This is a genomic window from Paenibacillus sp. GL_099_B (assembly GCF_057835695.1).
The window spans coordinates 4,898,539-5,013,881 of sequence record NZ_CM174430.1 but is presented as its reverse complement, the minus strand read 5'-3'; the positions used below and the strand labels follow the sequence as shown (position 1 = coordinate 5,013,881).

The 115,343-nt window shown below is 46.2% G+C and carries 114 protein-coding genes, 4 tRNA genes and 1 other annotated feature (2 of these 119 only partly in view); of the genes, 101 read left to right on the top strand and 17 right to left on the bottom strand.

Annotated features, from left to right (window positions below; genetic code table 11):
• Window positions 1–57 carry the end of an extracellular solute-binding protein gene (locus tag AC3ITG_RS22815; protein ID WP_489251436.1) on the top strand. The gene continues 1,224 nt to the left of window position 1, outside the view, so 57 of the gene's 1,281 nt are visible here — the last part of the coding sequence; its start codon lies beyond the left edge, outside the window; its stop codon occupies window positions 55–57.
• Here the strand turns inward: AC3ITG_RS22815 and AC3ITG_RS22810 are convergent.
• Together AC3ITG_RS22810 and AC3ITG_RS22805 are read right to left on the bottom strand one after the other, a co-directional pair.
• Window positions 49–1,128 carry a hypothetical protein gene (locus AC3ITG_RS22810; protein WP_413372655.1) on the bottom strand — a complete coding sequence of 360 codons (1,080 nt, stop codon included), beginning with the start codon at window positions 1,126–1,128 and terminating at the stop codon, window positions 49–51. The two genes, AC3ITG_RS22815 and AC3ITG_RS22810, sit on opposite strands and share 9 nt — an antisense overlap.
• A gap of 181 nt (window positions 1,129–1,309) precedes the next feature.
• The gene (locus AC3ITG_RS22805) at window positions 1,310–1,546 is read right to left on the bottom strand and encodes a DUF2626 domain-containing protein (RefSeq protein WP_053781237.1); all 237 of its coding nucleotides are present in this window, start codon (window positions 1,544–1,546) and stop codon (window positions 1,310–1,312) included.
• A 315-nt stretch (window positions 1,547–1,861) separates the two neighbouring features.
• On the opposite strand from AC3ITG_RS22805, the gene AC3ITG_RS22800 reads away from it, so the two are divergent.
• From AC3ITG_RS22800 to AC3ITG_RS22620, 37 genes are all read left to right on the top strand, one after another.
• Complete coding sequence (locus AC3ITG_RS22800; RefSeq protein WP_063567002.1) at window positions 1,862–2,512, top strand: RsfA family transcriptional regulator; 651 nt, start codon at window positions 1,862–1,864, stop codon at window positions 2,510–2,512.
• A 144-nt stretch (window positions 2,513–2,656) separates the two neighbouring features.
• On the top strand, window positions 2,657–3,619 hold the full coding sequence (locus AC3ITG_RS22795) for a ketopantoate reductase family protein (RefSeq protein ID WP_413372654.1): 963 nt from the start codon (window positions 2,657–2,659) through the stop codon (window positions 3,617–3,619).
• Window positions 3,619–3,993, top strand: a complete 375-nt coding sequence (locus tag AC3ITG_RS22790; protein ID WP_413372652.1) for a DUF3397 domain-containing protein — start codon at window positions 3,619–3,621, stop codon at window positions 3,991–3,993. The genes AC3ITG_RS22795 and AC3ITG_RS22790 overlap by 1 nt, the downstream gene beginning before the upstream one ends.
• Window positions 3,994–4,144: 151 nt before the next feature.
• Window positions 4,145–5,842, top strand: a complete 1,698-nt coding sequence (locus AC3ITG_RS22785) for a peptide ABC transporter substrate-binding protein (protein ID WP_489251435.1) — start codon at window positions 4,145–4,147, stop codon at window positions 5,840–5,842.
• A 189-nt stretch (window positions 5,843–6,031) separates the two neighbouring features.
• Window positions 6,032–6,964: an ABC transporter permease gene (locus AC3ITG_RS22780; RefSeq protein WP_379443870.1), complete on the top strand. Its 933-nt coding sequence runs from the start codon at window positions 6,032–6,034 to the stop codon at window positions 6,962–6,964.
• 35 nt (window positions 6,965–6,999) lie between these two features.
• The gene (locus AC3ITG_RS22775) at window positions 7,000–7,893 is read left to right on the top strand and encodes an ABC transporter permease (RefSeq protein ID WP_413379765.1); all 894 of its coding nucleotides are present in this window, start codon (window positions 7,000–7,002) and stop codon (window positions 7,891–7,893) included.
• Window positions 7,894–7,910: 17 nt separating this feature from the next.
• A complete protein-coding gene (locus AC3ITG_RS22770) occupies window positions 7,911–9,674 on the top strand; it encodes an ABC transporter ATP-binding protein (protein WP_413372650.1) in 1,764 nt (587 codons plus the stop codon).
• Between the two features lie 156 nt (window positions 9,675–9,830).
• Window positions 9,831–11,462 (top strand): bacillithiol biosynthesis cysteine-adding enzyme BshC, encoded by a 1,632-nt coding sequence (gene bshC / locus AC3ITG_RS22765; RefSeq protein WP_489251434.1) that lies wholly within the window; start codon window positions 9,831–9,833, stop codon window positions 11,460–11,462.
• Between the two features lie 45 nt (window positions 11,463–11,507).
• Complete coding sequence (locus tag AC3ITG_RS22760) at window positions 11,508–12,773, top strand: adenosylhomocysteinase (RefSeq protein WP_413372647.1); 1,266 nt, start codon at window positions 11,508–11,510, stop codon at window positions 12,771–12,773.
• A gap of 275 nt (window positions 12,774–13,048) precedes the next feature.
• On the top strand, window positions 13,049–13,486 hold the full coding sequence (gene mraZ, locus AC3ITG_RS22755) for a division/cell wall cluster transcriptional repressor MraZ (protein WP_017687291.1): 438 nt from the start codon (window positions 13,049–13,051) through the stop codon (window positions 13,484–13,486).
• 18 nt (window positions 13,487–13,504) lie between these two features.
• Window positions 13,505–14,455 carry a 16S rRNA (cytosine(1402)-N(4))-methyltransferase RsmH gene (gene rsmH / locus AC3ITG_RS22750; protein ID WP_413372644.1) on the top strand — a complete coding sequence of 317 codons (951 nt, stop codon included), beginning with the start codon at window positions 13,505–13,507 and terminating at the stop codon, window positions 14,453–14,455.
• Window positions 14,456–14,482: 27 nt separating this feature from the next.
• Complete coding sequence (locus AC3ITG_RS22745) at window positions 14,483–14,911, top strand: hypothetical protein (protein ID WP_489251433.1); 429 nt, start codon at window positions 14,483–14,485, stop codon at window positions 14,909–14,911.
• A 50-nt stretch (window positions 14,912–14,961) separates the two neighbouring features.
• A complete protein-coding gene (locus tag AC3ITG_RS22740) occupies window positions 14,962–17,292 on the top strand; it encodes a penicillin-binding transpeptidase domain-containing protein (RefSeq protein ID WP_489251432.1) in 2,331 nt (776 codons plus the stop codon).
• Window positions 17,293–17,385: 93 nt separating this feature from the next.
• Window positions 17,386–19,350, top strand: a complete 1,965-nt coding sequence (locus AC3ITG_RS22735; protein ID WP_489251431.1) for a stage V sporulation protein D — start codon at window positions 17,386–17,388, stop codon at window positions 19,348–19,350.
• Window positions 19,351–19,480: 130 nt separating this feature from the next.
• On the top strand, window positions 19,481–20,968 hold the full coding sequence (locus tag AC3ITG_RS22730) for a UDP-N-acetylmuramoyl-L-alanyl-D-glutamate--2,6-diaminopimelate ligase (protein WP_489251430.1): 1,488 nt from the start codon (window positions 19,481–19,483) through the stop codon (window positions 20,966–20,968).
• Window positions 20,968–22,380 carry a UDP-N-acetylmuramoyl-tripeptide--D-alanyl-D-alanine ligase gene (locus tag AC3ITG_RS22725; RefSeq protein WP_489254516.1) on the top strand — a complete coding sequence of 471 codons (1,413 nt, stop codon included), beginning with the start codon at window positions 20,968–20,970 and terminating at the stop codon, window positions 22,378–22,380. Before AC3ITG_RS22730 ends, AC3ITG_RS22725 begins: the two co-directional genes overlap by 1 nt.
• 12 nt (window positions 22,381–22,392) lie before the next feature.
• The gene (mraY, locus tag AC3ITG_RS22720; protein ID WP_063566988.1) at window positions 22,393–23,361 is read left to right on the top strand and encodes a phospho-N-acetylmuramoyl-pentapeptide-transferase; all 969 of its coding nucleotides are present in this window, start codon (window positions 22,393–22,395) and stop codon (window positions 23,359–23,361) included.
• 3 nt (window positions 23,362–23,364) lie between these two features.
• On the top strand, window positions 23,365–24,786 hold the full coding sequence (gene murD / locus AC3ITG_RS22715) for a UDP-N-acetylmuramoyl-L-alanine--D-glutamate ligase (protein ID WP_489251429.1): 1,422 nt from the start codon (window positions 23,365–23,367) through the stop codon (window positions 24,784–24,786).
• Window positions 24,787–24,834: 48 nt separating this feature from the next.
• Complete coding sequence (spoVE, locus tag AC3ITG_RS22710) at window positions 24,835–25,932, top strand: stage V sporulation protein E (RefSeq protein ID WP_413372640.1); 1,098 nt, start codon at window positions 24,835–24,837, stop codon at window positions 25,930–25,932.
• A gap of 7 nt (window positions 25,933–25,939) precedes the next feature.
• A complete protein-coding gene (gene murG / locus AC3ITG_RS22705; protein ID WP_063566985.1) occupies window positions 25,940–27,049 on the top strand; it encodes an undecaprenyldiphospho-muramoylpentapeptide beta-N-acetylglucosaminyltransferase in 1,110 nt (369 codons plus the stop codon).
• A 148-nt stretch (window positions 27,050–27,197) separates the two neighbouring features.
• Window positions 27,198–28,103: a UDP-N-acetylmuramate dehydrogenase gene (murB, locus tag AC3ITG_RS22700; RefSeq protein ID WP_489251428.1), complete on the top strand. Its 906-nt coding sequence runs from the start codon at window positions 27,198–27,200 to the stop codon at window positions 28,101–28,103.
• Window positions 28,104–28,120: 17 nt separating this feature from the next.
• Window positions 28,121–29,404, top strand: a complete 1,284-nt coding sequence (gene murA / locus AC3ITG_RS22695) for a UDP-N-acetylglucosamine 1-carboxyvinyltransferase (RefSeq protein ID WP_413372639.1) — start codon at window positions 28,121–28,123, stop codon at window positions 29,402–29,404.
• A 58-nt stretch (window positions 29,405–29,462) separates the two neighbouring features.
• Window positions 29,463–30,230 carry a cell division protein FtsQ/DivIB gene (locus AC3ITG_RS22690; RefSeq protein WP_413372638.1) on the top strand — a complete coding sequence of 256 codons (768 nt, stop codon included), beginning with the start codon at window positions 29,463–29,465 and terminating at the stop codon, window positions 30,228–30,230.
• A gap of 293 nt (window positions 30,231–30,523) precedes the next feature.
• Window positions 30,524–31,807: a cell division protein FtsA gene (ftsA, locus tag AC3ITG_RS22685; protein ID WP_063566981.1), complete on the top strand. Its 1,284-nt coding sequence runs from the start codon at window positions 30,524–30,526 to the stop codon at window positions 31,805–31,807.
• A 150-nt stretch (window positions 31,808–31,957) separates the two neighbouring features.
• A complete protein-coding gene (gene ftsZ, locus AC3ITG_RS22680) occupies window positions 31,958–33,070 on the top strand; it encodes a cell division protein FtsZ (RefSeq protein ID WP_064636455.1) in 1,113 nt (370 codons plus the stop codon).
• A 254-nt stretch (window positions 33,071–33,324) separates the two neighbouring features.
• Window positions 33,325–34,305, top strand: a complete 981-nt coding sequence (gene spoIIGA / locus AC3ITG_RS22675; protein ID WP_489254515.1) for a sigma-E processing peptidase SpoIIGA — start codon at window positions 33,325–33,327, stop codon at window positions 34,303–34,305.
• 11 nt (window positions 34,306–34,316) lie between these two features.
• Window positions 34,317–35,039, top strand: coding sequence for an RNA polymerase sporulation sigma factor SigE (gene sigE / locus AC3ITG_RS22670; RefSeq protein ID WP_017687308.1), 723 nt, complete (start codon window positions 34,317–34,319; stop codon window positions 35,037–35,039).
• A 111-nt stretch (window positions 35,040–35,150) separates the two neighbouring features.
• Window positions 35,151–35,933, top strand: coding sequence for an RNA polymerase sporulation sigma factor SigG (sigG, locus tag AC3ITG_RS22665; RefSeq protein ID WP_024628410.1), 783 nt, complete (start codon window positions 35,151–35,153; stop codon window positions 35,931–35,933).
• Window positions 35,934–36,132: 199 nt separating this feature from the next.
• Window positions 36,133–36,522: a YlmC/YmxH family sporulation protein gene (locus AC3ITG_RS22660; protein WP_489251427.1), complete on the top strand. Its 390-nt coding sequence runs from the start codon at window positions 36,133–36,135 to the stop codon at window positions 36,520–36,522.
• 51 nt (window positions 36,523–36,573) lie between these two features.
• A complete protein-coding gene (pgeF, locus tag AC3ITG_RS22655) occupies window positions 36,574–37,467 on the top strand; it encodes a peptidoglycan editing factor PgeF (RefSeq protein WP_489251426.1) in 894 nt (297 codons plus the stop codon).
• A gap of 6 nt (window positions 37,468–37,473) precedes the next feature.
• A complete protein-coding gene (locus AC3ITG_RS22650; RefSeq protein WP_072734481.1) occupies window positions 37,474–38,175 on the top strand; it encodes a YggS family pyridoxal phosphate-dependent enzyme in 702 nt (233 codons plus the stop codon).
• Window positions 38,166–38,633, top strand: a complete 468-nt coding sequence (locus tag AC3ITG_RS22645; protein ID WP_063566976.1) for a cell division protein SepF — start codon at window positions 38,166–38,168, stop codon at window positions 38,631–38,633. Before AC3ITG_RS22650 ends, AC3ITG_RS22645 begins: the two co-directional genes overlap by 10 nt.
• A gap of 7 nt (window positions 38,634–38,640) precedes the next feature.
• Window positions 38,641–38,910 carry a YggT family protein gene (locus tag AC3ITG_RS22640; RefSeq protein ID WP_301290087.1) on the top strand — a complete coding sequence of 90 codons (270 nt, stop codon included), beginning with the start codon at window positions 38,641–38,643 and terminating at the stop codon, window positions 38,908–38,910.
• Window positions 38,911–38,926: 16 nt separating this feature from the next.
• Window positions 38,927–39,709, top strand: a complete 783-nt coding sequence (locus AC3ITG_RS22635; protein WP_489251425.1) for a YlmH family RNA-binding protein — start codon at window positions 38,927–38,929, stop codon at window positions 39,707–39,709.
• Window positions 39,710–39,950: 241 nt separating this feature from the next.
• Complete coding sequence (locus AC3ITG_RS22630) at window positions 39,951–40,460, top strand: DivIVA domain-containing protein (RefSeq protein ID WP_063566974.1); 510 nt, start codon at window positions 39,951–39,953, stop codon at window positions 40,458–40,460.
• Between the two features lie 58 nt (window positions 40,461–40,518).
• Window positions 40,519–40,809: a binding site (T-box leader), on the top strand.
• Window positions 40,810–41,229: 420 nt separating this feature from the next.
• Window positions 41,230–44,328: an isoleucine--tRNA ligase gene (gene ileS, locus AC3ITG_RS22625; RefSeq protein WP_489251424.1), complete on the top strand. Its 3,099-nt coding sequence runs from the start codon at window positions 41,230–41,232 to the stop codon at window positions 44,326–44,328.
• 229 nt (window positions 44,329–44,557) lie between these two features.
• Window positions 44,558–44,911 (top strand): DUF5665 domain-containing protein, encoded by a 354-nt coding sequence (locus AC3ITG_RS22620; protein WP_413372633.1) that lies wholly within the window; start codon window positions 44,558–44,560, stop codon window positions 44,909–44,911.
• Window positions 44,912–44,923: 12 nt separating this feature from the next.
• Here AC3ITG_RS22620 and AC3ITG_RS22615 read toward each other — a convergent pair whose 3' ends face one another.
• On the bottom strand, window positions 44,924–45,661 hold the full coding sequence (locus AC3ITG_RS22615; RefSeq protein WP_413379759.1) for a TraR/DksA C4-type zinc finger protein: 738 nt from the start codon (window positions 45,659–45,661) through the stop codon (window positions 44,924–44,926).
• A gap of 220 nt (window positions 45,662–45,881) precedes the next feature.
• On the opposite strand from AC3ITG_RS22615, the gene lspA reads away from it, so the two are divergent.
• From lspA to AC3ITG_RS22575, 8 genes are all read left to right on the top strand, one after another.
• Window positions 45,882–46,376 carry a signal peptidase II gene (gene lspA / locus AC3ITG_RS22610; protein WP_024628399.1) on the top strand — a complete coding sequence of 165 codons (495 nt, stop codon included), beginning with the start codon at window positions 45,882–45,884 and terminating at the stop codon, window positions 46,374–46,376.
• The gene (locus AC3ITG_RS22605; RefSeq protein ID WP_413372631.1) at window positions 46,369–47,352 is read left to right on the top strand and encodes an RluA family pseudouridine synthase; all 984 of its coding nucleotides are present in this window, start codon (window positions 46,369–46,371) and stop codon (window positions 47,350–47,352) included. Before lspA ends, AC3ITG_RS22605 begins: the two co-directional genes overlap by 8 nt.
• 109 nt (window positions 47,353–47,461) lie before the next feature.
• Window positions 47,462–48,715 carry an LL-diaminopimelate aminotransferase gene (locus tag AC3ITG_RS22600; protein ID WP_489251423.1) on the top strand — a complete coding sequence of 418 codons (1,254 nt, stop codon included), beginning with the start codon at window positions 47,462–47,464 and terminating at the stop codon, window positions 48,713–48,715.
• 179 nt (window positions 48,716–48,894) lie between these two features.
• Window positions 48,895–49,809 carry a decaprenyl-phosphate phosphoribosyltransferase gene (locus AC3ITG_RS22595; RefSeq protein ID WP_205524744.1) on the top strand — a complete coding sequence of 305 codons (915 nt, stop codon included), beginning with the start codon at window positions 48,895–48,897 and terminating at the stop codon, window positions 49,807–49,809.
• Between the two features lie 32 nt (window positions 49,810–49,841).
• Window positions 49,842–50,474, top strand: coding sequence for an HAD-IB family hydrolase (locus AC3ITG_RS22590; RefSeq protein WP_489251422.1), 633 nt, complete (start codon window positions 49,842–49,844; stop codon window positions 50,472–50,474).
• Window positions 50,475–50,500: 26 nt separating this feature from the next.
• Window positions 50,501–50,791: an EamA family transporter gene (locus AC3ITG_RS22585; RefSeq protein ID WP_413028908.1), complete on the top strand. Its 291-nt coding sequence runs from the start codon at window positions 50,501–50,503 to the stop codon at window positions 50,789–50,791.
• Window positions 50,778–51,098: a DMT family transporter gene (locus tag AC3ITG_RS22580; RefSeq protein WP_489251421.1), complete on the top strand. Its 321-nt coding sequence runs from the start codon at window positions 50,778–50,780 to the stop codon at window positions 51,096–51,098. The genes AC3ITG_RS22585 and AC3ITG_RS22580 overlap by 14 nt, the downstream gene beginning before the upstream one ends.
• Before the next feature lie 24 nt (window positions 51,099–51,122).
• Window positions 51,123–52,424, top strand: a complete 1,302-nt coding sequence (locus AC3ITG_RS22575) for a DUF6080 domain-containing protein (protein WP_489251420.1) — start codon at window positions 51,123–51,125, stop codon at window positions 52,422–52,424.
• An 89-nt stretch (window positions 52,425–52,513) separates the two neighbouring features.
• On the opposite strand, the gene AC3ITG_RS22570 is transcribed toward AC3ITG_RS22575, so the two are convergent.
• Window positions 52,514–55,189 (bottom strand): YhgE/Pip family protein, encoded by a 2,676-nt coding sequence (locus AC3ITG_RS22570; protein WP_489251419.1) that lies wholly within the window; start codon window positions 55,187–55,189, stop codon window positions 52,514–52,516.
• Between the two features lie 785 nt (window positions 55,190–55,974).
• On the opposite strand from AC3ITG_RS22570, the gene pyrR reads away from it, so the two are divergent.
• The 20 genes from pyrR to AC3ITG_RS22470 all read left to right on the top strand — a co-directional run bounded on the left by pyrR (window position 55,975) and on the right by AC3ITG_RS22470 (window position 77,643).
• On the top strand, window positions 55,975–56,538 hold the full coding sequence (gene pyrR, locus AC3ITG_RS22565) for a bifunctional pyr operon transcriptional regulator/uracil phosphoribosyltransferase PyrR (protein WP_489251418.1): 564 nt from the start codon (window positions 55,975–55,977) through the stop codon (window positions 56,536–56,538).
• Window positions 56,538–57,449 carry an aspartate carbamoyltransferase catalytic subunit gene (locus tag AC3ITG_RS22560; RefSeq protein ID WP_413379755.1) on the top strand — a complete coding sequence of 304 codons (912 nt, stop codon included), beginning with the start codon at window positions 56,538–56,540 and terminating at the stop codon, window positions 57,447–57,449. The genes pyrR and AC3ITG_RS22560 overlap by 1 nt, the downstream gene beginning before the upstream one ends.
• A 126-nt stretch (window positions 57,450–57,575) precedes the next feature.
• A complete protein-coding gene (pyrC, locus tag AC3ITG_RS22555; RefSeq protein ID WP_489251417.1) occupies window positions 57,576–58,880 on the top strand; it encodes a dihydroorotase in 1,305 nt (434 codons plus the stop codon).
• 339 nt (window positions 58,881–59,219) lie between these two features.
• The gene (gene carA, locus AC3ITG_RS22550; protein WP_489251416.1) at window positions 59,220–60,362 is read left to right on the top strand and encodes a glutamine-hydrolyzing carbamoyl-phosphate synthase small subunit; all 1,143 of its coding nucleotides are present in this window, start codon (window positions 59,220–59,222) and stop codon (window positions 60,360–60,362) included.
• A 1-nt stretch (window position 60,363) separates the two neighbouring features.
• Window positions 60,364–63,582: a carbamoyl-phosphate synthase large subunit gene (gene carB, locus AC3ITG_RS22545; protein WP_489251415.1), complete on the top strand. Its 3,219-nt coding sequence runs from the start codon at window positions 60,364–60,366 to the stop codon at window positions 63,580–63,582.
• A gap of 111 nt (window positions 63,583–63,693) precedes the next feature.
• Window positions 63,694–64,434 (top strand): orotidine-5'-phosphate decarboxylase, encoded by a 741-nt coding sequence (gene pyrF, locus AC3ITG_RS22540; RefSeq protein WP_489251414.1) that lies wholly within the window; start codon window positions 63,694–63,696, stop codon window positions 64,432–64,434.
• A complete protein-coding gene (gene pyrE / locus AC3ITG_RS22535; protein WP_062326374.1) occupies window positions 64,431–65,072 on the top strand; it encodes an orotate phosphoribosyltransferase in 642 nt (213 codons plus the stop codon). Before pyrF ends, pyrE begins: the two co-directional genes overlap by 4 nt.
• Before the next feature lie 271 nt (window positions 65,073–65,343).
• Window positions 65,344–66,282 (top strand): ABC transporter ATP-binding protein, encoded by a 939-nt coding sequence (locus AC3ITG_RS22530; RefSeq protein WP_413372615.1) that lies wholly within the window; start codon window positions 65,344–65,346, stop codon window positions 66,280–66,282.
• Window positions 66,245–67,360, top strand: coding sequence for an efflux RND transporter periplasmic adaptor subunit (locus tag AC3ITG_RS22525; RefSeq protein ID WP_489251413.1), 1,116 nt, complete (start codon window positions 66,245–66,247; stop codon window positions 67,358–67,360). Before AC3ITG_RS22530 ends, AC3ITG_RS22525 begins: the two co-directional genes overlap by 38 nt.
• Window positions 67,360–70,266, top strand: coding sequence for an ABC transporter permease (locus AC3ITG_RS22520; RefSeq protein ID WP_489251412.1), 2,907 nt, complete (start codon window positions 67,360–67,362; stop codon window positions 70,264–70,266). Before AC3ITG_RS22525 ends, AC3ITG_RS22520 begins: the two co-directional genes overlap by 1 nt.
• A 2-nt stretch (window positions 70,267–70,268) precedes the next feature.
• Window positions 70,269–71,132 (top strand): ABC transporter ATP-binding protein, encoded by an 864-nt coding sequence (locus tag AC3ITG_RS22515; protein WP_063567873.1) that lies wholly within the window; start codon window positions 70,269–70,271, stop codon window positions 71,130–71,132.
• A gap of 21 nt (window positions 71,133–71,153) precedes the next feature.
• Window positions 71,154–72,605 carry an ABC transporter substrate-binding protein gene (locus AC3ITG_RS22510; RefSeq protein ID WP_489251411.1) on the top strand — a complete coding sequence of 484 codons (1,452 nt, stop codon included), beginning with the start codon at window positions 71,154–71,156 and terminating at the stop codon, window positions 72,603–72,605.
• A 132-nt stretch (window positions 72,606–72,737) separates the two neighbouring features.
• The gene (locus AC3ITG_RS22505) at window positions 72,738–72,902 is read left to right on the top strand and encodes a hypothetical protein (protein WP_167666091.1); all 165 of its coding nucleotides are present in this window, start codon (window positions 72,738–72,740) and stop codon (window positions 72,900–72,902) included.
• Between the two features lie 71 nt (window positions 72,903–72,973).
• Window positions 72,974–73,047: transfer RNA gene (locus AC3ITG_RS22500), tRNA-Met, on the top strand.
• 56 nt (window positions 73,048–73,103) lie between these two features.
• Window positions 73,104–73,177: transfer RNA gene (locus tag AC3ITG_RS22495), tRNA-Ile, on the top strand.
• A 161-nt stretch (window positions 73,178–73,338) separates the two neighbouring features.
• On the top strand, window positions 73,339–73,536 hold the full coding sequence (locus AC3ITG_RS22490) for a hypothetical protein (RefSeq protein ID WP_413372610.1): 198 nt from the start codon (window positions 73,339–73,341) through the stop codon (window positions 73,534–73,536).
• Window positions 73,537–74,250: 714 nt separating this feature from the next.
• Entirely contained in the window at window positions 74,251–75,807 is a 1,557-nt protein-coding gene (locus AC3ITG_RS22485; protein ID WP_489251410.1) for a tetratricopeptide repeat protein, read from the top strand.
• Window positions 75,808–76,230: 423 nt separating this feature from the next.
• Window positions 76,231–76,905: a hypothetical protein gene (locus tag AC3ITG_RS22480; RefSeq protein WP_489251409.1), complete on the top strand. Its 675-nt coding sequence runs from the start codon at window positions 76,231–76,233 to the stop codon at window positions 76,903–76,905.
• A gap of 116 nt (window positions 76,906–77,021) precedes the next feature.
• Window positions 77,022–77,144: a sporulation protein YjcZ gene (locus tag AC3ITG_RS22475; RefSeq protein WP_079696179.1), complete on the top strand. Its 123-nt coding sequence runs from the start codon at window positions 77,022–77,024 to the stop codon at window positions 77,142–77,144.
• Window positions 77,145–77,313: 169 nt separating this feature from the next.
• Complete coding sequence (locus AC3ITG_RS22470) at window positions 77,314–77,643, top strand: DUF1904 family protein (RefSeq protein ID WP_063567881.1); 330 nt, start codon at window positions 77,314–77,316, stop codon at window positions 77,641–77,643.
• A gap of 80 nt (window positions 77,644–77,723) precedes the next feature.
• Here the strand turns inward: AC3ITG_RS22470 and AC3ITG_RS22465 are convergent, their stop codons facing one another.
• On the bottom strand, window positions 77,724–78,917 hold the full coding sequence (locus AC3ITG_RS22465) for an MFS transporter (RefSeq protein WP_489251408.1): 1,194 nt from the start codon (window positions 78,915–78,917) through the stop codon (window positions 77,724–77,726).
• A 144-nt stretch (window positions 78,918–79,061) separates the two neighbouring features.
• Window positions 79,062–79,250 (bottom strand): DUF6199 family natural product biosynthesis protein, encoded by a 189-nt coding sequence (locus AC3ITG_RS22460; RefSeq protein ID WP_090901397.1) that lies wholly within the window; start codon window positions 79,248–79,250, stop codon window positions 79,062–79,064.
• A 299-nt stretch (window positions 79,251–79,549) separates the two neighbouring features.
• On the opposite strand from AC3ITG_RS22460, the gene AC3ITG_RS22455 reads away from it, so the two are divergent.
• Both AC3ITG_RS22455 and AC3ITG_RS22450 read left to right on the top strand, forming a co-directional pair.
• Window positions 79,550–80,698: a sensor histidine kinase gene (locus tag AC3ITG_RS22455; protein WP_489251407.1), complete on the top strand. Its 1,149-nt coding sequence runs from the start codon at window positions 79,550–79,552 to the stop codon at window positions 80,696–80,698.
• A 108-nt stretch (window positions 80,699–80,806) separates the two neighbouring features.
• Window positions 80,807–81,289, top strand: a complete 483-nt coding sequence (locus tag AC3ITG_RS22450; protein WP_489251406.1) for a NucA/NucB deoxyribonuclease domain-containing protein — start codon at window positions 80,807–80,809, stop codon at window positions 81,287–81,289.
• A gap of 175 nt (window positions 81,290–81,464) precedes the next feature.
• Here the strand turns inward: AC3ITG_RS22450 and AC3ITG_RS22445 are convergent, their stop codons facing one another.
• Window positions 81,465–81,701 carry a hypothetical protein gene (locus tag AC3ITG_RS22445; protein ID WP_413372600.1) on the bottom strand — a complete coding sequence of 79 codons (237 nt, stop codon included), beginning with the start codon at window positions 81,699–81,701 and terminating at the stop codon, window positions 81,465–81,467.
• Between the two features lie 205 nt (window positions 81,702–81,906).
• Between AC3ITG_RS22445 and AC3ITG_RS22440 the strand changes: the two genes are divergently transcribed.
• The 3 genes from AC3ITG_RS22440 (at window position 81,907) to AC3ITG_RS22430 (ending at window position 85,884) form a co-directional block, all read left to right on the top strand.
• The gene (locus AC3ITG_RS22440; RefSeq protein ID WP_489251405.1) at window positions 81,907–82,356 is read left to right on the top strand and encodes a hypothetical protein; all 450 of its coding nucleotides are present in this window, start codon (window positions 81,907–81,909) and stop codon (window positions 82,354–82,356) included.
• Between the two features lie 246 nt (window positions 82,357–82,602).
• Window positions 82,603–82,688, top strand: a tRNA-Leu gene (locus tag AC3ITG_RS22435).
• A 274-nt stretch (window positions 82,689–82,962) separates the two neighbouring features.
• Window positions 82,963–85,884, top strand: a complete 2,922-nt coding sequence (locus tag AC3ITG_RS22430) for an insulinase family protein (RefSeq protein WP_489251404.1) — start codon at window positions 82,963–82,965, stop codon at window positions 85,882–85,884.
• A gap of 156 nt (window positions 85,885–86,040) precedes the next feature.
• Here AC3ITG_RS22430 and AC3ITG_RS22425 read toward each other — a convergent pair whose 3' ends face one another.
• On the bottom strand, window positions 86,041–86,748 hold the full coding sequence (locus AC3ITG_RS22425; RefSeq protein ID WP_413372595.1) for a helix-turn-helix domain-containing protein: 708 nt from the start codon (window positions 86,746–86,748) through the stop codon (window positions 86,041–86,043).
• Between the two features lie 247 nt (window positions 86,749–86,995).
• Here AC3ITG_RS22425 and AC3ITG_RS22420 point away from each other — a divergent pair, with 247 nt between their 5' ends.
• From AC3ITG_RS22420 to AC3ITG_RS22400, 5 genes are all read left to right on the top strand, one after another.
• Window positions 86,996–88,216, top strand: coding sequence for a MalY/PatB family protein (locus AC3ITG_RS22420; RefSeq protein ID WP_489251403.1), 1,221 nt, complete (start codon window positions 86,996–86,998; stop codon window positions 88,214–88,216).
• 275 nt (window positions 88,217–88,491) lie between these two features.
• Entirely contained in the window at window positions 88,492–89,160 is a 669-nt protein-coding gene (gene ung / locus AC3ITG_RS22415) for a uracil-DNA glycosylase (RefSeq protein WP_113054054.1), read from the top strand.
• Between the two features lie 19 nt (window positions 89,161–89,179).
• Window positions 89,180–89,599, top strand: a complete 420-nt coding sequence (locus AC3ITG_RS22410; RefSeq protein ID WP_064636507.1) for a hypothetical protein — start codon at window positions 89,180–89,182, stop codon at window positions 89,597–89,599.
• A 234-nt stretch (window positions 89,600–89,833) separates the two neighbouring features.
• Window positions 89,834–90,418: an LOG family protein gene (locus AC3ITG_RS22405; RefSeq protein ID WP_413372592.1), complete on the top strand. Its 585-nt coding sequence runs from the start codon at window positions 89,834–89,836 to the stop codon at window positions 90,416–90,418.
• Between the two features lie 99 nt (window positions 90,419–90,517).
• Entirely contained in the window at window positions 90,518–90,643 is a 126-nt protein-coding gene (locus AC3ITG_RS22400) for a YjcZ family sporulation protein (RefSeq protein ID WP_236703683.1), read from the top strand.
• Between the two features lie 175 nt (window positions 90,644–90,818).
• Here AC3ITG_RS22400 and AC3ITG_RS22395 read toward each other — a convergent pair whose 3' ends face one another.
• Complete coding sequence (locus tag AC3ITG_RS22395) at window positions 90,819–91,013, bottom strand: hypothetical protein (protein WP_413372591.1); 195 nt, start codon at window positions 91,011–91,013, stop codon at window positions 90,819–90,821.
• A gap of 358 nt (window positions 91,014–91,371) precedes the next feature.
• Here AC3ITG_RS22395 and AC3ITG_RS22390 point away from each other — a divergent pair, with 358 nt between their 5' ends.
• The 4 genes from AC3ITG_RS22390 to AC3ITG_RS22375 all read left to right on the top strand — a co-directional run bounded on the left by AC3ITG_RS22390 (window position 91,372) and on the right by AC3ITG_RS22375 (window position 96,198).
• Window positions 91,372–92,109: a glycerophosphodiester phosphodiesterase gene (locus tag AC3ITG_RS22390; protein ID WP_489251402.1), complete on the top strand. Its 738-nt coding sequence runs from the start codon at window positions 91,372–91,374 to the stop codon at window positions 92,107–92,109.
• Window positions 92,110–92,347: 238 nt separating this feature from the next.
• Window positions 92,348–93,403 (top strand): FecCD family ABC transporter permease, encoded by a 1,056-nt coding sequence (locus AC3ITG_RS22385; protein ID WP_113053889.1) that lies wholly within the window; start codon window positions 92,348–92,350, stop codon window positions 93,401–93,403.
• A 2-nt stretch (window positions 93,404–93,405) separates the two neighbouring features.
• Window positions 93,406–94,437 carry a FecCD family ABC transporter permease gene (locus tag AC3ITG_RS22380; RefSeq protein WP_413372587.1) on the top strand — a complete coding sequence of 344 codons (1,032 nt, stop codon included), beginning with the start codon at window positions 93,406–93,408 and terminating at the stop codon, window positions 94,435–94,437.
• 45 nt (window positions 94,438–94,482) lie between these two features.
• Window positions 94,483–96,198 (top strand): ABC transporter ATP-binding protein, encoded by a 1,716-nt coding sequence (locus AC3ITG_RS22375; RefSeq protein ID WP_489251401.1) that lies wholly within the window; start codon window positions 94,483–94,485, stop codon window positions 96,196–96,198.
• A gap of 155 nt (window positions 96,199–96,353) precedes the next feature.
• On the opposite strand, the gene AC3ITG_RS22370 is transcribed toward AC3ITG_RS22375, so the two are convergent.
• Complete coding sequence (locus tag AC3ITG_RS22370) at window positions 96,354–96,572, bottom strand: hypothetical protein (protein WP_489251400.1); 219 nt, start codon at window positions 96,570–96,572, stop codon at window positions 96,354–96,356.
• 167 nt (window positions 96,573–96,739) lie between these two features.
• Here AC3ITG_RS22370 and AC3ITG_RS22365 point away from each other — a divergent pair, with 167 nt between their 5' ends.
• From AC3ITG_RS22365 to AC3ITG_RS22350, 4 genes are all read left to right on the top strand, one after another.
• Entirely contained in the window at window positions 96,740–97,063 is a 324-nt protein-coding gene (locus tag AC3ITG_RS22365) for a hypothetical protein (RefSeq protein WP_489251399.1), read from the top strand.
• 104 nt (window positions 97,064–97,167) lie between these two features.
• A complete protein-coding gene (locus AC3ITG_RS22360; RefSeq protein WP_489251398.1) occupies window positions 97,168–97,746 on the top strand; it encodes a DUF3221 domain-containing protein in 579 nt (192 codons plus the stop codon).
• 41 nt (window positions 97,747–97,787) lie between these two features.
• Entirely contained in the window at window positions 97,788–98,174 is a 387-nt protein-coding gene (locus AC3ITG_RS22355) for a DUF5071 domain-containing protein (protein ID WP_489251397.1), read from the top strand.
• Window positions 98,175–98,448: 274 nt separating this feature from the next.
• Window positions 98,449–99,468: a VanZ family protein gene (locus AC3ITG_RS22350; RefSeq protein ID WP_489251396.1), complete on the top strand. Its 1,020-nt coding sequence runs from the start codon at window positions 98,449–98,451 to the stop codon at window positions 99,466–99,468.
• A 112-nt stretch (window positions 99,469–99,580) separates the two neighbouring features.
• Here AC3ITG_RS22350 and AC3ITG_RS22345 read toward each other — a convergent pair whose 3' ends face one another.
• Complete coding sequence (locus tag AC3ITG_RS22345) at window positions 99,581–100,483, bottom strand: manganese catalase family protein (protein WP_489251395.1); 903 nt, start codon at window positions 100,481–100,483, stop codon at window positions 99,581–99,583.
• 230 nt (window positions 100,484–100,713) lie between these two features.
• Between AC3ITG_RS22345 and AC3ITG_RS22340 the strand changes: the two genes are divergently transcribed.
• The 4 genes from AC3ITG_RS22340 (at window position 100,714) to AC3ITG_RS22325 (ending at window position 102,042) form a co-directional block, all read left to right on the top strand.
• On the top strand, window positions 100,714–101,010 hold the full coding sequence (locus AC3ITG_RS22340; RefSeq protein WP_489251394.1) for a hypothetical protein: 297 nt from the start codon (window positions 100,714–100,716) through the stop codon (window positions 101,008–101,010).
• A gap of 54 nt (window positions 101,011–101,064) precedes the next feature.
• Window positions 101,065–101,385, top strand: coding sequence for a DUF3889 domain-containing protein (locus AC3ITG_RS22335; RefSeq protein WP_413372577.1), 321 nt, complete (start codon window positions 101,065–101,067; stop codon window positions 101,383–101,385).
• 169 nt (window positions 101,386–101,554) lie between these two features.
• On the top strand, window positions 101,555–101,767 hold the full coding sequence (locus AC3ITG_RS22330) for a hypothetical protein (protein WP_064636528.1): 213 nt from the start codon (window positions 101,555–101,557) through the stop codon (window positions 101,765–101,767).
• Window positions 101,761–102,042, top strand: coding sequence for a hypothetical protein (locus AC3ITG_RS22325; RefSeq protein WP_413372576.1), 282 nt, complete (start codon window positions 101,761–101,763; stop codon window positions 102,040–102,042). Before AC3ITG_RS22330 ends, AC3ITG_RS22325 begins: the two co-directional genes overlap by 7 nt.
• A 60-nt stretch (window positions 102,043–102,102) precedes the next feature.
• On the opposite strand, the gene AC3ITG_RS22320 is transcribed toward AC3ITG_RS22325, so the two are convergent.
• The 3 genes from AC3ITG_RS22320 to AC3ITG_RS22310 all read right to left on the bottom strand — a co-directional run bounded on the left by AC3ITG_RS22320 (window position 102,103) and on the right by AC3ITG_RS22310 (window position 103,385).
• On the bottom strand, window positions 102,103–102,339 hold the full coding sequence (locus AC3ITG_RS22320) for a DUF3892 domain-containing protein (RefSeq protein ID WP_063565553.1): 237 nt from the start codon (window positions 102,337–102,339) through the stop codon (window positions 102,103–102,105).
• Window positions 102,340–102,450: 111 nt separating this feature from the next.
• Entirely contained in the window at window positions 102,451–102,894 is a 444-nt protein-coding gene (locus AC3ITG_RS22315; RefSeq protein ID WP_489254514.1) for a GNAT family N-acetyltransferase, read from the bottom strand.
• Window positions 102,895–103,130: 236 nt separating this feature from the next.
• Window positions 103,131–103,385, bottom strand: a complete 255-nt coding sequence (locus AC3ITG_RS22310) for a hypothetical protein (RefSeq protein WP_489251393.1) — start codon at window positions 103,383–103,385, stop codon at window positions 103,131–103,133.
• A gap of 144 nt (window positions 103,386–103,529) precedes the next feature.
• Between AC3ITG_RS22310 and AC3ITG_RS22305 the strand changes: the two genes are divergently transcribed.
• A tRNA-Val gene (locus AC3ITG_RS22305) sits at window positions 103,530–103,602 on the top strand.
• A gap of 136 nt (window positions 103,603–103,738) precedes the next feature.
• Here AC3ITG_RS22305 and AC3ITG_RS22300 read toward each other — a convergent pair.
• On the bottom strand, window positions 103,739–104,074 hold the full coding sequence (locus tag AC3ITG_RS22300; protein WP_413372574.1) for a winged helix-turn-helix transcriptional regulator: 336 nt from the start codon (window positions 104,072–104,074) through the stop codon (window positions 103,739–103,741).
• A 127-nt stretch (window positions 104,075–104,201) separates the two neighbouring features.
• Here AC3ITG_RS22300 and AC3ITG_RS22295 point away from each other — a divergent pair, with 127 nt between their 5' ends.
• The 3 genes from AC3ITG_RS22295 to AC3ITG_RS22285 all read left to right on the top strand — a co-directional run bounded on the left by AC3ITG_RS22295 (window position 104,202) and on the right by AC3ITG_RS22285 (window position 106,826).
• Window positions 104,202–105,398, top strand: coding sequence for an NADH-dependent flavin oxidoreductase (locus AC3ITG_RS22295; protein WP_489251392.1), 1,197 nt, complete (start codon window positions 104,202–104,204; stop codon window positions 105,396–105,398).
• A gap of 222 nt (window positions 105,399–105,620) precedes the next feature.
• Entirely contained in the window at window positions 105,621–106,040 is a 420-nt protein-coding gene (locus AC3ITG_RS22290) for an organic hydroperoxide resistance protein (protein ID WP_064636540.1), read from the top strand.
• A 225-nt stretch (window positions 106,041–106,265) separates the two neighbouring features.
• Window positions 106,266–106,826, top strand: coding sequence for a YdhK family protein (locus AC3ITG_RS22285; RefSeq protein ID WP_489251391.1), 561 nt, complete (start codon window positions 106,266–106,268; stop codon window positions 106,824–106,826).
• A 165-nt stretch (window positions 106,827–106,991) separates the two neighbouring features.
• Here AC3ITG_RS22285 and AC3ITG_RS22280 read toward each other — a convergent pair whose 3' ends face one another.
• Entirely contained in the window at window positions 106,992–107,630 is a 639-nt protein-coding gene (locus AC3ITG_RS22280; protein ID WP_489251390.1) for an SDR family oxidoreductase, read from the bottom strand.
• A 235-nt stretch (window positions 107,631–107,865) separates the two neighbouring features.
• Here AC3ITG_RS22280 and AC3ITG_RS22275 point away from each other — a divergent pair, with 235 nt between their 5' ends.
• The 7 genes from AC3ITG_RS22275 to AC3ITG_RS22245 all read left to right on the top strand — a co-directional run bounded on the left by AC3ITG_RS22275 (window position 107,866) and on the right by AC3ITG_RS22245 (window position 111,744).
• Complete coding sequence (locus AC3ITG_RS22275; RefSeq protein ID WP_489251389.1) at window positions 107,866–108,453, top strand: TetR/AcrR family transcriptional regulator; 588 nt, start codon at window positions 107,866–107,868, stop codon at window positions 108,451–108,453.
• A gap of 68 nt (window positions 108,454–108,521) precedes the next feature.
• Window positions 108,522–108,701 (top strand): hypothetical protein, encoded by a 180-nt coding sequence (locus AC3ITG_RS22270; protein WP_489251388.1) that lies wholly within the window; start codon window positions 108,522–108,524, stop codon window positions 108,699–108,701.
• Between the two features lie 185 nt (window positions 108,702–108,886).
• The gene (locus AC3ITG_RS22265) at window positions 108,887–109,501 is read left to right on the top strand and encodes a TetR/AcrR family transcriptional regulator (RefSeq protein WP_489251387.1); all 615 of its coding nucleotides are present in this window, start codon (window positions 108,887–108,889) and stop codon (window positions 109,499–109,501) included.
• Between the two features lie 6 nt (window positions 109,502–109,507).
• A complete protein-coding gene (locus tag AC3ITG_RS22260) occupies window positions 109,508–110,248 on the top strand; it encodes an SDR family oxidoreductase (RefSeq protein ID WP_489251386.1) in 741 nt (246 codons plus the stop codon).
• Between the two features lie 100 nt (window positions 110,249–110,348).
• Window positions 110,349–110,546, top strand: a complete 198-nt coding sequence (locus AC3ITG_RS22255; protein ID WP_072735367.1) for a hypothetical protein — start codon at window positions 110,349–110,351, stop codon at window positions 110,544–110,546.
• 228 nt (window positions 110,547–110,774) lie between these two features.
• Entirely contained in the window at window positions 110,775–111,329 is a 555-nt protein-coding gene (locus AC3ITG_RS22250) for a stalk domain-containing protein (protein ID WP_076288201.1), read from the top strand.
• Window positions 111,330–111,426: 97 nt separating this feature from the next.
• Complete coding sequence (locus AC3ITG_RS22245) at window positions 111,427–111,744, top strand: DUF1292 domain-containing protein (RefSeq protein WP_063565566.1); 318 nt, start codon at window positions 111,427–111,429, stop codon at window positions 111,742–111,744.
• Between the two features lie 240 nt (window positions 111,745–111,984).
• On the opposite strand, the gene AC3ITG_RS22240 is transcribed toward AC3ITG_RS22245, so the two are convergent.
• A complete protein-coding gene (locus AC3ITG_RS22240; protein WP_489254513.1) occupies window positions 111,985–113,460 on the bottom strand; it encodes an aminotransferase class I/II-fold pyridoxal phosphate-dependent enzyme in 1,476 nt (491 codons plus the stop codon).
• Between the two features lie 294 nt (window positions 113,461–113,754).
• Between AC3ITG_RS22240 and AC3ITG_RS22235 the strand changes: the two genes are divergently transcribed.
• A complete protein-coding gene (locus tag AC3ITG_RS22235) occupies window positions 113,755–115,047 on the top strand; it encodes an MFS transporter (protein ID WP_413372563.1) in 1,293 nt (430 codons plus the stop codon).
• 146 nt (window positions 115,048–115,193) lie between these two features.
• Window positions 115,194–115,343 (top strand): IS3 family transposase gene (locus tag AC3ITG_RS22230; RefSeq protein WP_489251385.1); it runs 1,178 nt beyond the window's last position. Within the gene, window positions 115,194–115,343 belong to an annotated coding region that runs on past the window's edge; the region does not span the whole gene.

Genomic DNA, 115,343 nt, shown 5'->3' with positions numbered 1-115,343 from the left:
ATCACGGCTAATCAGTACGTCAAAAGCATTATTGCCTTGCAAAGCTCGTCAAAATGAAATGGCGAGCTTTACTTCAAGTATGCCTTCGCTTGTGGATACCTCTGTGGCTTTGACAAACGACAGAATTTTCTGTGGGTAAAATCCGAGATCGAATTCCCGTTCCAGCATACGACGTGTGGTATCAGGTAGTTCTAACTGATTAAACACAAGTTTATCGACATGAAAACGAATTGAATTCTGCGGTTCACTCTCAACCGTATAATGTCCTTCAATGCTTAATTGCAACTGATCACGCTGCCCAGAAGCAGTAATTCGATCTTTGTCGAACTGAAAGGCGAAGTCTTCAAAGATCGGATTCTGCGAACGTAGAAACGTATTTAACTCATCTTGTCCGATTCGAATGGTGTACGATGTTCCGGTAGTGGAGATTCCTCCGTTTTGTTCCTGGATAAATTGTGGCAGGTTCTGCATGGCTGATGCCAATGCTTTGAAATATCGCTTGACCTCGTAAATGCCGATGTTCTCCCAATAGATGGTCAACTCGTCCATCAATTTCTGCATGGCTGCAGCATCCCCGCTGGCAGCTACTTTTCCGTCCACTTCTTTCTGTAATGCAAGTACTCGTTCACGTTGATTTTGAAGATTGTTTTTAAGTTCAGACAGTTCTACAGAGGTCTGATTAATCTGGGCAGACGTTTGCTGCATAGTGCGATATCGATCCTGATACTTGTCCAGAACAGCCTGATCCCTGCCAATAATAATCTGATAGTAATCGTATAGAATGAACAGGTCTTTCATGGATCTTGCACCCAGAACCGTCATCAAGAGACTATCACGCTCCCCGGTATAGTAGGATCTCACAACTGCACCCGCACGGTCTTGCTGAGTATGTATCTGTTCTTCCTGTTCCTGAAGCTGAATGGATAACGTCTGACGCTGTTCGTCCAGCTGTTTTTGTCTTGTTGCAATACGTTCGATTTCATGATCGATTTCGACGATGGATAGGCTTTGTTGCAATATTTCGCGTGTATCCTCAGATGAAGGCTCTCCATAGGCATAAGTCCAAGGTAGCTGGATCAAAAATATAATACATGCGATGAAGCCAGGAATGCCGTATCGACGTTTCACCCATCATTCTCCTTTCCATATCTACATATGATGCGAACTGGCTTATCTCTTCCAGACAATATATGAAATAGATACGTGAAATATCCGTAGTGGTTACATAACACAAAGAATAGTCATTTAATCTGAAAACCACAAAAAAGCAATCCGACTGTAGCCGGATCGCTTTGATGCTGCTGGCGGATTAGAGCGGCAAATCCATTTGGAATACGGTCCAGTAGCTGAACCCTGTGAATGTCACGATCATATAACCCCAGAAGAGCAATATGTACGTACGTTCGGTAAATTTCAAATATCCCAAAATGACAAAAAACGCAGTCTGCAGGAAAAAAAGCAAAGCCATTTCGACCAGGTCTCCCGCAAAAGCCATCAGGCCAATCGCTAGCGTGAAGAACCCGAGTACCCGAAACATGCGCGCCACGGTAAGTCCTCCTCTCCTATGTACGTTCATAGATTGTCTACACAACATTATACCGGGAAAGGAAAAAGGTGTAAACAAAATTGGATATGAAAGCGAATTCTTTTTTGGCCGAAAAGAGTTAATGTATGGTTTGTTTTGCATATGTAACGTATGAGCACACATAAATGTGGAAATACATTTTAGTATGAAATCAATTCTATGAACTCTATGAGAGGCATAAGAATGAATGAAGCAGCTTTTATACCTAATTCACATGCCGGGAAATCCGGTTATGGGGACGGTTATTTTAGGATGTTGTTAGGAGGGTATTATAGCATGACTGCAGTGAGACAGGATGCTTGGAGTACAGAGGACGATTTGATTTTGGCTGAGGTTACTTTGCGTCATATTCGGGAAGGAAGTACACAATTGGCCGCTTTTGAAGAGGTTGGCGAAAAAATAGGCAGAACTTCTGCCGCTTGCGGTTTTCGCTGGAACAGCTGTGTGCGTAAGAAGTATGAGTCTGCTATTAGCAATGCTAAGGCTCAACGACAAAAACGAAGTTATCTCCGCAAACAACCGGCTTTGCTTGGACCACAGGTAGCAGCTTTGTCCACACTCGATACAGAAGAAAATCTGTACAAAGCGGATGGTATTTCGGAAGACTCTCTATCCATTGATGCAGTTATACGATTCCTGCGGCAATGGAAGGGAACTGTGCAGGAAAACGGTCGCCAGCTCAAGATGCTTGAGAAAGAGCTTCGTGAAAAAGAGGATGAACTTCATGAACTGCGTTGCGAGAATGATCGTCTCTCTAAGGAAGTGAATGAAGTACAGACCGATTATCGTGTTGTAAATGACGATTATAAAGCACTGATTCAGATTATGGATCGTGCTCGTAGACTCGCATTTCTGACAGAAGAAGAAGAAGAACTCAAAACGAGATTCAAAATGGACGCCAACGGGAATCTGGAACGAATTGAATAAAAGCAAAATGTGTTTGATGATCAGCATTAGATTAGAGCCCGTCACACCTCCGTTACATAACGGCGGGTATGATGGGTTTTTTGTTTGCTGTTTTTGTTCTATTATAGATAAAAGTAACTATTGGAGTAGAGGTAGGGATGCAGCATGATCATTGACGTTGTAGGATCAGGGTCACTGGGTCTTTTGTATGGAGGAAAGCTTCAGGACGCAGGCAACGAGGTTCGATTTTGGACCAGAACGGCTGAACAGGCGAATAAACTGAGTATAGAAGGATTTAAGGTCATTGAAAGGGAGAAAACCATTCAGATTACGCCTAACCATATCCAGGTCAAGCCGATTACGGATTTAACCCGAGTATGGGAACAATCACCTGGAGATTGGCTACTATTAATGGTGAAGCAGACAGCGATACATGATGTTATACGTGAAATTGATTCATTGAAGACGCGAGTGATGAACATCGCATGTTTCCAAAACGGGGTTGGACATCTGGATGATGTACAATCCAATATGCCACATTCCAATATATACAGCGTCATAACCACAGAAGGGGCGAAACGTCAGCAAGATGGAGTCATCCGTGCAGGTATAGGAGAGACCTGGTTGGGCAAAAGTGCAGATGTACGTATCTCATCTCTAACGCCAATGGATCCAAATGAACCCATTCGGTTACAGGGACTTTTGCAGCAGGCAGGATTTGGCTGTACAGTGTCGAATGAAATCGATAAGCTGATTTATAGGAAGTTGTTAATCAATGCTGTCATTAACCCTCTTACCGCGATATGGCGTATTCCTAACGGTGAATTAATTACAAAGGAAGAGCGAATCATGTTTATGCGTCAGCTGTACGACGAGGCATTGGCGGTATACAAAGCAAGCGGAATACTTCTTGATGTGGATGTGTGGGAACAAATCCTCTCCGTCTGTCGTTCCACCGCCTCGAATACATCTTCCATGCTGTCGGACGTTCTGCATGGACAACAAACGGAGGTGCAATCCATTAACGGGCAAATCGTAAGCATGGCGTGTCGGTGTGGCCTGTCTGCTCCGATGCATGAAGTACTGCTTCATCTGATTGAAGGTATGCAACCGGAAGGAGTGAGTTAATGGGATTTTTTATTATGCTGAGCATACTGCCGTTCTTTCCGTTTTTTCTTGTGTATTGGATCATTTATGGATGGAAAAAAGATAAGCGTGTGGCGCTGCGCTCGGCAATGGATGTAACAACCTTATTCCTTATATTCTCTGTATCGGCGTTATTCAACTTAACATTTGATTCGAATTTTGGATTTTATTTAACACTAATACTCATACTAATAGCGCTTGGATTCATCGGAGGTGCACAAAATCGGCTCAAAGGTAAGGTCGATGGGGGTCGAATGTTCCGGGCCGTTTGGCGCATGGCTTTTGTTATCATGAGTTTTGGGTATGTTTTGTTTACTATATTTGGATTATTTAGATACTTCATGAAACAGATGTGAGGATACATAACGCAAAAGGGCTAAAAAATGTGTCGATTTTGTCGAAAACTGAAAAAAACATTACTTTCTGAAAAAGTAATGTAGATTTTTTTGACCGGTGGTTGTATAATCTATAAACATATACCACATCAATTTAGGGGGAAAGTGTTAGATGAAAAGGAAAAGTCTATTAGTCCTTTTGACGCTGATTTTGGCGTTCGGTACCGTACTTGCAGCGTGCGGATCGAAAAACGAAGGCACAGGTAACACCGATACTGGTTCTGCAACCGAAGGAAATGGTATTGCTAAAGATCAAGTCCTGAAAATTAACCTGTCAGCTGAACCTCCTACGTTAGACCCGGCTCAAGCAAAAGACAGCCAAACCAACACTGTACTGAAATTCTTGTATGAAGGTCTTGTGCGTATCGACCCTGATGGCAAAGAAGCTCCAGGTGTTGCTAAAGACTGGACAATTTCCGAAGATGGTCTGAAATATGTTTTCAACCTGAACCCGGATGCTAAATGGAGCAACGGTGATGCAATCACTGCCGAAGACTTTGTACGTTCTTGGGAACGCGCTTTGAAACCGGAAACAGCTTCTCCATATGCTTACCAATTGTATTACATCAAAGGTGCTGAGGGTTACAACCTGAGCAAAGACGAAACATATAAAGGTACTAAAATCACAGACTTCTCTCAAGTAGGTGTTAAAGCTACTGATGAGCACACGTTGGAAGTAACGTTGGAAAACCCAACACCTTACTTCTTGGGTCTGACAGCATTCTACACGTACTACCCAGTACACAAGTCTGCTGACACGAATGACAAATTCTTCACAGACTACAAAAACATGATCGTTAACGGACCATTCACAATGGATCAATACGCTAAAGGTCAAAAAATCGTCGTGAAGAAAAACGAAAGCTACCATGCAGCTTCTGACATCAAATTGTCTGAAATTAACATGTCCCTGACAAACAGCAGTGCTTCCGAACTGCAAGCTTACAAGTCTGGACAATTGGACTACACAGGCGCACCTAACGGTGAAATTCCTTCCGACCAAATTCCTTCTGTAAAAGCGGAATTGCCGGACGAGTTTAAAGCTACTGGTATTGCAAGTACGTACTACTACCAGTTCAACGTTAATGAAGCTCCATTTAACAACGTTAAAATCCGTAAAGCTTTTGCAATGTCAATTGAGCGTCAATTGATCGTTGACAAAGTAACACAAGGTGGACAAATTCCGGCTTTCGGCTTTGTACCTCCAGGTATCCGCGGTGAAAACGGCGAATTCCGTGATGAGCACAAAGATGACTTCTTCACTGAAAACGTAGAAGAAGCTAAGAAATTGCTTGCTGAGGGTATGAAAGAAGAAGGCTACACAACATTGCCAGCAGTAACTTTGATCTACAATACTAGTGACGGTCACGCGAAAATCGCTCTTGCTGTTGCTGATATGTGGAAGAAAAACCTTGGTGTTGACGTGAAAACGGAAAACCAAGAGTGGGGCGTATTCCTTGAGAACCGTCAAAACCAAAACTTCCAAATCGCTCGTGCGGGCTGGTCTGCTGACTACAACGATCCGTACAACTTCTTGGAAATGTGGACTACTGGAAACACAAACAATGATTCCAAATTCAGCAACGAACAGTATGACAAAGATGTTAAAGAGACTGTAAAATCTGCAGATCCAGCTACTCGTATGGCTGCTTTTGCTGACGCTGAGAAAATCCTGATTCAAGATGAAATGGGCGTATTGCCGATCTATTACTACACTAACGTATCTTTGACTAAGCCTTACCTGAAAGGCGTACAACTTGATTTCAGTGGAGCTATTGACTTCACTCGTGCATATCTGGAAGAGAAATAAGTTGTTCTGAAGTCTATATGATTACTTCGGGATATATATGTGGAATTCCATATATATCCCGATTTTTTTGTATGTGCACCGATTTTCCTTATAATTCTTGAAATTTCCGATAAATGGATTGGACATTATTCATGTCTAATTCTACAATCGATTTGTATACAAAATATTGTTTGTGGAGGTGTGCAAGGGTTGGTTAAGTACGTGCTGAAAAAACTGCTATTTATGCTGCTATCGCTTTTCATACTCGCATCAGCAACCTTCTTCCTGATGAAGGCCATTCCGGGTGACCCTTTTACATCCGAGAAAAAAGTATCACCTGAAATCCGGGCACTTTTGGAAGTGAAGTATGGTTTGGACAAACCGATGTATGAACAATACCTGAAGTATATGGGTGGAATCATCAAAGGTGATTTCGGGGTTTCTATGAAATACCTGAATCAAGATGTAACTGGTATGATCACTCAAACGTTTACAGCATCGCTGAAGCTAGGAATCTTTGCGATTATTATCTCAATTGTTGTGGGTGTCTTGTTGGGGCTTATTGCCGCAGTGTACCATCGCAAGTTGATTGATGATATTACAATGATTCTGGCTGTTATCGGGATTGCTGTACCGAGTTTCTTACTCGCATCCCTGGTGCAATATGTTTTTGCATTCAAACTCGGCTGGTTTAATGTTATGGGCTTCGATGGCCCGCTCGACTATGTGCTTCCGGTTGCCGCACTGTCGGCATCTCCAATTGCCTTTATCGCTCGTTTGACGCGTTCAAGCATGTTGGAAGTGTTGCATGCAGATTACATCAAGACAGCCAAAGCCAAAGGCTTGAAATGGCCGGCTATTATGTTTAGACACGTTTTACGGAACGGTATTCTGCCAGTCGTTACTTATGTTGGTCCAATGACAGCGAACATTATTACAGGTTCCGTTGTTATTGAACAGATCTTTAATATTGGTGGGATTGGTAAAGTATTCGTAGAAAGTATTACGAATCGTGATTATACGATGATTATGGGGATCACAATCTTCTATGGTATTCTCTTGATGCTTGCACGTTTCCTTACGGATATTGCTTACGTGCTGATCGATCCTAGAATTAAGCTAGAAAGCCGGAAGGGGGCATAACGTTGTCTGGCACGAATAACAACAATAATGAAACGGTGAACACAGGCCTGGATAGTCAGGCAGCGTTGAAATCGCAAGAGAGTGTATCACTATTCAAAGACGCTATGTATAGACTTGCAACCAACAAGGCCGCTATGATTAGTTTGGCTGTTCTAGTCCTTGTTGTCATTTTCTCTATGATTGGTCCAACTTCTTTGTTCTCAAGTTATAATTATTATTCCAATGATTTGTTGAATGCCAATGCTGCACCGAGTGCAGCACACTGGTTCGGAACAGATGAACTGGGTCGTGATGTATGGGTAAGAACCTGGGTAGGTGCACGTGTGTCTCTTACTGTAGGTTTAGCTGCTGCTTTAATTGACCTTGTCATTGGGGTAATTTATGGAGCAATTATGGGCTTCTACGGTGGGCGTGTTGACGGCATCATGAACAAGTTCTCCGAGATCCTGTACTCCCTGCCTTACATGCTCGTTGTTATCTTGTTGCTGGTTGTATTGGAGCCAAGTCTGACAACGATTATCATTGCACTTACCATCACAGGCTGGATCAGTATGTCTTGGATTGTGCGTGGTGAGATTATGCAACTCAAAAACAGAGACTTTATCCTTGCTGCTCGTTCCATGGGCGCAAGCACGGGACGTCAACTCTTCCGTCATTTGTTGCCAAATGCTGTCGGACCAATTCTCGTTACATTGACGTTGTCCATCCCAAATGCCATCTTCGCAGAAGCATTTTTGAGCTTCCTCGGATTGGGTGTATCTGCCCCTAAATCCTCTCTTGGATCTATGATCAATGATGCACTTACAGGCTGGACGCTGTATCCTTGGCGGATGTGGTTCCCTGCAGGTTTGATGGTTATGACAATGCTCGCATTTAACTTGCTTGGTGACGGTTTGCGCGACGCGCTTGATCCGAAATTACGTAAATAGAAATAGGAGGTGGGATTATGGAGCCGATTTTAACAGTCAAAGACCTGAGTGTGTCATTTACGACGCGTTCTGGTGAGTTTGATGCCGTTAAAAATGTGAGTTTTGAACTTGGCAAAGGAGAGACGCTGGGGATCGTAGGTGAATCTGGTAGTGGTAAAAGTGTTACTGCCCAAACCATCATGAAATTGATTCCCTCCCCGCCTTCGAAGGTTAAAAGCGGAGAAATTACTTTTCACGGGCAGGACCTGCTGAATAAGACAGATAAACAGATGGAAGCCATCCGTGGTAAAGATATCGGCATGATCTTCCAGGATCCAATGACTTCTTTGAATCCTACCATCAAAATTGGTAAGCAAATTACCGAGGTGCTGCGCAAGCATCAGAATATGTCCAAAAAAGAAGCGGAAAAAAGCGCATTGGAAATGCTCGAACTTGTAGGCATCAAAAATGCGGATGTGCGTATGAACCATTACCCACACCAATTTTCCGGTGGTATGCGCCAGCGTGCTATGATTGCGATTGCCTTGGCATGCCGTCCATCCCTTCTGATTGCGGATGAACCAACAACTGCACTCGACGTAACGATTCAGGCACAAATCTTGGATGTTATGAAGGACATGCAGCAAAAGCTTGGAACTTCGATCATGCTTATCACGCATGACCTTGGAGTAGTCGCAGGAATGTGTGATCGTGTTGTCGTTATGAAGGAAGGCGAAGTTGTTGAAACAGGAACAACTGCTGAAATCTTCAGTAATCCTCAACATCCATACACGATTAAATTGCTGAATGCTTTGCCTCGTCTGGACGAGCCTAAAAAAGAAAAGCCTACTCCAGTTGGTATTATCAAAGGTGCCAACAAGCCGCTGGTTCAAGTGAAGAACCTGAAACAATACTTCAATTTGGGCAAAGGGAACATTCTAAAAGCGGTTAATGATGTTAGCTTTGATATTTTTGAAGGCGAAACACTTGGAGTTGTAGGGGAGTCTGGCTGTGGTAAATCCACAACTGGCCGTACAATTCTGCGCCTTTATGAGCCAACAGGCGGAAATGTTAACTTTAATGGAACGGATATCTACAAGCTGTCCCCGCGCAAAATGAAAGAAATGCGTAAAGATATGCAGATGATTTTCCAGGATCCTTATGCATCCTTGAACCCACGTTTTAACGTTATGGATATCATCGGTGAATCTCTTGATATTCATGGTCTGGCATCAAGTCGGACAGAGCGGAAGAGACGCGTTGAAGAACTACTAGACCTGGTAGGTCTGAATCCTAGCCATGCACTCCGTTATCCACATGAATTCTCAGGTGGTCAAAGACAACGGATAGGGATTGCCCGTGCATTGGCCGTAGACCCTAAATTCATCATCTGTGATGAGCCATTGTCAGCATTGGACGTGTCCATTCAGGCTCAGGTCGTTAATTTGCTTGAAGAACTTCAGCAACGCCTCGGCTTGACATATCTGTTTATTGCGCATGACTTGTCCATGGTTAAACATATCAGTGACCGTGTAGCTGTAATGTACATGGGTAAAGTGGTTGAGTTGGCAGAAAGTGAAGAACTTTATGCTAATCCTATTCACCCTTACACCAAAACATTGCTGTCCGCGATCCCTGTACCTGATCCGGAAGTAGAAGCGAGCAAACGTCGCATTTTGCTGCCGGAAGAACAAGCGCTTAAGAATGGATCTGGTGGTCCTGCAAATGATCCATACAACCTGGAGAATGCTCAATTGATTGAGGTATCCAAAGGTCACTGGGTTGCAGAACCTTACGTATAAAAAGTACATTTTTCATTTGGACTTATCCATGAATATCAAACCGCCGACTTTGTTCGGCGGTTTTTTATTTTTTTGATGCACTTTCTTTTGACGAAGAGGGCTCTCATTCGGTACAATCAAGAAAGGCTCTTTGAAGCAGAATAGGAGGCAGACCTCATGATAGGTATTACCGAGGCACTCCGCAGCGGAACGCGACTTGCAGAAGACTATGTCTGTTCAAGGGATGCTGCGCGTGGCCTTTACGAGTATGACATTCGCTGGGAATCGGGGCTTCATGCGCGTGCCGAGTGGTTGGACCAATCGGAGAACACACGTATTCCTCGTCAACGTCTGGCAGAGTATCTACGTATATATAATAAACGGGTGAACGATCATGGTGCAGTCCATGAATCCATCACACGTCTCGCGGAACAAGATGCGTTGGTTGTTACGGGAGGGCAGCAAAGCGGCCTGCTTACAGGTCCGTTGTTTGTAATTTACAAAGCAGCAAGTGTAGTTGCAGCTGCGAGGGAAGCGGAGAACAGGCTACAGCGGCCGGTCGTCCCCGTTTTTTGGATTGCAGGTGAAGACCATGACTGGGATGAAGTCAACCACACATACTTGCCTGACGCCAGTGGGGACATGACGAAGATCAAGTTACAAGGGCGGTTTGCAGGCAGGGATTCTGTGAGTTATGTCCATGTGGAAACGGAACAATGGATGACCGTGCTGGAGCAGGTGGAGCTTCTGTTACCGGATACGGTGCACAAACCAGGATTAATGAGGCTACTTACGGAGATCCATCAGTCTAGTTCGAACCTGAGTGATGCGTTTGCACGGTTAATCTCAGCGTTGTTTGGCAGCAGTGGACTTATTCTGATGGATGCTGCAGATCCAGACTTGCGCAGACTTGAGCAGCCTATATTTGAGCGTTTGATTCGTGAAAATGGGACATTACGCCAAGCATATGCACAAGGTGCCTCCGCATTGGAACAAGCCGGATATGCCATGCCTGCTGAAGTCGCGGAAGATGGGGCCAATCTGTTTTACATACATGAAGGGGCGCGGTTGCTTCTGATGTTGAAAGACGGCTTGTACAGCGACCGTAAAGGTCTGGTTTCATTTACAGAAGAGCGACTGCTTCAGGAACTGGCTGAACATCCCGAGCGGTTTAGCAACAATGTATTGACCAGGCCATTGATGCAAGATTCCATTTTACCTGTAGCGGCTGTTATCTTGGGTCAAGGTGAGATCGCGTATTGGGGATTGACACGTGAAGCGTTTGGCCGGTTCGGGTTGCAGATGCCTATCTTACTTCCACGTCTGTCCTTTACCATTATGGAAGATGTTCATCACAAACATATGAAACAGTACGGTCTTTCTTTCCAGGACGTTCAATATCATATGGATGAAAAGAGGAAACAATGGCTGGCACAGCAGGAGACCTTCCAGGTCGATGAACAATTCGAGCGAGTTCAGCAAGCATTTGCCGATCTATATCGTCCATTGCTCGATCAGATCGCAGAGATCCACCCTGGTTTGGACCGAATTGGAGATACCAATGTAGGCAAGATCAGCGAACAGATGCAGTATCTGCAACAACAGACCCACAAAGCCATCAAAGATAAACACAATGTGAGTCTAAGGCACTGGAACGGGATGCAAAACTCACTCTTTCCTATGAACAAACCGCAGGAACGAGTGCATAACGTGCTCTTTTACCTGAACCGTTATGGAACCGAGTGGATTGAACAACTGATTGAAAGTCAGAACGAATTCCGTGGACAACACCAAGTGATCACATTGTAGTGACCTTTTATAATAGAAGGAATAGATAACCAAGGAGGATGAGGAATGACTACCCCTGCATTACAAAACAGTATCGTTAAGGATATGGGACTCGCTTCGGAAGGGCATCTGAAAATTGATTGGGTAGAAGCACATATGCCGGTGTTGAACCGCATTCGTCGCCAATTTGAACAGGATCTGCCGTTTAAAGGTTTGAAAGTAGCTATTTGCCTTCATCTTGAGGCCAAAACGGCTTATCTGGCGAAAGTCATCCAAGCTGGTGGTGCAGAAGTGACGATTACACACAGCAATCCATTGTCAACACAGGACGATGTTTGTGCTGCTCTAGTGGAAGACGGCGTTACCGTGTATGCCAAACATAATCCGGACCCTGTAGAGTTCAAAGAGCTGCAACTCCGTGCACTTGAAGTGAAACCTGATCTGATTATTGATGACGGTGGAGACTTTGCCACTATTATTGCATCTGAACGTCCTGATCTAGCTGCCACGATTCGTGGCGGAGCAGAGGAAACGACAACGGGCATCATTCGTCTGAAAGCTTTGGCGAAAGAAGGACAATTGCGTTTCCCAATGGTTGCAGTCAATGACGCTTATTGCAAATACTTGTTTGATAACCGTTACGGTACAGGTCAGTCTGCATTTGATGGTATCATCCGTACAACCAATCTGGTCGTTGCAGGAAAGAACGTAGTTGTAGCGGGTTATGGATGGTGTGGTAAAGGTGTAGCGATGCGTGCCAAAGGGCTCGGAGCAAATGTTATCGTAACTGAAATTGATCCTATTAAAGCCGTAGAAGCACATATGGACGGATTCCGTGTCATGACGATGGTGGAAGCTGCAAAATTGGGTGATTTCTTCATCGCTGTTACCGGCAATAAAGATGTGATCACCGGAGAGCATTACGATGTGATGAAGGATGGAGCAATTCTTAGCAATGCGGGTCACTTTGACGTGGAAGTAAACAAACCTGAACTTGCTAAACGTTCCGATTCGATTCGTACCGTACGCCGCAACATTGAAGAATATCGCTTCAAAGATGGCCGTAAGATGTATTTGCTGGCTGAAGGACGTCTCGTAAACCTGGGTGCAGCCGATGGACACCCTGCCGAGATTATGGATACAACGTTTGCATTGCAAGCGCTGGGTCTGCGTTATGTGAGCGAGAACTATGCGGAACTGGGTAAAACCGTTGTTAATGTACCTTATGACATTGACCAACAGGTTGCCAGCTACAAACTGGAAAGCCTTAATATTGCCATCGACTCCTTGTCCGCCGAGCAGGAAAGATATCTGGACAGCTGGAGATTCTAAGGGGCATCCATTAATTACAAGCTGATTAAGTGCTTCAAAGGGTTTAAAATGGTTTATTAATGATATGGCTCATATGCGGGTGTACGTGCGATTGCCCGTAAACGGGAAACGTCTTTGATCCTGAGTGACAGGATCAAAGACGTTTTTTTGCGATTATTAAATTAAAAAAAATAAAGCCAGTAAGAAGGGTTTTGATTTTTTTGTGCGAATCTATTATGCTTAGGTGGTGGAAAGTGGGGCAAAGTGGGAGAAACGGGTGAGGAGTGAGTGGGCCAATGTTTATGGGGGAGTTCCAACATAGCATTGATGACAAGGGTCGGGTTATTATTCCGGCTAAATTCCGCGAATCTCTGGGACCGTCTTTCGTTGTCACACGGGGTTTGGACCAGTGTCTTTTCGTGTACCCCATGGAGGAGTGGGGGGTCATGGAACAGAAGCTCAAAGCACTGCCATTGATGAAATCCGATGCACGTGCGTTTACCCGGTTTTTTTTCTCGGGTGCCACCGAATGTGAATTGGACAAACAGGGCAGGGTAAATTTGCCGGGCAATCTTAGAGAGTATGCCAAGCTGGACAAGGATTGCGTTGTTCTTGGCGTGTCGAACCGGGTGGAGATTTGGAGCAAAGGCATATGGGAGAGTTATTTCAATCAATCCGAAGAAGCATTCAACGACATTGCCGAAAAGCTGGTCGATTTTAATTTTGATCTATAAAGTCAGGAGGGGTGCAGGTTGTTTCACCACATAACCGTACTCAAAGAAGAGGCAACAGAGGGTTTAAACATCAAGCAGGACGGTATATACGTGGACTGCACTTTAGGCGGTGGCGGACATAGCTCCGTGATTGCATCCAAGCTCGGTCCAGGGGGGCGTCTGATCGCACTTGACCAGGATGATTGGGCTTTGGATAACGCGCGTGAAAAATTGGCTCCGTATGGAGAGCGGATTACATTGGTCAAAACCAATTTCCGTGATCTGGAACAGGTACTGAAAGAACTGGATGTTCCGATGAGAGATGGCGTGCCGCAGGTAGATGGTATTTTGTACGACTTGGGGGTATCATCGCCGCAATTCGATGAAGGAGAACGTGGATTTAGCTACAATCACGACGCTCCACTCGATATGCGCATGGATCAGGACGCATCCCTTACCGCCAAAGAGATTGTTAACGAATGGCCGGAAGAGGAGATAGCCCGCATTTTGTATCGCTATGGTGAAGAGAAATTCTCAAGAAGAATTGCTCGTGTCATTGTTGAAAAACGAAAGCAGTCCACAATTGAGACTACGGGCGAACTGGTGGAGTTGATCAAAGAAGGGATTCCAGCGGCGGCTCGTCGTACCGGAGGACATCCTGCAAAACGCAGCTTTCAGGCATTGCGAATTGCGGTTAATGATGAGCTGGGCGCGTTCGAAGAAGCGTTACATCAGGCCGTTCGGTGCTTGGCACCAGGCGGACGTGTATCTGTTATTACTTTTCACTCACTTGAGGACCGAATTTGCAAACAGATTTTTAGCAGTTATCTGGAGAAATGTACATGCCCTCCCGATTTCCCGTTGTGTGTTTGCGGAGGTACGGGTGTCATGCGTTTAGTGAACAGAAAGCCGCTGATTCCAACGGAAACGGAACTGGCCGAAAACTCCCGTGCTCGTTCAGCGAAGCTGCGCGTAGCCGAGAAACTGTAAATCAAGAGCGGAGGAGAGAGTCGGAGTATGGCATATACACGTGGTAATCTGGCAGTGAAAGAAAAAGCGTCCCAAGAACGTGTGACCCAGCAGCGGTACAAGGAAACCACCAAAGTGGTGACCCGTCGTACCGGTCTTCCGGCACGCGAGAAATTTTTGTATTTGATTACTCTGGTCGCAGTCATTGTTGTGGGTGGTATGATGATGTCGCGTTACGCTCACATCTATGATCTGAATAAGCAGGCACAGACGACGTTGTCTGACGTGAGAGAAGCAGAGAAAACCATTGCAGATTTGCAAGTGGAAAAAGAAAAACTGAACAATCTGGTCATCGAGAATGCTCGCAAACTTGGTTACGTTGAGGCTTCCGGCAAGGATGTCATTTTTGTACCTCGCTCAACAAGTACAACGAACTCGACAGGTACTGAATCGTCCTCGGATACAGCAAATAAGTAGAACATTTTGTATCAATCCATACAAAATGCTGAAGCAAAAGAGGTGTACCGATGGTAAAAAGAATAAAGATGCGCACGCTGCTTATAGGGGGATGTATTACCCTCTTTTTTCTTGTATTGATAACCCGCATATTTTTTATTCAGGTTGTTAATGGAGGTATTTGGAAGGAGCGAGCGGCTGGTTTGGTCGAACGCGAACAAACCATCAAGGCCAGTCGCGGGACAATCACAGACCGCAATGGTAACATTCTGGCCACGGATGCGCCTGCTTACACGGTGTCTGTAAACCCAGAGATGATTAACAAGCTTGGAATTGAAGATGTGGTTATTGAAAAATTATCTGGTTTATTGGGGAAAAGCGAGAGTGAAATGCGCGCACTTGTAACTGCTAAAAAGAAAGATGGGACATTCTATCAACAACGTGAAGTGCGCAGTGAAGGGTATAAAATTAGCCCTGAACTCGCTGCTAACGTAGACGAATTTCGCGAAAAACTGCAGGATGACTACAAGGCTAAAAACGCGATTGTCATGACACAGGAGTCGAAGCGATTTTATCCAGAAGAAACGCTCGCCTCTCATTTGCTGGGATACATGAGCCGTGATGGCAAGGCTGTTAACGGACTTGAAGTCTCCTATGATGAACAGCTTACAGGTACAGATGGCTATCTGAACTATCAGAAGGATGCAAAAGGCATTAAGCTTCCTGACTCCCAGGATAATTATCTTCCTCCGCAAAACGGGAACAATCTGAAGCTGACGATTGATGATACAATTCAGTACTACATCGAAGATGCAATGAAAGAAGCGGTAGCCCAGTACAATCCACTGAGCATGACTGTCATTGCAGCAGATCCTAACACGATGGAAATCTTAGGGATGGCCAATTGGCCGACCTTTAATCCTAATACGTATGGGGAAACGCCGGATCAGAAAAATTTTATCAACCATGCGATACAATCCATCTATGAACCAGGGTCTACTTTTAAAATTGTTACTTTGGCAGGTGCGGTTGAAGAGAAGCTGTTTGATCCGAATGCCACGTTTGAATCCAAGAGAATCTATATCGGTGGCTATCCAATCAGTGATAACGGTCACGCCTATGGCCGGATCTCCTACTTGGAAGGTGTCAAACGTTCAAGTAACATTGCGTTTGTTAATCTGGGATATAACATGCTTGGCGGTGAACGTTTGCGTCATTACATAGACCAATTCGGTTTTGGTAAAAAGACGGGCATTGATCTGCCGAGTGAATCGGCTTCACCAATCAAGCCGCTGGTTTATAAATCGGAAATTGCCACAGCAGCATACGGTCATGGTCTTGTACAAGTAACGCCAATCCAGCAGGTAGCAGCCATTTCGGCCATTGCCAACGGCGGCAAACTTATGGAACCGCATCTGGTTAAGGAAATTATTAATCCGAATGACGGTACATCAGAAGTAATCAAGCCGAAGGTTGTTCGTCAGGTCATTTCCAAGGAGTCTTCCAAACTGGTGAGCGGGTATCTGGAACAGGTTGTAGCTGACCAAACGATTGGTACAGGGCGCAATGCTTATATCGAAGGATACCGTGTGGCAGGTAAAACGGGTACTGCTAGAAAAGTAGTGAACGGGGAATACAGTAAATCCAAAGACGTCGTTTCGTTTATTGGATTTGCACCCGTTAATAATCCCAAAATCGCGATGTTGATTGTAATTGACCAGCCAGATGGTTCCAATATTGGCGGAGGTACTGCAGCTGCTCCGGTATTCAAGAAGATTGTGAGCCAGACACTTCAGTACATGGGAGTTCCCAAAGATACAGTAAAGACCACTGACAAAAAGTCAAAAACAACGCCGGTCGTTCAAGCTAAAGCTCCTGATCTGTCAGGTAAGACAGCCAAACAGGCTAGAAGCCAACTATTGAACGCAGGAATTGCCTATGAGACGCTTGGTCAGGGTGAAAATGTTATTCGCCAGTATCCTGTGGCGGGTGCAGCCATGAATCCTGGCCAACGAATCTACCTGTTGACCGAAGAGAGCAGCAAAATGAAGATCCCTGATCTGACTGGCGAATCTCTACGAGATGCACTTGAAGTGCTCTCCCTCATGAAAGTGGGCGTGACCGTTAAAGGTGAAGGATATGTGGTGAAGCAAACGGAGCAGGTGGCAGGCGAACAGAGAACGGTTGAGCTTGTGCTGCAAACGGCCAAAGCGGCAGTTACCGGTATAGCAGATGAAGCTCCCGAGTCTTCTGATCCAGCATTAGGGGACGAGACTAACAATCAGGGAGCAGCTGATGGAACGGGGAACACCGAAGAAACGGACAAAACGGATACTACAAATCCACCTTCAAATGAGACAAAATCGTCTGATAACACATCGGACGGGGCTTCGCTTCCATAGAGATCACAGACAGCTTGTTCTAACCCCCGGTTGTCCTGAATATTCATGAATTGAACACAATCATGATTTTGGGACGAGTGGGGGGATCTTTTCGTGAAGGGGTCAAGCGTAAATCTGCGGCGCAGGTTGTTATGGAGTTTAGTGATTTTAGTTCTGTTATTCTCAGCCTTGGTGATCAGGCTTGCTTATGTACAGTTAGGGAAAGGACCGGAACTATCTGCGAAAGCGGAAGAGTCTTGGCGGCGGAATATTCCTTATTCAGCCAAACGGGGAGAGATCTTGGATCGAAATGGAACCTCTCTCGCCTACAATATAACCACACCAACCATTATGGCGATTCCTGCCCAGGTGAAGGAAGCGGAGACAACAGCAAGAGCACTGGCTCCTTTGCTGGGTATGACCGAAGAGAAAGTGCTGGCAACCATCAAGAAAAGAGAACTAATTGTACGACTACAACCCGGTGGCCGCAAAATTACGATGGAGAAGGCTCAGCACATCCGTGATTTGAGGCTTCCGGGTATCGTTGTTGCTGAGGATAATAAACGCTTTTATCCTTATGATGATCTGGCGGCTCATATTCTTGGTTTTACAGGCATTGATAATCAGGGCTTAACGGGTGTAGAGAAAAAGTATGATGATAAACTGAACGGTTTGAATGGCAGTGTGTCCTACTTGTCCGATGCGGCCGGAAGGCTTATGCCGGGCTCATCTGAGAAGTATGTGGAACCAAAGGATGGTCTGAACCTGAAGCTGACTATTGATAAATCGATTCAGTCCATCATGGAACGCGAGCTGGATCAGGCTATGGTCAAGTTCCAGGCTAACTCGGCGCTTGCCATTGCAATGAACCCTAAGACGGGTGAAATCCTTGGCATGGCCAGTAGACCCGGATACGAACCAGCCGATTATCAGCAATATCCGGCCGATGTATACAACCGGAATTTACCGATCTGGATGACGTACGAACCAGGTTCAACGTTTAAAATTATTACGCTCGCAGCAGCACTTGAAGAGAAAAAAGTAAATCTGACGCAGGATCAGTTCTATGATCCCGGATTTGTTGAAGTAGGAGGCGCACGCCTGCGTTGCTGGAAAAAGGGCGGCCATGGAAGTCAGACCTTCCTCCAAGTTGTGGAGAACTCCTGCAACCCTGGATTTGTTGCACTGGGTCAGAGACTGGGCAAAGAATCATTATTCTCCTATATTAAAGACTTCGGATTCGGCACCAAAACAGGCATCGATCTGAGCGGTGAGGCCAGCGGAATTCTGTTCAAACTGTCACGGGTCGGACCTGTGGAGCTTGCGACCACTGCTTTTGGTCAAGGGGTATCCGTTACACCGATTCAGCAAGTAGCGGCTGTGTCGGCAGCTATTAATGGTGGTAAACTATACAAGCCTTATGTTACGAAGGCATGGGTTCATCCGGAAACGGGTGAAGTGATGGAAGAGGCCAAGCCGGAACTAGTTCGTCAAGTCATCTCGGAAGATACGTCCAAGCAAGTGCGAGAAGCACTAGAGAGTGTCGTTGCCAAGGGTACGGGACGTCCGGCGTTTATTGATGGATACCGGGTTGGCGGCAAAACGGGTACAGCCCAGAAGGTAATCAATGGACGTTATTCCTCTACCGAGCATATTGTATCCTTTATCGGTTTTGCTCCTGCGGATGATCCGCAGATTGTTGTGTATACTGCGGTGGATAACCCGAAAGGGATTCAGTTCGGCGGCGTGGTTGCCGCACCGATCGTACAGAACATTCTGGAGGATGCGTTGCATTATATGAATGTTCCGGTTCGGAAGGATCAGGTAGCCAAAGAATACAAGTATGGAGAAACCAAAATCGTGACGGTTCCCGATCTGACTGGAGCTACGGTCGAAGACCTGTATGAGGATCTGAATATGAACTTTATGTTGGCCAAATCCGGCAGTGGGAAATATGTCATTAACCAGGCTCCAAAGCCAGGAGCACGGGTTGATCAGGGTTCTACTATACGCATCTATATGGGTGATGTTCTGAATGATATTCATGATCATACCAAGGAGGAAGGACAAGAGCCCTGATGGGGCTCTTGATCCCCACCGCAACAAAATGCACTGAGTTGCGTTTCATTAATTGGCTGTATTGACGATAATAATGAATACAGAGATATGTTGAAATTGAAGTAAACTTGGAAAAAGTGAGGTTATTCATGTGCTTTTAAAACAAATTTCATCAATGCTGACAACCGCCCGTGTCATTGGCGAACCAAATACAGAATGTCAAAACCTACAGACAGATTCTCGCCAGGTACAACCGGGAGATCTGTTTATCTGTCTTCCAGGACATACGGTTGACGGACATGACTATGCTGAGAAGGCAGTAAATGCTGGAGCTGTCGCTCTGGTTGTGGAACGAGAGCTGGATGTGCCTGTTCCACAGCTGCTCGTAAAAGACAGTCGTTTCGCTATGGCTGTACTGGCGGATTCCTTTTTTGACTCACCAAGCCGCAAGATGAATATGATTGGTGTAACGGGAACCAACGGAAAAACAACGACTACCTATTTAATTGAAAAAATCATGAGTGACTTTGGTCAAAAAACAGGATTAATCGGGACTATTCAAATGCGCTATGACGGGCGCACGTACCCGATGTCAGGTACTACACCGGAAGCACTTGATCTACAGCGCAGTCTGAATGATATGGTCCAAGCGGGCACGGACTGTTGTGTTATGGAAGTTTCCTCCCACGCTTTGGAGCAAGGTCGGGTGAAGGGGACGGAATTCCGTACGGCGGTATTTACCAATCTGACGCAGGATCATCTGGATTACCATCATTCCATGGAAGAATATCGCGGAGCCAAAGGACTGTTCTTTGCACGGTTGGGTAACGGATATACTACGGATGCTTCCAAGCGTAAATTTGCAGTGATCAACGCAGATGATCCCGCTGCAGCTTATTTTATATCTGTAACGGCAGCTGAAGTAATTACATACGGCATGGAGGAAAAGGCGGATGTACGCGCATCCCAGATTTCAATCACCTCGCAAGGTACTTTTTTCCATGTAGACACATTCAGAGGCAGCGCTGATATTCGTTTACGCATGGTAGGCAAATTCAATGTGTATAACGCAATGGCTGCCATCGCTGCTGCTCTGGTTGAAGACATTCCGCTGGAGGAGATCAAACGTAGCTTGGAGACGGTACCCGGCGTAGATGGACGTGTTGAGGCTGTTGACGAAGGACAGTCGTTTGCTGTCATTGTTGACTACGCTCATACCCCAGATGGCCTGGAGAACGTATTGCGGACGGTGAAGGAATTTGCTGAAGGCCGTGTGATCTGCGTATTTGGATGTGGTGGTGACCGAGATCGTACGAAGCGGCCTCTAATGGGCAAAATTGCAGCGAAATATAGCGATATCGTATTTGTTACTTCCGATAATCCGCGGACAGAAGATCCCGATCTGATTCTCAAGGATATTGAACAGGGCCTGATTGAAGATGCCATTCAATCGGACCGTTATACGATGATTGTGGACCGGCGCCAGGCGATTCATGAAGCTATTGAAATGGCAAGCCCTGCCGATGTAGTATTGATTGCGGGCAAGGGGCATGAGACCTATCAAATTATCGGCACAACCAAGACGGACTTTGACGATCGGATCATAGCGAAAGAAGCGATAAGGGGCAAATCCAATTGATAAAAAGAACATTGGCACAATTGGCCGAGATGTGTGGAGGAACACTAACTGACGTTGCTGCCTATGGTGATGTTGGTGTTGAAGGTGTATTTACAGATTCGCGTAAGCCCGTTCGAGGTAGTCTCTTTATCCCGCTTGTTGGCGAAAGGTTTGACGGACATGAATTTGTGCAAACCTGTGTAGAGAAGGGCGCTGCCGGGGCATTATGGCAAAAGGATCACGGAACTGCACCTCAAGGTGCTGTGATTATTGTGGAGGATACCCTGGTTGCATTGCAGGAGCTTGCGTCCTCCTATTTAAGAGAAAACAAAGCTTCCGTTGTAGGCATTACAGGCAGCAATGGTAAAACAACAACAAAGGACATTGTGGATGCCATTCTGTCTACAACGTTCAAAGTGCATAAGACCCAAGGCAACTTCAATAACCATATTGGTTTGCCGCTTACCGTACTTAGTATGGAACCGGACACTGAGATCGTAATTCTGGAGATGGGCATGAGCGGCCGAGGGGAGATTGAAGAATTATCTTTAATTGCCCAGCCGGATGTCGCAATCATCACGAATATTGGAGAATCCCATCTACTTCAACTGGGATCTCGATTGGAGATTGCTCGGGCAAAAGTTGAAATTGCTGCTGGCATGAAACCAGGCGGGTTACTAATCTACAACGGAGACGAACCGTTGATTGAGCAGGTTCTGGCAGAGCCAGCCACTAAGCTGCCTGAAGGACTTCAGCGGTATACATTTGGCTTGCAGACGGATAATGATGATTATCCTACCGGCATTATGAATGCACAGAGCGGGGTCGCGTTTACAACCAAGCAGTCTGGAGAGGGTGCTCTTACACTGCCATTATTGGGAACACATAATGTGGTCAACTCTCTTGCTGCATTAGCGGTTGCCCGTCATTTTGGAGTGGCTGCTGAACAGATTGTAGCAGGACTGTCACGTTTGAAATTAACCGGCATGCGTATCGAGATTATTAACGGTGTCAGTGGTTTGACCATGCTCAATGATGCTTACAACGCTAGTCCAACCTCCATGAAAGCCGCTGTGGATGTGCTGGAGGGCCTCAAGGGGTATCGGATCAAAGTAGCCGTGCTCGGTGATATGCTAGAACTGGGGCCTCAGGAGCATGAGCTCCATAGGGGAATCGGTGAATATATCACACCCGACAAAATGAATATGGTGCTGGCTTATGGCCCTTTATCTGCGAGTATCGCAGAAGGAGCAAGACAAAACATGCCAGCAGAAGCCGTACACACTTTTGAGAGCAAGGAAGAATTGACCCGATATCTGCTGGAGAATCTCCAATCCAGAGATGTTGTCTTGTTTAAGGCCTCCCGGGGCATGAAGCTGGAAGATGTGGTCGAAGCGCTAAAAATAGCTCCATTACAGAATAGAGTAGACTAGAGGGGTGAACCCATGGATTTTCAGGTATTACTGTTAACAATCGGTGTTTCATTTATTTTGGCGGTGATTGCCGCACCGCTCTTGATTCCATTGCTGCGTCGAATGAAGTTCGGACAGCAGGTTCGGGAAGATGGGCCACAGAGCCATCTGAAAAAAAGCGGAACACCTACAATGGGCGGAGTAGTTATTTTACTCGCGTTCACATTGGCCTTTTTGAAATTTTCAGCGGTCAAAAATACGGACTTTTACGTCCTACTGGTGGCTACACTCGGCTTCGGTCTGATTGGTTTCCTGGATGACTACATCAAGATTGTATTTAAACGTTCACTGGGGCTGACGGCTAGACAAAAGATGATTGGTCAGTTGTTCTTCAGTGCAGTGATGTGCTACTTGCTGATCCAGAATGGACACAGTACAGCCATATCGATTCCAGGTACATCAGTCTCCTTTGACTGGACGGGATGGTTCTACTATCCGTTTGTGGTATTCATGATGCTTGCCATCACGAATGCAGTTAACTTTACCGATGGTCTGGACGGCTTGCTATCCGGCGTGAGCGCCATCGCATTTGGGGCATTTGCCATTGTGGCGATGCAGGCAACATCCATGCCAGCAGCGGTATGTGCGGCGGCGATGATTGGTGCGGTGCTTGGTTTCCTGGTATATAACGCACACCCGGCCAAAGTGTTTATGGGAGATACAGGTTCGCTCGGAATTGGTGGTGCGATTGGTGCCGTTGCGATTGTGACGAAGACAGAACTTCTTTTTGTCATCATTGGCGGTATTTTCGTCATCGAAATCCTGTCCGTTATTATTCAAGTAGTATCTTTCAAAACTCGTGGCAAACGCGTATTCAAAATGAGCCCGATTCATCATCACTTTGAACTGAGTGGCTGGTCGGAATGGCGAGTTGTCATTACTTTTTGGGCGGTAGGTGCCATTTTGGCCGCTCTTGGACTTTATCTCAACAAGGGGTTGTAAACAATGAATCATCCTGAATCATATCGTGGGCAACAAGTGGTTGTGCTTGGACTGGCCAAAAGCGGCGTGCAGGTTGCCAAAGTGCTGGATCGTGCCGGCGCAATAGTTACAGTTAATGATAAAAAAGAGAGAGAACAGTGTCCCGAAGCATCCGAATTGGAGGCTTTGGGAATTTCTGTTGTATGCGGGGGACATCCGGACGATCTGATTCATAGTGATGTGAAGCTTGTAGTCAAAAATCCGGGCATTCCTTATCAGGCGCCTCCTGTGCAACAGGCACTTGCCTTAGGCATAGAAGTGGTGACTGAGGTGGAGGTAGCTTACCATCTATGTGCTGCGCCTATGATCGGGATCACTGGCTCTAACGGAAAAACGACCACAACAACGTGGGTAGGCAACATGTTAGAGCTTGCCGGTTTGAAACCTATCGTTGCCGGTAATATTGGAACGCCATTGTGTGAGGCGGCAGAGCAGGCTTCTGCGGATAACTGGATGGTGGTGGAGCTTAGCAGTTTCCAACTGAAAGGCACATCCGATTTCCGTCCGCGCATTGCCAGTTTGCTAAACGTGGCGGAGACTCATTTGGATTACCATGGGGACATGGATGATTATGTGGCTTCCAAAGCCAAATTATTCTCCAACCAACAACCGGAGGATGTAGCTATCCTGAACTGGGATGATCCGGTATGCCGCGGACTGGTTCCTTATATCAAAGCAAGACTGCTCCCATTCTCGCTGACAGAAAAGCTTGAAGCAGGGGTATATGCTGATCCTCCATACGTGGATGGGGAAGAGGATGATGTGAAGCGTCAGGTGATCTACGCAGACGGTCAGGGCAACCATCACGTCATTATTGATGTGGAAGACATTGGACTCCCAGGACGATTTAATGTGGGAAATGCATTGGCAGCAGTAGCTATTGCTGTGTCCGCTGGAGCCGACCCATCTGTGCTTGCTGCGCCTCTGGCTGACTTCAAGGGGGTTGAACACCGTCTTGAGTATGTACTTGAACATAATGGAGCTAACTATTACAACAATTCCAAAGCGACTAACTCCAAAGCAACCGTAATGGCGCTGAACTCATTCAAGGAACCGGTTGTGCTCATTGCCGGAGGACTGGATCGTGGATCAGACATGATGGAATTGCTGCCATTGTTCCAAGAGCGGGTGAAAGCTGTGGTTGCTATTGGAGAGACACGAGAGAAAATTGCCAAGGTCGCGGAACTGGCGGGATTAAAGCAAATTAAGGTCGTCGATAATGAGGAGGACGCTGCCCGGACGTTAACCGCTGCCGTGCAGGAAGCTTCACAGTTTGCAGCTCCAGGTGATGTGGTCTTGTTATCACCGGCGTGTGCAAGCTGGGACATGTTTGCTTCCTATGAAGAGCGGGGACGCATTTTTAAAGAGGCGGCGCATAACTTGTAAGTAGGGGGGTGGAAAAGCCCCTACTTCCATGCAAGGGGTGGCCTCCTGATGAAACAGACGCGACCGGCGCCGGATTTCTGGCTCCTAATTTGTATTCTGGCATTGCTTGCCATCGGCATTATTATGGTATACAGTGCGGGCTCGGTGCTTGCTTTTCATGACTATGGTGATTCATTTTACTTTGTCAAAAGACAGCTGCTGTTCGCCGGACTTGGACTTGCTGCCATGTTTGTTACGGCAAATGTGGACTACCGGGTCTGGAGAAAGTATGCAAAGCCTATACTGATTGCCTGTTTTATAATGCTGATTGGGGTGCTGATTCCTGGCATCGGAGTGGTTCGGGGAGGGGCACGAAGCTGGTTGGGCATTGGCTCATTCGGCATACAACCTTCAGAATTCATGAAACTGGGTATGATCCTGTTTCTGGCTCACTGGTTAAGCAAGGAACCCGGCAAAATCAAAACGTTCACGACGGGGCTTCTGCCACCGCTCGGCTTGATTGGTTTGGCCTTTGGCATTATTATGCTTCAGCCCGATTTGGGGACAGGCACCGTGATGATGGGTGCATCGATGCTGATTATTTTCACAGCAGGAGCACGGATGAAACATCTATCACTGCTTGCCCTCGGCGGTATAGCAGGGTTTGCCGGACTGATTGCGGCAGCTCCTTACAGATTGCAGCGAATAACGGCTTTTTTGGACCCGTGGTCTGATCCACTTGGTGCCGGATATCAGATTATTCAATCTCTATATGCGATCGGCCCGGGAGGACTTGCGGGCTTGGGGCTGGGTATGAGTCGACAAAAATACAGCTACGTACCCGAGCCGCAAACGGATTTTATTTTTTCCATTTTGGCAGAAGAGCTTGGCTTTATTGGTGGAATGATTGTATTATTGCTGTTTCTGGTCTTGGTGTGGAGAGGGATGCGCGTAGCGATGACGGTACCGGATGCTTTTGGCAGTCTGTTGGGCGTAGGCATTGTGGGTATGGTGGCCGTGCAGGTCATTATCAACATTGGCGTTGTGATCGGGCTTATGCCGGTTACGGGGATTACACTCCCACTCATCAGTTATGGCGGTTCATCTCTGACTTTGATGTTGACAGCGTTAGGCATTTTATTGAACTTATCCCGTTATGCGAGGTGAATGTACGATGCGAGTCGTTCTAAGTGGCGGCGGTACCGGTGGGCATATCTATCCGGCCGTTGCTATAGCAAGGCAATGTGAGGCGGAGAATCCCGACTCGACATTTTTATATATCGGTGGTACCCGTGGACTGGAAAGCAAACTGGTGCCACAAGAGAATATTCCGTTTCAATCGATTGATATTACAGGTTTTCGCCGGAAATTGTCCTTTGACAACGTGAAGACTGTGATGAGATTTCTGCAAGGTGTACGCAAAGCCAAGAAAATGCTCAAGGAATTCAAACCCGATGTTGTCATCGGTACGGGGGGCTATGTGTGTGGGCCTGTCGTTTATGCAGCAGCCAAACTTGGTATTCCAAGTGTTATTCACGAGCAGAATGCCATTCCCGGGTTAACTAACAAGTTCCTTACTCGGTATGTGGACACGGTAGCTGTTAGTTTTGAGGGTTCGGAGAAAGCATTCTCTGGAGCCAAAAGGGTTGTGTATACCGGCAATCCAAGGGCTACAACGGTAGCTCAAGCCAGCCGCGATCGTGGATTTGCGACATTGGGTGTACCCATGGACAGCCGAGTTGTTCTTGTGGTTGGTGGTAGCCGTGGTGCGAAAGCAATCAATAAAGCCATGGTGGATATGGCACCGATGCTGGCCAAGCTTGAAGATGTGCACGTGGTCTATGTGACTGGTGATTCATATTTTGATGAAACGCGTGAAGCGATCCGGAGTTCCCTTGGAACGATGCCAAATCATCTGCATGTGCTGCCTTATGTACACAACATGCCTGAGGTTCTTGCATGCACGTCGCTAATCGTAAATCGTGCAGGGGCATCATTCCTTGCCGAGATTACATCTCTAGGTATTCCATCCATTCTGATTCCGTCACCTAACGTGACGAATAATCATCAGGAGGCGAATGCTCGTACGCTTGAGGGTGGCGGTGCATCGCTTACGATGCTGGAGAAGGATCTGACAGGCCAGGCGCTATATAAAGCGATTGCTGGAATTATGAATGACGAAGCGGCGCGCAAAAGGATGGCGGAAGCCTCCAGGGAACTGGGGAAACCTGATGCAGCCGAGGTACTTGTGAGCGAGATTCGGCGTCTTGCTGCAGGGCGTTAAAGTGCGTTTTGGGCGATTGTCACACACACGGCGGGACTGACATAAGATACCCTATAAATCGTGACAATCGTTCCATGGCGCCGCAACACGGCTTGCAGCAACGAAAATTGCCGTGCTCATCGGTTTTGAAGTAAAGGAGGATGTTAATATGCAGCAGTGGATATCGTTACTATCCCAGAACAATGTCGGCAAAGTTCTTGAAAACGAGCCGCTAGCCAAATACACCACATGGAAGATCGGTGGTCCTGCAGATGCGCTGGTCATACCGGAAAACAAGGAGCAGATGGTCAATCTCATCCAATTGCTGCACAAACATCAGATCCCATGGATGCAGCTTGGACGGGGTTCAAACATGTTGGTGTCTGACAAGGGAATACGCGGAGTTGTCGTGAAACCGGGAGAAGGCTTTGATTATGCCGAGTTTCACGAGGGCGGGGTAACTGCCGGAGCGGCACATTCCTTTGTTAAACTCAGTGTTGTTGCTGCAAAGAAAGAGTGGACCGGTTTGGAATTTGGCAGCGGCATCCCCGGAACAGTCGGCGGAGCCGTATATATGAATGCTGGTGCCCATGGATCGGATGTGTCACGGATATTTCAATCCGCTGAGATTGTACTGGAGACAGGGGAATTGGTACGTTACAGCAAGGAGGACATGGAATTTGCCTATCGCCACTCTGTTCTGCATGACCGGAGAGGCATCGTGCTGGAGGCTACATTTGCACTCCAGCAGGGAGAACGCAAAGTCATTTCGGAATCGATGGCGGCTTATAAAGACCGTAGACGCCGTACACAGCCACTGCAGATGGCGTGTGCTGGCAGCGTGTTCCGAAATCCTCCTGGTGATCATGCCGCCCGCCTGATTGAAGCAGCGGGGCTAAAGGGTTTGACTCAAGGAGGCGCACAGGTATCCACCATGCATGCCAATTTCATTGTCAATACAGGCCAAGCAACAGCAGAGGACGTTATCACCCTATTGCAGCAGATTCAGAACACTATATCATCTCAAAACGGTATTAACCTGGTACCGGAAGTCTTCGTAGTGGGTGAACGGTAAACCCCGGAGGTGATACATTGGACAAATTGGTGATTGAAGGCGGGAAACCCCTCTCAGGATCCATACGCATCCATGGAGCAAAAAATGCCGCTTTACCGATCATGGCCGCAAGTTTGTTGGCAGACGGAGAAGTTACGCTGCACAACGTTCCACACTTGCTGGACATTGAAGTGATGCTGTATATCCTGGAACGACTTGGATGCACGTGTCGGCATGAACAGGGAACAGTGACGATAGATACATCGTCCATCCGGTCATATGATGTGCCTGAGGATCTCATGAAGCAGATGCGTTCTTCCATTTTTTTGATGGGACCATTGCTGGCTAAGTTTGGGCAAGTATCCGTGTACCAGCCAGGTGGCTGTGCCATTGGGGAACGTAAAATTGATCTTCACCTTCGGGGCCTTGAGACGCTCGGAGCTTCGATTGAAGAGTTGGATCAGCAGATCATATGCCGCGGGCGCAAGCTGGTGGGTACAGACATTCATCTGGATTTCCCCAGTGTAGGAGCCACAGAAAATATTATGATGGCTGCTGTTACGGCTGAGGGTACAACAACGATATTTAATGCAGCCAGAGAACCTGAGATACAGGATTTGCAACATTTTCTGAATGCAATGGGTGCACGGATTATCGGTGCTGGAACGGATACGATTACCATTAATGGTGTGGAGAAACTCAAGCCTTGTTCTTACGAAATTATACCTGATCGGATCGTTGCAGGAACGGTGATGATTGCAGCCGCAGCAACGAGAGGGAATGTAACGCTTACACACTGCAATCCGGCCCATCTTACTTCCCTTATACATGTGTTGAAGCGTACTGGTGTTCAAATCACAGTCTGCAATGATATAATGACGGTGAGCTGTATGAGCCGTCCCAAATCAGTTGACCGCATTGTGACTTCTCCGTATCCTTCATTTCCAACAGACCTGCAGTCGCAAATTATGGTGCTGCTCAGTCTGGCAGACGGCTTCAGTGTGATGAAGGAAACGGTATTCGAGGGTCGGTTCAAACATGTGGATGAGCTGAATGTCATGGGAGCCGACATTTCGGTAGACCTGAATGCAGCATTTATCCGTGGCGTTCCCCGTTTGTACGGGGCTACAGTGGAAGCAACCGATCTGCGTGCAGGTGCAGCACTAGTCATTGCTGGCCTTGCTGCCCAGGGAAAAACGGTTGTGGAGCAAGTACATCATATTGATAGAGGGTACGATCGTATCGAGAAGCTCTTTCAGAGCCTTGGAGCTTCGGTTGAGCGACAGTCCCCCGTTTCGAAGCAGCTGGATTTTGCCAATTAACGTCCTTTGAGTCCCCTTCTTAAGGGAAGGGGGCCGGAGGCTTTGTGGAGCGCGACCTATGCCTAAAAGTCAAATTCCGGTTCTGAAGAAGAATCGGCCTAAACGAAACACAAGCCGTAAAATTGTTTTTATTCTTTTACTTCTTTTTATTGTATTACTTGCTGTACTTTTTTTTCGTTCTTCGATGAGTCGGATTTCGGCAATTGAGATTACGGGTAATGTATACACAACAACTTCGGAACTGCTGGAGAAAAGCGGTCTGAAGGAGGGCGAACAGTTTTTTGGGACAACCTCTGCTGATGTGATTGAGCGACTGAAAACGATCAAGGCTATATCAACCGTAACTGTGGATAAACAATTCCCCGGGACTATTCTTATCAAGGTGCAGGAATATCCAACGGTTGCGTATGAACTTGGTTCTGACGGTACGCTAAAAGCCATACTGGCAAGCGGGACAAGCTTAACGGTTCCTGCCACCATTGGAGTTGCCGTAGAGAAACCGATTTTGACCCAGTGGAAGGCGGATGATCCGCTCAAGGCCAAGCTGAGTGAAACGTTGGCCAAGATCCCGAATGAATTAACGACGGATATTTCAGAGATTATTCCGAATCCTACACCTTCATTCCCGGATCAGATTCGGATGTATACCAAGTCACAGTTTGAAGTGATTACAACCGTTTCTCTATTGTCCAATAAGGTAGAGTATCTCAACCAGGTCATTGAGACGGAACGGCCAGGGAAAATCACCATGCTGGAGGCTGATACGTACGTGCCTTTCATTCCGGATAACCCGGAAGAAGATGCTGAACCAGGAGCAACTCCCTGATTTCCACCTTTATTCGGTTGAGAAGTAATCAAAACCAGGCGGGATCGGGGTTTAGCCCCTTTTATCCACTGAAAGTTGTTCTTTCTGAGACGAAGAAAAAATGATACACTTGAACTTATGGCACTTGAGTTGCCTCCTTCTTTTTTCTTCAAGGTTTTATGTCTCGCAACCAGATCTTGGCACCCAAAAAAATTGTAGAAAAAAGAGGGAAAGCCTAAAGTGTGTTGAATATATTTTAAGAGTGTTTAAACCCGAACGTATTTTACTATTTGGAGTCAGGAGGTGCCACAGACTTGAGCAACAATGACATCATTGTTAGTTTGGACATCGGTACATCCAAAATTCGCGCTATTATTGGGGAAATGAATAATGGAACCTTTAATATTATTGGAGTTGGATCTGCCGACTCGGAGGGAATTCGCAAAGGTGTAATCGTAGATATCGATCAAACGGTGCAATCGATCCGTAATGCAGTGGATCATGCAGAACGTATGGTAGGTATTCAAATATCCGAAGTATATGTTGGAATCTCGGGAAATCATATCGGACTGATGAGCAGTCACGGCGTCGTGGCAGTGTCTAACGAGGATCGTGAAATCGGAGAAGAAGACATGGAGCGGGTGTTGAAAGCAGCCGAAGTGATTGCGGTTCCACCGGAACGGGAAATTATTGATGTTGTAGCCAAGCAGTATGTTGTAGATGGCTTGGAGGGCATACAGGACCCCCGTGGTATGATTGGTGTTCGTCTGGAAGTAGAGGCGACCATCATTACGGGTGCAAAAACCGCGATACATAATCTTTTGCGCTGCGTGGAAAAAGCGGGTCTGAAAGTAAGTGATTTGGTACTCATGTCACTTGGAGCAGGTCAGCTGGCATTGTCCAAGGATGAAAAAACGATGGGTTCCGTGCTTGTTGATATCGGAGCAGGGGCTACAACCATTGCCATCTTTGAAGAAGACAGTCTCGTCGCAACTTCAACGCTGCCTATCGGCGGGGAGTTTGTAACTAATGACATTGCCTATGGTCTGCGTACATTAACAGATCAAGCCGAAAAGGTGAAACTGAAATATGGCTGCGCATGGCTGGATGATGCTGCTGCGGATGTCATGTTCAAAGTAACACGGATCGGCAGCAACGTAGACAAGGAATTCTCTCAAGAGGATCTGGCGGCTATTATCGAACCGAGGGTTCAAGAAATATTCCAGATGATTTCTCAAGAAGTGAAGCGTCTTGGTTACAATGATCTTCCTGGAGGTTATATACTAACGGGAGGTACGGTCTCTATGCCGGGTGTTCTGCAGGTAGCTCAGCATGAGCTTGCTGCTTCGGTACGAGTTGCGGTGCCGGATTATATCGGTGTGCGTGACCCTGGCTTCACGAGCGGAGTCGGCATTTTGCACAGTGTAATCCGCAGTTTGCGTATTCGTCCCTCGATCAACAACGGCGGTGGAAACAACAACAACAATAATAACAACAAAAAACCGACCAACCGTCCTAAGCCGAATGCGGCCCAGGAATCGGAGCAAAAACCAGGTCTGTTCGAACGGCTGAAAAATATGTTCAGCGAATTTATATAACAGGTTGAATCCATTTCATACAATTCTTGAAGCCGTTTGAATGCGCTGGTTCTAAAATAAACGCTTTCGTTCGTCGATATATGAAATTGATTCGGTTCAATCAAAAATTGGACGGGCCATCCATGCACATTGAGGGGGAGATGGAATAATATGTTGGAATTTGATTTCGAGATGGAGAGCTTGGCTCAAATTAAAGTCATCGGTGTAGGCGGCGGCGGAAGCAATGCAGTCAACCGTATGATCGAAAACGGTGTACAAGGTGTAGAATTTATTACGGTAAATACGGACGCTCAGGCGTTGCACCTCGCGAAATCCGAGCATAAATTGCAAATCGGTGATAAATTAACCCGTGGTCTTGGCGCTGGCGCCAACCCGGATGTAGGTAAAAAAGCAGCGGAAGAATCCCGCGATTTGATCATGAACACCTTGAAAGGTGCAGACATGGTATTTGTTACAGCGGGTATGGGCGGCGGTACAGGTACAGGTGCGGCTCCGGTTATTGCCGAAATCGCCAAAGAGTGCGGCGCACTTACCGTGGGTGTTGTAACACGCCCGTTCACGTTTGAAGGGCGCAAGCGTTCCAGCCATGCAGAACAAGGGATCGAAGCACTCAAGGAAAAAGTGGATACACTGATTGTGATCCCGAATGACCGTTTGCTTGAGATTGTTGACAAAAAGACACCGATGCTGGAAGCATTCCGCCAAGCGGATAACGTGCTTCGTCAAGCGGTACAAGGTATCTCCGATCTGATTGCAGTACCGGGTCTGATCAACCTTGACTTTGCAGACGTCAAAACGATTATGCACGAGCGTGGATCTGCGCTGATGGGTATCGGTGAATCGACTGGCGAGAACCGTGCAGCAGAAGCGGCACGCAAAGCCATCATGAGTCCTTTGCTTGAAACATCCATCGAAGGTGCACGTGGGGTTATCATGAACATTACGGGTGGCATTAACCTGTCCCTGTATGAAGTCAATGAAGCAGCGGAGATCGTTACATCCGCTTCCGATCCGGAAGTGAACATGATCTTTGGTGCCATCATTGATGAGGATTTGAAGGAGGAGATCAAAGTGACGGTCATTGCAACCGGCTTTGAAGATAAACCTGCTCCACCCCCACCAGGACGTAAACCTGCTCCAGCAAGTGAGCCTGCGGATAACCGTTCTCCGAACCTGCGTCCGTTCGGAAATCAGCCGAGCAATGATCAGCTGGATATTCCGACATTTTTGCGCAATCGTTCACGCAATAATAACAACGATTAATACTCCAATAGATTTCAATGAAGACCCGGTACTCCTGATGGGAGTAACCGGGTCTTTTTGTTTTTTTATTATCCTATCACATCGTATTGAACAAATTCTGAACAACGGGTCTGAGCAATTCCGACAAAAAAAGTTGGAACGATCCCCCCATGATTAGACAGACTTTGAAAAGTGAGCTCCTTATACTTGTGAATATGCTCATGAATATCGGGATAACGTTATTTCGATATGTTGCGCGCAGGCAGGTGAAGAATGTGGTTGTATATGTGGATCTTATTTTTTTGACGAACCTGTGTATTGACGGTGCACTCATCGGACTGACGGCCTGGATGCGCAAAACGAAGCTGGTCTGGTGGAGATGGTTGCTGTCCGCGATCGTGGGTGCGCTGTACGTGGTCATGATGTTTGTACCGGAGTTTGATTTTATGTTCACCTTTTTGATCAAGTTTGGATTGTCTCTGGTGATGCTGAGTATTGCATTTGGGTTTAAGGGTCTTCAGGCATTTATGAGGACCTTGGGTACCTTCTATGTAATCAATTTTGTCGCCGCAGGGGGAATTCTGGGTGTGCACTACATGCTGCAAAGCTCTGGGGAATTGTTCAACGGCATTTGGTTTACGGCATCAGGTGGAATGTCTTTTGATTTGAAAATTGCCTTCTGGTTCACGTTTGTCGTCTTTTTTGCCGTGCTTTTTCTATTCAAAGCCGTGCAGAGCTCAAAACGAAAAACAGCCCGAATGACAACGTACTTGGGTAAAGTGGAGGTTTTTATTGATGATGTGACTATTTCTTGTACAGGCCTTCTGGATACAGGAAATCAACTCACAGACCCCCTTTCACGTATGCCCGTCATGGTAATGGAGGTGTCGTTATGGCAAGACATGCTGCCTGCTGCATGGAAGGGCAGGTTGAAGGATGAGGCGCCGGACAACCTTATCATGGAGCTCGATCAGGTGGATTTCCACTGGCAGGATCGTTTAAGGCTTGTACCCTATCGAGGCATTAACAAAGGAACTGCGTTTATGCTTGCGATGAAGCCAGACCGGGTGAAGGTAACGATGGATGAGATGTGTTATGAGACGACAAAGGTATTAATAGGGTTGGACGGGGGCGTACTGTCATCCGATGGAAAATACCAGGCCGTGATTCACCCTGAGCTTGTGCAAGACGCTGCTTCTGCGCAGTCTACGGCTATCTCTGCGGGAGCAACAGAAAAGCCGCTGAATGTGGTATAGGAGGAACGTACATGCTTGTAAAATGGAAACTGGTGGCGCAGCTACAGTACTATCGTTTATTATTTCTGCTTGGTTTGAAAAGTGAAGAGATTTATTATATCGGAGGCAGTGAGGCGCTACCGCCCCCATTAACACGTGAAGAAGAAGAATTTTTGTTGCAAAAGTTGTCTTCAGGGGATTCGGCGATCCGTGCCATGCTGATTGAACGGAACCTGCGACTGGTGGTATACATCGCACGTAAATTCGAAAATACAGGTATCAATATCGAGGACCTGGTCTCCATCGGTGCAATCGGTTTGATTAAAGCCGTTAATACGTTTGACCCGGAAAAGAAAATTAAGCTGGCAACCTATGCTTCCCGTTGTATCGAAAATGAAATATTGATGTACCTGAGACGCAACAGTAAAATTCGTACAGAAGTTTCTTTTGATGAACCACTCAATATTGATTGGGATGGAAATGAACTACTATTATCCGATGTACTCGGTACAGAGAACGATACAATCTATCGGAATATCGAAGAACAGGTAGACCGGAAGCTTTTGCATAAAGCATTGGAAAAATTAACCGAGCGAGAGCGAATGATTATGGAGCTTCGCTTTGGCTTGACGGATGGTGAGGAAAAGACACAAAAAGATGTCGCCGATCTGCTTGGAATCTCCCAATCCTATATCTCTCGTCTCGAAAAAAGAATCATTAAAAGACTCCGCAAGGAGTTCAACAAGATGGTCTGAACAGGAGCATTTTTCATAATGGGTATTAATGGGAAGGATGCCAAGTGCGAATAAAAAAGCCTGCCCCGGAGATAATGTACATTAATGTTTCTCCTTGGGAGGTAAATCACGATGACCCGAAACAAAGTCGAGATTTGTGGCGTGGACACCGCAAAATTGCCTGTCCTCACCAACACAGAAATGCGGGAATTGTTTCATTCCCTTCAGCAACACCATGATCGCTCAGCAAGGGAGAAATTAGTGAATGGCAACCTGCGTCTTGTGCTCAGTGTCATTCAGCGCTTTAACAATCGGGGAGAGTTTGTCGATGATCTGTTCCAGGTTGGTTGTATTGGCCTGATGAAAGCCATTGATAATTTTGATTTATCCCAGAATGTCAAATTTTCAACCTACGCGGTGCCGATGATTATCGGTGAAATCCGTCGATACCTGCGCGATAATAACCCAATTCGGGTATCTCGCTCCTTGCGGGACATTGCTTATAAAGCACTTCAGGTGCGTGACAGCCTGACGAATAAAAATTCCCGTGAACCGACGATATTCGAAATTTCTGAGGTACTGAATGTGCCGAAGGAAGATGTGGTTTTTGCATTGGATGCCATTCAGGACCCGGTTTCGCTCTTCGAACCGATCTATCATGATGGTGGAGATCCGATCTATGTGATGGATCAGATCAGCGATGACAAAAACAAGGATGTGTCCTGGATTGAGGAAATTGCACTGCGTGAAGCGATGCACCGTCTCGGTCAAAGGGAGAAAATGATTCTGTCGATGCGGTTTTTCGAAGGGAAAACCCAGATGGAAGTGGCTGATGAAATTGGCATTTCCCAGGCGCAGGTATCCCGTCTGGAGAAATCAGCGATACAACAAATGCAAAAACATGTGAAGTCGTAACAAGGGGTAAGCCAGAAGGCGATCAAAGGGATGAAATATTCCTTTGATCGTCTTTTTGCTTTTTGGATTTCGACATCAGAGGGATTTGGAATTGTTCCATTGCCTTTCCTCGAAAAAGAGGACATTTTTCGCGTATGAAACATATATTGTATAGAAGCGGAGAACGGGCAGAAGCGGATTAATCGGGGGGCGGGACCAAATGAAAGTGAACACAGGTGAACCGGTGGGTAGCGGGATGAAAATTTCGGATTTTCAAACCAAAGATGTTATTAACATTACGGATGGCAAACGTCTGGGTCAGATTAGCGATTTGGAGCTGGATCTGAAGCAGGGACGAATTGAAGCGATTGTTGTGCCAGGTTACAGTCGTTTTATGGGGCTATTCGGCGGGGGAACGGATCTAATCATCCCCTGGAGAAACATTGTGAAGATCGGTTCGGATGTGATTTTGGTTAAAATGGATGAAATTAAGGAAAATAACTACGATGAGCGCGACCGTGAAGCCCGCTTGTATGACGAGCAGAACGGCCGGATGGACCGGGTGGAACGTATTGAACGGTTGGATCGGAACCAGCGCCGAACGATATAACCGAGACAGAACGGGGTTCATTTGGTACACTGGAAGTTGTGAGGTGAGAAGATGGAACCGTTTATTTTGGATAAGGAAATACGGTCGGGAAGCCAGAACTCAAATTGGGGTCCTGACCCGTTGTTACTATATGTGGAGCCGTGGAAATTGCAGTTTAAGCATATGAAAGCCGGTTTTACGACAAGGCAGGGTGGTGTCGGAAGCACACCGTATGCCAGTCTCAACTGTGCCTATCATGTGGGTGATGATCCGGCTGACGTGCTGAATAATCGCAAACTTGTGGCTGAAAAGCTGGGTTTTCCTTTGGAATCCTGGACTTGTGGAGAACAGGTACATGATAAACATGTTGCTGTAATCACGGCTGAAGAGCGGGGTAAAGGTTTGCTGGATCGACAGTCTGCATTACAGGATACGGATGGGTTGGTCACCAATGTGCCTGGTGTGCTGCTGACTTCCTTTTATGCAGATTGTGTACCCCTTTATTTCTATGACCCCGTACAACAAGCGGTGGGGCTTGCTCATGCCGGATGGAAAGGTACAGTTGCCGGTATAGCCGAGTCAATGGTCGAGAAGATGGAGCAGGAATACGGAAGTCGCAGACAGGATATCCATGCTGCAATAGGTCCCTCCATTGGGGATTGCTGTTATGAAGTGGATGAAGCGGTTATGCAGCATGTACGGGTTTGGCTTGACCACTCCTCGGGTAATGATGAATACAAGAACTCTGCATCTAATCAAGTATATCGGCCTGCCGAAAATGGCAAAACGATGTTAAACTTGAAAGAATGCAATCGACACATTATGATGAAAGCAGGAATATTGCCGGATCATATCGAATGTACAACTTGGTGTACAAGCTGCAATCCCGAGCTATTTTTCTCGTATCGTAAAGAAAATGGCATTACCGGGAGAATGGCGAGCTGGATTGGGCTGGAAGAGAGGTGACCCTCTGTGTCATTGGAGGAGCGTATACAACTGGTAAATCAGAAGATCGAAGCCGCGTGTCAGCGCAGTGGCCGTCAACGTGAAGATGTGAATGTGATTGCTGTCACGAAATATGTCTCACTTGAAACAACGGGAGCTGTGTTGGACCACGGTCTTGAGCATATTGGCGAAAACCGCTGGCAGGATGCACAAGCGAAATGGGAAGCATTCGGTCAGCAGGGAACCTGGCATTTTATCGGTCATTTACAGACGAATAAGGTGAAGGACGTCATCGGTAAATTCCGTTACATACATTCACTGGATCGTTTGTCCCTGGCCAAGGAGTTGGATAAAAAGGCGGCGTCTCTTGGCATCCAGGTGGAAACACTATTGCAGGTGAATATTTCGGGTGAAGAAAGCAAGTATGGCTTGCAGCCTGAACAGGCGAGTTCCTTTTTGCGTGAAATCAGTTCGTTCAACAACCTGAAGGTCATCGGCCTGATGACCATGGCACCCCATGAGGAAGATCCGGAGCTTACACGTCCCGTATTCCGCGGACTGCGTGAGCTTAGAGACCATTTGAATGGACAAGCTTTGACAGCGGAGCCATTGACCGAGTTGTCGATGGGCATGTCCAATGATTTTGAAGTGGCGATTGAAGAAGGGGCAACCTGGGTTCGGCTTGGATCGATTCTCGTAGGAAAAGAGGAGGGTTCGCAATGGGCGTAATGAATAAGTTTATGAATTTCCTCGGGCTTCAGGAAGAGGAAGAGATTGTGGAACGTGAACGTATGGCGGCACAAGAGGAACATGATCCTGATCAACAGGAAGCTGAAACCTCAAGTCTCGATAAACGTAGAAACCAAAGGGGTAATAATGTGGTGAGCATTCATTCCCAGAAAAATGTTAAAGTCGTCCTTTATGAACCGCGTTCTTATGACGAAGCACAGGAGATTGCTGACCATCTGCGCTCCCATCGTACAGTTGTAGTTAACCTGCAGCGGGTGCGTCAGGATCAGGCTCTGCGCGTCATTGATTTCTTGAGTGGCACAGTGTATGCACTGGGCGGCGGTATTTCAAAAATTGGCGGCAACATTTTTCTCTGTACGCCAGATACGGTTGAAATCCAGGGTTCAATTACGGAAATACTGGCTGACAGCGAGCAAGATTATAACAGAATGAGGTGAGCCACTTTTGTATCAGATTGAAAGCGTGTTGTACACGTTATACCAGATTTACTTTTACATGGTCATTGTCTACATATTGATGTCATGGCTTCCCAACGCACGGGAGAGCTTCATCGGTGAATGGCTAGGTAAGTTTGTGGAACCATATTTAAGACCTTTCCGCCGATTTATTCCGCCTTTGTTCGGTGTGTTGGATATTTCACCGATTGTGGCGTTGATCGTTCTTCAACTCGCGCTTAATGGGCTGATCTCCATCCTCCGATACTTTGTATATTAAGGTAGGGTGAACATAGATGAGCGGTGAAATTTACGAGCATTTTAGTCATGACGAGCGGGATTTTGTGGATAAAGCCTCAGACTGGGTTGAACGCGCAGGTAAGTATCATGACTTGAAGCTAACTGACTTTCTTGATCCCAGACAGGCCTTTATTTTACAAACGCTTGTGAACCGTCGAGATGATGTACAGATTCGTCTGGATGGTGGTTATGAAACAGCTGAACGTAAGCGTGCGCTGATTGCACCGGATTATCGGTATCTGGACGATGAAGATATGAGTATGCAGGTCATGAGCATTACGTCTGACGATCAGAAAATCAAAGAGCTGGAGCATGGGGACTATATGGGTGCCCTGCTCGGGCTTGGCATGAAACGTGGCAAGATCGGTGATATTCAAGTGCTGGAGGACGGGTGCCATACTGTGGTGGCGTCGGAAACCGGCGCTTTTTTATCGCTTCAACTGAATCAGGTGCACCGGGTACATGTGTTTACGGAGTTGTTGGCACTGGATCAGCTGAAATGGTCCGAGAGCAAACTGGAGACGATGGACATTACCGTGGCTTCCCTGCGTTTGGATGGCATCTGTGCAGATGTGTACCGGCTTAGTCGCAGTAAAGTTCTGGTTCCGATCAAGGCTGGCCGCTGTCGTGTGAATTGGAAAGTGGAGGAAGATCCATCCAAAGCGCTGAAGGCGGGGGATGTAGTCTCCATTCAAGGATTTGGTCGATTCAAGGTGATGGAACAGGATGGTATGACCAAAAAGGGACGCTGCCGCGTAAAAATCGGCAAATTTGCCTAAGTGGGTTGCAGGAAAACCCGCTTTCTTGTCGAAATGTTTAAGGTAAAGGTGCAAAAAACACTCGGTGTTTCCGATATACATTAAAGTGCAAAGGTTGATATGACCGCCAAAGGATCAGAGTCTGATCCTGCATTCCGTATTCGTGCCAGGATTGGGCATCACATATACGGCCCCTTGGGTGGAACCCATATGCTGCAAACCTTCTCAGTCCGGGAAGGAACTTTTACAGGAGGTGGACAGCATGCCATTAACGCCGCTGGACATACACAACAAGGAATTTTCCCGACGCTTGCGCGGGTATGACGAGGATGAGGTCAATGAATTCCTGGATCAAGTCATCAAAGATTACGAAGGCGTCATTCGCGAAAACAAAGAGCTGAGCAATCAGTTGCTGTCCGTTCAGGAGAAGCTTGATCATTTTGCAACGATTGAAGAGACGCTGAGTAAAACGATCATCATTGCGCAGGAAGCTGCGGATGATGTGAAGAACAATGCGAAAAAAGAAGCACAGTTGATCGTGAAGGAAGCCGAGAAAAATGCGGACCGGATCGTAAACGAATCTTTGTCAAAATCACGCAAAATTGCTTTGGAAGTCGAAGAGCTGAAAAAGCAGGCGTCTATCTATCGTGCCCGTTTCCGTACACTTGTGGAAGCACAGCTTGAACTGTTGACTCAGGATGGTTGGGAAGCGCTGGAGAGCCGGGAGCAGGAAGTCCGTGACCGTGAGCGGGAAATGAAGGAAATTTATTAGTCTATCCGCCTGGTTGACTTTTGCCTGTAAAGAGGCTATAACTATATTCATAATGAATAGTGATTCCATGACGGGTTCAGTACGTTATGATCTCATCCCTCAGAGAGTTGGCGTTTGGTGCAAGCCAATGGATGAGTTATAGCCGAATATCTCCCCGGAGAAGTGACGCTGAAGCGGTGAAGGATTGGCCGTGTGTAAGCGAAACCGTGAGCCGAACGTTATATCGGCACCCTGCTGTAGTTAAGCGGGGCATAAGCGCTGTTGATGACAGAGCATACCCAATTATATTGGATGTGGTTTGTGATGAACAGAATTAGGGTGGTAACGCGAGCATAACCTCGTCCCTTTCCAGGGATGAGGTTTTTTTGTGTCCAAAAAAAGCAGCGAACGTACATGAGGCCCGAAGGGACCTCAAGAAGAGAGCCAGCGCCGGAGGAGCGAAGCGTCCGGCACTGGGGTTCGCTAAGGCGAACGTGCATGAGGCCCGAAGGGACCTCAAGGAGAGAGCCAACCGCCGGAGGAGCGAAGCGTCCGGCAACTCCCTTCTCGCGGCAAGGCCCTGCGGCGTTCCCGAAGGGGACAGCCGCAAGAGGGCCGACTCCAACATACACACCCTCGCCAACGCCGCCGCAGTTCCCGCCAAAGACAACCCATTCCGGGTGTCCAGAGGGCGGAGCGCCTATGGGGTCCCCCTTGGTAAGGGGGATTTAGGGGGATTGAAACGCTTTTTGTGGACGGTCCACAATCCATACTTGAAAGGAAGATTATCATGCAACGAGTTGACGTCAAAGAGAAAGCACGTGCCAGAGAACTACGTGTGTTAAACAAATGGAAAACAGAGAATACATTCAAAAGATCCATCGAAAACCGGGAAGGCAAGCCGAACTTCGTATTTTATGAGGGACCGCCTACAGCCAATGGTAAACCACATATCGGTCACGTACTGGGCCGAGTAATCAAGGATTTCGTGGGACGTTATAACACGATGAAGGGTTACCGCGTCGTTCGTAAAGCAGGCTGGGATACACATGGTCTGCCTGTAGAACTGGGTGTTCAGAAAAAGCTGGGTATCTCTCACAAGTGGGAAATTGAAGATTATGGCGTGGAAAAATTCATTAACGAATGTAAAGCTAGCGTGTTCGAATACGAACAACAATGGCGCGATCTGACGGAAGGTATCGGTTACTGGACAGACATGAATAATCCATATATCACACTCGACAACAATTACATCGAAAGTGTGTGGAACATTCTGGCGACGATTCATGAAAAAGGCCTGCTGTACCGTGGTCACCGTGTGAGTCCTTACTGTCCGTCTTGCCAGACTACACTTAGCTCCCATGAGGTAGCGCAAGGGTATAAAGACGTGAAAGACCTCAGTGCTACAGCCAAATTCAAGCTGGAGGACAGCGGCGAATTCGTGCTTGCCTGGACAACGACCCCTTGGACATTGCCTTCACACGTTGCGCTTGCCGTGAACCCTGATATGGACTACTCCCGTGTTCGTCAGGACAACGAAGTGTACATCATGGCGACCAATCTCGTTGAGAAAGTCATGAAGGATGCCAAAGGTGAGTATGAAGTTATCGGTGCCCTGAAAGGTTCTGACCTGGTTGGCAAAACGTATGATCCTCCGTTCAACTACGTGCAGGCTGAGAAAGCAAACATCATCCTGGGCGCAGGGTTTGTAACCGATGCAAGTGGTACAGGGATTGTACACATGGCACCTGCACATGGTGAAGATGACTATCGTGTATGTCGTGAGAATGGCATCAGTTTTGTGAATATGGTGGACCTGGAAGGCAAGTTTGTGCCACAGGTAACTGATTTTGCCGGACGTTTTGTCAAGGATTGCGATATTGATATCGTAAGATACCTGTCGGAAAAAGGACGTTTGTTCAGCAAAGAAAAATATGAGCACAGCTATCCGTTCTGCTGGCGTTGTGATACACCACTTCTGTACTATGCAATGGACAGCTGGTTTATCCAAACAACGGCAATCAAGGATCAGCTGATCGCCAATAACAGTGAAGTAGACTGGTACCCGGGCCACGTTCGTGACGGGCGTTTCGGGAAGTTCCTTGAAGATCTCGTAGACTGGAATATCAGCCGTGACCGTTATTGGGGAACGCCACTGAACATCTGGGTATGTGAAGAGACGGGTGAACAATTCGCACCGCATAGCATCGCTGAACTGCGTGCTCGTGCCATTGGGGACGTGCCTGAGAATCTGGAGCTGCATAAGCCGTATGTAGATGACGTCAAAGTCATGAGCTCTTGTGGCAAATATGAAATGAAACGTACACCGGAAGTGATCGATGTCTGGTTCGACAGCGGCTCCATGCCGTTTGCTCAGCAGCACTATCCATTTGAAAATAAAGAAATCTTCGAACAGCAATATCCGGCAGACATGATCTGTGAAGGAATTGACCAAACACGCGGCTGGTTCTACAGCTTGCTGGCCGTATCTACACTTTTGACAGGCAAAGCGCCTTATAAAGCGGTTATGGCAACAGGCCACGTGCTCGATGAGAACGGACAAAAGATGTCCAAATCGAAAGGTAACGTTATCGATCCTTGGGAAGTTATCGAAGAATACGGTACAGATGCATTCCGCTGGGCTTTGCTGTCTGACAGCGCACCGTGGAACAGCAAACGTTTCTCCAAAGGCATTGTGGGCGAAGCGAAATCCAAAATGGTGGATACGCTGGTCAACACCCATGCATTCCTGACGCTGTATGCTACGATTGATGGATTTGATCCACAGGAGCATCCGTTCAAGTTGTCTTCACACAACCTGGACCGCTGGATTTTGTCAAGACTGAACAGCCTGATTCTCGTTGTAGAAAAAGCGCTGGCTGTTAACGACTATCTGAACTCTTCCAAAGCCATTGAAGCGTTTGTAGATGAACTCAGTAACTGGTACATCCGTCGTTCCCGTGACCGTTTCTGGGGTAGCGGATTGACAGAAGATAAACTGGACGCTTACCGTACACTTACCGAAGTGCTGGTGACTACAGCCAAGCTGGTAGCTCCATTCACACCGATGCTTGCAGAAGATATCTATCTGAACCTGACTACCGGTGAGAGTGTGCACATGGATGATTATCCGGTTGCTAATGAAACGTTGATTGACTTGGATCTGGAGCAGGATATGGAGACAGCACGCCGAATCGTTGAACTTGCACGTAACGTCCGTAACGAAACAGGTATCAAGACACGTCAACCGTTGTCTGAACTGATCGTTTCCCTGGATAAAGGCTTCGATCTGGCAAGTTATGAAGAGATCATCAAGGATGAGATCAATGTCAAAACTATTCGTACCGAGCATGATGATGCGGATTTCGTTGATTTCACTTTGAAATTGAACCTGAAAGTAGCGGGTAAAAAATACGGTAAAAACGTAGGCTTCCTGCAGAACTTCTTTAAGGGAATGTCAGCGGATGAGACTCGTAAAGTGGTGACGGAAGATGTTCTGAATGTCGTTTCTCCGGAAGGTGAAGAGCTGCAAGTGACGGGTGAGGAACTGCTGGTGGAGAAACAAGCCAAGTCCGGTTTTGCCTCGGCATCCGGCTATGGTTTGACGGTAGCTCTCAATACGGAGATTACAGCAGAACTCGAACAGGAAGGCTGGGTTCGTGAAGTTATTCGTGCAGTACAAGACACCCGGAAGAAGCTGGATCTGCCAATTGAGAAAAGAGTACGTTTGACGCTGGATGTGGACTCTGCTCTTCAAGAAGCGATCCAGGCCTTTGATCATGTGCTGCGTGAGAATGTCCTCGTAACCGAAGTTACCTTCGGAACGAACGAGTCGATGCAACGCATTGAAGCCGGAGGTAAAACCTTCGGTGTATATATCGAGGGGTAAAACAGTAGTTTTCACGTAAGGCGGTTCTGAAGAAAGGATAGCTTTGTCAGACTTTAACGTGGACAGAGTAACTCTATTTCAAATAGGACAGTATATAGAGACAGAAATGCCAACGAGCCTCAGATGCAGGAGAACAATCCTGTGTCCTGGCTCGTTTGGTTTTTCAGCAAATGGGCAATGATTTCTATTGTGCAGACATTCTATATACATCAAAGGAACTGAGTAAATTATGAACGAACAGGATACCCAATCGCCGTCTAATTCAGAAACCACGCATTCCAAGAATGCGGAGGACAAGATTGAAGAACTTCACAAGCTCACTAACCGGCTCGCGAATGAACTCGAACGTTCACGAATCGCACAGTATACGGAATTGCTGAACCGACCGTGGAAGCTGATCGGACTTAATTTGTTGTCTGGCGCCGCAAGGGGCGTGGGGATCGCCATCGGTTTTACTTTTTTTGCAGCAACCATCATTTACGTGTTACAAGTGCTAGGCGCGCTTAATCTCCCCATCGTGGGTGATTACATCGCAGATATTGTACGGATTGTGCAGCGACAGCTGGAATTGAACACTTATTAGGTAATTGTAGGTTTAATACGAGTCGTCTGACTCGATATCCGGTTCTAACAAACCATCACCTTCACGGTTCTCCAGATACTGTCGATATTGCCGATTGCGCACGATGGACACGTCATGACCGTAGATATCGGTTGCGACAAAGCTCTCATATGCCTCAACGCAGCCCTCCACTTCGTCAGTGGCTTCAATCGCCATAACGTCATAACTGTCGATGTCGCGTCCCTCAGCCATGGCCGGCGTGTTGGAGGTGCCCCAACTTTCAACAATCTGCCATGCATCTTCGCCGTCGAAGCCGTTCTGGTCATCACGTTCATCCAGGCTTGTGCGGCCAAAGGCAGGAGCGAGGAACTCTTCCTCGACAGGGCGATTTTCGGAGACAACGGTTTCCGGTTGATGCTTTTTGCAGTATTTGGTGTAAGGAACAGCTTGCATGCGTTCATATGGGATAGGTTGCTGACACACGGCGCAAGTTCCATAATGCCCTTCTTCGATGGAATGCAGAGCAGAATCGATGCGCTCCAGTTGAAATTCATCATGCTCCAGTAGGGAAATATCCTTTTCGCGCTCATACATCTCGGTAGCTACATCACCCGGATGGTTGTCAATCGGTGATAATTCACCTGTCTGCAGCTTCATGGAGTCACCAAGACCATAATGTTCGTTCTGCTCCAGTCTATGTTCAATATCGCTCTTTTCGGTTATCAGTTGGGAACGTAACGATTGCAGTTGTTTGGCAGTGAAATGTGACATCATTTTCCCCTTTCTGTTCCGTATGAACTCCGGATTTTAACTCTGTTGTAGGATGTACCATTTGGTGCTGAATTACAGAAGGGAAATGTTATCGTTTTTGCCATCCAGGCTGCGGCTAACCGCGTCGTGGACGATTTCCAAACAGCTGTGCTACAATGAACAAGTCTGGCGTAAAGCCTGGTATCGTTTGGAAAAGACAAGAACGGAGTGACAAACAAACGTGGTGTATTATATCCTCGCTTTTATCGTATTTTTAGTCGATCAGGGAACGAAGTTCCTAATTGCAACCCGGATGGAACTTAGAGATGAAATTCCGGTGATTGGCAATTTCTTTGTCATCACATCACATCGTAACTCAGGTGCAGCTTTTGGTATTCTACAGGATCAACGCTGGTTCTTTATTGTGGTTACACTAGTTGTCGTGGTGGCTTTGGTTTGGTATTTGCAAAAGGTAAAAGATACTCCGCACAAATTGCTGCCTGTGGCGCTTAGTTTGGTGCTTGGGGGAGCTATTGGTAACTTCCTGGATCGGGCTTTGACCGGAGAAGTTGTCGATTTTATCCAGCTTAATTTTGGTAGCTATACGTTTCCCATTTTCAACATAGCCGACTCAGCGATCTGTATCGGTGTGGTATTGATTATTGTGGAAACGTTGCTTGAAGGACGGCGCGAGAAAGCAGCCGCAAAGGTCGAAGGGAATGAACATCATGAGTAAATCGCAAAATGAAGAACAGACTAACGGAGACACGTCAACGCATGACGATGAACTCTTGAATGGCAATGATCGTATGGAATGGACGGTTGCCGCTGAACATAATAAAGAACGAATTGACAAATATATTACAGAATCCATGGATAACGTATCGCGCTCCCAAGTTCAATTGTGGATCGGAGACGGATTCGTAACAGTGAACGGGGCTAAAGTCAAAGCTAACGCCAAATTATCTGAAGGCGATCTGGTAGAGCTTCTGATCCCTGAACCGACGACTGTAGAGATTATTGCTGAAGATATTCCACTTGAAGTGGTGTATGAAGATAGTGATTTGATTGTTATCAACAAACAGCGTGGCCTTGTTGTACATCCAGCACCAGGACATACGTCAGGAACACTTGTTAATGCACTGATGTATCACTGTAAAGATCTCTCAGGCATTAACGGCGAGCTGCGTCCCGGTATTGTGCATCGGATCGATAAGGACACATCAGGTCTAATTATGGCTGCCAAAAATGATCGTGCTCACGCCTCGCTGGCCGCTCAGCTCAAAGAGCATAGTGTGAATAGACGATATATTGCACTCGTTCATGGGCATCTTAGCCATGATCAGGGTACGATTGATGCACCTATTGGTCGAGATACCAATGATCGCAAAATGTACACCGTTACAGAGCGTAACAGTAAACATGCGGTCACGCATTTTACCGTCACCGAGCGTATCAATGACTACACGTTGTTGGAACTGAAACTGGAGACAGGACGTACCCACCAGATTCGTGTTCACATGAAGTTCATTGGTCATCCGCTTGTTGGAGATCCGACGTATGGTCGTAACAAAGGGATCAAAATGCAGGGACAAGCCCTTCATGCGGCAATTCTCGGTTTTGTACATCCAACGACCGGAGAATACCTTGAATTTACAGCTCCGCTTCCGCAAGATATGGAAGATGTTCTAGCCTCACTGCGTAGCCGCTGACAGCTCGAGAAAGTACAAATGTTCGGATAATTTGTCCATGGTTTTGAACGCGCAAATGCTTCATATTAAAGTGTAGAAATTTGCGTCAAATGAGGAGATGAACAAAATCATGAGTATCGATAAATATCAGGAAACGTACATTCAGACTAATTTTGCCGACCGTATTGGCGGCTCCAACTATGGTAAAGACACCAACATCTATAAATTCGAGAAAATCAAACGTGCCAAAGCTTCGGCTAAAAAAGATTTTCCCAATGTAGAATTGATTGACCTCGGCGTAGGTGAACCAGACGAGATGGCAGATGCAGGCATCGTAGCTGCATTGGCGGAGCAAGCCTCCAAACCCGAAAACCGTGGATACGCGGATAACGGTATTCCTGAATTCAAGGAAGCGGCAGCTGCTTACCTGAAAAATGTATTTAATGTTGAAGGTATCGATGCATCAACTGAAATCGTTCATTCCATCGGCTCCAAGCCAGCTTTGGCGATGATGCCTTCTTGCTTCATCAATCCAGGTGATGTAACAATTATGACGGTGCCAGGGTATCCGGTTATGGGTACACACACCAAATACCTGGGTGGTGAAGTGTTCAACATCCAGTTGACCAAGGAGAACAACTTCCTGCCAGATCTGTCTGCTATTCCAGAAGAGATTGCGAAACGTGCGAAGTTGCTCTATCTGAACTACCCGAATAACCCGACGGGCGCGAGTGCTACCGTGGAGTTCTTTACGGAAGTGGTTAAATGGGCGAAGAAATACAGCGTAGTCGTTGTACATGATGCTCCATATGCAGCACTGACATATGACGGCAAAAAACCGTTCAGCTTCCTGTCTGTACCTGGTGCGAAGGATGTGGGCGTGGAATTGCACTCCCTGTCCAAGTCCTACAACATGACAGGCTGGAGAATTGGTTTTGTTGCAGGTAACCCGCTTGTTGTCAAAGCATTCAGCGACGTAAAAGACAACAATGACTCCGGTCAGTTCATCGCGATCCAAAAGGCTGCTGCTTATGGATTGAACCACCCGGAAATCACGGAAAAAATCGCTGAGAAATATTCCCGTCGTCACGACCTGCTGGTAGCTGCACTGAACGAGCTGGGCTTCCAGGCTGAGAAACCTAAAGGTTCCTTCTTCCTTTATGTTGAAGCTCCAAAAGGTATTGCTGGAGGCCGCCGCTTTGAATCAGGTGAAGACTTCTCCCAGTTCCTGATCCGTGAGAAACTGATCTCTTCGGTGCCTTGGGATGATGCCGGTAACTTTGTTCGTTTCTCCGTTACCTTTGAAGCTAAAGGGAAAGAGGAAGAGAAACGTGTTATCGCTGAAATTAAACGCCGCCTGAGCGACGTGCAATTCGAATTTTAATTGAGTTCACATAATCATAATGATGTAGAGAAAAAAGAGACCGGAAACGGTCTCTTTTTTATGCAAAAAAATATAAATTCTTCCTGTAATCCCTTTACAAAATTATACTAGCAACATATGATTAGATCTTTACGTTATTTATATAAGTCAGAAGTTGCTTTTGAAGGGAGTTATGGAAATTGTTATCATCACGTACCAGTACCGTGTCTACACCTGCTGCAGGGACAGGTAATACCATTTCAGGATTGCTTAAATTATTGAGACCAAAACAATGGACCAAAAATTTGCTATTGTTTGCCGCGCTGCTTTTTTCTTTTGAGGAAATTCGGACGGAGACCATACTATCGACTTTGCTAGGTTTTATTTTATTTAGCCTGGTTGCAGGCTGCGTTTATATTTTAAACGATTATGTAGATCGCGACAGAGATCGTCAGCATCCGGTGAAGATGTTCCGTCCCCTTGCTTCTGGACAGGTCAACCCGGCTCACGCGTTGCTGTTCGGAATTCTGTTACTGATTCTTTCCGTCGGGACAGCCTTCGTGATGAACCCGTTATTCGGAGTGTTATGTATTGTTTATTTCCTTTTAAATGTGTCGTACTCATTTGTACTGAAACATCTCGTTATTTTGGATATGATGACCATTGCGGCTGGATTTGTGCTTCGTGCGATTGCGGGCGGTGTGCTGATCCATGTACCATTTACGCCGTGGTTTCTCATTTGTACGATGCTGCTGTCCCTGTTCCTGGCTATCGGCAAACGGAGGAATGAACTTACCCTGCTTGAGGGAAATACCGGTTCGCATCGTAAAGTATTGGATAACTATTCAATTACGTTATTGGATCAGTTCAATACCATTGTCACAACGGCGACCATTATCAGCTATTCGCTCTTTACGTTCACATCCGATCGCACCATTCATTTAATGTGGACGATTCCTTTGGTCATATACGGCATGTTCCGTTATTTGTATCTGATTCATATGAAGAACCAAGGTGGTTCGCCTGATCGAGTTCTGTTTGAGGACAAGCCCATCTTGATTACGGTCATTTTGTATGTCATAAGTGTTATTTCGATTTTTGCTATTTTTGAATAAAAGTTAGAGTCTGGAAGGTAGAGGGGATCAGGGTGAAAAGCACGAAAGTCGCCATCTTTGATATTGATAAAACGATTATACGCAGAGATTCCATGTTTCAGTTTGTACATTACGGCGTTCGGCGTTACCCATGGCAGGTATGGAGATTGCCTGTAATTGCATATCATACCGCGCTGTTCAAGGCAGGTCTGATGACCGTTGAGCGTGTCAAACGTTCCTATTTCAAGAGCATTGAGCGCATGTCCGAAAAAGATCTGGAGCATTTTTTTGATACACGATTGCGTACTGCCATTTTTGCAGAGGCAAGTGTAGAGATGCAGCACCGTAAGGAAGCAGGCTATCATGTATTGCTGGTGACCGCATCTCCGCATGCCTATATGAAATATTTTAAAAACTTTCCCTGGGTGGATCATGTCATTGGTACCGATTTGGTTCGTCACTCGAATGGCTATACCTGTAGGATCGAAGGCAGCAATTGCAAAGGAGATGAGAAGGTTCGCCGAATTCAGGCCTATCTGGATGAGAAAAAGATGGTGATTGATTATGATCAATCCTGTTCTTATTCCGACTCCTTATCCGATCTTCCTGTGATGCAGTTAGTAAGTCAGCGGTACTTTATTAACAAGCGCGTGCCAGAGATGGAGGCATTGTCGTGGGGGAGATAAAAGGGCGCCATACAGGCAAGCTGTTGATGCTGGTCTCCGCTTTTCTTACAGCGACGGGCCAACTGTTCTGGAAGTGGGGGCTAACTGAGTGGGTCTATCTGGGCATCGGCTTTCTCTGTTATGGACTGGGTGCCATTTTGATGATCAAGGCTTTTGCTTTGGAAAAACTGTCTGTAGCCTATCCTTTGATGTGTGCCAGCTATGTGTTTGCGCTGATCTATGGATACTTTTTGCTAGGAGAAGAAATTACGGTGCAGAAGCTGGCCGCTGTTGTGCTGCTTGGAATTGGGGTGACGTTGACCAGTGTTGATCGATAGCTGGATGATTGCCGTATTAATTGCAATGACCCTGTGTGGAGCGATGGGGGGAGCGGGTTTGAAAGCCTACGCCACCAGCCGCAAAAAGCTGCATGTTTTAATAGGGCTAGGATTCTATGGTACAGGTGCGCTGCTGAACATTGTATTGTTGAAATTTCTTCCCTTAACGGTTGTGCTGCCAGCCAATGCGTTAACGTATGTGTGGACGTTCATTATAGCGCGGTTTGCCTTTAAGGAAGCAGTGGGTCCTTTGCGCTGGATCGGTGTCGCTTGTATTATGGGCGGGTTGTGTTTATTAGTTTTCTAGAATAATGAAACTGGATGTGAATGCATGAAATTTTTGGACTACATATTTTATAATCGCAGGACCAATTGGACGGCATTTTGCCTGTTTGCGGGTTTTGCTCTTTTTTACGCTCTCATGAATGGACCTTACGTGACGTACATTGCGAATCACGCAGAGCTACTTGGGTCATACACGCCATTTAGTACGACGCAGTTTCCACTTAATTTATTTAACTTCGATCCTTCCATGTATTATGGAGACAACAGTTCTTCGGTTATTCATCCGTTAATTTCATTTCTAGCGGTCACGCTTGAAGCAGGTGCTCAATTGCTGGGCGGGAATTGGTTCTTTCTTGTCCTGCAGTCCCTTGTGAATGCGGGTTCGGTTGTGCTGGTGTTTCTGTTTTTGAATCAAAAAGATAAACAAATCACCACACCGTTACTTTTCGCTTTATTGTTCGGTTTCAGCTCCTATCTGATGTTTACCGCGTTGATTCCGGATTCGTATCCGTACGTGCAGTTTGTTATCCTGTTCTCTGTGCTCTATATGCAGTACACCCGTGAACGGAAAGATGTACGTTACATCCCGAATGCGCTGCTGGCATCCATCAACTTCGGACTGACGTCGACCAACATTGTACCATTTGCGGCCGCCATGTTTTTCAATTTGCGTACGTGGCGTAACAAGTCTGGTTGGAAAAAGTATATCGGGATTATGGCACTGGCCGTTGCATTCATCGTAGTGTTGACAGGGATCCAATACATCGCGTTTGGCGGTCGCAGTTGGGTCAGCAACTGGCTGCTCGGCATTCAAAATGGGGGAACAAGCTATGCCACTCCATTCCAGTTCGCAGCTCATTGGAAAGCTCTAAGCTTGCTAACGATTAATCCGATGCTGTCACCGAAAGTACATTTGCTGGACCCGGGCATGGTCGCGTTTGTAACGGATCTGTCCCGTTCCAATCCGATCTATATTCAGCTCACGGGTATTTTTATTCTGCTGCTGGCGCTCACTGGGTTTATCAAGGGCATCCGTGAACGGGAAGTGTGGACTCTTGTGCCATACATTCTGTTTGCATTTTTACTTCATATCGTTGTTGGTTTCGGGCTGGCGGTATTTCAATACGATATGTACCTGTATGCAGGACACTATCTGTTTGCGTTTTTCCTCCTCGGTGGGGGCTTCGTCATCGGTCTTCGTCCGGGGATGGGCAAAAAAGTGCTAATAGGCTTGATCATGCTGTGTATTCTCGTCACTGCAGGGAACAACATCTATCGTCATGTAGAAACTTTAACAACTATTAAACAGTCCTATAATCAGTTGGAACAGGAACGTACAGTGAAATAATCAGACATTTTAATTATCCTATACAACGAGACAAGGCCATTGGATTAACAGTCCAATGGCCTTGTCTTGTTTAGAGTCAAACAAATGATTTAAGCAATAATTTTGGTCTTCTTGGCATTCTCGGCTGAACGTTTGGTGAGACTGCTGAGTGGACGTTTCAAAGCGAGAGCAACGATGAGACTCAGCGCAATGAACATGCACAACCATAGAATATCCTTGATGGCAGTCGACCACAAGATGCCGCCGACCGACTCACGCAGCAGACTGATCGCATACGTGAAGGGCATGAACGGATTCAATGCCTGGAAAAAGGGGGATGTCATGCTGATCGGAAACGTACCGCCGGAGCTGGAGAACTGGAACACCATGAAGATGATCGCGATCCCTTTTCCGATATTCCCAAAAACGGACAGCAGGGTGTACGTTATGGTAACAAATACGGCACTCACCAGCATGGCAAACAGGACAAACCACAGTTTATCTGCGACGTAGGTTCCGAGGATCAAGATATCTCCCAGGCTGACACAGACCGCTTGAAGCAATCCAATGGTCAGAAAAGTGGCGAGACGCCCAAGATACAACTCGTACCCCCTGAACTTGCCCTCTGGATTCTCAGCTTCGGCACGAAGCAGAGAAATCAGCAGCGTTGAGCCGACCCACAAGGACAGCACGCCATAAAATGGTGACATTGCCGATCCATAATTCGGAATTGGGTAAAGCTGTTGTTCCTTGATTTGCACCGGACTTGCAAGGAAAGCACTTTCTTCTTCAATGTCGCCGCGCAAAAGCTTGGCGAGTTCGGCAAACTGGTTATTGCCTTCGACTTCCCTAAGTTTGTCTGCAGCCTTGCTGATGGCACTTTCCAATGCTGGCAGATCATCACGTACAAGCGCGGCAACACGATGTACTCCTTTTTCGACCTCCGGAAGCTGGTTCTGTACAAAATCGGATGCCTTACCTATCTGTTTCTCGGCACTAGGCAGATCGTTCCGAACAAAATCAGCTGCTTCGTTCAACTTGGTCCCCAGCTTGGGCAGATCGTTTCGAATTAATGAAGACACTGTGTTCAAAGCTTGGATAAAGCCTTCACTTTTGTTCGCGAGTGTCTCTGATATCTCATGGATCTTAGATTGTATTTGAGGCAGTTCGCTCTGGATTTTTGTCAATTCAGTCTGCCCAAACGTAATCCCTTCTTTGGCTGATGCAAGAATATCCGCAATATCCGGAATTCGATCCCTTGCTCCCTGTAGTGCATCTGCTGAAGTGGAAAGGATAGACCTCAGCTTATCCGCACCAGCCGCAAGAGCCGGCGATATTTCGCTCTCGTAGGTGTTCATGATATTACCAATGCCGCTGCTAATGTCCTTGGACAGAGCATTTAACTGGGCGATGACGTCTGCGGGCGGAGTTGTATTGCGACGCAGAGCATCACTGATAATCCCAGCCAGGCGGATTTGCAACTGAAGTTTATCTGAAATGGTGTTCAATTGCGTAATTTTATCGGCAAGTGGATGGCTTGGAAGCAAGTTGTCGATTTTGCCCAGTAGTTCTTCCATACTGTCGACGAGTTTTACCGCAATCCCTAAGCGGGCAGCGATCCGGTCCAGATCTTCTGCTGTCGGCAGGGTATTAAGATCCGTATTTTGCAATTGCCCAAATACGTCTGACGCAGCGTTTGCGATTTGTTGCACCAGCAGCAGGTTTTGCCGGATCGCCGGGCCTATAGCCTGAAACGCTTCTTCACTGGAATCTACAAATTGATTCAAGCCTTCGGCCAGCTCAATCCCGTTACCAGCGATTTGTGATACTTTGTCCAGATCTTGCTCTGCGGCCGTTACGATGGACAGAGCCTTGTCGGTTTTATCGAGGGCCGTTTGGATGACACCTGATACCTGACCAAAGTTTGCATCCACTTCTTGAATACGTTCTACGGCTTTTTGAATATCGGGAATCCGCCCCTGAATAGCCAACACCTCGGAAGCCGCATCATTAATTTGTGGCCAATACTCCTGTACCTTGAGCACATATTGTGCGGCTTCATTGATTTCGGGCAGTTTTTTTTCGATCTCGACGATCTTTTGAGCATCTTTTACAATACCAGGCATGGCTTTTTCCACTTCCAGTACCTTTTGACCTGCAGCTTGTATCGCCGGAAGATTTTTCTCCAGCGTGAAAATGCCATTCTCCATCTTGCGCAAAGTTGGGAGCTGGGCATTGATCTCAACTCCGGCTTCCTTCAATTTGGTTAGAACAGCCTGACTGACGGCTTCAGTGAAATTTTCATTGATTTGTGTTGTTATCGCAGATACACCGGAACCTGTGATTTTTGGAGCAATGGCATTAACCTTCTCATTAACGGTATAGATTACCTCTGGGCGCTCCAGCTTCCCGTCAACGATGCCTGTAATTTTGGATGAAAAGTCCCCGGGAATGAGTAGGCTTGCATAATACTCTCCTGTTTGCACACCACGATCAGCCTCAGCCTGGTCCACAAAAGTCCATCCCAATTTTTCGTTCTCTTTCAGGCTGGTTACCAGTTCGTCTCCGATATTGACGTTAGTTCCTGCAACAGTTGCACCCTTGTCTTGCGTTGTCACCGCAATTTTGATCCCCTGGGTGTTACTGTATGGGTCCCATACGGATTTCACGTTGACCCAGTCATACACCCCGGGCAGTAAAATAATAGCCACAATTAGAAATATACCTGTGGGAACCTTCAAAATATGCAACCAGTCTGTTTTGTAAACATGCCAAATGTGACGCATAACTTCCTCCTAAATGTAAATAAATGTAGGTCTTATCTTATTTCTATGTCGCGTATTTGTAAATCCTTATGTATATCGGCTTTATTGAAGCATCAATGAATTGTTTCATGTTTATAAACTTTACCCATTTCACTGGGTACTAATGCAGAGCCTTCATGTATTCCGTGTTTCTGGACGTTGAACTCTAAAATTAGAAGATATTGATCATATTAAAAATGCCTTCAAAACTTAAGGCAGATAATACGAAACTCACTGCATGTTCCAAAGGGGAAGGGCTCTGTCTCAACGTTGAATATAGTCAGAGGATTATTTTGGCTGTAAGTTTCTCCGCAATTTCCTATGGATAAATATACAGAATTATTGTATAATTATGAATAACGAATGAAATGTGATGTGTTTGGATGTTTTTCAGCCGAACTGCTGATTCTAAGGGGAATACAGTAGAGGAATTTCGCCTGTGATGTTGAGGTGTTGACAGAGGGTTGTCTTTCTGTCATAATTCATGAAGACAAACGGACATATTGAGTATAGAACCCTGTGAGGTCCTTCAATATGAACGACATGAATAGCACCTTTAAATCAGTCCCGTGAGACTGGCAAGGTAACGTGAACGATACATCGTTCTTTTGCTGCGGCAAATGAAGCGATGCATCCCGAGAGTAAACTTTCTTCAGAGTGGTCTGAAGTTCGGAGACTCCTTGCCAATAAACACGGCAAGGAGTCTTTTTTGTTCTCCTCGTCACGGGGCCATGATCTGAAAGGTAAATCCTGAGGAGGCTGAACGCATGAGCACAGAGACACATGTCATTATGGATGAAACCGCGATCCGCCGCGCATTAACACGGATTGCCCATGAGATTTTGGAAAAAAACAAAGGTATTGAGGGCTGTGTACTGATCGGAATTCGAACACGGGGTGTATACCTCGCAGAACGGATCGCCGCCAAGATTGAAGAAATCGAAGGTACACCGATCCCTTGGGGAGAGCTCGATGTGACCCCTTATCGCGATGATCGCTTGGATGAGAATAAAGCGAATCGCAAGGAACTGTTGACGATGACACCTGAATCACTTTCGATTCATAACAAAAAAGTGATTTTGTTCGATGATGTGCTTTATACCGGACGTACGATTCGCGCAGCGATGGATGCCCTGATGGACTGTGGAAGACCACAGAACATTCAGCTGGCGGTTCTCGCAGATCGCGGACACCGGGAACTTCCGATTCGACCTGATTTTATCGGCAAGAATGTGCCGACTTCCAAATCAGAGGAGATCGAGGTTGCGCTCATGGAAACGGACGGACAGGACGAAGTCAAGATCATTCAGGACCGGGGGGAACAGGCATGATGATTACACAACCAGCATTGAAGGATCGGAGCTTGCTTGGCCTTAAGGACCTTAGTCGCGATGAGATCGAATCCATTCTGAACAGAGCAGCACACTGGGAAGCACAGAAGGAGAAACTGGTTCCTGTACTGGAATCCCATTTCGTAGCCAACATGTTCTTCGAGAACAGCACGCGTACTCGCTTCTCATTTGAGATGGCAGAAAAACGTCTGGGTGCACAAGTACTGAACTTCACGGCGGCTGCATCAAGCGTGGAGAAAGGTGAATCCATCTATGATACGGTACGCACACTGGAGTCCATGGGCATTGACGCAGGAGTGATCCGGTTGAAACCTTCGGGTGTTCTGCAACAACTGGCTCAGAAAGTAAATGTTCCACTAGTGAATGCCGGAGACGGGAATAACGAGCACCCTACCCAGGCGCTGCTGGATCTCTACACGATGCGGAAGGCTTTCGGTGAGCTGAAAGGTTTGCGTGTGTCGATCATCGGAGACATCCTGCACAGCCGGGTAGCTCGCTCCAATCTGTGGGCACTGCAAAAGTTTGGTGCGGATGTGCGCTTCTGCGCACCGCAAACGATGCAGGCACCGGAGCTCGCAGAACACGCGCCTTATGTAGGTCTGGAAGAAGCACTCGATGCGGATGTAGTCATGATGCTCCGAGTTCAACTGGAACGTCATAAACATGGCCTGATTACTTCGGCTGAGGATTATCGCGAACACTACGGATTGACGGAAGAACGGGCATCACGCCTGAAACCAAGCACAATCATTATGCACCCTGCTCCTGTGAACCGCAATGTCGAGGTAGATGACGCGGTAGTGGAGAGCGCAGCATCACGGATCTTCCCGCAGATGGCAAACGGTGTTCCAATCCGCATGGCGGTTATGGAACGTGCGATGAAACTGTAACAGGGTCTGGCTGTGGGTCTTAGGCTGACGGGACGGAAGTTCTTATAGAGCAATGTGAGGGTACACGATAAAGAAAATCATCCGACTTGTCTGGCAAGTCGGACAGAACCGAAGCGGAGGGCAATTATGCTACAGATTATAAAGAACGCGAACATCTTGAATCAACAAGGGGAACTTGAACGGAAAACGATCATTATAGATGAAGGAAAAATTCAAAAGATCGCTGGAGTGGAAGACGAAGCGGTATTGAAAGCAGAGCAATCAGCGCATAGCGTAACCGATGCTTCAGGCAAACTGGTCATTCCCGGTTTGATTGATATGCACGTGCATCTGCGTGAACCTGGATTCGAGCATAAAGAGACGATCGAGACGGGTGCCCGTTCGGCAGCACAAGGCGGTTTTACAACGATTGCATGTATGCCAAACACAAGACCGGTAACAGACAGCGCGGATGTCGTTAAGTTGGTTTTGGATAAAGCCAAAGAAGCCGACCTGGTTAAAGTACTGCCTTATGCAGCTATTACGAAGAACGAGCTTGGACGTGAACTTACGGATTTTGCTGCTTTGAAAGAAGCAGGTGCGATTGGATTCACGGATGATGGCGTGGGCGTACAAAACGCTCAAATGATGAAAGATGCTATGAGCCTCGCAGCAAGCATGGATATGCCAGTCATCGCTCACTGCGAAGACGACTCATTGGTAGTTGGTGGATATGTGACAGAAGGCGAGTTTTCGAAGCGTCACGGTATCAAAGGTATCCCTAATGAATCCGAGGCCATCCACGTAGGCCGGGATATCCTGCTTGCAGAAGCAACGGGAGTTCACTACCACGTCTGCCACGTAAGTACGGAGCAGTCGGTTCGCTTGATTCGCCTGGCGAAGTCCATCGGTATTAAAGTAACTGCCGAGGTATGTCCTCACCATCTGGTGTTGTCGGATGAAGATATCCCTGGCATGGATGCCAACTGGAAGATGAACCCGCCTCTTCGCTCACCACGCGACGTGCAAGCTTGTATCGAAGGTTTGCTGGACGGAACGCTGGACATGATCGTTACCGATCACGCGCCTCATAGCGAAGAAGAGAAAGCAAAAGGCATGGAGCTGGCACCGTTCGGTATCGTTGGATTCGAGACAGCTTTCCCGCTGCTGTACACGAAGTTTGTGGAAACAGGGCTTTGGAGCCTGGACTTCCTCGTTAAACGCATGACAGCTGATCCGGCACGGGTATTCCGACTGGATACTGGCAAGCTGGAAGAGGGAGCACCTGCGGACATCACGATGATTGACCTGAACCAGGAACAAGCGGTTGACCCGGCAGCTTTCGCTACCAAAGGAAGAAACACTCCTTTCACAGGCTGGAAGCTAAAAGGATGGCCGGTACAGACATGGGTGGACGGCAAAAGCGTGTGGAACAACACGGTAGAACAATAAATCGCTACACAAATGAATCATTAACTCTTTAATTCAATAACATCTTTACAACTAACTCGAGGCAGACCAATGCCGAGAGTCCAATATACGAAACAAAGAAAAGTTGAATAATGCTTTTGAACATGGACACCAACGTAACTGCGGAGTGGGCAGAAAGAACCCGAAGAAGCAAAGCGTTCGCCTTTATCACCGGATTACTCCATTTGAAGAATGGATCAAAGTAATCCGGGGATAACAGCGATCAAAGGGTTTTCTGCCCACGGAGCCGCACCAAACGTAATGTCCCCCATGTTCAACTCAAAGTATTCAACTTTGATAAACACAGAGGAGTGAAATGGGATGCAGGCACAGGCAAGATTATTGTTGGAAGACGGCACACTGTTCACCGGGAAAGCATTCGGTGCTGAAGGTGAAACAACTGGTGAGGTCGTTTTTAATACGGGAATTACAGGCTATCAAGAGGTGCTTTCGGATCCTTCTTATTGCGGTCAAATCGTAACCATGACGTACCCACTGATTGGTAACTACGGCATTACGCGTGACGACTTCGAGTCGATTCGTCCGTTCGTACACGGTTTTGTGGTACGCCGTCATGAGCCGACACCAAGTAACTGGCGTGCGGAATACAGCGTAGACGATTTGCTTAAAGAGTATGGCATCGTTGGGATCAGCGAGATTGATACACGGATGCTGACTCGCCGGATTCGTCACCACGGCACAATGAAAGGAATTCTCACAACAGGATCGAAACCTGTGGAAGAGTTGCTGGAGATGATGGGAGACACCAGCATCGCTGAGCTGCGTAACCAGGTTCCTATGACTTCTACTCAACATGTCTACAACAGCCCGGGAACGGCTGAACGTATTGTATTGGTTGACTACGGTGCAAAAACAGGGATTTTGCGTGAACTCAGCAAACGCCATTGTGACGTTGTTGTAGTTCCGCATGATGTAACAGCGGACGAAATTCGCCGCATGAACCCGGATGGCATTCAGCTGTCCAACGGCCCTGGGGACCCGAAAGACGTACCTCACGCGGTTAAAATGATCAGTGAACTGCTCGGCGAATATCCGATCTTCGGAATCTGCCTGGGTCACCAACTGTTTGCACTTGCGGCAGGAGCCGATACAGAGAAACTCAAGTTTGGACACCGCGGCGGAAACCACCCGGTCAAAGAACTGGAGAGCGGACGTTGCTTCATCACATCTCAGAACCACGGTTACACCGTAAACGAAGAATCCGTGAAAAATACAGAGCTTGAAGTGACACATATCAACAATAACGATAAGACCATTGAAGGTCTAAAACATAAAACATTCCCGGCGTTTTCCGTTCAGTATCACCCGGAAGCAGCTCCAGGACCGTATGATAACAGCTATCTGTTCGACCGCTTCATCGAGATGATTCGGGAGCACAAGATTACTCACCCGCAACAGCCGCGTCAAGCCGTACTGGCAGCCGCAGTGAAAGGAGCACAATAACATGCCGATTAACAAAGATCTCAAAAAAATCCTGGTGATTGGTTCAGGTCCAATCGTCATCGGTCAAGCGGCCGAGTTCGACTATGCCGGTACACAAGCATGCCAGGCACTGAAAGAAGAAGGCGTGGAAGTTGTACTCATCAACAGCAACCCGGCTACGATTATGACGGATACCAACATGGCTGACAAAGTGTACATTGAGCCGATTACACTGGATTTTGTAACGCAAATCATTCGTCAGGAACGTCCAGACGGTTTGCTGCCAACCCTTGGCGGTCAAACGGGTCTGAACATGGCTGTGGAACTGGCACGCGCAGGTGTCCTTGAGCGTGAGAATGTCAAATTGCTCGGAACACAGCTCACATCCATTGAGAAAGCGGAAGACCGTGATTTGTTCCGTGATCTGATGCGCGAACTGGAGCAGCCTGTGCCTGAGAGTGTAATCGTAACAACACTTGAGGAATCACTTGATTTTGCGAATGAGATTGGTTATCCAATCATCGTTCGTCCAGCCTACACACTTGGCGGAACAGGCGGCGGAATCTGTGCGAATGAAGAAGAACTACGCGAAACGGTAGCAGCAGGTATTCGTTATAGCCCGATCGGTCAATGTTTGGTCGAGAAGAGCATTGCAGGCATGAAAGAAGTCGAGTATGAGGTTATGCGTGACAAAAACGATAACTGTATCGTAGTCTGCAACATGGAAAACTTTGACCCGGTAGGTATTCATACAGGCGACAGTATCGTTGTGGCACCAAGCCAGACGTTGTCTGATCGTGAATATCAAATGCTGCGCTCAGCTTCCCTGAAAATCATCCGTGCCCTCAACATCGAAGGTGGATGTAACGTACAGTTTGCGCTTGATCCGCACAGCTTCCAGTACTATGTTATCGAAGTTAACCCACGGGTAAGCCGCTCTTCGGCACTAGCTTCCAAAGCAACGGGCTATCCAATTGCTAAGATGGCTGCCAAAATTGCCATGGGTTACACACTGGACGAAATCGTGAACCCGGTAACGGGCCAAACATATGCATGCTTTGAGCCAACACTGGACTATATCGTGAGCAAAATCCCACGCTGGCCGTTCGACAAGTTCATCTCGGCGAACCGCAAACTGGGTACACAGATGAAAGCGACAGGCGAAGTTATGGCGATTGGCCGTACATTCGAAGAGTCGATTCATAAAGCTGTTCGTTCCCTGGAAATCGGCGTACACCGTCTGTATCTGAAAGATGCCGAAATACTTGATGAAGCAACGCTGAACGAGCGTTTGATCAAAGCCGACGATGAACGTATCTTCCTGATCGCTGAAGCATTCCGCAGAGGTTATACACTGCAACAGCTTCAAGATCTGACGAAGATTGACTGGTGGTTCCTAGATAAACTCGAAGGGCTGATCAGCTTCGAAGATCGCATTCGCGAGGAATCCGAATTGTCCTCCGAAACCTTGTATCAAGCGAAGCGTCTTGGCTTCACAGACCGTGCCATTGCTGAGCTGCGTGCTGAAGGTCAACCAGGAGGTACGCTAACGAAAGAAGCTGAAATCAGAGCACGCCGTGAAGAGGAAAACCTTCGTCCAGTTTACAAAATGGTAGATACGTGCGCAGCTGAATTTGAAGCAACAACGCCATATTACTACTCTACTTACGAAACTGAGAATGAAGTCATTCCTTCAGATAAGAAAAAAGTAGTCGTACTGGGTTCTGGTCCAATCCGGATCGGTCAAGGGATTGAGTTTGACTACTCCACAGTACACGCGGTATGGGCTCTGCAAAAAGCAGGCTATGAAGCAGTTATCATCAATAACAACCCGGAGACGGTGTCTACGGACTTTAATACATCGGATCGCTTGTACTTTGAACCCCTGTTCTTCGAAGATGTAATGAACGTTATCGAACAGGAACAGCCTGTAGGTGTTATCGTACAGTTTGGTGGTCAAACAGCAATCAACCTGGCAGCACCACTGCGTGCCGCTGGTGTAACGATTCTCGGAACAGATCTGGAAAACATTGATGAGGCAGAGGATCGCAAGAAGTTCGAGCGTTTGCTCTCCCGTCTGGAAATTGCACAACCAAAAGGCAAAACAGTCATTTCGGTAGATGATGCGGTTGAAACGGCTCAAAGTCTGGGCTACCCGGTACTGGTTCGTCCTTCCTATGTACTCGGCGGTCGTGCGATGGAGATTGTATACTCCGATGCTGAATTGCTGACATATATGGAACAGGCGGTTAAAATCAATCCGGAGCATCCGGTCCTGATCGACCGTTACATGATGGGTAAAGAGGTTGAGGTTGACGCGATCTGTGATGGTGAAACGGTATTGATTCCGGGTATCATGGAGCATATCGAGCGCGCAGGGGTTCACTCCGGTGACTCTATCGCGGTCTATCCGCCACAGCACCTGTCCCAGGATCTCAAAGAGAAAATTGTAGAGATTACAATCAAGATTGCAAAAGAACTGAAAACGATCGGTTTGGTTAACATCCAGTTTGTTATCCATAAGGGTCAAGTGTACATCATCGAGGTGAACCCGCGTTCATCCCGTACAGTACCTTTCCTGAGCAAAGTAACCAACATTCCGATGGCGAACCTGGCAACACAAGCCATTCTGGGCGTGAAGCTGAAAGACCTCGGTTATGTCGATGGTCTATGGCCTGAGTCGGATCATGTTTCCGTAAAAGTTCCGGTCTTCTCCTTCGCGAAGCTGCGTCGTGTGGAACCAACGCTTGGACCTGAGATGAAATCCACAGGTGAGGTTATGGGTCGTGACCCGAATTACGCTAAAGCGTTGTTCAAAGGTCTTATCGGTGCAGGCATGAAGATCCCGGCCACCGGAGCAATCGTGGTAACGGTAGCGGATAAAGACAAAGAGGAAGCTGTTCCACTGCTTGAAGGTTTCTATAGACTGGGATACAAAATCATGGCTACCGGAGGCACGGCAGCTGCGCTTGAAGCAGCGAACATTCCGGTGACGACGGTGAACAAATTAAGTGAAGGTTCGCCGAACATTCTCGATATGATTCGCAGCGGCGAAGCAAACTTTGTGTTCAACACGCTGACCAAAGGCAAAACCCCGCAGCGTGACGGATTCCGTATTCGTCGTGAGGCGGTAGAGAACGGCATTGTATGTATGACTTCACTGGATACGATCCGTGCCCTGTTGATCATGCTGCAAACGATCAACTTTTCCTCTGAGGCTATGCCAGCTCTTGTAAAATAAATAAGACGATTTGTCACTGATAAAGGACATCAGTCAGCCTTCGGGCTGGCGGGATGTCCTTTATATCGGGCAAAAACGGAAAAATCAAGCTTTTGGAAGGAGCGCTGGAATATGAATCACCCGAATTTCAACGAAATGGCTGGCCGTCTGATGGTGGCACTCGATTATCCCGGAGCAGAGCAAGCACAGGAATTGGTACAGGCCCTCGAAGGCATTCCCTGTTATCTGAAGGTGGGCATGCAGCTCTTTTACGCCGCTGGCCCGGACTTCATTCGGGAGCTGAAGTCGAAGGGGTACTCGGTATTCCTTGACGTGAAGATGCATGATATTCCAAACACGGTTCGTGGGGGTGCTGAAAGCATCACCCGTCTGGGAGTGGATATGTTCAATGTGCATGCAGCTGGAGGTACAAGCATGATGCGTGCCGCCCGTGAAGGTGCAGAGGCAGCTCTGGCTACTGATCCTTCTCTTCGCAGACCTGAGATTATTGCGGTTACCCAGCTAACCAGTACCAGTCAGGAAACGATGAATACCGAGATCGGCATCCAGGGCAGCGTTGAGGCAGCAGTAGTCCGTTATGCAGGACTGGCCCATGAGGCAGGTCTCGATGGCGTCGTTGCTTCCCCGCTGGAAGTACCGGCGATCCGCGCAGCCTGTGGCAGTGATTTTCACACGGTCACACCAGGCATCCGCCCAGCGGGAAGTGGCCTCGGAGACCAGACTCGTGTCCTGACGCCAGGTGAAGCCATTGCCAGAGGCAGCCATTACATTGTTGTAGGCAGACCAATTACGGGCGCTCCCAATCCACGTGAAGCGGCAGAAACCATTTTGAAGGAGATGTTGAACGCATGATCGAACTTACTGAGATTCCTAACCATATTGCTTCCCAACTGTTGAAAATTAAAGCGGTGGCGTTGCGTCCGCAGCAGCCATTTACCTGGACATCCGGCATCAAATCACCAATCTATTGTGATAACCGTCTAACGATGTCTTATCCCGAGATTCGTAACGACATTGCTGAAGCCTTTGCTGCGATCATTCGTGATCAATATCCCGATGCAGAAGTCATCGCAGGTACAGCAACCGCGGGTATCCCACATGCTGCCTGGGTGGCGCAAAAGCTGAATCTGCCGATGGCATACATTCGTGATAAAGCCAAAGGACATGGCAAAGAGAACCTGATTGAAGGACTGATCACTGAGGGGCAGAAGGTTGTTGTCATTGAAGACCTGATCTCGACAGGTGGCAGTTCAATCAAAGCCGCTGAAGCCGTACGCGTAGCCGGGGCGACTCCACTGGCTGTACTGGCGATTTTCAGCTATCAGCTGGACAAAGGCATTAAGGCTTTTGAAGAAGCGGGAATTCCGCTGCAAACTCTGTCCAATTACACCGCTTTAATGGATGTGGCTTTGGCTGAGGGTACAATCCAGGAGAGTGATTTTGAATTGCTCAAATCCTGGCGTGAAGATCCTTCTTCATTTGGTAAATAATATCATTCACACCCGACTGAACAGTTTGATTGTGAACGGTATCAAAATTGTAATGATTGCCGCCATAGAGGCAAATTCATCGAATATTCAAGAGGCATCCCGCACTTTGGGGTGCTTTTTTCGTTTGTTCATCAAAATATTAACTTTTTCACTGGAACGTTGTAAAAAGCTTGTAACTTTTAGTTGTGATCCGTCGTTTATAATGCAGTGTAGTATGGAATAGATTTCTATTTTTAGTGTCTTGATGAAGTGAACGGGATATGAAGAAAGGATGAGCGTGATTGCTGGCATGAAGAATTTATTTTCCAAAATCAGACCTGCCAAGAGCCAGTCAGGCGAGGACAGTGCAGTCGGACAAAGGGAGCAGCAGGAACCAGTCGGGCAGGAGGAATCGGCATACATAAGTGAACCGCAGAATACATCCATCGACCCGCACGACATAACCAGTGAAACAAGCCAAGAGGAAGTTGCGGTTGCAGCAGCTGAACCTGAAGTGAAGTCCAAGTCCTCCAAGAAGGATCTGTTGCCTCCATATGACGGACCTGTGCTGGAGGTTCGCAATGTTCATCGCAGTTTCCAGACGGGTAGCCGTATTATTCATGTGCTCAAAGGCATCGATATGGAAGTGAACCCGCAACAGCTGGTGATGTTGAAAGGGCGTTCAGGCTCAGGGAAAACGACGCTGCTCAATATGCTGGGTGGGCTGGATCAGCCATCCAGTGGAGACATTCTGTTCTCCGGCCAGCCTCTTCAGGATTGGGGTGACCGGCGGCGGACCGCTTTGCGGCGCAGGGAAATCGGTTTTATTTTTCAGGCGTATGCGCTGATGCCTTTGTTGTCTGCCTGGGAAAATGTAGAGCTGTCGCTGCGCATGGCGGACGTGCCGCGTTCGGAATGGAAGGACCGGGTAGGTCATTGTCTGGATCTGGTTGGACTAACCAAACGAGTCAAGCACCGTCCATTCGAGATGTCCGGGGGAGAGCAGCAGCGGGTGGCTATCGCCAAGGCGATAGCCCACAGACCGAGATTATTGCTCGCGGATGAGCCGACAGCTGAACTTGATTCCAAAATGGGGGCACAGGTTATGGCTGTATTTCGCAATATTATTGAAGTTGAACAAGTAACGATTTGTATGACTACACACGATCCTACGATTTTGGAGGTTGCGGACCATGTTTATGAAATGGCGGACGGCAGATTTATCAAGTAAAGGGGCCGCTCCGAAGATGGGGAAACGCGCAGCGCTTTTTGTGCTTAGTGCGATAGTGGCTGCAACGATGTCCGGCTGCTCTTTGCTGCCGGCAGAAACAGAGGAAGAAGTACTTCCGCCAATTACACCGCCAACGATCTCCAAGAAGCCGGAATATGAAGTTCGGACAGAGACGCTGGAGAAGAAAGTAAGCGGAAGCGGCAAGATGATGAGCCAGCGGGAAGAAAAGGTGTATTTTACGCTGGATGGTATGCATATCAAAGAGTTGAATGTAAAACCAGGAGATAAAGTGAAAAAAGGTCAACTTCTCGCTGTTCTTGATGTAGAGAGCGTAGAGAAGGAAATCCGGGCTAAAAACCTGCAGATTCGCAAATCGGAAGTGCAAATGAAGGAAACGCTTCGCAAACGGGATGAGATGGACCCGGTGGAGTTTGAAGAGTCCACGATTGCCTTTGAAGAACTTCGTCAGGAACTCGCTGATCTGGAGGATCAGTTGGGTAAAGCCACTTTGACCGCTCCATTCGGTGGAACAGTCATTGCCGTGCAGGTGGAGAAGGGCGCGGCTGTCAAAGCTTATGACCCGATTGCGACCATAGCAGATACATCCAACCTGGTTGTCGCAGCTACGTTTGCCAAGGAAGATCTGGAAAAGTTCTCGGCTGGCATGAAGGCGGATGTGGACATTAATGGCGCAGGCAAAGTGGCTGGCAAAGTTAAAGTGATGCCTGTAGCCCAAGCGTCGGGAAGTGGAAGTGGTAACGGCGGAGGTTCGGGGGAAGGCGGAACGCCTCCAGCGAAAGAAAGCCTGGATCAATATGTTATCGTCTCGCTGGCGAAAATGCCCAAAGGGGTTGAACGCGGTACACCTCTAACGGTATCGATTGTCACGCAGCGTACAGAGAATGCGATTGTCATTCCTGTATCCGCTCTGCGCTCCATCGGTTCAAGAACGTACGTGCAAGTGGTGGAGAGTGATGGAAGCAAGCGTGAAGTGGACGTAGAAGTCGGGCAGCAGACATCCACGGATGTGGAGATTCTGAAAGGTCTGACCGTTGGACAGAAAGTAGTGGGCCGCTAATGGGGCTGCCATTGCTTCGACTGTTGTTCCGCAAAATGTGGAACACTCGCTGGATGACGTTCAGCACACTGATCGGACTGATTGTGGCGGTAGCGTTCACCGTTAGTATTCCGATGTATGCCGATGGTGCGCTGAAGCGGGTCGTGGCCCAGACGCTGCAGGATAACAGTGAGGGACTGCCAGCCGGCTCGTTGCTCATGAGTTACCAGGCACCTGGTGGTGTTAAGACAGACACACGTGGTCTGGAAGAGGTGGATCGATATATTCGTGAGGATGTGCCCCGTGACATCGGTTTTCCTTTTCATACGTATGTGAACTCCCGTTCCATCCGCAGCACAGAGGTGAACCCGGAAGACCCAACCAAAGTGGATGCCAGCCGGGTCCGCAGCATGAGTCTGGGTACGATGACAGGCCTGGATGCACAGGTTAATTATTCTGCGGGAGTGAAGCCGGGCAACCAGGTCAAGGACGATACTATTGAAGCGGTCATGCTGGAAGAGGGCATGTATCGTAACGATCTGCATATCGGAGATGTTCTGGAATATCCGATTTACAGCGGTCTCGATATTACGTTGCGTGTGAAGATTATAGGTTCTTTCAAAGCGGATGATCCTAGCAGCCCGTATTGGGTACAGGGATTTGACGGTATGATGAACGGACTATATGTGGATGAATCGGTATTTAATAATGTTTTGTTAAAGGAAAAAGGTATCCCTCTTCAGAATTCACGTTGGTATTATGCATTTGATCTGAAAGAGATTCAAACAAGCCAGCTCTCGGGACTGACCTCTGTGCTGGAAAGGCTGGATATCGATCTGTATCAGCGGTTGAAGGATACGAAAGTGGACATCACCTTCGGGGATCTGCTGAAACAATTCCGCAGTCAGAGTCTGCAATTGCAGACCATGCTGTTCACACTGGCAGCACCGATGATTGCAATGGTCTTTTATTTTATTGCCATGAATGCCAGACAGTCGTTACAGAAGCAGGAAAGTGACATCGCGGTTCTGCGCAGTCGCGGAGCTTCTGCCCGGCAGATATTCTCTCTTTATCTGTTTGAAGGTATATTCCTGGGAGCGATTGCTCTTGTCATCGGACCGTTTCTTGGATGGTTTATGGCGAAAAGCATCGGTTCAGCGAGCGGATTTCTGTCGTTCGTGGATCGTAAATCCATTCCAATTGGAATATCAAAAGAAGCTATCCTGCTTGGCCTTATCGCCGTGTTGGTGGCAATTATAGCCTCGCTCATTCCGGCAGTAACCTATGCGCGGGCCACGATTGTGTCGGCTAAGCGGCGGCAAGCACGTACAGATCGTGCGCCGGTATGGCAGCGCTGGTTCCTGGATATCGCGCTGTTGGGGCTCGCCGGATATGGATACTACTTGTTCTATGAACGGCAAATGTTGACGTTCCAGACCGGAATGACGACAGATCAGCTTCAGGTGCAGCCGTTTCTGTTCTTTGTACCGGCACTCGCGATCTTTGCACTGGGACTGTTCTTCTTACGGTTGTTCCCGTGGATTTTGAAGCTGATACAGCTGATCGGGCGTAAGTTTCTCCCGGTTCCGCTGTATCTGACACTGACGCAGCTTTCGCGTTCATCATCTTCTTATTATCCTTTGATGATCCTGCTTGTATTGACACTCGGACTCGGTGTGTATAACTCGGCGGCGGCTCGTACCATTGATCTGAACTCAACCGAGCGCACGTTATATCGCTATGGTTCGGATGTTATTATGCAGACGGTATGGGAAGGCACACCTGAGGTTAAGGCAACGGGTTCCGGACAAAACGGAGGTTCAGGCGGTGGACAGGGTGGAGGAAACGGTAGCGGTGGTTCTGGAGGCGGCGGTAATGGCGGCGGAGGTGGATCAGGTGGGGGTGGTGGTACTTCACAACCCACGAAGATGATCTATTCCGAGCCACCTTTTGAAGTGTTCCGCAGCCTGAATGGTGTCGAACATGCAGCGAGAGTGCTGCAGACGAAAGGCAACATTATTGTCTCTGGCAAATCAGGTGGACAGGGAATGCTGGTGGGGATCGACAATGTGGATTTTGCCCAAGTGGCGTGGTTCCGCAACGATCTGTTCCCGGCACATCCTTATAAGTACCTTGACTTGCTTGGAAAATATGAAGGGTCCGTATTGATCTCTTCCAAATTTGCAGAAAAATTCAAGCTCAAAACCGGAGACCTCGTCTCCATTGGTGTACAGGGCCAGGCGATTGAATTTGTGGTCTTTGGCATTATACCTTACTGGCCTGCCCAGTATCCGGATCAAATGCCGTTTTTCATCGCCAATCTGGATTACATCTATGATCAGGTGCCTCTGATTCCATATGAGGTCTGGCTGAAGATGGAGCCGGATGCCAAAGTCGCTCCTTTGATGGAGAAACTTGCAGCAGAAGGCATTGAATTATCGTCTGTACGCGATGTGCGTACAGAGCTGGTATCCCAGGGCAAACATCCATCACGCGGCGGTGTGTTCGGCATACTGAGTCTCGGATTCCTTGTGTCGGTGATTATTTCCCTGATCGGATACATTCTGTACTGGTTCTTCAATCTATCCGGGCGTGTAGTACAGTTCGGTGTCCTGCGGGCGATGGGGTTATCCCGGGCACAATTGAGTGGTATGTTGCTGTTGGAGCAGGTGTTCACGGCGGGTCTATCCATCATTCTCGGTATTGGTATTGGTCAGGTATCCAGCCGTCTGTTCCTGCCCTTCCTGCAAACCACAGATAATGTGTCCGCTCAGGTACCTCCGTTCCGAATCGTATTTGAAGAGAAAGATATGCTGCAACTGTACGGCGTGACCGTGGTCATGCTGGTCATTGGAGCAACGATGCTGCTGTGGCAAATCCGCAGGCTGCGGGTTCACCAGGCAGTCAAAATGGGAGAGGAGAGGTAAACGTGATCCAATGCGAAGGACTTGTCAAAATTTTTAAATCTAGCGATGTGGAAGTCGTTGCCCTTCAAGGTCTCAATCTGACTGTCAATCAAGGTGAAATGATGGCCATTATCGGTAACAGTGGTAGTGGTAAATCCACATTGCTCAACATTCTGGGTGGACTTGATCGTCCAACAGCCGGTACAGCCGTTGTCGGGGATTGGGATTTGCTGAAAATGACAGACGCCCAATTGGTGGAGTACAAACGTCATACCGTAGGGTTCATTTGGCAAAATAACGGCCGTAACCTGCTGCCATACCTTACAGCACTGGAAAACGTGGAAACGCCCATGATTTTGGGAGGCAAGCGCGATCGCGCCTATGCCATGCAGCTGCTGGAGTGGGTTGGACTGAAGGATCGCATGCACAACAAGCTGCATCAATTATCCGGTGGTGAGCAGCAGCGGGTGGCGATTGCCATCTCGCTATCGAATCGCCCCAAGCTGCTGCTTGCCGATGAGCCAACAGGTTCGGTGGATTCAGAGACATGTGATACCATCATGGGCATTTTTCGCAAAATGAACAAGGAGCTCGGGGTCACGATTGTGATTGTTACTCATGATCTAACCCTCGCTGGTAAGGTGGACCGGATCGTGGCGATTCGGGACGGCTTGACCAGCACCGAGTTTGTGAAACGCAATCCGAATCTGGATGACGAACATGGCTTATCGGAGGCAGGAGCCCCGGATATTCATGAAGCTTTTGTCATTATTGACCGTGCGGGACGACTTCAGGTGCCCAAGGAGTATCTGGAGGCGCTGTCCATTGATAATCGTGCCACATTGGAATTTGACGGTGAACGTATTGTCATTACACCGCCAAGATAATTTTAGAGGGGGAATTGGGAGATGAAGAACAGGTTTTGGGGAAAACGGGTGCTAGCCGTGCTGGCTACAGCCAGTCTGGCTTTGCCGCTGCTTGCGGGTTGTACAGCGAGTGAGTCCAAGGATAACGAGCAGCGTGTACTGCGTGTAGCGACGTTATGGGGGGGACAGGATGACAGTTATTTCCGTCAGCAGTTTACCGATGCTTTTGAATTGACACATCCAAATATAACGATTGAAGTTGTACCTGCGGTAGATCAGGGCAGCATGTATGGGTATGGTAACCAGGAAGAACAGCAGGACATTCCGGATACGATGGAAAGCTTGAAGAAGATTATGACAGGGGATAACCCGGTAGACGTCATCGTGGCGGATACGGCGACAGTCAAGTCGTTAATTCAGGAAAACATGGTGAAACAACTGGACCCACTGATGCAGGAAGATAAGTTTGATACTACGGATATTGTGCCAAGTGTTCTCGAAGGAATCAAGGATTTGGGAGATCAGAGCATCTACGCATTGACACCAACGTTCTCCTCTTCTGCTTTGTTTTATAACAAAGGCATGTTTGAGAAAGCAGGCGTGGAGCCTCCAACAGACAATATGACCTGGGACGATATTTTCAACCTTGGAACGCGGCTTACAAAAGGTGAGGGCAAAGATCACGTGTTTGGTTTTTCTTTCAGCACCTACCAAGGTGGTTCTTCCTACTATTCGATGCAGCAGTATTATAACGCTCTGCAGCTGAAAATTTTTGATGACAAAGCAGAGAAAATGACCGTAGATTCTCCCCAATGGGAGAAAGTATGGAGTACTATTAGTAAGCTTGCCCTAGATAAAGTCATCCCTAAAGGAGACGAACCGCAGGATCAGGATGACAGTGGACGTTATAATCCGCTTCAGAATGATATGTTCCTGAATGGCAAAACAGCGATGGTAATCGGAGATTACAGTTACATTAATCAATTGATCGATGCCAATAAAAATGCGGATAAAATGAAAGACTTTACGAAGGTAGACTGGGATGTTGTGACACCTCCGGTTCATCCGGAGGCTCCTGAAATCGGAGGCAATATTTATCTTAGTAACCTCATGGCCATTAATAGTTCAGCTCAGAACCCTGATGATGCATGGGAATTGATCAAGTATATGAACAGTGAAGATTGGGCGAAGATCAAAGCGCGCAGCAGTTATGAGATGGTTTCTCGGAAGAGCTTCATTAAACCGAAGGATGGTTTGGATTACAACATTCAGGCATTCTATACTTTGAAACCTGTACCTCCGACCAATACGAACCTGGATAAAATGTATCAAAAAATGCCGAATCTGTGGCAAGTAAATGATAAGGGCATGGAATTCTTCAATCAAGTGCTTGAAAACAAAAAAACACCAAAAGAAGCGCTTGGTGAATGGGCAGCCAAAGGGAACGAGATGTTAGAGAAGTTGAAAAAGAACCCTAAAGCCACGTTTCAATAAAAGTTAGATGATCTTGTAATAAAATCATAGATGTAGCCGCTGGAGATTTATATCTTCGGCGGCTATTTTTATGGAATTGGGGTATTCTACAAAAGCAGGGATAAATGATGACTTCAAGAAAGGACGAGTGGAATGCACTGGGTATATTTCAGCAAATTGTATGCAACCAAATTTCAGGCAGGGTGTCTTGCAAAACGGATGGAGCAGGATGGTTGGATTTACGGTCATAACGAGCCAGCAGAAGTGGAAGTATATCGTTCAAAAAAGGGGCGGTATGGCGTTCGCTTCATTCCCTAACATTACCCCTTGACATATGGGGTAGGGATGGTGTATATTAATTAAGTCGCTGTTTTAATATTTCTTACTGACGCGGGGTGGAGCAGCCCGGTAGCTCGTCGGGCTCATAACCCGAAGGCCGCAGGTTCAAATCCTGCCCCCGCAATTTAGTTTTACTGGATGATTCACAGCCATCATCTGAACGTTATACACTTTTGTTCAGGGCCCTTAGCTCAGTTGGTTAGAGCGGTCGGCTCATAACCGATTGGTCACAGGTTCGAGTCCTGTAGGGCCCATTCTCTCAAAACCCTTGCATAGCAAGGGTTTTTTTCTGTCTTCATACATATGCAATGTAGATAGAGGAGTAAGGATTATGTTATTTATAATAATTCCAATAATTGCTAATATTATGTTATTATAATAAAAAAACATGAGGGAAGGGTGACAATTTAAAGTTATGAATGGTGCTAGTGCTGTGGGTTTTGTAGGGATTTTAACTATATTTATTTTCATTGGTTTGGTAGGTCTGATTTTATATGCTGTGTTCTCAATGGCAATAAAAAGATCTGGTTTAAGGGAGGAAATCTCAGGTTTGAAGCAAGAGATTCGATTATTAAAAGAGAGAATGGAGAAAAACGAACATAACCTCGATTAAGCCATTCTAAAAAGAAGAATATTCAATATTTAATTGCAAATTTGCAAGCTAAACGAGAGAGGCACTGCCGTAGCAATACGGGCAGTGTCCTTTTCATATGCCCTTTTTCCAAAAATCATTGTCTGTCTGTGCCATATCTCAAATCTCAGATATACTATCATATCCCTATTAATAGTAGGTAGATTCCATGAGTTTCTTGATGCGAGTTTGGCCAACTCTATTGCTATCCCGTTCCTCGTAATCAATACACCTCAACTGTTTGGTCAGATTGGCCTGCAAACCGCCAGGAGCAAACCCACTGGTTCAATTCAAAGGAAGTGTTTCAGTGTAGCTTCCATTAGCCCTCGTAGGTGTAACGATAACAATTGTCAGAGGAACCTTGGCAACGGATCCATTATCTATTCTGCGACGTCTACGCTCAGCTTGAGCATTCTGGCTCCTTAGGTTATTACGTTCTATGCGAATGGTTTCAATCCATCAATAACAACTCAGATGACGTACACTGCATTTATCAGCGCTCTAACTTGCTCGGTACGATCCGTGTAGGAGAACTTTGATGGAGCGGTATATTCGGACTAACGTTGAGCGCCTTCATTTGCTCAGGCATCGTTTATGATATAATGCGTTAGAGATTAAGGGAACGGTCTATGAGAGCATGGAATTGAAAGTCCGAGAAGTCGATGAAATTATGAATGGAAAGCAGGTTTTCAACCAATGATGCAAAACGAAGGACAACGATTCCGCTTCAGTGAAGCTCCGGTATGGGACTGGCAGCGGGCATATTATGAACAGAAAGGGCTGCACGCTTGGACCGAGAATCAGGTTCCGCAATATATTACGAGTAACCCCATGATTGCAATGGCGTATGCCGAGATGATTTTTGGTTTTCTTCAAGATCTCGCCAGCAAAGGAAAGACGGCCGAGACAGTGACCATTCTGGAACTTGGAGCGGGCGTAGGCCGCTTGGCGCACCAAATTCTGTTCAAACTGACAGAGTTGAAAGATTTTGCAGGCGTGGAGCTGCCAGCTTTTCGATATGTAATGACCGATCTGGTCGAAGATAATGTATTGGGCTGGAGAGAGCATCCGTCCATGCAATCCTTTATTGACCAAGGAATACTGGATTTCGCACGTTTTGACGCGATACAGGACACCGAGTTGAATCTGGTAGTGGCGGATACAGTTATTCGACCAGGCGATCTGAAGCAACCTTTGCTGTTGATTGCCAATTACTTTTTTGACAGCATTCCACAGGAATTAATTTATGTCGGTGAGGGTGAGATATATGAGTGTGACGTACTCGTCCAATCTCCAAAATCTCCTCTTCATTCGGAGCCTGCCGAGTTGCTGCAAAACATGATACTGAGTTATGAATACCGCCGTGCACCTGAGTACAGTGCAGAGGACTATCCGTATCAAGAGCTTATCGCTCTGTACAAGGAAGAGTTGGAGGATTCGCACATTATGTTCCCGGCAGTCGGTTTGTCCTGTCTCGAACGATTGAACAAGTTATCAGATTCAGGATATGTGTTAATTACTGCGGATAAAGGGGACCATCGGCTGGACAACTGGAAGTTTGCCGAGCCTCCTGAATTCGTACTTCATGGAAGTTTTTCTTTAACGGCAAATTATCATGCCATTCAATATGTATTGGAACAGCAAGGAGCCCACACTCGTTTCACAACACATCATTATAAAGACCTGAACGTTGGATGTATGTTGATGGTGGACGAACCACTGGGGTACATAAACACTCGACTTGCGTATCACCGATTTGTTGAACGTTTTGGACCCGATGATTTCTTTAGTATGAAAGAATGGATGGATCATCAGGTAGAGCGGATGGAACTGAAGCAAATTATACCGTTCTGGCGTCTGGGTGGATATGATGCTGAGTTTTTGATTCTTAGTGCCAACCGGATTTCGAACCTTCTACCGGATGCAAGCGATGAGGAAATGCTTGATATTCAGTCTGGAATCCACATCATGTGGTCTTCATATTATGTAATGGAGCGGCTAGGAGATGTGGCGTTTCTTGTAGGTCAGCTGTTATATGGGATGTATATGTATGAGGACGCCAAGCGATTTCTGGAGCTGTCGTTAGATGCTGATTGGAGAAAACAGAACTCAGCTGTGCTGTACGACTTGGCTGTGTGTTGTTATGAACTTGAACTGGAAGAAGAAACGCTGGCTTACACGCGGAAAGTACTGGCTTTGGAACCTGATCATGAGGAAGCAATAGATTTGCTGAATAGCTTCGAGTGTCTATAAAGATTGAAACTTACTTCTCTTCATCGTATTATTAGGATGATCACACAAAAATTTCCTGTATACGGAAGAGGAGATGAGTACATGAAGAAGGTTCTGACCATTTTGCTTTATCCACTTGCGGTGGTTGTGGGAGCGCTGGGCGCGAATTCAGCTGCGACTGGTGATATGGTACTTTTGCGAAAGATATAGCTACAGATCGAGGTTATAACGGGCAGGAGATTTATGATAGAATTGAACACAGAAATTCCTAACTACATATCATTTAAACTGTAAAAGTAATTGTTAGACGGAGCGATATTCCAAAGACAATTACTCTTGAAGCGAAGTGTAATGAGCAGGAATCCTGCCTGTACAACCTTTAAGCCGGTTTCGTACCTGAATACAGGTATGAACCGGCTTTTATTCATGAAGGGAGGATAAACGTTGAAGATTATTATTGGACAACCCAGGTTGGAACAACAATTGCTGCAGCTGGAAGCGGAATTGAAACAACATCCAGAAGCGGATGTGTTGTTCTTTCCTGAAGGCTATCTGAATCAGAACGTGGAAGAGGCTGGCCGTCTGGCGGCTGTATATGGAACGATGATTGTGTCAGGTCATCGCAGGTTGTATGAACGTCCCAAGGACCGTTCGATCATCATTAACAAGGCCGGAGAGACTGTATTGGAGAAAGCGAAGTATACCGCTGCTGAGGTAGTTAAGGAACAGGGTTGGACCATAAGCACCTTGTTATGTGACGAGCTGGTGCTGCAAGGTTTTCGCAACGAGAGTATTGGCACAGTGGATATGATTATGCATTCCATAGGTGTGGGGATGTTCAGTGAAGAGCAGTATACAGAGTGGATTGAAGAAGCACGGCAGATGGCGATACAAAATCAATGCATTGTTATGGGGACCAGCCATGCGGACGGTTCGTATCGTGACAGTGAAATTTCAATTCCAATCGCCTATTGTATTGCCCCGGATGGGCGAGTGGTCTTGGCGTCCAGAAACGATACGCGTACTCGTTTGATTGTCTTGGACAAGCAAAATACAGCAGACCTCCATCGTGGAGTACCAGGAAATGATGTGAACATCCAAGTCATTCCTTCGGCATAATTCAACTGACAGAATACACAATGATTGGGCCCGTTAGCTTGCCGTATAGCCCGGTCATTCATGTTAGAATCGACATATATTATGGCATACCTTGAAATTCAAAGGAGGCCAATCAAATGAGTGAAGTTGGATACGGTTGTGGCGGCAATGTTGGTGGATTTGGCGGATGGACTTCCACAAGCGCAATTCTCGTACTCTTCATCCTGCTCGTAATCATCACTAAATCTTTCTGGCTGTAAGCCACTGTAGAACAAGGTTAGACCTGGTTACATGTATGCTCCGCTGAGACTTCAGCGGGGCTTTTCTGCGTTTCTATAAAAGAATGATATGATGAAAGAGATTTGACAACCGAAAACAATGTACTTAAAATCACATAAGAGACTAATAAAAGAGATTGAAGGGATAGCAATGCCGTTTATTCGTTTTAAAGGATTCACAGGACCCCAACTGGAGGAAGTTGTACCCCGCATCACGGAGCAATTTGCGTTGATTACCAATATTCCGCGGGAGAGAATGAAGGCAGAACGTCATGACGTACAAGCCCTTACTCCTTCTCCGGCTTCAGTAGAGATCCTGATGTTCCAACGTGATCAGGAGATTCATAATCGGATTGCTTCCTCAATGCAGGTTATTTTGGAAGAAGCGGATTTGCCTGATGTGCATATTTTCTTCAATATACTGTCACCAGCGCTGTATTATAAACAAGGCAAGCCGTTGACAGATTACCGATTAGATTGAGAATAAAATGGCTGCACCGATGATGTTCGGAAACAGCGGAGACGAGCAGATGTGTGCTCGTCTTTTTTGATTCAATCATTTTACTCTTTGATTCGATTTAACCGGAAAGAGCACAGGGAGGATATGATGAATAAGGCACCGCCAATCAAATATACCGGCCGAACCCCCATTTGATCAGCAATCAGACCGAAGATTACCGTAGATATGCTCATGGCAGCTGAGAGAATAATTCCATGTGCTGCGTATACCTTGGACAGGGATTCGATGGGCACGCTGCTCTGAAAAGCCGTTTGCTGAGCAATATCGCGGATCTGATAAGCAGGACCCATAAGCATACACAATACCAGAGCAAGCCAAGGGAGGCTGTTTAAACCGTATGCGATGGTCAGCAAGCTGAAGAGAAGAGAACTTATTGCCATACTGGAGATCAAGTGCTTCTGTATGCGAGTGGCCAGAGCGATGGCTAGAATTCCCCCAAGAATGGTGCCGGCAGAATAGCTGGAGTTGATAAGTCCCCACCAACCTTCCTCTTGGCCCAAAGTTTCTTTCACAAAAGCAAGCGTGATAGCGCCGATCCAGATGGAGCCAGCAAGACCTTCAACCAGATCCATGAACGTTATCAGGCGCAACGACCGATTTTCCCAAAGGATAAGCCAACCTTCCCTTAGTACATCCCATCTGGAAGTGGATTTCTCGACTTTTTCCTCCATTTCGCGGGTAAGTGAGCTGATCGTAATCATTAGAAGCAGGACAGCCCAGGATAAGCTTGTAGCCGCCCAGAATGTCTGTGAAGCACCCCATTGCATAACGATGAAACCTGTCATCGCATATCCAATGATTGTCATGGTCTGAGTAGAGAATGAGAGAAAACTATTCGCCTTCACCAGATCTTCTCCTTGAACCAATCGTGGAGTTAATGTGTTTATTAATGGAGATTCCCATCCGTCCAGGAACGAGAGGATCGCTATTCCCACAAGCAGAAGAGGAATGTGAGCAGTGAGATCGGTAAATGCGATGGCGATTCCGGTAATCATCAATGTTTTGGCAAAAGGAATGCTAATAATCAGCCTGGAGAATGCGAAACGGTTCACAAGCAATGGTGCAGTAAAGCCTGCGACGATACGCGCTGACATATGAATGAATGGAAACAGCGCAGCGTAAAGGACAGACCCGGTCTGACCGTAAATAAACGTCGTAATAACCATGATATATATAACATTAATGAGAGAAAGCAGCGTTTTGGCAGCCCAATATGGATAAAATGCGATGTTCATGCTAAGGTGTCCTTTCCACAACGATAATTATATATTACGGGTATCGTTGCAAACGCACCACAAACAAAGTTGTCATTTTCCCGTCATTGAAGCAGCAAAAAAGCAGCTGTCCCAAGGGACAGCTGACTTTCTGGTTTCTATAATTCAAGCCACAACGAGCGAAAAAGCGATAAGCAGCATCAACAGACTGGTCATTCTGGTCATCGCCATATAAGGTCTGCTGGGCTCAGCCTCTCCCCGGGAAATCCAGCCATAACGCAAGTACCAGCCAAATTTCGGGAAGCACAAATTAATGATACAAAGTGTCATGAATATAAAAAAGAGGGTTCTCATACCCGATCTTCCTTCCTCATTTTACATGACCGGCTCAAAATTAACGTTTACGTCTGGAGAAGAAGAAAACAAGCAAAATAATAATAATGACGATTAATAAAAATTTCATGAGTGATCCTCCTGATGACAAGATAAGTTTTTGTGAATGTATTTATCAGATATTACCCAAGGAACACATGACTTGAATAACTATGTTACAATTAATTATATTGTTTTTATATAATCACATACCATCGGGTTATGGATAGCTTCATTAGGAGTATGAATACATCAAAGTTTGGTGAGATGAAGGAGGAAGCATGACTAAATACAATCAACTCGCTATACAATGGGAATTTATTATCTCTAAAATTAAATCTTCCGTGACCGTAGTTGATGCCACCTTGCCTGATTTTCCGCTAATGTATGTAAATGAATATTTCACTCAATTAACCGGATATAGTGCAGAAGAGTCGATGGGACAGAATTGTCGGTTCCTGCAAGGGCCGGATACGGACCCGGAAACCGTACAGAAAATTCGCGAAGCGTTGAAGAAGCAGCAGTCGATCAAGACAGAGATTCTGAACTATACGAAGCATGGACAGAAATTCTGGAATGAACTGAATATCGATCCTATTTTCGATGATTCAGGGGAATGTCTGTTTTTTGTAGGGATTCAATACGATATTTCGGAGCGGAAATATGGTGAGCAGCAGTTGCGGATGGCAGCTTCGCTAACAGAAATGAACAGTAGGGGAGAGCTGGAGTTCATTGGGAAGCTGAACCATGAACTTCGCACTCCGCTGAACGGGATTATGGGCATGATCGAACTTGTCGGCATGGGTGACAACAGTGAGGAGCAGAAAGAGTACTTGGAGCTTGCGCGCCAGTCAGGGGAAGCTCTTCTGAATATTGTCAACAATAGTCTTGATATGGCCAAGCTGGGCAGAGGGAAAATGAGAGTGGAGCAAATTGAGTTTCAGCCGTTGAAGCTGATTCAACAGATTATTAAGACACATGAACTCGCGGCGCAGAATAAACAAATTCGCTTGCTCTGTCATGCGGATCTGGCTACTCCTGATGTACTCACGGGAGATCCTCTGCGTCTCCGACAAGTGCTGGATAACCTGCTCAGCAACGCTATTAAATTCACGGAACAAGGTGAAGTGCAATTACAGATGGATATTCAGGAGCAGCGAGGGAATACCGTTATCCTTGTATTCACTGTACACGACACGGGAATTGGCATTCCAGATAATAAAATCAATCAATTGTTTGAAGCATTCACGCAGACGGACGTCTCCCACGCACGCAAATTTGGCGGCAGCGGACTTGGACTCACCATCTGCAAAGAGTTGCTCGAATTGATGAATGGTCAAATTTCGGTGGAGAGTATCGAGGGAAAAGGAACGAAGTTTCAGGTTACCTTGCCTTTACTTCGACAACAGGCGATTCCTAACGTGGGGTAGTCTATGCAGAACAGCCGGGAAATGTCGGCTGTTTTTTTATGTTTTTTTATATTGTTTAGCGAACTGGCGTTCTGGTATAATGCAAGTGTTGAATGGGGGAGAAACAGCATGAGTAAAAGACGCAGAAGTAGAAAGAGCAAGGGCAAGCAACGATTTAAAAAGCAGATATTGACGCTGGTGGCAATGTTAATGGTAGCTCTCTATGCATGGGTTGGGGGAGAATGGTCTCTGGATATACCGTCCCAATTTGGGGGAAGCAAGGGGGGCGTAGATCATACTATTACATTCCCAGCCGAGCGCTATCCCGAAACGGCCAATCATATCAAGAAGGCAATCAAGGCAGGACATTCGGATGTATGCACCATTGATCGCAGTGGAGCTGAAGGTAATCGGGATTTGTCCCTCAAAGGTGTTCCAGTCAAAAAGGGGAAAGACCGGGATGAATGGCCAATGGCGATGTGTGCGGAAGGCGGTGCGGGTGCGGATATCCAATATATTAGTCCCAAAGATAATCGTGGTGCAGGCTCATGGGTGGGAAACCAACTAAGTACATATCCGGATGGAACACGAGTAAAGTTTGTGGTGAAATAACGACGGACTATGAATGAGAAAGTAATTGATGCAGAAATGCCTTGGCTTTGAAAAATTGTGGCATAGCGTAAAAGGCAAAAATAAAACCAGACGTCGAAGCGTCTGGTTTATTTTATGAAGGACGAAATAAACACGTCTAGTTCACGTATAAATACATGAAGTACTTGTTCCCTGTTTACAGATCAGCCGTACACAACTGCATTCCACTTAAATGATGAGAGCGAATGCTTAACAGACGTGTGACTTGTTCCACTTCGTCGAATGGAATCCACAGGCTTCCATGGACTGTCCGTAAGGAAAGAATGGAAGCATCGGCTGTACGTTCCGGAAATCCAGCTACCGTTTGTCCACTTGTATTACGAACGATGATTTGTTGTTTGCGTCGAATGGCAATTTCTACCTCTTTTTTCATATGTCATTGCTCCTGGTTATGGAATAGTAATTCGATATGTCAATAATTTCAATGGTTAATTTGTCTTCTTTATCTAGTCTATCAGAACTAGGTATAGATTTCCAGATCAGAAATTAAATTTTACATAGGTGAAAGGACTTATTACATGTGATCCGTTTTTGAAGAAGCAACAAGGGTTATATAAGGGTAAAAGGAGGGGGAATAAATGACACAATTGCTGATCGGACTCGTGGGCACGGAGAATGAAGCCATTATCATGCTAAATAAATTGAAAGAGGAAGGTATAGCAGATAAATATTTGGGTGCGGTAGCCAAAGAACAGGTTAATCTCGAAATGGTAAGCGAGAAGACTGGTTTGCCTATGCCTCTGAAGGGCGCAGGAACAGACGGTGCACTAGGCGTGCTTAAAGGGGTGCTTGCTGGTCTGGGCAAGCGGATGGATCAGACGATGTCCATCGGAAAAGCGGTACGTAAACTCGCAGGCAACGAGATTGGAAATGACACGGATGATCTGGTGCTTACCTTGACAGAAGCAGGGGTCTCCGAAGAAGATGCTAATTATTATGAAGATTGGCTGGTGCAGGGGCATATCTTGGTGGTTGTGGAATGCAGCGAGGAAGAGGCGGCCCGAATTGCACCTATTCTTCTTTTTTAGTTTAATTTAAGCCTGATTTTAGGTTTTTTTAATGTTGGGGAGGTATTCTTATTTCACACCTCCCTTAATATAGATGGTTTAAAGAAAGTTCGGGACCGCAACTCGAACTTTCTAGGCACTGCTCGCTAACGCTGGCAGTGCCTGTTTCATTTTTTTGGATTATTTTATAATAAGGTGTTGCAAAGTGATAAGTTTTATGGTAAGATATTTCTTGTCGCCTGAAGTGATGAAGCAATACATACATATGCCGGGGTGGCGGAATTGGCAGACGCACAGGACTTAAAATCCTGCGGTAGGTGACTACCGTACCGGTTCGATCCCGGTCCTCGGCATCCTAAGAAAAGATCGCATGACGCTTGTTAAACAAGTTGTTCATGCGATCTTTTTTTGTTTGAAAATTTTGTTATTCTTTGCCGTGCCATTCAGGTTCATAAACATTAAAAAATGATAATACATATCAGATGACGCCTGTGGGGCTGCCCATTATGAATTACCAGGATCGATGGTGTATACTATCCGTAGGCATAAATTACCTTTATCTTTGAACTTGAAGAAATCAAGGTTGCATAACAAAATAAACAATTTTATGGACGGAGGACTCGACCCATGTTGAAACAGCTTAAGCCCTATAAGGTGCTGCAGGAACGCAGAATCGAAGAGTTGAAGTCAGATGCGTATCTCCTGGAACATCAGAAATCCGGAGCCAAAATTGTACTCTTATCTAATCAGGATGATAATAAAGTGTTCAGTATCGGTTTCCGTACTCCTCCGGAAGACAATACAGGTGTAGCTCACATTCTGGAACATTCCGTACTGTGTGGCTCCAAGAAATTTCCGGCCAAGGATTCCTTTGTTGAATTGCTGAAGGGTTCTCTTAATACATTTCTGAATGCGATGACATATCCCGATAAAACGATCTATCCAATTGCAAGTCGGAATGATCATGACTTCCATAACCTGATGGATATTTATTTGGATGCGGTACTCCACACGAATATTTATGATAATGAAAAAATATTTCTGCAGGAGGGTTGGAATTACAACCTGACCTCAGCTGAAGATGAGTTAACTTATAACGGTGTTGTATATAACGAGATGAAGGGCGCATTTTCTTCACCGGAACGGATTGTGCGCAGAGAAGTCCTGAATTCACTTTTCCCGGATAATACATATTCTTGTGAATCAGGCGGATTTCCCGATGCAATTCCCGATCTGACCTATCAAGGCTTGCTGGATTTCCACTCCAGATACTATCATCCGTCCAACAGCTTCATTTATTTGTATGGGGATATGGATATGGAAGAGAAATTGCAGTGGTTAGATGAAAACTATCTGAGTGAGTATGATCGAATCGAGATTGATTCTGCCATTCAGCTCCAGCCTGCATTCGGACAAAGAGTGGACGCAGTTAAGACATATTCTGCCGGAAGTACCGAATCAGAAGTGGATAACAGCTTCTTGACCTATAATGCGGTCATTGGAACAAGTCTGGACAAGGAATTAAACATCTCGTTTCAAATTTTGCTGTACGCACTGCTTAACGCTCCAGGAGCGGTTCTGAAGCAGGCTTTGCTGGATAAGGGCATTGCGAAGGATGTATATGGTACGTATGATGACAGCCTGTATCAGCCTGTGTTCACCGTTGGATTGAAGAAGAGTAATCTGGCAAGCAAAGAAGATTTTCTGGGGACGGTAAAAGAGGTGCTGGAGCGTGTTGTGAAAGAAGGCTTTGATCCAAAAGCGCTGCTCGCAGGTATTAATTCCTATGAATTCAACCACCGTGAAGCCGATTATGGAAGAATGCCCAAAGGATTAATCTATGGTTTCTCCTCATTGCAAAGCTGGCTGTATGATGTCGAAGCTCCATTTACTCATTTGGAAGCGAATGACGTATTTGCTGAGCTGAGAACGAAGATGACCGAGGGTTACTTCGAGAAGTTGATTGAGACGTATTTACTGAAAAATACGCATACTTCTTTCGTTGCTGTCACCCCGGATAAAGGATTGAACGCACGCAAAGAGGAAGCGCTGAAAGCACATCTGAAATCAGTTCAGGCGGGACTGAGTCAGGAAGAGATTCAGCAACTCATTCAGAGAACTGAGGCTCTTGCCGAGTACCAGAATGCACCTTCAACCAAGGAACAACAACAGGTGATTCCAACGTTATCGATAGAGGATATTGAACCGAAAGCATCGACGCTGTATCAGACGGTAAATCAGGTCGAAGGTACAACCGTTCTGCACCATAACATCTATACCAATGGGATCGGTTATCTGAGACTGTTGTTCGATATTAAGGAAGTCCCACGGCGTTTGCTGCCGTATGTTGGATTGCTGAAAAGTGTGCTTGGTTACGTCGACACTCAGAATTTCTCATTTAATGAATTGTCGAATGAAATTCACATTCATTCCGGGGGCATTCATAGTGGCATCGGTACGTATGCAAACGCGCATGAGCACCGTGATTTCAAGGCTACGTATGAATTCAACGCCAAAGTGCTGTATGACAAGCTTGGATTTGCTTTTGACATGATCAAGGAAATTGTGTTTACGTCCAAATTTGATGATTCGAAGCGTTTATACGAAATTATTGCTCAGTTGAAAGGCAATTTGCAGCGCAATCTGATCAGCGGAGGGCATTCAGCGGGAATTGGCCGTTCTACCTCTAAACACTCGGCTGTTGCAGACTTCAGGGAAGCGGTTAGCGGCATCGCCTTTTACCAGTGGCTTGAGGAGCTTCAGGCGAACTTTGAGGCTAGAAAAGAAGAACTGTCGACCAGCCTTCAATCGTTGACTAGCTTTATTTTCAGACCAGAAAACTTGCTGGTAAGTTACACTGCGGATGATCAGGGATATACGGGCTTAGAGAAACAGGTATCCGATTTGAAAGCGAAGCTGTTCACCCAAGATGTTGCCAAAGAAAAAGAGGCATTTACACCTGTTCATCACAAAGAAGGATTCAGATCACCATCTGAAGTCCAATATGTTGTTCAAACAGGTAACTTTATTGATAAAGGGTATTCGTACACAGGCTCACTCCGTGTCTTGCAGGGGATTCTATCTCTGGATTACTTGTGGAACAATATCAGGGCCAAAGGCGGAGCATACGGCTGCATGTCAGGTTTCAGACGTAACGGAGACAGCTATGTAGCATCGTACCGCGACCCGAATCTCGAAAAAACATACAAAGTTTATGAAGAGATGCCGCAATACCTGAAGGATTTCAAAGCAGATACACGGGAAATGACGAGATATATCATTGGCGCCATCCAGGACCTCGATACACCAAGAACGCCTTATGGCGAAGGATCATTCTCTCTGGAATGTTATCTGTCTAATGTCACCGAAGCCGATCTTCAGAAAGAACGGGATGAAGTGCTAAGCACAACAGAAAGTGACATTATAGGTTTTGCGGAAGTGGTATCCGCCATATTGGAGCAGCAGCAACGCTGTGTTATCGGTAATGAAAACAAGATTGAGGACCAGAAGCAATTATTTGACGAAACCCTTGATTTAATCAAGAACTAATCGAATGATGCATCAAGTCGAAGCATGAAGCAATAAACATCTGATCCCAAAGGGCGCTTTTATGAGCTGTAATAGCTTATAACTGCCGCCCTTTTCTTGTTACCGGGTTTTTCTTTTCCAATCTAATCTGATCAATCAGCAGCTTATGTTGAAGGTTTAGGTGACGGCGAGCATATTATAGATCTTTAACGTACGCAGATCTTCCTTAGAAATTTTCAGCTCGTTATATAACTCCTGATTCTCAGGCAAGGGCGTTCGAGAGAATAGCATTTTCAAAGCGATGGGCATAAAGGGGCGGAAGGAAACACCTGCCATCAATCCCCACTTTTTCTCGGACTCCTGAAAAGATGCTAAAATGTTAATATACAGATTCTCCAGCGGTGTAGCCTGATTTTTCAGAATCAGCGTGGTGAGTGTGTCGTAATGCTCGGTGTGGCCCCAATACATATTTTCGCATTCTTGATAATTCTCAAAATTCTTGACGTTCATATACATTACGGTTCGATAACGATTCGCGTCCGACTGTGCCATCATGTCAATGACACAACGGATGAGGCTATTGTTTCGCCCGTCATAAAAATACGAATAAAATCTTGTGGAATTTTTGAAAAAGCTGGACGGTACCGTATTCATAAGAGGAGAAGCTTGCTTGGGCTCGATATACAGCAGCTGCTCCACTTGAATGTTCAATGAATCAGCAATTTGATGCAGCGTGACTACATCAAGTGTAATATCTCCGCTCTCATACTTGGACAGAGTAGCTTTGCTTTTGTGAATCTGATCCGCCAGCTGCTGGACCGTTAACCCTTTCCATTTGCGAAAATTACGGATTTTCTTGCCGACTTCTTTGTTGATGGTGTTCATATCGGATCTCCTTCTGCTAAGTTTCTTAAGAATATGAGAAAAGGTGAAACCCATTGGTAAAATCAATCTATACGAAAAATATAACACTTTTTTCATGAAAATACCTATTCAGAAGAAACATTAAGATGGATTTGTTTCTTTTGAATAGATTGTATTGCGTTTGATGTAACTTCTAAGCCATGAAATAATGTGTCTAACAGAACCTCATCCCAGGATGGAGAACAGAGAGAAAGAGGCGCAGAAGGCTATGAAGTATGATTTTGATGAGATTATCGATCGCACAGGGACCAATGCCATGAATACGGATGGTTTCCGTCAATATATTTTTAATGCAACAGAAGATATGAAATTTCCCTTTAAGGATGAAGAATTTATTCGCATGTGGATTGCAGATATGGAGTTTGCCACACCTCCCGAAATACGGGAAGCAGTTAAGGAGCGTTTGGACCGGGAAATTATGGGGTACTCCCAGGTGTTCGATCCGGCATACTACGAAGCTGTCTCCAACTGGATGAACAGATACTACGACTGGTCTTTTCCCAAGGAGCATCTGGAGACATCGCATGGGATCATTCCTGCTCTATATGAATTAGTTGAATATATTTGCAAACCGAATGAAAAGGTGCTGATTGTGACACCCTCCTATGGTTTTTTCAAATCGGCTGTGGAGCATAATCATCTTGAACTAGTTTGCTCAGATCTGATCAACGAGCAGGGACATTATTCAATAGACTTTGCAGATTTTGAAGCCAAAGCCAGCGATGAACAAGTCACGTTATGTATTTTTTGCAATCCGCATAATCCGTCCGGACGGGTATGGTCAACAGAAGAGTTACAACGTGTGGGCGAGATTTGTCTGAACCATAACGTGTGGGTAATTTCGGATGAAATTCACTGTGATTTGCTGCGTACAGGAAAGAAGCATACGCCTCTTGCCAAGCTGTTCCCGGATACGGATCGAATTGTTACCTGTATGTCGCCGAGCAAAACGTTCAACATGGCGGGCCTGATGTTCTCCAACGTGATTATTGCAAATGAAGGACTCCGAACGATCTGGCAAACACGGCATTATGGATTCAAAAATCCGCTGAGCATTGCTGCGACTCAAGCTGCTTATGAACATGGCGACGAATGGCTGAAACAGTTGAAAACGTATCTCGATGACAATTTTTCCTTTGTGGATCAATATGTGAAACGTTATCTGCCACAGGCGATCTTTCATATTCCGGAATCTACGTATCTGGCATGGATTGATATTACGGCATACGTCCCCCAAAATGTAAACCTGCCTTTATTTTTCGCTGAACAAGCGGGGGTATTACTTGAAGATGGGCATATGTTTGTAGCTAATGGAGGCGGGTGTATCCGTCTGAACCTGGCATGTCCGCGTTCGGTTCTTGAAGAGGGGCTCAGAAGAATAAGCACTGTGTTGGTCAATAAAGATGAGGGTGTACCCGTTCAAGTCTGAATTCAATTAACTATAAACAAGGTACAGAATTGCTTTAACGCTGAAGTACAGATTCAGAAAGCATCAATTCACAGCGATAGCCATTCCGTGGTAAGTCTGAAGTAACGTTAGTTATACAGGCAACCTATTCCCCTGATGTACACTTCTGGTCTGCTGTCCCCGGTTATGTTAAAATGGTGGATAGTCTATGAGTCGTAGGATACGGCTCACGCAGGTGGCAGTTCGTTATGTGGACTGCACGGATATGTATTCATCAGGGAAAGGAGCCTTTACATATGTTTGGAAATGATTGGGACACGGTACTTCAGGAAGAGACTGAAGCCGAGTATTTCAACAACATTCGTTATGCACTCGCCGCCGAGTATAAAACACAGACCATCTTTCCACCCAAGGAAGATTTGTTCTCGGCTCTTAAACTGACCCCGTATCATAAGGTCAAGGCTGTTATTATCGGTCAGGATCCTTATCACGGAGCAGGTCAGGCTCAAGGATTAAGTTTCTCTGTCAGACCGGGGGTGCGCATTCCTCCTTCTTTGAAAAATATATATAAGGAGCTTCACGCGGATCTAGGTCTGCCGATTCCGAATCACGGATCGCTGGTTCATTGGGCAGAGCAGGGTGTGCTGTTGCTTAATGCGGTTCTGACGGTACGGGAAGGGCAGCCGAACTCCCATCAGGGACTGGGATGGCAGACGTTTACAGACGCTGTCATCCGGGCATTGAATGAACGTTCAGAACCGATGGTATTTATGCTTTGGGGCAGTCATGCCCAGAAGAAAGGGGCATTCATTAACCGGGATAAACACCTGGTGTTGGAGTCTACGCATCCAAGTCCGCTTGCAGCACATCGTGGCTTCCTGGGCAGTCGTCCTTTTTCCAAAGCCAATGAATTTTTGACCTCCAAAGGTATTGAACCGATTGATTGGACGATACCGGAAAACTAGACAAACGGGGGCGAAGGCATTGCGACATTGGGTAGGACGGAAAGTAGCCGTATATCGTGCAACCGGCATACGAGAGCCACTGAAAGGAACGCTGGTCGAGTGGGATGAAGAAGCGGATTGTGTACGAATCGGACCCAAGCGGATCAAGGTATCGTTCGACAATATCGCAATGATCCGGCCTCTGCCTGAAGAAAGCCTTCCCTTGAAAAAAGCGCGTTCCGAGGTGCATAAGGTTGGATATGTGATGAAAAAGGCGGTACAATTTGAAAATGCCATCTATTTCAAATCACAGGTTATGATTTGGCGTCGGGCCAAAATTGTAGCATTATCCACAACGATTATACGTCATGATGATGATCAGGTTGAGCTTGCAGACGGCCGGATTCTTCGCAAGGACAAGCATATGTTTGTGGTACGCTCACGGCGTGGAATACGATAAGTCCAATGATATTTAATATTCATTTCATGCAAAGATCATATGGATTTAATGTTCGGCCTTTATAGTAAACAGTAACAACCCCTTCTAAAAGATGTGTACTAATTATGGGAGCCCGGCCGGCTGCAAACGGTCGGGTGTTTTTTTTATTCACTTGTGTATGATGAGTGATGTAACATAGTATTTGCACTCATGTTATACACTAATGAAATAGATAATGAGAAGGAGTGAAACCCATTGAAACGTATATGTGTTTTTGCAGGCTCCAACCCGGGAAATCACCCCGATTACACACAGCAGGCTATTAAATTGGGTAAACAGATCGCCGATAGCGGGTACGCACTCGTCTATGGCGGTTCATGTATGGGATTAATGGGTGCGGTCGCCGATGCTGCTCTGGAACAGGGTGGAGAAGTGATTGGTGTCATGCCGACTGGTTTATTCCGCGGAGAGGTCGTACATGGTGGTCTTACGCAGCTGATTGAAGTGGGAACGATGCATGAACGCAAGGCAACGATGGCCGAGCTGTCCGACGGATTTGTAGCGCTTCCTGGTGGTATGGGGACATTCGAAGAATTATTCGAGGTTCTTTGCTGGGCACAAATTGGCATTCATCGTAAACCCGTCGGTTTGTTAAATGTAAACGGATATTACGAGCCGCTGATGAAAATGGTTGAGCACAGCGTGCATGAAGGATTTTCCAATACCTCACATCTCAGTCTATGGAGTCTGGAGTCTGACCCGGCTGAACTGTTGAACCGGATGTCATCCTATATTCCGGCACAGTTGACCCAGAAGTGGTCACAGCTTCATGATAAATAACTACCCGCTCCAGCGGAAAACTTTCCGATGTGCCCAAGCAAGTTCCCTCCCCAAACATAGTCTATAGTGTACTTTCTTAAAAAGAGGGGAGTGTCACTCATGAGCGAAATCAAAGGCACAGGATACGGTTACGGAGGTTTTGGCGGTGGAGCATGGACATCAACAGGCGCAATTCTGGTGTTATTCATCCTGCTCGTTATCATCTCTCGTACATTCGTTCTGTAAATCGATCAGCCATTCCGGGACGGTGACGTAGTCGCCGGGACAACGCCCGATGAAGAAATGGCCTTTCCAAGAGACGCCGGTACGGCCGGTGTCTCAGGGGAACGGTTTTTTTTCTGTCTGCAAAAAAAAGAACTCCGCCTCCATGGTAAAGAGAGACAGAGTGGGGCGAGGGGAGTTAGACCGTTACCACAGTATCACCAGGCAAACTGAGTGTTTTCCAGGCAATGTATAGTCCAATTGCGGCTGCAATAAGAGCAAGGATGGCAGCGATAAAAGCCAACTTATCCAGTTGACTCTGTTCATTAATAATAGATGATTGATTACTCGTTTTGTCGGGAACAGCCAGACCCCGAACGGATGCCTTTTTCATGTGTTGGCGTGGTCCGGGTGGAGTTCGGGTTTTACAGCTGGGTTTGCTGGATCTGCTTTTTGCAGAAATTCTGGGTAAGGGAGCTTTTTTGGAGGAAGATTTGGGAGATACCGATTTCTTCTTCGTTAGGGGTTTCAAAGGGCGACCTCCTTACAGCGGAGTGCAGTTGTCTATGACTGATACTATATTATGTCTGCTTTACAGATTGAGTTCACAAAATGAGTGAATCCCCAGCCTTCCAAGATGTTGCCCTATACACGGACGAAGCATACAATTAAACGCTCTGTTAATACAGGTATGACAAACTGCGTTTATAGTGAGAATCATAGAGTTAATGTTGAACTCAGGAGGCGCTGGAATGAAAAAAATTGAAAATATTGCCCATAGGGGAGCATCCGCCGTATGTCCCGAGAATACGATGGTTGCATTTGAACGCAGCTTGCAGCTTGGAGCGACAGGCATTGAAACGGATGTGCAGCTGTCCAGTGATGGTAGACTTGTACTGATACATGATGAGACGTTAAGCCGCACTGCCGGAGCAGAAGGCTGGGTCAAGGATAAATTATATGAGGAGTTGCGTATTCTTGACGCAGGAACTTGGTTCCATGCCGATTTTGCTGGAGAACGAATTCCATCTTTGGATGAATTATTCGATCTGGTTCGGGGGAAAGACATTTTACTTAACCTTGAATTGAAAAATGGTATTATCAGTTATAAGGGAATGGAAGAAAAGATGCTACAAGCGATTCGGGATTGGGGCATGGAACAACAGGTCATTCTTTCCAGCTTCAATCATGCCTCATTAGTGAGGTGCAAACGTCTTGCCCCGGAAATTCGTACAGCACTTCTATATATGGAAAAGCTGTACCGCCCATATGATTATGCTGCCAAACTGGAAGCTTCTGCTCTGCATCCCTACAAGCTGGCTGTAACACGAGAAGAAGTTGCTGCTGCGCTGGCTCAGGGAATTGCAACACATCCGTTCACGGTGAATGATCCTGCCGAAATGCAGGAACTGATCGACATGGGTGTGCAGGGAATCATTACAGATGTGCCTGATGTACTGGCAGCATTGACTGCTGTACATAGTCGTTAATTCATATTTAAAACCAAGGTGCTGCATTGGAGTTCTTATACTCCATGCAGCTTTTTTAGTACAAAAATTCATTTATGCAATAAACATGTCCCATTTGTCCATTGCCAGAGACAGTTAGTTGACATACAATGGTCTATGGGAATGAGAATCAATATCAATATCAGTTTTGTATTAATAGAGAGGTGAATGTTATGTACATAGGATCTGTCTACATCACTCATAACAAGGGTGGGGGCATATGAGTTCGAAAGTTTCATCGGCAAGTCAACCTACGGAATCACCGACAGCCAAAATACACACTCGTCCCTGGGCTGCCACATTGATCCTGACAGGGGGGATTCTGCTGCTCGCGCTGGGTATGGCGTTGTCCATTTCGTTTGGGGCCGCAGATATCAAGCTGGGCGTTGTATGGGAGGCGATTTTTAACTTTAATCCTGAACTGACTCCGCATCAGATTATATGGGAGATTCGGTTACCGCGTATTCTTGGCGGTGCGATGGTGGGTGCCTGCTTCGCAGTAGCCGGTGCCATTATGCAGGGGATGACCCGTAACCCGCTGGCAGATTCCGGGTTGCTCGGACTGAATGCTGGCGCAGGATTTGCGCTCGCTGTCTGCTTTGCCTTTTTCCCGGGCATGCCATATATGTATATCATTCTGTACTCCTTCGTTGGTGCAGGACTTGGGGTTCTTTTGGTCTATGGTTTCGGTGCAGCGTCCAAATCCGGACTTACACCTCTCCGGCTCGTTCTGGCGGGGGCGGCAGTGTCTGCGATGCTGTCAGCACTCAGTGAAGGGATTGCACTGTATTTCAAAATTGGACAAGACCTCGCTTTCTGGACAGCTGGCGGTGTAGCCGGGACAAAGTGGTCGCAGTTGGAAGTCATGTTCCCTTGGGTTTTAGCTGCGCTTATTGCAGGGATTATTATCTCCCGTTCCATTACGCTGCTTAGCTTGGGAGAAGACATCGCCGTTGGATTGGGTCAACGTACTGGCTTGATTAAGCTGGTTGGTCTGATTGTTGTACTGATCCTCGCAGGTACAGCGGTATCCGTGGTTGGTGCTGTTGGTTTTGTAGGGCTTATCATCCCCCATCTCACACGTAAATTAGTTGGGGTCGATTATCGCTGGATTATTCCATGTTCCGCAGTGATGGGCAGTCTGCTGCTCGTATTCGCGGATCTGGCTGCACGTATGATTAACCCGCCATATGAGACGCCAATTGGCGCCTTGGTTGCCCTAATTGGGGTACCTTTCTTCCTCTATCTGGCGCGTAAAGAAAGGAGGACTCTGTAACGATGGAATCCTCAACTCTGGTTGGAGCAGAACGCAAAAAGAGAACAAAAAGCACCATTGTCATGATTGTGCTTGGTGCGTTGATTATTACGGCTTTTATTATCAGTATGAATACAGGCTTCACTCGGCTTTCTCCACTTGAGGTTATGCGGACCTTGTTTGGCGGTGGGACAGCTAAGCAGGAACTGATCCTGTTTGAATTCCGTTTGCCGCGTATCGTCATTTCGGTTATGGTCGGTGCGGGACTTGCACTATCCGGTTGTATTTTGCAGGGGGTATCCCGAAATCCTCTGGCTGATCCAGGGATTCTCGGTATCAACGCTGGAGCCGGATTGGTTGTTATGTTGTTTGTTTCCTTCTTCCCGACAACGACGGCTGCTCCAGTATTTTTGCTGCCAATCCTGGCCCTGATCGGTGCAACTTTTGCTGCATTTCTGATTTATGTGCTCTCTTACAAAAAGGGAGAGGGTCTCATGCCTACTCGCATGTTGCTTACAGGGATTGGGGTAGCAGCAGGGATCAGCTCAGCCATGATCGTGCTAACACTTCGGCTCAGTCCGGAGAAGTATCAATTTGTAGCGACCTGGATGGCAGGTAGCATCTGGGGTTCCAATTGGAAATTCGTAACGGCGCTGCTGCCGTTTCTCATAGTCCTTGTACCGCTTGTTCTGTATAAAGCCCGTGTGCTCAATGTACTGAACCTTGGTGATCAAACAGCAAGTGGTCTCGGCGCTCCGGTAGAACGCGAAAGACTGATCCTGCTGGCTGCTGCCGTGGGACTAGCCGGATCATGCGTATCCGTCAGTGGCGGCATTGGTTTTGTGGGTCTAATCGGTCCACATTTGGCACGTCGTCTCGTGGGACCAAAACATCAGTTCCTTTTGCCTGCATCCGCATTGGTCGGATCATTGCTTGTACTTGTTGCAGATACGCTTGGACGTGTAATTTTGCAGCCTTCAGAGATTCCAGCAGGTATTCTGGTTGCCATCATTGGTGCCCCATACTTCCTGTATCTCTTGAGCAAAACGAAATAGAAAGGCAATCATGTTGTATGGTTGCTATAAGGAGGGCTTAAGTCCATGCTTCGCCGTTTCTTTGCCTATTACAGGCCTTACAAAAAGCTGTTCATTCTGGACTTTAGCTGCGCGATTTTCGTAGCTCTGCTGGAACTGGCCTTCCCGCTGGCAGTCAATAGAGTCGTGGATGACCTTTTGCCAGGGAGACGCTGGGACTGGATATTATGGGCATGTCTTGCGCTGCTCGCGATCTATCTATTAAACTCATTCCTCAACTTTGTTGTTACATACTGGGGACATAAGCTTGGCATTAACATCGAGACCGATATGCGTAAAGCTCTTTTCAATCATGTACAGAAGTTATCATTCCGTTTCTTTGACAATACCAAAACCGGACACCTGGTCTCTCGTATGACCAATGATCTGATGGATATCGGCGAGATTGCCCATCATGGTCCGGAGGATGTATTTATCGCAGTCATGACGTTGATTGGTGCATTCAGCATCATGATGAGCATTAACGGAAATCTGGCCGTGTTAACATTTATCATCGTGCCGCTCATTATTTATCTATCCTTGTATTTTGGCAGCAAGATGTCCAAGGCATTTAGCCGAATGTTCGGGGATATAGCGGATTTCAACGCACGTGTAGAAAACAATGTAAGTGGTATTCGCGTGGTTCAGGCTTTTGCTAATGAAGAGCATGAAAAAGCACAATTCGCTGTAAACAACAGCCGTTTCCGTCAGACCAAACTGATCGCATACAAAATTATGGCCTGGAACTCTTCCATCAGTTACATGCTGATGAAGCTGGTATCCCTCTTTGTACTGGTATGCGGCACATGGTTTGTTATTCAAGGCAGTATGAGCTATGGTCAATTTATTGCATTTATTATGTTGTCCAATGTGTTTCTTACACCCATTCAGAAGATCAACTCCGTTATTGAGACGTATCCAAAAGGGATTGCAGGTTTCAAACGTTATACGGAATTGCTCGATATGGAGCCGGACGTTGAAGATCGACCGGGTGCCACTACGGTATCTCATCTGCGTGGAGATATCCGATATGAGCAGGTGACTTTTGGCTATTCGGATCAGGAGCCTGTTCTTAAAGGGATTGATCTGAATATTCACGCCGGCGAAACAGTGGCCCTTGTAGGACCATCCGGTGCAGGGAAAACAACGTTGTGCAGTCTGCTGCCTCGTTTCTATGATGTGCTGGAAGGTCGCATCACGATCGATGGTCAGGAGATTCAAGACATGACGCTGGATTCATTGCGCAGTCAGATCGGAATTGTTCAGCAGGACGTGTTCCTGTTCGATGGAACAGTTCGTGAGAATATCGCGTATGGCAAGCTGGATGCAACAGAAGAAGAAATCTGGATGGCAGCTCGTCGTGCACAGATGGAAACACTGATCACTTCCATGCCGGAAGGAATGGACACGTTAATTGGTGAACGCGGTGTGAAACTGTCCGGCGGACAGAAACAGCGCTTGTCCATTGCGCGTATGTTCCTGAAGAATCCTCCAATTCTAATTTTGGACGAAGCTACATCTGCACTGGATACTGAGACAGAAGCAGCAATCCAGCAATCCCTTGCGGAATTGTCCGAAGGACGGACTACATTAGTCATTGCCCACAGATTGGCTACGATCAAAAATGCGGATCGCATTATTGTTGTTGCCGAGCAAGGGATTACAGAGCAGGGAAGACACGAAGAATTGCTTGAAGCAGGTGGAGTATACAGCCGTCTGCATTATGCACAGTTTGGTGCCTGAACGTAACTTAGGGTTTGTGAACGTAATATAAGAAAACTGTATAAGAATTAAAAAATAACGCCTTCGTCTACTCATTATCCTGAGTAAGCGAAGGCGTCTTTTTCTACTTTTTAATTTCAAGTTGTGCCTGTTGGCAAGAGAAGAGAATCACGCATCTAAGTCAGAGGATGTTTTAAAATACGTGGCATGACTTGAGCAAACGATCTCTTAGTTTCACTTTGTTCGGACTCCGCTTGAGTTGAGGTGGTGGATTCACCTGATTCTACTTCAGCGGTCGTTGTGGATGGTTCTGCTTTGCTGCCACAGGCTGATAACAACGCGCCAATCAGGGTAATCATGAGTATAAGGGGACCGAGCTTGCGTGTTGCTTTCATCGTTATAGTTCCTCCCGCATAGGTTACTTATTGGATAATGATAATCATTATCAATTTAGTTCGAATGTGATCAGTTTATCGAAAGCGGGGTAGGTTGTACAATGGACAAACAGACGGAAATCCTTTGTACAAAAATAAAACAATTCTAAATGGAGGAGGCGAACGTTATGAACATTATGCTGGTAATTCTCATGACCTGGCTGATATTGATTTTGATTCTGGTCATCTTGGTGCAAGGTATTCGAAAGAATTCGAAGGCAGGAGCCAAATCCGTCTTCAGACGTTGGGGTGGATTATTGATCGGATTATTTGTTGTGGGGACTGTGCCTTTGGGCTTTGCGCTGTATACAGAGTGGGGTGTGGAGCGGCTGGATGCCAACATTGGATTGGGACTGGCTTTGTTTTTTACCTGGGCATACTGTGCCCTCTTGTTATGCGTGGCATTAGTGATCTGGGGAAGGTATGGGTATACGCATTACAGAAAGAAGTGATTTTGTTGCCCTCATGTTTATGATAAACATATGTTTGCATGCAACAATAACCATATATGGAACGTTGAAATTAGAAATAGGTTTTAATAAAGGGGGATTTACATATGTCCCATCTTCGTCGAGTTCTGATATCGCTCCCGATCCTGATCGTATGCCTTACCGGATGTTCGGGATATAACGATTGTAATTCAGTGCAAACTCAAGCGAATACACCAAGTGAAGATGGATTCACTGGTTATGTGGTTGACCGCGAAGGCGATTCCATTCTAGTGGTTGATCCTGCATATGAAGACTTCGGTGCTAACGGAGGAGAAAGTCGGTATTATCCGGCAAAATGGTTCTCCAATGCGCCTAATCCAGAGGTTGGCTCCTATGTTGAAGTCTGGACGGATGGCAGCCCCGAAAACGAGCCTTACCCTGGACAAGCCAGAGCGGAAACGATTGCTGTAGCTTGCCCGGCCACTCCAGATGGTGCTCATATGAGTGAGGAGGATGCCATCCGGGCTGGATTGTACTCATCAGACGGAGAGCAAGTACGTATTCCTGTAATTGAGAATGTCGATTTCGATGAGGATATAGGAACATGGACCATTCATATACGAGATGCAATGTCAACGACGGATACTCAGGATCAGATAGAAGTGAAAGTAGAAGACATTGAGCCAGTAGGGGAGCAGGAGTAAGGATGTAGAATTTCATTGTTGGATGAACAGAGGAGATAGGTATGAATGTTAGAGAATGGCTTCCCCGCGACAAGCATGATACTGAAGCGGTGCGTAAGTTAAGTGAATTAGGTAATGAAGAGTTGAGAGATATCATTCCTGAGCTTATGGAGTGGTTGCAAGATGGGAATTGGCCCATTGCCAGATCCGTAGAAGATTTACTTTTAAGATTCGGAGAAGAACTTATTCCTTATATTCAAAATGTATTTAAAACAAAAGATTCACAGTGGGAATATTTTATGCTGACGGGACTAATTAGTAGATTGCCTTCGCGATATCTAATAGTATTGAAGGATGATTTGGAAATAATTTTGAAAAATCCTACAAAAAGTGAGATCCTTGAAGAATTGGATGAGGTTATAGTACCACTACTGAATAAAATACAATAACAAGCAATTTAAGAAGCGTATTTTTCATTTTGTGATTCAGAAAAGTTCATACTAAGGAGCAGTGCAAAACAACCTTGAACGGCATAGCCTTTCAGGGTTGCCAAGAAATCAAGGAGCAACGTGAGTCCCTCGAAGAACAGCGCTGCTTCCTATCCCGCAATCACTACGAATGAGCTGACTGCATAAATATCCTACCATGTGCAGAACGCTCATTCAAGTCGAGGCAATTTCTGCAGATTATAGTGTAGGAATGATTTGATGATGTAGAAGTTTATTGAAAAAAGAAGGTGTGATTTTGATTTTGTATCAAGGAAAGTCAAGAAAATTCATTATTGTATTGTTATCGTTATATACTTGTTTAACATTTTATTTCTTATTCCTGGGCTTCGATAGAAGCTCGTCCAGTCTTGATCAGGGCTTGCGATACAGCTTATCTCCTCAAGGAATTCCTTTACATTTTCCAATGGGGAGAGATTTTAAGATTTGGTTTTTTGAAATGGGGAACTTTATAGCTTTCATCCCCTTCGGGGTGATCATTCCGCTCCTCTTTCGCTGTGGGTTTATTCGCTTTATTAGCATTTTCATTCTCTGTATTACGATGTTAGAGACATTGCAAATGATCTCCCGTTTAGGTGCGTTTGATATAGACGATATCCTGATTAATACTTTAGGGGCTGCCGTGGGATATGGAGCACAGCGGATAGTAAAGCATCATCGGACTACATTAAAAGGATTTATTCGAATCTTCCTGACAGCGATTATTTTTTCAATTGGAATGATCACTATTGTTGGAGGCCTCAATCATTATTTAGATAACGTTGACGGAAAAAGTGTTGCACTGAATGAACTTGTTTCGAGTGACGGGGCTGTAGTATGGGATGAAGAACTCTCCGGTTTTACAGTAGGCCAGACAAATGTTGAGCCTCAAATCAATCTGTACAGTAGAAAAAAACAAAAAACGAATGAGTTTTCATATCTCTTAAATAGAAAATACAAAAATATGACAGGTTGTTTCGCTATACCGGACGATGTTGTCCGCACAACAAGCAATGAGAGTATTACAGTAAGCTTTATCGCCGATGGAACAGAAATTTATTCTTTGGTTGTATCAGCGAACAGCGGGGAGAACCAGCTTGACTCTTTTCAAACTCCGTTAAAGGGAGTTAATGAACTGACTATAAAAGTAATGAATGGTAGTTCAAATCTGATGACAAATATAGTGATGTGGGACATTACACTGACGGAAGCAAACACAGGGCAAAAGTTCATCAACAGCATTAAATCCATGTTTTAATATTATCAATGATAAAGCCCTCGATCCTGCCACTGAAGCAGCAAGATCCGAGGGCTCAATCCATTTCATGCTATATCAACAACAACTAATACCTCCACTACATAACGCTACCTTAATCCGCAATATTTCCCGCCATCTTCAGACGTCGTGCAATTTCCTGGAAGTCTTCCTGCGAAATACCTGGTGCGAATTCTTCTTCCACCGCAGGAGCTTCTGGGATCGGGAAACCTTCAGGCACGCCTTGAATGACTTCTAGCGGTTGTCCATCTTCGGGGTGTGTCCCTTTCCAGATCTGACTGATCGCATTAAAGTCTTTATCACTATAGGTATACAGCTTTGTGTGTAGGCCTTTTTCTTCGTATTTCCACGCCTCGTTAAAGGATTTATTGCTCAGGGATGGAATCGGCACCAATTTGGTTACATTCACACCGGTTGCGATCTCAAGCGCTTTAGCATAAGCGACCACATGCACGCCGCCGCGTACCAGCAAATAGCCAACAACTGCCCGGGCTGCGGGGTGATCGGTCATTTCGTAAACTTTCATTTTGTGAGTACGTGCTCCGCATTCGAGGAAAAAGTTATGCAATAGATCTTCGACCAGATTCCCACTGTTGAAAACATGGGCGCCTGTCCATGGATTACCCATGGAGTCGAAAGGCATTGCTCCCTGTGCACCAGCCAGGAAATGATAGGACAGACGCGCATCCTTCACGGAACCAAGTGGTGTATCGTCAGGCTCTTTGTATTCGGTGGAACCTCTGAGGCATTTGTTAATGCCATGAGACACAAGCTCTACATGACCTAATTCTTCGGCGGTGATACTCATCACCAGATCGTAGAAGGGTTTCAATGTTTCCTTGGAACGAAAATTAAAGGATTGATAGAGGTAATTGTTCAACGTTGACATCTCTCCGAATTTACCACCCAGCAATTCTTGTATCGCTGCCGCTGCATTCGGGTCCGGTCTCTCGACATTGGGGATTTCAATTGCGATTTCATCCATACGTTTGAACATTCGGGTGTAACCTCCTTGAAATGAGTGTTAAGAATAATGAAGTGATGCTGTCATGGCCTATTACACGTTTATCGAATACGCTAAACCCATAATTATGCAAATGAGGCTTAAGGCGTATGTAGTTGAGTCTACATTTGTTATTTCCAATCCCGTATTATTTATGTACAATCAGGACGAATGAAGTTAAGTATGGTTGTCATTATCTGATTTAAATGAAGGAGAAACTGAGAGTGCGCAAAAGTTGGATTATGGTAGGATGGGGTGTCCTCCTGCTTGTCGTTTTTGGATGTAGCGATGTTACGGCAGCATATGCAGATTATTCGAGTGAGCTGGATCAACAAACACGAGATGCGCTTATAGAAAAGTACGGTTTGGAAAAGCCGGAAGATCAACTACCGCGAAATCTTTTATTGGAGGGTGACTGGGGGATAAGCATCAATTCACCAATCGAACGGTATAAGATGGCGATAAGTACGGTTCAATCGCTCCAGCAACCGATTACGTTTATCATTCGTCTACTGGTGTAAAATAAACTTCTACAGGGCAGGCTAACGTAAACATTGCCCCGAGGAGTGAATGATATGAGAATGCTCATCGTAGTCCTGATGACGGTGATACTAAGTTTAAGTGGACTAGCAACAAGTTCAGCAACTGCGATTCCGGATTATGCGAAGTGGGGAATCATTGCAGTGAAGGAAACGCAAACCAAGTACAACGTGGACATTTTGGATTACAAACACATCGGCCGCACCTCACTAACAGCAGACCAATCCCGTGAACAGTTCAAGCTATGGGTACGTAACAAAGACGGTAAACAATTTGCTGTATTTGTAAATGTTGATTTTAACCCGTCGACCCAGCAGCTGAAAAAAGTACAATTCACGGAATCGGATCGACGTTGAACTGAACATGAACTGGACAGCAAGGCAGGACAGGAACCAGACTTCCCTATGAAAGGGAGTGAGTCTGGTTTTTTTATTTCAAAAAAATCCTTTTTTTAGTTGTTGAATAAAGAACTTATGTTCGCATATAATAATAAAACAAACGCATGTTCTTATTGGAGGGATGATTATGCTAGGGAAATATATTGGTCAGATGGTGGAGCTCGTCTACATGGATCGTGCAGGGCATATTACACAGCGGCAGATTCGAATCAACAGTGTACGGGAAGGGAAGATTAGAGCATCCGCAGGGAAAGAGGGGGCACCCCGAACATTTCTGGAACAAGGTATTCTGGCATGGCGTCCCGTACTCCATAAGGAAGGGAAGGAAGAAATATGCTGAATGATTTTGAACGCAAAATTTTGCGTATTATTGTTAATTATGCAGGCCAGCGCCGCCGATTGCCACGAATGGATGAGCTGGAGAATAAGACGGGAAGAAGCAAGGCGTTCATTCATGAGTCACTGCTTGAGCTTGAGCGCAGGCAACATATTGTGTGGGAGAACAAGTCTACGCTGGAAGGTATACTAATTCTGCAAGCATGGGAGCAGGAACCACAACCCACTCGCAAAAGCCAGCCTGCTGGCGATGCCGTGAAATATTTTACCGAATATTAAAACGCAAAAAACGCCAACCCGGAAAGCCGGATAGGCGCCTTGTTAGGCAGCATACATCTATTAGAAGATAGGAAGTTGATCAAGGTTATTGGTGGGGTCGCCGTCTGCGTCACCGCGAATGTACATTTCGCCATCTTTGCCTTTAAAGACGTTCACACCTGCAATTGATCCTGCTTTTACTTCTGCCAGTGCTTGTTGGTAATCCAGCACACGTCCGGATGAAGTTTGAAACGCCGTCAGATCGCCGTCACCATTTTTTTGTACTGCTGTGAAGCTTTCGCGTGTCGTTTGATCCATGATGTCACACTCTCCTTATCTGACCAAATAGGAATCTGGTTACCTCTTTAGCCTGTCCGGATCAAAAAAAAGTATGCACAACATAGGTTCATATCGCACGCAGAGGTTTATTTATAGACTCTTTTGCATACGAACATGCAGAATGTCTGCATCATAAAAAGGCTCTTCAGAGATTACTTCATATCCGAGCTTCTCATAGAACTTCTGCGCCTGGCATTGTGCGTCCAAAACAGAGTAGGCCAATCCCAATTCGCGTGCCCGTTCTTCCATGGCTAACAGAAGCACACGTCCGTACCCAAATGCACGATGAGATTTGAGTACAGCGATACGCTGCATTTTGGCGGTATCCTTGGTGTAATAAATCAGGCGCCCCGTGGCCACAGCCTGTCCATCTTTACTCAACAATACGTGATGCACATCAGGACTGATGGTATCATATTGATCAATCTCAATGTCAGCAGGCACCTGCTGCTCGATTACAAAAACGTTATTGCGAATATCCAGTGCTTCCTGGAGTTGTTCTTCAGTCGTTACATAACTAATCTCAGCTGCCAATTCCATTCCTTCTTTCTGCTCTACGCTATCAGAGTGAATTATACAAAAAAATGCTTTTCCTGTATAGTTAAGTCTGGAACATACTGGGAGAGGAGGTGCGAACCATGGGCATGGCAGGAGTGATGGCAATCACCCTTTTGATGGCGGCCGGAATGATTGCTTTGTTGTATTATGTGACCAAGAAGGCGTATTCCAAAAAGTGGGACGAAGACGAGTGAAATGCGATTTGATGTTCCTCAGGGTAAGACTTCAACATTGCCTTGTGGGGAGTAAACGTCATGCACAACAGACTTGGAATACACATCCAGCCAAACGGGCAGATCATCATTAACCTCATTGGGCTCTTTTAACTGTTGGAATTGTACTGTATGTTCATCCCGTTCCAAACTACAACCGACAGAAACGTATATTAATGCAACAAGCGCAATCAAACAGGCTAAGTTTTTGGCTGTGATAAATAAACGCAGCTTACGTTCTTTCATGTTCCTCATATGGAAGTCACCTCGTCATCAAAATGGTAATCATTCCTTTATTGTGCACCAATTCGAATAAAATATTACCAATAAAACGATTGACAATGAACACGGTTACTTGATATGATACTGTTACTTGATTGGAAAACAATTAGATATCATGATCTGTTAGCTCAGCTGGGAGAGCACTATCTTGACAGGGTAGGGGTCAGTGGTTCGAGCCCACTACAGATCATAACAAAAAGTCCTTGCGCAGCAAGGGCTTTTTTCTTTTGTCTAGTTTTAGAACAAGGCATTATGAAAGTCTTGGGGGACAATTGGGGGACGGAAATTAAAAGAAATACATCCTTCGCAGCAATGCAATAAGATCACTAATTCTTTTGCAAATCAGCAAGATTCTGCTTTCCCCAATTACAGAGAACCTCAAGCACAGGCATCAGCGTTAATCCTTCACGAGACAAAGAGTATTCTACTTTGGGTGGTAATTGTAGGTACTCTGTACGGATAATTAATTGATCGGCCTCTAATTCCTTCAGTTGAGAGCTTAGCATTTTATGCGTAATCCCTCCCAAGGCTCTTTTCAATTCTCCATATCGCAATGTTTCTTTTTTCCATAACCAAAACAAGATATGCATTTTCCATTTTCCACCGATCAACGACATGGCATGTGAAAAGGGTTTAACGTTTACTTCCTCCGCAGTTTCCATATTCCACTCTCCTTTTAGATAGTATCTACCTTTTAAGTGCATACTATACTCACATATCACACTACTATACAATAACTCATGAAACAGAGACAAGGGCGAACAAGCCTAATAAAAGGAGAGAATATATATGGAGAATAGTAGTCGTAATTTCTTGCAGCCTTATACATTTGCGAATGGTTTTACGTTGAAAAATAGAGTGGTCATGGCGCCGATGACAACGATGTCCAGTTTCTTCGATGGTTCCATCACCAATGATGAAGTCGATTATTATGCCGAACGGGCTGGTGGCCCTGGAATGATCATTACAGGTGTCGCGTACGTAACCGATGGAGGAAAAGGCTTTGAAGGTGAGCTTTCCATCGCAAGTGATTCTACAATCAAAGGACTGTCCAAAATTGCAAGGGCCATTCAGAAAGCCGGAACGAAAGCCATTGTGCAAATCTTTCATGCAGGGCGCAAAACGAATTCCAAAACGCTAAGAGGTGTTCAACCCACCAGTGCGAGTCCAATCGCAGCCGCACATCCAATCGGCTCCGAGGCGCCGCGTGAATTGACTCCTGAGGAAATCGAAAACATTATTAAGGACTTCGGCAGAGCAACCTTACGAGCCATTCAAGCTGGTTTTGACGGGGTAGAGCTTCACGGGGCCAACACATATCTGTTGCAGCAATTTTTCTCCGTCAATTCCAATCAGCGGTCAGATCAGTGGGGTGGCAGTTTTGAAAATCGTATGCGATTTCCGCTGGCAGTCATTCAGGAGGTTGCATCGGTGATCGATGCCCATGCGGATAAACCCTTTATCCTCGGTTACCGGATTTCACCGGAAGAAATTCATATGCCGGGCATCCAGCTCGAAGACTCCTTGGCTTTTGCCCAGGCTCTGACAGACACTCGGGTTGATTACATTCATCTGTCGATGGGAAGTTACAAACGAACCTCTTTAAACCAACCCGATGACAAGGAGCCGATCTTAACTAAATTCGTCCGGGTTTTGGATCACAAAAAACCTCTGATCGGTATCGGATCGATTGAGCGGCCGGAGGACGCAGAAGAAGTTATCAACGCCGGGGCAACTTTGGCTGCACTCGGACGGGAATTGATTCGCGAACCGAAATGGGTACAGAAAGTGAAAGCAGGTGACCTTGGCAGCATTCGTTACCAAATATCCCCATCGGATATGGATGAATTGCGCATTCCATTGGCGATGCAGACTTATCTGGAAGGTTCGTTTCGGGAGGTCATGCACTTTACTACCGACAGTCAGGAAGGGACTGACTACCAGAATTCGCTTGCACCGATGGAGGGCTTTGAGAAGAAAATGTAAAAGTTAAACTATATTAGGTAGATTCAACTTTTGGATCAGTAATAGAAATTTATCAATTACGGAGCAACCATTTCCTGCTATTACAAGAGGAAATGGTTGTTTTTAATTTTATAATAATGATTTACAAACACAATTGAATTGTGTACAATTTAATTGTTAGTAAAATAAAAGAGGTATCATCTTTACAAAATAAAATCTAAACATACAGAGGAGCCAATACTCATGAAAACATTATATGAAACTACAGTTATCAATACAGGTGGACGTCAAGGGATTGTGCAATCGCCAGATAACGTATTTATGCTTGATGTCGCTGCCCCACCTGAACTGGGAGGCAAAGTGACGACAGCTACGAATCCAGAGCAATTGTTTGCAGCAGGCTACAGTGCTTGCTTTAATTCAGCGCTGGAGTTTCAGTTGAAGAAACACAAAGTCGAAATTGAGAGAAGCACAGTATCGGCTACGGTTATGCTCGTGACGGACCCTACGGATAATGGTGTGAAGCTGGAAGTGGAACTTGAAGTTAAAATTGAGGGTCTGGATGAGGAGACAGCACAGAAATTTGTCAAACTTGCTCATGACTACTGCCCATATTCCAAAGGCATCAAAGGGAACGTTAATGTTACCGTGGGGCTAGCCTAATCATTGAGCCAAGTCGATTGAACGGTCTCGTTTTGGACTTCATTGTTGAAGTCTGAAGCATGTACCATAAATACTGAAGGCCTCCGAGAAATCGGAGGTTTTTTGATATGTTTTTTAATTCTTTAGCGATATCAATAATAGATAAAGAAATAAATCACGATTGAAATATACCCGTACGGGGTATATTATAAGAGTAGAACTCGAAAGTCCAAAGGAGTGCAACTCATGAAAAAGTATGCAATGGTATTGCTGACTACGGTGATCACGGGCAGTCTGATGTTAAGTGGATGTGGCAAGAATGCTGAGCAGGATAATAGCAGTAGTGATAGTCATACAGCGAGCACAGGAGAGATGCACCACTCGGATTCGGGAGAATTACTGGAAGGGCTTCAAGAAAAGAAAAATCCTACATATCCAGTGGGCAGCCATGTCGTGTTGAGTACGGACCATATGGCTGGAATGAAGGGTGCAGAAGCGACCATTGTGGGAGCCTATGAGACGACAGCGTATGCAGTCTCGTATACACCAACCACAGGGGGAGACACTGTGAAAAATCATAAATGGGTCATCCAAGAGGAAATTCAGGACCATACGGATCAACCGTATGCAGCAGGAGCAGAGGTTGTGCTGAACGCTGACCACATGCCAGGAATGAAAGGGGCTAAGGCAACGATTGACTCCGCTGAGCAAACGACGGTATATATGGTTGATTATACCCCGACCACAGGCGGAGATCCGGTGAAGAATCATAAATGGGTCACGGAAGAAGAATTGTCTGCTAAATGAGAGAGCTTGAAGTAATAGCCTGAAGTAATAGTTGTTAAGCCTCACATCCATGCGTATAACTTGTGTTAGTCATTATGTGAATACCAAAACCACCCTTTTCACTTTTTAAGTGAAAAGGGTGGTTTTATATATATCAACGCAAAACTATCTTTTGAAAATCTCCAGTTACCAGACAATCGTTTCTGGAGTAACACCAACCGGGAATGTTTCCTCAGCTTTATTTTTCTCCACATACATCTCATACCAAGCGTCAGCAATGTATTTAGGATCTGTTGGTGTATCCGGCTTGATGAATACACCCAGGGAGAGGTGACCCACATAAATGCCCTTCGGAGCGAGGTCCGTATGCAGATTGTTGGCATAGTTTCGTAATCCGCCCAAAGCGATTCCCACGTTACCCATCATCTGAATTGGATATATAGCAGAAAGTCCGGTAGTGAACAGAATCGCTCCAGTCTGACGTTCCAGCATAGCCGGTAATACCTGTTGCACACTATGAATTGCACCAAGTACCAGACCCTGGAACTGATCCAGTGCATTATCCGCAGTAACATTCATGGCAGGTGTCGGAGGAAACTGTCCAACGGTAGGACTGAATTCCAGCACATCAATAAAACCGTACTTCTCTTTGATTTGGTCAAAAGCTTGTGTCAATTGTTCCGGGTTATATAAATCGGCTGCGAAGCCTGATGCTTCAATACCTTCTGATTTTAACTGGGCTGCCAGGTTATCGAGTTTGTCTTGGTTTCGTGATACCAGAGCTACCTGAAATCCGTTTTGTCCAAATTTCTGTCCTATAGCCATCCGAGTCCGGGGCCTGCGCCAACAATGACGATGGTTTTCATATCATGTTTCTCCTTTTCATTCTATGATTGTAAATAGACTAGACAACTAGAGTAATGTAAACAACGATTGTTGTTAAGTATGCTATACTAATCCAATCAGGCTTACAATCAGCAAAAATGCAGAATCGTTGCGTAGACAACAGTTCCTATATTTTTGTTGCGAACATTTTGCAATAAAGCGAGGAGACATTCGAATGGCGATCAAAAATAACCAGGATCCTCGTGTCATACGGACACGTCAGCTACTGCAGGATGCGTTCCTATCCCTACTGCAGCATCAGGACTTTGATTCTCTGACCGTGGGGGATATTACCGAAAAAGCTACGGTGAATCGAGCCACATTTTATGCGCACTTCACCGATAAATTTGCCATTCTGGATTCGACCGTTACTTATTCATTCATGGAGAAATTGAATGATCGAATGGATCAGGATGATACATTTAATGAAGAAGTCTTGAGAAAAATATTAACAGTTCTGTGTGAATTTCATGCTGAAGTCAGTACTCGCTGCGAACGAAGTTACAGGTCACTGGGACCCGTACTGGAACTTCAGATTAGAGAAAAAATCCAGATCATTATTTTGCAACTGCTGAACCGTCAGAAAACCTCCAACCCGGAGCAAAACTCACGTAAAGAGACAGCAGCAGTCCTTTTAAGCTGGGGGATGTATGGCGCGGCTTATCAATGGAACCTGCAGGGGCGGAACGAGCCTATGGAACAATGGATCAATGACACGCTTCCTCTCCTGTTGTATGGAAATAGCCTCTTTTTTGAGAATTAATAAATTTCTGCTCATTTATGGGTTATAATGGAACGATAAGATTAAAGCTGCTGGAAAGGGGAATGTATATGATGGACTTCAGCAAGCCGCTCCATGCCTCCGAATCACATACACACAAACAGCGCCATGAAGAAAATGAACAACAGCTTTTAGCCGGAGGGAAAAGCATTTGGTGGGAAATCAGCAACTGGCTGATTCTCGGTGGGATACTTGCGGTGATCTTCGTATTGTTTAAATTTGTTTTTTAGAAAAAGAGAAACATTAAAACTTTGGATAAGGGCCATATTAAATGGGCTCTTTTTTTTACGCTCGTACATATAAAATCATCAAGCGAATAACAAATGACAAAAATAAATATTTGTCATTTGTTATTCGCTGTGTTAATCTAATTTCAACGGAGGTGACTTGAGGATGGTGTAACCATCTTAATCATATGGATAAGGACAAAACTTCTGAATTTTTAACCAAGGAACAAATTATCGCAGCAACGCAGGAAACTCTCCGGCGCTTCGGTGTTGCCAAAACATCTGTTACGGATGTCGCTAAATTGCTTGGGGTTAGTCACGGTACGATTTACAGGCACTATAAAAGCAAGAAAGAATTACTTGAAGGTGTGACCGCACAATGGCTCGAAGATGAGATTATCGCGCCTTTGACGGCAATAACTAAGGATCAGAGTTACAACGGAGAGGGAACAAGTCATCTGAAAGTATATATAGAAGCATTAATCGCTCGTAAACGTCATTATGCCGAATCCGATGCAGAGTTGTTTGAGATGTACGCACGGGTAACCCAGGAATCCGCAGATATTATTGATAAACATGTGCAACATCTTGTACGTCATTTGAGTGAGATCATCCAGCAGGAGAACCAGTTCCAATTTAACAACCCAGATGTGGTTGCAACGGCGATCCTTCAAGCTACAGCTCGTTTTCATCATCCTGCACACGCCTATGAATGGCAGAGTCCTACAATTGATGCGGAATTTGCACAGGTATGGTTGTTAATAGAAAAGGGATTATTACATTTGGAACAAGAGAGGGAGTAATCGTAAATGAAAAAGTTAACAGGTAAAGTGGCCATTGTAACTGGCTCATCCAGGGGGATCGGACGTGCTATAGCAGAGCAACTCGCTGAATTGGGCGCAGATGTCGTCATTAACTATGCGAGCAGCCCCGACCAAGCAGAACAGGTGGCAGATATTGCTCGCCAAAAAGGAGTGCGTGCCATTACCGTTCAGGCCGACCTTGCCCGGAAGGAAGATGTGGAGCGTTTATTTTCCGAAACGATTAGCCAGCTTGGAAAAGTTGATATTCTGATCAACAATGCAGGCATCATGAAGACAACGCCTTTGGCAGATGTGACTGAGGAAGAATTCGATCAGCAGTTTGCGATTAATGTAAAAGGTACATTTTTTGCTTGTCAGCAAGCGTTGAAACACATGGAGGCCCAGGGCCGAATCGTTAACTTCTCCACTTCTGTAACTGGACAGATGTTTCCGGGATACAGCGTGTACGCGGGAACCAAAGGAGCAGTTGAACAGATTACTCGTCAGCTTGCAAAAGAATTTGGCTCCAGACAAATCACTATTAATGCTGTTGCACCAGGTCCGGTGAATACAGAATTGTTTTCTGTCGGAAAGACGGAGCAACAGCTCGAAGGGCTGCGTAAAATGAATGCCTTTGGTCGTCTGGGTGAACCGGAAGACATTGCAAATGTAATCTCTTTCCTCGTCAGTGAAGAGTCGCAATGGGTTACAGGACAGACGCTGCGTGCAAACGGCGGCTTCATTTAACCATATCATGCACGAAGTTTATTGCTTTTGACACACAACCGGGCGAATCCCCATATGATGCATTACATCAGCAAGCAATTGGGGAAATGGGGAATTCGGGATGGCAAAAGCAAAGGGAAAAAAGGCTCCCGCGTTAAAGAGTGACAAACTTCGTGTATCCATGAAATTGGTTACTTCGGATGTATGTGAGCGTTGCAAGACCCCCTGTACACGAGGAATGGATTATGCAGCACGGATGCGAACCGATGGAGCTGTAGGCAAGGGTGTACCTTGTATATTGACTCGTCATACTTCGTAGTCAGCAGCATAATAAGTTTGACCTACAAGAAGTTCGTATAATTACGTATTGTCAACAACTATACTATAGGGGCGTCCTTTAACAGGGAACGCCTCTTTTTGATCGTTCCAAGGGGTGGAAAATATTCTGGATAAAAAATGAAAAATGATGAAAAACAGCGCAACTTTGTGGATGAACCTGCAGTATAAATGTACAACAGCTAGCAGCAGGGGAGGGAATATTGACGGAATGAAATGGAAAAGAATTTTGCTGTGTGTCACGGTATTCTCCTTGCTCGGCGGGTCTTTATTGTTTGCAGATTCAGTGAACGAGAAGATTCGGGTTCTCATTAACGGCAAGGAAGCAGCTGACGGTGGTTATCTGATTGACGGAACGACCTATGTACCTGTAAGGGAAGCGGGCGGAATCGCCAGATGGGATAGCACAAACAAGAGAGTAACGGTTATCAAACCGAATGTACATATTTTTCTCTTCAAGGGAGATACCGTGTTTGGCAACGTGAACGTGGGTAAGTTGAAATTTAATGTGTTCTCACAAGTCGACAGTTTGACAACGGATATAGCTGCCGTGAAGGTGACGATTACCAATCCAAGTGGTGAGGTTAAGGATATTCAGTCCCAGGAGCTTAAGACACAGAAGGATAACTTCTGGTTCCGGACGTACGATTTTACGTATGATTTCAGCCGTGCTGGCAAGTACCAAGTCGGTTTTTATATTAAAGAAAATGCAAATAGTAATTATGTGCTGGCAGCCGAGAAAATCATTACCGCGCTGAACGATTGAAGCAAAAATAACCTTGGCGGTTAAATTGACCTGAACCATTGAACATGTTACGATATGCAAGGTTACACAATTTCTATTTATAAAGCGAGGTATATCAATGAGCGATCACACACATGAACACGGCGATGCCTGCGGATGCGGTCAAGACCACGACCACGACCACGAGCATGAAGAAGTTCTTCTGACACTGACAGACGAGAACGGAAATGACGTGGAGATGGTTTTGGTGGAGACGTTTGACGTGGAGAAGCATGTTTATGCGCTCCTGCTGGAACGTAACAATCCTGAAGCTGACGGCATCATTCTGCGTATGGAAGAAGAAGACGAGGAAATGGTGCTCTACAATATTGAAGACGAAGAAGAGTGGACCCGTGTTGAAGCGGCGTACAACGAACTCGTTGCAAGCCAAGAATAGTCATCCTTTTGGAATAAAGCAAGAAGGCTCCTTGATCACAGGGGGCCTTTTGTTTGCTTTTTATTAGGTGTATATGCTGTTTTTTCTTGCGATAGAGACAGTGGAATAGGTGGGAAAATGCAAACGATACAGAGATCATAAGCCCAAGGCAGGACAAGTCTGCGTGGAGAAAAAATAAAAAGGACCAAGCATCCCGCTTGGTCCTTAGAGATCGATCAACCTCATGCAGAGGTGGATGTTCTAGAATATTGCATCTGCTTCCACGATGACTTTCACGTTGGTTACGCTACGGTCTTCGGGTCCTTTTACAGGAAGTCCAACTTCAACATGATCAATGATGTAATCAATGTTTTCCTGAGTGATAACCTCACCTGGCAGCAAAATCGGAATTCCTGGTGGATATACGTAGATGAATTCCGAAATAATCCGGCCTGCGGATTCCTTGAAAGGAATGACTTCGGTATCACCATAGAACGCATCACGTGGAGTCAGCATCAGCTGTGGTACATCTGGAACCTTAACCACCAGCTCATGGGCTGGATTCACTTGATAATACGTACGGGATAGATCTTGCAGGGCGTTCAGCAAGATTTCTACGGAGTCATCCGTATCTCCCGGCGTGATGAGGCACAGAATATTATACATATCACTGAGCTCCACCTCGATGTTGTAATGCTCACGTAGCCAGTTCTCTGTTTCGTAGCCTGTAATTCCAAGGTGGCGAACATGAATGGTTACTTTGGTTGGGTCGTAATTAAAGGTAGCCTCTGTGCCCAGCAGCTCTCTGCCGAAGCAATATAGTCCGTCCATATCATTAATGGAGCGTCTTGCAAACTCAGCCAAATCAATGGCTTTCTGTGCCATCTGATGGCCATTCAGAGCCAGATTACGTCTCGACGTGTCGAGCGAAGCCAGCAGGATGTATGAAGTCGACGTTGAAGTCAACATACTCAGAATGGTTTGTACACGTTGCGGATTCACATATCCATTCTTCGTGTTCAGGTTAAGTACAGAACTCTGGGTCATCGAACCACCCAGCTTGTGTACACTCGTTGCAGCCATATCAGCCCCGGCGGCCATGGCTGAGAGCGGCAGATCTTCATGGAAATGAATGAGTACGCCATGCGCTTCATCCACAAGTACTGGAACCTGATAGCTATGCGCCAGTTCAACAATTTCTTTTAGATCGGTACATACGCCGAAGTACGTTGGGTTAATGACGAGCAATGCCTTGGCTTCGGGATGACGCTCAAGAGCACGTCGGATCGCGCCTGTAGTGACACCGTGATCGATCCCTAGATTGGCATCCTGCGCAGGAGAGACGAACACGGGTTTCGCTCCTGAGAAAATGATGGCAGACATGACCGATTTATGCACATTACGGGGCACAATAATCTTGTCACCCGGTTCACATACCGACAGAATCATGGTCATGATGGCACTGCTTGTGCCTTGTACACTAAAATAGGTATAATCGGCTCCGAAGGCATCGGCTGCCAGAATCTGCGCTTCCTCAATGACACCGGTTGGCTGATGCAAATCATCTAGCGGTGCGATGTTAATCAAATCTATGGAGAGGGCATTATCGCCGATAAATTCACGAAATTCGGTATCCGTTCCCAATCCTTTTTTATGTCCCGGAATATGAAATTGCACCGGATTGAGTGCCGCGTGATTTTTTAAAGCGGTAAACAGCGGCGTACGGCGGTGATCCATCAGTGCTGTCACAACCTTTCCTAATTATAATTTGTAAGAAAAACGTCTTTCGACGTAAATTCTATGAAGACAGACCGCATGTAGCGGATGTTTTTCTTGCGATCACGGATTTAGTTCAGCTTCGCTGAAAACTTATCATTTTGTAATCTCAAACAAATTTGAGTATAGCAAATTAAGAACCGAATGCAAGCAGTATTGCTTGACAATTTTCTGAATTGCTGAGATTTGGACACATCCCCGAGGGTTACAGTAAGGATAGGAGATGGGCAAGCAAGCATCGAAAGGGGAAAAAGAATGCAAACCAATACAAAACCAGCCAAAATCCTGCGATCACCTTTCTTTATCGCCATGTGGCTAACGCTTTTTCTAGTTGAAATTATTAAAGGTGCCCTGCTGGTCGCTATTTTGCCCGTGTATATGGACAATATTCTGGGCCTGTCCGCTGGTGTGATTGGTGTGGCCTTTGCCCTTCAATATTTGGGAGATAATCTGTTCCGGGCTCCCTCTGGCTGGGCAGCAGAACGAATCGGGTTCCGGGCAACAATGGTGACGGCGCTAATTTGTACATTAGTTGCTGTAATCATGATTATATTTTTCAAAAGTGCATTTGGCCTTGCCATGGCTTGTCTCATTCTTGGAGTTGGTACGTCACCCCTTTGGCCTTGCGCCATGACGGGCGTGACCGCGATGTCGGGGCCGCAGAACAAGAACGGTACAGCCATGGGTGCGCTGGAGATGGCGGCACTTGGAGGGACTGGACTTGGGCCGATCGGAATGAACTGGTTATTGGAACGGACGCATCACGATTATCGCACCATTTTCCTGGTGTTGATGGGTGTTGCAATTCTAGTCATTCTGGTGGCCTTGATTCTACCCGGACGTGTCGTTGTTGAGGGGGAGCATGCGGAAAGTGAAACCAAGCGGGCAGATATGAAATATCCGGCTAAACCGAATATTCTTACGCCTTTCATCCGACTCAAAAACAGTGTCCAGGGCACATTGCAACGGGTACGCAGCACCCTTAATGTGAATCCGCTCGTATATCCTGCACTGTTCATGCAGTCCTTTGTTATTGGTCTTCTCAGTCCCGTGATTACCCTATACACTCGCACAGACCTGCACATCTCGCCCAACCTGTACAGCTTGTTGCTGATAGCGGGTGGTGGCATTACGGTCATTGCACTGTTGCCTGTAGGGAAAATGGTAGACCGGTTTGGAACGGCACCGTTCCTGAACATCGGTTTTTTGATGGCAGCAGTGAGCTTGTTTGCTTTTTCTTCCATTACGTCTATTCCTGTTGTGTTCGGTATCGTGATGCTGGTTGGCGTCAGCTATGCGATGATTCTCCCGGCTTGGAATGCGTTTGTAGCCACATTGATTCCCAAAGGAGAACGCGGAGCGATCTGGGGTTTCTTCCTGACTCTTCAGGGTTCAGGCATGGTCGTAGGACCGATTGTATCCGGACTGCTGTGGGATCACATTAGTCATCCGGCTCCATTTATCGGAAGTGCTGTCGTTATGGCTGGACTTGCTGTTGTGCACTATGTGTTATCCCGTAAACCGTATCGTACAGCTCCTGCCAAATGATGCTATTGAAGTCTGATAAGGTTGATCCAATAAGAAAAGGGAGTTCCAACAATAAAATGTACCCTATAAGATGGACACTTTAAAAAAGGTCATCTTGTAGGGTCTTTTTGTGTACAATGAATAAAAAACGAGCGGTGGTCAAGCGGATGTCAAAGAAATGCTTTACAACTCAAGAGCAAGATCAGTTAAGAAGAAATCCCTATGTGAAAAATGTCAGCGCTAAAGCTATTACGTACACGGATGCGTTCAAAGAACGATTTATTCAAGAATACAGTCAAGGTACGCTTCCCCGTGAG

Excerpts from the sequence above, each read along its gene's own strand:
- AC3ITG_RS22310 (WP_489251393.1), bottom strand. The coding sequence starts at position 103,385 with ATGAGGAACATGAAAGAACGTAAGCTGCGTTTATTTATCACAGCCAAA.
- AC3ITG_RS22285 (WP_489251391.1), top strand. The coding sequence starts at position 106,266 with ATGAAAAAGTATGCAATGGTATTGCTGACTACGGTGATCACGGGCAGT.
- AC3ITG_RS22245 (WP_063565566.1), top strand. The coding sequence starts at position 111,427 with ATGAGCGATCACACACATGAACACGGCGATGCCTGCGGATGCGGTCAA.
- ileS (WP_489251424.1), top strand. The coding sequence starts at position 41,230 with ATGCAACGAGTTGACGTCAAAGAGAAAGCACGTGCCAGAGAACTACGT.
- murG (WP_063566985.1), top strand. The coding sequence starts at position 25,940 with ATGCGAGTCGTTCTAAGTGGCGGCGGTACCGGTGGGCATATCTATCCG.
- AC3ITG_RS22645 (WP_063566976.1), top strand. The coding sequence starts at position 38,166 with ATGGGCGTAATGAATAAGTTTATGAATTTCCTCGGGCTTCAGGAAGAG.
- AC3ITG_RS22740 (WP_489251432.1), top strand. The coding sequence starts at position 14,962 with ATGGTAAAAAGAATAAAGATGCGCACGCTGCTTATAGGGGGATGTATT.
- AC3ITG_RS22375 (WP_489251401.1), top strand. The coding sequence starts at position 94,483 with ATGCTTCGCCGTTTCTTTGCCTATTACAGGCCTTACAAAAAGCTGTTC.
- AC3ITG_RS22790 (WP_413372652.1), top strand. The coding sequence starts at position 3,619 with ATGGGATTTTTTATTATGCTGAGCATACTGCCGTTCTTTCCGTTTTTT.
- AC3ITG_RS22450 (WP_489251406.1), top strand. The coding sequence starts at position 80,807 with ATGAGTAAAAGACGCAGAAGTAGAAAGAGCAAGGGCAAGCAACGATTT.
- pgeF (WP_489251426.1), top strand. The coding sequence starts at position 36,574 with ATGGAACCGTTTATTTTGGATAAGGAAATACGGTCGGGAAGCCAGAAC.
- AC3ITG_RS22455 (WP_489251407.1), top strand. The coding sequence starts at position 79,550 with ATGACTAAATACAATCAACTCGCTATACAATGGGAATTTATTATCTCT.
- AC3ITG_RS22325 (WP_413372576.1), top strand. The coding sequence starts at position 101,761 with ATGCTGAATGATTTTGAACGCAAAATTTTGCGTATTATTGTTAATTAT.
- AC3ITG_RS22360 (WP_489251398.1), top strand. The coding sequence starts at position 97,168 with ATGTCCCATCTTCGTCGAGTTCTGATATCGCTCCCGATCCTGATCGTA.
- spoVE (WP_413372640.1), top strand. The coding sequence starts at position 24,835 with ATGAAACAGACGCGACCGGCGCCGGATTTCTGGCTCCTAATTTGTATT.
- AC3ITG_RS22505 (WP_167666091.1), top strand. The coding sequence starts at position 72,738 with ATGCACTGGGTATATTTCAGCAAATTGTATGCAACCAAATTTCAGGCA.
- ung (WP_113054054.1), top strand. The coding sequence starts at position 88,492 with ATGTTTGGAAATGATTGGGACACGGTACTTCAGGAAGAGACTGAAGCC.
- AC3ITG_RS22470 (WP_063567881.1), top strand. The coding sequence starts at position 77,314 with ATGCCGTTTATTCGTTTTAAAGGATTCACAGGACCCCAACTGGAGGAA.
- AC3ITG_RS22280 (WP_489251390.1), bottom strand. The coding sequence starts at position 107,630 with ATGGCTATAGGACAGAAATTTGGACAAAACGGATTTCAGGTAGCTCTG.
- AC3ITG_RS22620 (WP_413372633.1), top strand. The coding sequence starts at position 44,558 with ATGAACGAACAGGATACCCAATCGCCGTCTAATTCAGAAACCACGCAT.
- AC3ITG_RS22575 (WP_489251420.1), top strand. The coding sequence starts at position 51,123 with ATGAAATTTTTGGACTACATATTTTATAATCGCAGGACCAATTGGACG.
- AC3ITG_RS22770 (WP_413372650.1), top strand. The coding sequence starts at position 7,911 with ATGGAGCCGATTTTAACAGTCAAAGACCTGAGTGTGTCATTTACGACG.
- AC3ITG_RS22400 (WP_236703683.1), top strand. The coding sequence starts at position 90,518 with ATGAGCGAAATCAAAGGCACAGGATACGGTTACGGAGGTTTTGGCGGT.
- AC3ITG_RS22795 (WP_413372654.1), top strand. The coding sequence starts at position 2,657 with ATGATCATTGACGTTGTAGGATCAGGGTCACTGGGTCTTTTGTATGGA.
- AC3ITG_RS22330 (WP_064636528.1), top strand. The coding sequence starts at position 101,555 with ATGCTAGGGAAATATATTGGTCAGATGGTGGAGCTCGTCTACATGGAT.
- AC3ITG_RS22485 (WP_489251410.1), top strand. The coding sequence starts at position 74,251 with ATGATGCAAAACGAAGGACAACGATTCCGCTTCAGTGAAGCTCCGGTA.
- murD (WP_489251429.1), top strand. The coding sequence starts at position 23,365 with ATGAATCATCCTGAATCATATCGTGGGCAACAAGTGGTTGTGCTTGGA.
- AC3ITG_RS22445 (WP_413372600.1), bottom strand. The coding sequence starts at position 81,701 with ATGAAAAAAGAGGTAGAAATTGCCATTCGACGCAAACAACAAATCATC.
- AC3ITG_RS22690 (WP_413372638.1), top strand. The coding sequence starts at position 29,463 with ATGCCTAAAAGTCAAATTCCGGTTCTGAAGAAGAATCGGCCTAAACGA.
- AC3ITG_RS22615 (WP_413379759.1), bottom strand. The coding sequence starts at position 45,661 with ATGTCACATTTCACTGCCAAACAACTGCAATCGTTACGTTCCCAACTG.
- AC3ITG_RS22510 (WP_489251411.1), top strand. The coding sequence starts at position 71,154 with ATGAAGAACAGGTTTTGGGGAAAACGGGTGCTAGCCGTGCTGGCTACA.
- AC3ITG_RS22475 (WP_079696179.1), top strand. The coding sequence starts at position 77,022 with ATGAGTGAAGTTGGATACGGTTGTGGCGGCAATGTTGGTGGATTTGGC.
- AC3ITG_RS22530 (WP_413372615.1), top strand. The coding sequence starts at position 65,344 with ATGAGCGTGATTGCTGGCATGAAGAATTTATTTTCCAAAATCAGACCT.
- AC3ITG_RS22635 (WP_489251425.1), top strand. The coding sequence starts at position 38,927 with ATGAGCGGTGAAATTTACGAGCATTTTAGTCATGACGAGCGGGATTTT.
- AC3ITG_RS22525 (WP_489251413.1), top strand. The coding sequence starts at position 66,245 with ATGTTTATGAAATGGCGGACGGCAGATTTATCAAGTAAAGGGGCCGCT.
- AC3ITG_RS22250 (WP_076288201.1), top strand. The coding sequence starts at position 110,775 with ATGAAATGGAAAAGAATTTTGCTGTGTGTCACGGTATTCTCCTTGCTC.
- AC3ITG_RS22320 (WP_063565553.1), bottom strand. The coding sequence starts at position 102,339 with ATGGATCAAACGACACGCGAAAGCTTCACAGCAGTACAAAAAAATGGT.
- AC3ITG_RS22355 (WP_489251397.1), top strand. The coding sequence starts at position 97,788 with ATGAATGTTAGAGAATGGCTTCCCCGCGACAAGCATGATACTGAAGCG.
- AC3ITG_RS22270 (WP_489251388.1), top strand. The coding sequence starts at position 108,522 with ATGATGGACTTCAGCAAGCCGCTCCATGCCTCCGAATCACATACACAC.
- AC3ITG_RS22345 (WP_489251395.1), bottom strand. The coding sequence starts at position 100,483 with ATGTTCAAACGTATGGATGAAATCGCAATTGAAATCCCCAATGTCGAG.
- AC3ITG_RS22785 (WP_489251435.1), top strand. The coding sequence starts at position 4,145 with ATGAAAAGGAAAAGTCTATTAGTCCTTTTGACGCTGATTTTGGCGTTC.
- AC3ITG_RS22255 (WP_072735367.1), top strand. The coding sequence starts at position 110,349 with ATGGCAAAAGCAAAGGGAAAAAAGGCTCCCGCGTTAAAGAGTGACAAA.
- AC3ITG_RS22660 (WP_489251427.1), top strand. The coding sequence starts at position 36,133 with ATGAAAGTGAACACAGGTGAACCGGTGGGTAGCGGGATGAAAATTTCG.
- AC3ITG_RS22490 (WP_413372610.1), top strand. The coding sequence starts at position 73,339 with ATGAATGGTGCTAGTGCTGTGGGTTTTGTAGGGATTTTAACTATATTT.
- AC3ITG_RS22605 (WP_413372631.1), top strand. The coding sequence starts at position 46,369 with ATGAGTAAATCGCAAAATGAAGAACAGACTAACGGAGACACGTCAACG.
- pyrC (WP_489251417.1), top strand. The coding sequence starts at position 57,576 with ATGCTACAGATTATAAAGAACGCGAACATCTTGAATCAACAAGGGGAA.
- carA (WP_489251416.1), top strand. The coding sequence starts at position 59,220 with ATGCAGGCACAGGCAAGATTATTGTTGGAAGACGGCACACTGTTCACC.
- pyrF (WP_489251414.1), top strand. The coding sequence starts at position 63,694 with ATGAATCACCCGAATTTCAACGAAATGGCTGGCCGTCTGATGGTGGCA.
- sigE (WP_017687308.1), top strand. The coding sequence starts at position 34,317 with ATGCTTGTAAAATGGAAACTGGTGGCGCAGCTACAGTACTATCGTTTA.
- pyrR (WP_489251418.1), top strand. The coding sequence starts at position 55,975 with ATGAGCACAGAGACACATGTCATTATGGATGAAACCGCGATCCGCCGC.
- AC3ITG_RS22240 (WP_489254513.1), bottom strand. The coding sequence starts at position 113,460 with ATGGATCACCGCCGTACGCCGCTGTTTACCGCTTTAAAAAATCACGCG.
- AC3ITG_RS22395 (WP_413372591.1), bottom strand. The coding sequence starts at position 91,013 with ATGAAAAAGGCATCCGTTCGGGGTCTGGCTGTTCCCGACAAAACGAGT.
- AC3ITG_RS22420 (WP_489251403.1), top strand. The coding sequence starts at position 86,996 with ATGAAGTATGATTTTGATGAGATTATCGATCGCACAGGGACCAATGCC.
- pyrE (WP_062326374.1), top strand. The coding sequence starts at position 64,431 with ATGATCGAACTTACTGAGATTCCTAACCATATTGCTTCCCAACTGTTG.
- murB (WP_489251428.1), top strand. The coding sequence starts at position 27,198 with ATGCAGCAGTGGATATCGTTACTATCCCAGAACAATGTCGGCAAAGTT.
- AC3ITG_RS22520 (WP_489251412.1), top strand. The coding sequence starts at position 67,360 with ATGGGGCTGCCATTGCTTCGACTGTTGTTCCGCAAAATGTGGAACACT.
- AC3ITG_RS22560 (WP_413379755.1), top strand. The coding sequence starts at position 56,538 with ATGATTACACAACCAGCATTGAAGGATCGGAGCTTGCTTGGCCTTAAG.
- AC3ITG_RS22630 (WP_063566974.1), top strand. The coding sequence starts at position 39,951 with ATGCCATTAACGCCGCTGGACATACACAACAAGGAATTTTCCCGACGC.
- AC3ITG_RS22570 (WP_489251419.1), bottom strand. The coding sequence starts at position 55,189 with ATGCGTCACATTTGGCATGTTTACAAAACAGACTGGTTGCATATTTTG.
- AC3ITG_RS22295 (WP_489251392.1), top strand. The coding sequence starts at position 104,202 with ATGGAGAATAGTAGTCGTAATTTCTTGCAGCCTTATACATTTGCGAAT.
- bshC (WP_489251434.1), top strand. The coding sequence starts at position 9,831 with ATGATAGGTATTACCGAGGCACTCCGCAGCGGAACGCGACTTGCAGAA.
- AC3ITG_RS22300 (WP_413372574.1), bottom strand. The coding sequence starts at position 104,074 with ATGGAAACTGCGGAGGAAGTAAACGTTAAACCCTTTTCACATGCCATG.
- AC3ITG_RS22380 (WP_413372587.1), top strand. The coding sequence starts at position 93,406 with ATGGAATCCTCAACTCTGGTTGGAGCAGAACGCAAAAAGAGAACAAAA.
- AC3ITG_RS22460 (WP_090901397.1), bottom strand. The coding sequence starts at position 79,250 with ATGAGAACCCTCTTTTTTATATTCATGACACTTTGTATCATTAATTTG.
- AC3ITG_RS22600 (WP_489251423.1), top strand. The coding sequence starts at position 47,462 with ATGAGTATCGATAAATATCAGGAAACGTACATTCAGACTAATTTTGCC.
- AC3ITG_RS22275 (WP_489251389.1), top strand. The coding sequence starts at position 107,866 with ATGGCGATCAAAAATAACCAGGATCCTCGTGTCATACGGACACGTCAG.
- carB (WP_489251415.1), top strand. The coding sequence starts at position 60,364 with ATGCCGATTAACAAAGATCTCAAAAAAATCCTGGTGATTGGTTCAGGT.
- AC3ITG_RS22425 (WP_413372595.1), bottom strand. The coding sequence starts at position 86,748 with ATGAACACCATCAACAAAGAAGTCGGCAAGAAAATCCGTAATTTTCGC.
- AC3ITG_RS22385 (WP_113053889.1), top strand. The coding sequence starts at position 92,348 with ATGAGTTCGAAAGTTTCATCGGCAAGTCAACCTACGGAATCACCGACA.
- AC3ITG_RS22370 (WP_489251400.1), bottom strand. The coding sequence starts at position 96,572 with ATGAAAGCAACACGCAAGCTCGGTCCCCTTATACTCATGATTACCCTG.
- AC3ITG_RS22390 (WP_489251402.1), top strand. The coding sequence starts at position 91,372 with ATGAAAAAAATTGAAAATATTGCCCATAGGGGAGCATCCGCCGTATGT.
- AC3ITG_RS22235 (WP_413372563.1), top strand. The coding sequence starts at position 113,755 with ATGCAAACCAATACAAAACCAGCCAAAATCCTGCGATCACCTTTCTTT.
- AC3ITG_RS22585 (WP_413028908.1), top strand. The coding sequence starts at position 50,501 with ATGCTGGTCTCCGCTTTTCTTACAGCGACGGGCCAACTGTTCTGGAAG.
- mraZ (WP_017687291.1), top strand. The coding sequence starts at position 13,049 with ATGTTTATGGGGGAGTTCCAACATAGCATTGATGACAAGGGTCGGGTT.
- AC3ITG_RS22290 (WP_064636540.1), top strand. The coding sequence starts at position 105,621 with ATGAAAACATTATATGAAACTACAGTTATCAATACAGGTGGACGTCAA.
- AC3ITG_RS22335 (WP_413372577.1), top strand. The coding sequence starts at position 101,065 with ATGAGAATGCTCATCGTAGTCCTGATGACGGTGATACTAAGTTTAAGT.
- AC3ITG_RS22745 (WP_489251433.1), top strand. The coding sequence starts at position 14,483 with ATGGCATATACACGTGGTAATCTGGCAGTGAAAGAAAAAGCGTCCCAA.
- AC3ITG_RS22260 (WP_489251386.1), top strand. The coding sequence starts at position 109,508 with ATGAAAAAGTTAACAGGTAAAGTGGCCATTGTAACTGGCTCATCCAGG.
- AC3ITG_RS22760 (WP_413372647.1), top strand. The coding sequence starts at position 11,508 with ATGACTACCCCTGCATTACAAAACAGTATCGTTAAGGATATGGGACTC.
- AC3ITG_RS22800 (WP_063567002.1), top strand. The coding sequence starts at position 1,862 with ATGACTGCAGTGAGACAGGATGCTTGGAGTACAGAGGACGATTTGATT.
- AC3ITG_RS22265 (WP_489251387.1), top strand. The coding sequence starts at position 108,887 with ATGGATAAGGACAAAACTTCTGAATTTTTAACCAAGGAACAAATTATC.
- sigG (WP_024628410.1), top strand. The coding sequence starts at position 35,151 with ATGACCCGAAACAAAGTCGAGATTTGTGGCGTGGACACCGCAAAATTG.
- AC3ITG_RS22430 (WP_489251404.1), top strand. The coding sequence starts at position 82,963 with ATGTTGAAACAGCTTAAGCCCTATAAGGTGCTGCAGGAACGCAGAATC.
- mraY (WP_063566988.1), top strand. The coding sequence starts at position 22,393 with ATGGATTTTCAGGTATTACTGTTAACAATCGGTGTTTCATTTATTTTG.
- ftsZ (WP_064636455.1), top strand. The coding sequence starts at position 31,958 with ATGTTGGAATTTGATTTCGAGATGGAGAGCTTGGCTCAAATTAAAGTC.
- AC3ITG_RS22440 (WP_489251405.1), top strand. The coding sequence starts at position 81,907 with ATGACACAATTGCTGATCGGACTCGTGGGCACGGAGAATGAAGCCATT.
- AC3ITG_RS22365 (WP_489251399.1), top strand. The coding sequence starts at position 96,740 with ATGAACATTATGCTGGTAATTCTCATGACCTGGCTGATATTGATTTTG.
- AC3ITG_RS22465 (WP_489251408.1), bottom strand. The coding sequence starts at position 78,917 with ATGAACATCGCATTTTATCCATATTGGGCTGCCAAAACGCTGCTTTCT.